The sequence below is a fragment of the Archangium violaceum Cb vi76 genome (assembly GCF_000733295.1).
In the GTDB taxonomy this organism is placed as follows: Bacteria; Myxococcota; Myxococcia; order Myxococcales; family Myxococcaceae; genus Archangium; species Archangium violaceum.
On sequence record NZ_JPMI01000055.1, the window covers coordinates 1 to 113,128 of the forward strand.

At 68.6% G+C, this 113,128-nt stretch carries 88 protein-coding genes and 2 pseudogenes; 52 read left to right on the forward strand and 38 right to left on the reverse strand.

Annotated elements, in window-relative coordinates; translation table 11 throughout:
* Positions 1 to 267: 267 nt before the first annotated feature.
* The gene (locus tag Q664_RS09015; protein ID WP_043392250.1) at positions 268 to 1,635 is read left to right on the forward strand and encodes a sigma-54-dependent transcriptional regulator; all 1,368 of its coding nucleotides are present in this window, start codon (positions 268 to 270) and stop codon (positions 1,633 to 1,635) included.
* A gap of 4 nt (positions 1,636 to 1,639) precedes the next feature.
* Here Q664_RS09015 and Q664_RS09020 read toward each other — a convergent pair whose 3' ends face one another.
* Positions 1,640 to 2,593 (reverse strand): MauE/DoxX family redox-associated membrane protein, encoded by a 954-nt coding sequence (locus tag Q664_RS09020; RefSeq protein WP_043392252.1) that lies wholly within the window; start codon positions 2,591 to 2,593, stop codon positions 1,640 to 1,642.
* 168 nt (positions 2,594 to 2,761) lie between these two features.
* Between Q664_RS09020 and Q664_RS09025 the strand changes: the two genes are divergently transcribed.
* Complete coding sequence (locus Q664_RS09025) at positions 2,762 to 3,556, forward strand: hypothetical protein (protein ID WP_043392255.1); 795 nt, start codon at positions 2,762 to 2,764, stop codon at positions 3,554 to 3,556.
* A gap of 187 nt (positions 3,557 to 3,743) precedes the next feature.
* On the forward strand, positions 3,744 to 5,660 hold the full coding sequence (locus tag Q664_RS51830) for a two-component system sensor histidine kinase NtrB (protein WP_052517877.1): 1,917 nt from the start codon (positions 3,744 to 3,746) through the stop codon (positions 5,658 to 5,660).
* A 5-nt stretch (positions 5,661 to 5,665) separates the two neighbouring features.
* On the opposite strand, the gene Q664_RS09035 is transcribed toward Q664_RS51830, so the two are convergent.
* Positions 5,666 to 6,241: an SAM-dependent methyltransferase gene (locus tag Q664_RS09035; RefSeq protein WP_043392258.1), complete on the reverse strand. Its 576-nt coding sequence runs from the start codon at positions 6,239 to 6,241 to the stop codon at positions 5,666 to 5,668.
* Positions 6,211 to 7,656: an APC family permease gene (locus Q664_RS09040; protein ID WP_052517878.1), complete on the reverse strand. Its 1,446-nt coding sequence runs from the start codon at positions 7,654 to 7,656 to the stop codon at positions 6,211 to 6,213. Before Q664_RS09040 ends, Q664_RS09035 begins: the two co-directional genes overlap by 31 nt.
* 246 nt (positions 7,657 to 7,902) lie before the next feature.
* Here Q664_RS09040 and acs point away from each other — a divergent pair, with 246 nt between their 5' ends.
* The 5 genes from acs to Q664_RS09065 all read left to right on the forward strand — a co-directional run bounded on the left by acs (position 7,903) and on the right by Q664_RS09065 (position 12,937).
* On the forward strand, positions 7,903 to 9,852 hold the full coding sequence (gene acs, locus Q664_RS09045) for an acetate--CoA ligase (protein WP_043392260.1): 1,950 nt from the start codon (positions 7,903 to 7,905) through the stop codon (positions 9,850 to 9,852).
* 26 nt (positions 9,853 to 9,878) lie between these two features.
* The gene (locus Q664_RS09050; protein ID WP_043392263.1) at positions 9,879 to 10,157 is read left to right on the forward strand and encodes a DUF485 domain-containing protein; all 279 of its coding nucleotides are present in this window, start codon (positions 9,879 to 9,881) and stop codon (positions 10,155 to 10,157) included.
* A gap of 16 nt (positions 10,158 to 10,173) precedes the next feature.
* Positions 10,174 to 11,787, forward strand: coding sequence for a sodium:solute symporter family transporter (locus Q664_RS09055; RefSeq protein WP_052517879.1), 1,614 nt, complete (start codon positions 10,174 to 10,176; stop codon positions 11,785 to 11,787).
* Positions 11,788 to 12,027: 240 nt separating this feature from the next.
* Positions 12,028 to 12,318 carry a hypothetical protein gene (locus Q664_RS09060; RefSeq protein WP_043392267.1) on the forward strand — a complete coding sequence of 97 codons (291 nt, stop codon included), beginning with the start codon at positions 12,028 to 12,030 and terminating at the stop codon, positions 12,316 to 12,318.
* A 19-nt stretch (positions 12,319 to 12,337) separates the two neighbouring features.
* Positions 12,338 to 12,937 (forward strand): hypothetical protein, encoded by a 600-nt coding sequence (locus Q664_RS09065; protein ID WP_043392269.1) that lies wholly within the window; start codon positions 12,338 to 12,340, stop codon positions 12,935 to 12,937.
* Position 12,938: 1 nt separating this feature from the next.
* On the opposite strand, the gene Q664_RS09070 is transcribed toward Q664_RS09065, so the two are convergent.
* A complete protein-coding gene (locus tag Q664_RS09070; protein WP_043392272.1) occupies positions 12,939 to 14,129 on the reverse strand; it encodes a GNAT family N-acetyltransferase in 1,191 nt (396 codons plus the stop codon).
* Between the two features lie 183 nt (positions 14,130 to 14,312).
* Between Q664_RS09070 and htpG the strand changes: the two genes are divergently transcribed.
* Positions 14,313 to 16,286 (forward strand): molecular chaperone HtpG, encoded by a 1,974-nt coding sequence (gene htpG, locus Q664_RS09075; protein WP_043392274.1) that lies wholly within the window; start codon positions 14,313 to 14,315, stop codon positions 16,284 to 16,286.
* Between the two features lie 71 nt (positions 16,287 to 16,357).
* On the opposite strand, the gene Q664_RS51835 is transcribed toward htpG, so the two are convergent.
* The 3 genes from Q664_RS51835 to Q664_RS62100 form a co-directional block, all read right to left on the reverse strand.
* Positions 16,358 to 20,464, reverse strand: coding sequence for an Ig-like domain-containing protein (locus Q664_RS51835; RefSeq protein WP_152622000.1), 4,107 nt, complete (start codon positions 20,462 to 20,464; stop codon positions 16,358 to 16,360).
* A 195-nt stretch (positions 20,465 to 20,659) separates the two neighbouring features.
* A complete protein-coding gene (gene agmC / locus Q664_RS62095) occupies positions 20,660 to 24,664 on the reverse strand; it encodes an adventurous gliding motility protein AgmC (protein ID WP_152622001.1) in 4,005 nt (1,334 codons plus the stop codon).
* 108 nt (positions 24,665 to 24,772) lie between these two features.
* Positions 24,773 to 26,590: an OmpA family protein gene (locus Q664_RS62100; RefSeq protein WP_268811388.1), complete on the reverse strand. Its 1,818-nt coding sequence runs from the start codon at positions 26,588 to 26,590 to the stop codon at positions 24,773 to 24,775.
* A 451-nt stretch (positions 26,591 to 27,041) separates the two neighbouring features.
* Between Q664_RS62100 and tssJ the strand changes: the two genes are divergently transcribed.
* Genes tssJ through tagF form a run of 5 tightly spaced genes read left to right on the forward strand, consistent with a single transcriptional unit; the run spans position 27,042 to position 34,199 of the window.
* On the forward strand, positions 27,042 to 27,578 hold the full coding sequence (gene tssJ / locus Q664_RS09100; protein WP_425117408.1) for a type VI secretion system lipoprotein TssJ: 537 nt from the start codon (positions 27,042 to 27,044) through the stop codon (positions 27,576 to 27,578).
* On the forward strand, positions 27,575 to 28,942 hold the full coding sequence (gene tssK, locus Q664_RS09105; RefSeq protein ID WP_043392285.1) for a type VI secretion system baseplate subunit TssK: 1,368 nt from the start codon (positions 27,575 to 27,577) through the stop codon (positions 28,940 to 28,942). The genes tssJ and tssK overlap by 4 nt, the downstream gene beginning before the upstream one ends.
* Before the next feature lie 9 nt (positions 28,943 to 28,951).
* Positions 28,952 to 29,644: a DotU family type IV/VI secretion system protein gene (locus Q664_RS09110; protein ID WP_043392286.1), complete on the forward strand. Its 693-nt coding sequence runs from the start codon at positions 28,952 to 28,954 to the stop codon at positions 29,642 to 29,644.
* Positions 29,641 to 33,267 carry a type VI secretion system membrane subunit TssM gene (tssM, locus tag Q664_RS09115; RefSeq protein ID WP_043392288.1) on the forward strand — a complete coding sequence of 1,209 codons (3,627 nt, stop codon included), beginning with the start codon at positions 29,641 to 29,643 and terminating at the stop codon, positions 33,265 to 33,267. The genes Q664_RS09110 and tssM overlap by 4 nt, the downstream gene beginning before the upstream one ends.
* 2 nt (positions 33,268 to 33,269) lie before the next feature.
* Positions 33,270 to 34,199, forward strand: coding sequence for a type VI secretion system-associated protein TagF (gene tagF / locus Q664_RS09120; RefSeq protein ID WP_043392291.1), 930 nt, complete (start codon positions 33,270 to 33,272; stop codon positions 34,197 to 34,199).
* 330 nt (positions 34,200 to 34,529) lie between these two features.
* Here tagF and Q664_RS60705 read toward each other — a convergent pair whose 3' ends face one another.
* Positions 34,530 to 34,964: a hypothetical protein gene (locus Q664_RS60705; RefSeq protein ID WP_052517882.1), complete on the reverse strand. Its 435-nt coding sequence runs from the start codon at positions 34,962 to 34,964 to the stop codon at positions 34,530 to 34,532.
* Positions 34,965 to 34,999: 35 nt separating this feature from the next.
* Here Q664_RS60705 and Q664_RS60710 point away from each other — a divergent pair, with 35 nt between their 5' ends.
* The 9 genes from Q664_RS60710 to Q664_RS09165 all read left to right on the forward strand — a co-directional run bounded on the left by Q664_RS60710 (position 35,000) and on the right by Q664_RS09165 (position 45,553).
* Positions 35,000 to 35,905, forward strand: a complete 906-nt coding sequence (locus tag Q664_RS60710; protein WP_052517883.1) for a type VI secretion system domain-containing protein — start codon at positions 35,000 to 35,002, stop codon at positions 35,903 to 35,905.
* Positions 35,906 to 35,986: 81 nt separating this feature from the next.
* Positions 35,987 to 36,484, forward strand: coding sequence for a type VI secretion system contractile sheath small subunit (gene tssB / locus Q664_RS09130; RefSeq protein ID WP_043392293.1), 498 nt, complete (start codon positions 35,987 to 35,989; stop codon positions 36,482 to 36,484).
* Between the two features lie 21 nt (positions 36,485 to 36,505).
* Positions 36,506 to 37,990 (forward strand): type VI secretion system contractile sheath large subunit, encoded by a 1,485-nt coding sequence (gene tssC / locus Q664_RS09135; RefSeq protein ID WP_043392294.1) that lies wholly within the window; start codon positions 36,506 to 36,508, stop codon positions 37,988 to 37,990.
* A gap of 114 nt (positions 37,991 to 38,104) precedes the next feature.
* A complete protein-coding gene (gene tssD / locus Q664_RS09140; protein ID WP_043392295.1) occupies positions 38,105 to 38,596 on the forward strand; it encodes a type VI secretion system tube protein TssD in 492 nt (163 codons plus the stop codon).
* 62 nt (positions 38,597 to 38,658) lie between these two features.
* Positions 38,659 to 39,057: a type VI secretion system baseplate subunit TssE gene (tssE, locus tag Q664_RS09145; protein WP_043392298.1), complete on the forward strand. Its 399-nt coding sequence runs from the start codon at positions 38,659 to 38,661 to the stop codon at positions 39,055 to 39,057.
* A gap of 10 nt (positions 39,058 to 39,067) precedes the next feature.
* Positions 39,068 to 40,819 (forward strand): type VI secretion system baseplate subunit TssF, encoded by a 1,752-nt coding sequence (gene tssF, locus Q664_RS09150; protein WP_043392300.1) that lies wholly within the window; start codon positions 39,068 to 39,070, stop codon positions 40,817 to 40,819.
* A gap of 23 nt (positions 40,820 to 40,842) precedes the next feature.
* Positions 40,843 to 41,823 (forward strand): type VI secretion system baseplate subunit TssG, encoded by a 981-nt coding sequence (tssG, locus tag Q664_RS09155; RefSeq protein ID WP_052517884.1) that lies wholly within the window; start codon positions 40,843 to 40,845, stop codon positions 41,821 to 41,823.
* A 68-nt stretch (positions 41,824 to 41,891) separates the two neighbouring features.
* Positions 41,892 to 44,543: a type VI secretion system ATPase TssH gene (tssH, locus tag Q664_RS09160; RefSeq protein WP_052517885.1), complete on the forward strand. Its 2,652-nt coding sequence runs from the start codon at positions 41,892 to 41,894 to the stop codon at positions 44,541 to 44,543.
* An 8-nt stretch (positions 44,544 to 44,551) separates the two neighbouring features.
* On the forward strand, positions 44,552 to 45,553 hold the full coding sequence (locus Q664_RS09165; RefSeq protein WP_063934674.1) for a hypothetical protein: 1,002 nt from the start codon (positions 44,552 to 44,554) through the stop codon (positions 45,551 to 45,553).
* 15 nt (positions 45,554 to 45,568) lie between these two features.
* Here the strand turns inward: Q664_RS09165 and Q664_RS57535 are convergent, their stop codons facing one another.
* Both Q664_RS57535 and Q664_RS09175 read right to left on the reverse strand, forming a co-directional pair.
* Complete coding sequence (locus tag Q664_RS57535) at positions 45,569 to 46,252, reverse strand: hypothetical protein (RefSeq protein WP_063934675.1); 684 nt, start codon at positions 46,250 to 46,252, stop codon at positions 45,569 to 45,571.
* Between the two features lie 38 nt (positions 46,253 to 46,290).
* A complete protein-coding gene (locus Q664_RS09175; protein WP_152622004.1) occupies positions 46,291 to 47,196 on the reverse strand; it encodes a hypothetical protein in 906 nt (301 codons plus the stop codon).
* Between the two features lie 71 nt (positions 47,197 to 47,267).
* Between Q664_RS09175 and Q664_RS09180 the strand changes: the two genes are divergently transcribed.
* Positions 47,268 to 48,902 (forward strand): N-6 DNA methylase, encoded by a 1,635-nt coding sequence (locus Q664_RS09180; protein ID WP_043392305.1) that lies wholly within the window; start codon positions 47,268 to 47,270, stop codon positions 48,900 to 48,902.
* An 87-nt stretch (positions 48,903 to 48,989) separates the two neighbouring features.
* Entirely contained in the window at positions 48,990 to 49,562 is a 573-nt protein-coding gene (locus tag Q664_RS09185) for a superoxide dismutase family protein (protein WP_084609654.1), read from the forward strand.
* A gap of 27 nt (positions 49,563 to 49,589) precedes the next feature.
* On the opposite strand, the gene nagA is transcribed toward Q664_RS09185, so the two are convergent.
* Genes nagA through Q664_RS09205 form a run of 4 tightly spaced genes read right to left on the reverse strand, consistent with a single transcriptional unit; the run spans position 49,590 to position 54,435 of the window.
* Positions 49,590 to 50,753: an N-acetylglucosamine-6-phosphate deacetylase gene (gene nagA / locus Q664_RS09190; protein WP_043392307.1), complete on the reverse strand. Its 1,164-nt coding sequence runs from the start codon at positions 50,751 to 50,753 to the stop codon at positions 49,590 to 49,592.
* Positions 50,753 to 51,787, reverse strand: a complete 1,035-nt coding sequence (locus Q664_RS09195; RefSeq protein ID WP_235216619.1) for an SIS domain-containing protein — start codon at positions 51,785 to 51,787, stop codon at positions 50,753 to 50,755. The genes nagA and Q664_RS09195 overlap by 1 nt, the downstream gene beginning before the upstream one ends.
* 56 nt (positions 51,788 to 51,843) lie before the next feature.
* A complete protein-coding gene (locus Q664_RS09200; protein WP_043392311.1) occupies positions 51,844 to 53,460 on the reverse strand; it encodes a hypothetical protein in 1,617 nt (538 codons plus the stop codon).
* A gap of 39 nt (positions 53,461 to 53,499) precedes the next feature.
* Positions 53,500 to 54,435 (reverse strand): pirin family protein, encoded by a 936-nt coding sequence (locus Q664_RS09205; RefSeq protein WP_152622005.1) that lies wholly within the window; start codon positions 54,433 to 54,435, stop codon positions 53,500 to 53,502.
* A 49-nt stretch (positions 54,436 to 54,484) separates the two neighbouring features.
* Between Q664_RS09205 and Q664_RS09210 the strand changes: the two genes are divergently transcribed.
* Both Q664_RS09210 and Q664_RS56220 read left to right on the forward strand, forming a co-directional pair.
* Positions 54,485 to 55,024, forward strand: coding sequence for a DUF1697 domain-containing protein (locus tag Q664_RS09210; protein ID WP_043392313.1), 540 nt, complete (start codon positions 54,485 to 54,487; stop codon positions 55,022 to 55,024).
* 119 nt (positions 55,025 to 55,143) lie between these two features.
* A complete protein-coding gene (locus Q664_RS56220) occupies positions 55,144 to 62,895 on the forward strand; it encodes an amino acid adenylation domain-containing protein (protein ID WP_084609656.1) in 7,752 nt (2,583 codons plus the stop codon).
* Between the two features lie 244 nt (positions 62,896 to 63,139).
* Here the strand turns inward: Q664_RS56220 and Q664_RS09220 are convergent, their stop codons facing one another.
* From Q664_RS09220 to Q664_RS09275, 12 genes are read right to left on the reverse strand one after another with little or no spacing between them, the layout of a single operon-like run.
* Positions 63,140 to 64,546: a class I adenylate-forming enzyme family protein gene (locus tag Q664_RS09220; protein WP_043392316.1), complete on the reverse strand. Its 1,407-nt coding sequence runs from the start codon at positions 64,544 to 64,546 to the stop codon at positions 63,140 to 63,142.
* Between the two features lie 2 nt (positions 64,547 to 64,548).
* Complete coding sequence (locus Q664_RS09225) at positions 64,549 to 65,127, reverse strand: hypothetical protein (RefSeq protein WP_043392319.1); 579 nt, start codon at positions 65,125 to 65,127, stop codon at positions 64,549 to 64,551.
* Positions 65,124 to 66,245, reverse strand: coding sequence for a beta-ketoacyl-[acyl-carrier-protein] synthase family protein (locus Q664_RS09230; protein ID WP_043392322.1), 1,122 nt, complete (start codon positions 66,243 to 66,245; stop codon positions 65,124 to 65,126). The genes Q664_RS09225 and Q664_RS09230 overlap by 4 nt, the downstream gene beginning before the upstream one ends.
* Positions 66,239 to 66,733, reverse strand: a complete 495-nt coding sequence (locus tag Q664_RS09235) for a 3-hydroxyacyl-ACP dehydratase FabZ family protein (RefSeq protein WP_043392325.1) — start codon at positions 66,731 to 66,733, stop codon at positions 66,239 to 66,241. The genes Q664_RS09230 and Q664_RS09235 overlap by 7 nt, the downstream gene beginning before the upstream one ends.
* On the reverse strand, positions 66,730 to 67,143 hold the full coding sequence (locus tag Q664_RS09240) for an acyl-CoA thioesterase (protein ID WP_043392327.1): 414 nt from the start codon (positions 67,141 to 67,143) through the stop codon (positions 66,730 to 66,732). Before Q664_RS09240 ends, Q664_RS09235 begins: the two co-directional genes overlap by 4 nt.
* Entirely contained in the window at positions 67,143 to 68,540 is a 1,398-nt protein-coding gene (locus Q664_RS09245; RefSeq protein ID WP_043392330.1) for an aminotransferase class III-fold pyridoxal phosphate-dependent enzyme, read from the reverse strand. The genes Q664_RS09240 and Q664_RS09245 overlap by 1 nt, the downstream gene beginning before the upstream one ends.
* Positions 68,537 to 68,806, reverse strand: a complete 270-nt coding sequence (locus Q664_RS09250) for an acyl carrier protein (protein WP_043392332.1) — start codon at positions 68,804 to 68,806, stop codon at positions 68,537 to 68,539. Before Q664_RS09250 ends, Q664_RS09245 begins: the two co-directional genes overlap by 4 nt.
* A 25-nt stretch (positions 68,807 to 68,831) precedes the next feature.
* Positions 68,832 to 69,290 carry an aminoacyl-tRNA deacylase gene (locus tag Q664_RS09255; RefSeq protein WP_043392334.1) on the reverse strand — a complete coding sequence of 153 codons (459 nt, stop codon included), beginning with the start codon at positions 69,288 to 69,290 and terminating at the stop codon, positions 68,832 to 68,834.
* A complete protein-coding gene (locus Q664_RS09260) occupies positions 69,283 to 70,263 on the reverse strand; it encodes an NAD(P)H-quinone oxidoreductase (protein ID WP_043392335.1) in 981 nt (326 codons plus the stop codon). Before Q664_RS09260 ends, Q664_RS09255 begins: the two co-directional genes overlap by 8 nt.
* 5 nt (positions 70,264 to 70,268) lie before the next feature.
* Positions 70,269 to 70,799 (reverse strand): MaoC family dehydratase, encoded by a 531-nt coding sequence (locus tag Q664_RS09265; RefSeq protein ID WP_043392338.1) that lies wholly within the window; start codon positions 70,797 to 70,799, stop codon positions 70,269 to 70,271.
* Positions 70,800 to 70,832: 33 nt separating this feature from the next.
* The gene (locus tag Q664_RS09270) at positions 70,833 to 72,065 is read right to left on the reverse strand and encodes an 8-amino-7-oxononanoate synthase family protein (protein WP_043392340.1); all 1,233 of its coding nucleotides are present in this window, start codon (positions 72,063 to 72,065) and stop codon (positions 70,833 to 70,835) included.
* Between the two features lie 58 nt (positions 72,066 to 72,123).
* Positions 72,124 to 72,972 carry an HpcH/HpaI aldolase/citrate lyase family protein gene (locus Q664_RS09275; protein ID WP_043392342.1) on the reverse strand — a complete coding sequence of 283 codons (849 nt, stop codon included), beginning with the start codon at positions 72,970 to 72,972 and terminating at the stop codon, positions 72,124 to 72,126.
* A 584-nt stretch (positions 72,973 to 73,556) separates the two neighbouring features.
* Here Q664_RS09275 and Q664_RS09280 point away from each other — a divergent pair.
* Positions 73,557 to 75,350 carry a hypothetical protein gene (locus Q664_RS09280; RefSeq protein WP_043392344.1) on the forward strand — a complete coding sequence of 598 codons (1,794 nt, stop codon included), beginning with the start codon at positions 73,557 to 73,559 and terminating at the stop codon, positions 75,348 to 75,350.
* 200 nt (positions 75,351 to 75,550) lie between these two features.
* On the opposite strand, the gene Q664_RS09285 is transcribed toward Q664_RS09280, so the two are convergent.
* On the reverse strand, positions 75,551 to 75,994 hold the full coding sequence (locus tag Q664_RS09285; protein WP_043392346.1) for a nucleotide triphosphate diphosphatase NUDT15: 444 nt from the start codon (positions 75,992 to 75,994) through the stop codon (positions 75,551 to 75,553).
* A gap of 216 nt (positions 75,995 to 76,210) precedes the next feature.
* Here Q664_RS09285 and Q664_RS09290 point away from each other — a divergent pair, with 216 nt between their 5' ends.
* Together Q664_RS09290 and Q664_RS58920 are read left to right on the forward strand one after the other, a co-directional pair.
* Positions 76,211 to 77,287 carry a hypothetical protein gene (locus Q664_RS09290; RefSeq protein WP_235216621.1) on the forward strand — a complete coding sequence of 359 codons (1,077 nt, stop codon included), beginning with the start codon at positions 76,211 to 76,213 and terminating at the stop codon, positions 77,285 to 77,287.
* Between the two features lie 25 nt (positions 77,288 to 77,312).
* Positions 77,313 to 78,161: a hypothetical protein gene (locus Q664_RS58920; RefSeq protein ID WP_052517888.1), complete on the forward strand. Its 849-nt coding sequence runs from the start codon at positions 77,313 to 77,315 to the stop codon at positions 78,159 to 78,161.
* A gap of 44 nt (positions 78,162 to 78,205) precedes the next feature.
* Here Q664_RS58920 and Q664_RS09305 read toward each other — a convergent pair whose 3' ends face one another.
* From Q664_RS09305 to Q664_RS09315, 3 genes are all read right to left on the reverse strand, one after another.
* Positions 78,206 to 79,483, reverse strand: a complete 1,278-nt coding sequence (locus Q664_RS09305; protein ID WP_043392348.1) for a WD40/YVTN/BNR-like repeat-containing protein — start codon at positions 79,481 to 79,483, stop codon at positions 78,206 to 78,208.
* A gap of 9 nt (positions 79,484 to 79,492) precedes the next feature.
* Entirely contained in the window at positions 79,493 to 79,957 is a 465-nt protein-coding gene (locus Q664_RS09310; protein WP_152622006.1) for a hypothetical protein, read from the reverse strand.
* A gap of 187 nt (positions 79,958 to 80,144) precedes the next feature.
* Entirely contained in the window at positions 80,145 to 81,170 is a 1,026-nt protein-coding gene (locus Q664_RS09315) for an aldo/keto reductase (RefSeq protein WP_043392353.1), read from the reverse strand.
* Between the two features lie 185 nt (positions 81,171 to 81,355).
* Between Q664_RS09315 and Q664_RS09320 the strand changes: the two genes are divergently transcribed.
* Both Q664_RS09320 and Q664_RS09325 read left to right on the forward strand, forming a co-directional pair.
* Positions 81,356 to 82,099 carry a hypothetical protein gene (locus tag Q664_RS09320; protein WP_043392355.1) on the forward strand — a complete coding sequence of 248 codons (744 nt, stop codon included), beginning with the start codon at positions 81,356 to 81,358 and terminating at the stop codon, positions 82,097 to 82,099.
* Between the two features lie 66 nt (positions 82,100 to 82,165).
* Positions 82,166 to 82,789 (forward strand): glutathione S-transferase family protein, encoded by a 624-nt coding sequence (locus Q664_RS09325; protein WP_043392359.1) that lies wholly within the window; start codon positions 82,166 to 82,168, stop codon positions 82,787 to 82,789.
* Positions 82,790 to 82,858: 69 nt separating this feature from the next.
* Here Q664_RS09325 and trhA read toward each other — a convergent pair whose 3' ends face one another.
* On the reverse strand, positions 82,859 to 83,518 hold the full coding sequence (gene trhA, locus Q664_RS09330; protein WP_043392360.1) for a PAQR family membrane homeostasis protein TrhA: 660 nt from the start codon (positions 83,516 to 83,518) through the stop codon (positions 82,859 to 82,861).
* Between the two features lie 173 nt (positions 83,519 to 83,691).
* Between trhA and Q664_RS09335 the strand changes: the two genes are divergently transcribed.
* Positions 83,692 to 84,330 carry a TetR/AcrR family transcriptional regulator gene (locus Q664_RS09335; protein WP_235216622.1) on the forward strand — a complete coding sequence of 213 codons (639 nt, stop codon included), beginning with the start codon at positions 83,692 to 83,694 and terminating at the stop codon, positions 84,328 to 84,330.
* On the opposite strand, the gene Q664_RS09340 is transcribed toward Q664_RS09335, so the two are convergent.
* Positions 84,331 to 87,078: an ankyrin repeat domain-containing protein gene (locus Q664_RS09340; protein ID WP_043392362.1), complete on the reverse strand. Its 2,748-nt coding sequence runs from the start codon at positions 87,076 to 87,078 to the stop codon at positions 84,331 to 84,333.
* Between the two features lie 30 nt (positions 87,079 to 87,108).
* Between Q664_RS09340 and Q664_RS63180 the strand changes: the two are divergent.
* Together Q664_RS63180 and Q664_RS09345 are read left to right on the forward strand one after the other, a co-directional pair.
* Positions 87,109 to 87,338: pseudogene (locus Q664_RS63180) on the forward strand (AHH domain-containing protein); the annotation flags it as partial.
* A complete protein-coding gene (locus Q664_RS09345; RefSeq protein ID WP_043392365.1) occupies positions 87,335 to 87,919 on the forward strand; it encodes an imm11 family protein in 585 nt (194 codons plus the stop codon). The pseudogene Q664_RS63180 and the gene Q664_RS09345, both read left to right, overlap by 4 nt.
* A 128-nt stretch (positions 87,920 to 88,047) precedes the next feature.
* On the opposite strand, the gene Q664_RS09350 is transcribed toward Q664_RS09345, so the two are convergent.
* Both Q664_RS09350 and Q664_RS09355 read right to left on the reverse strand, forming a co-directional pair.
* On the reverse strand, positions 88,048 to 90,333 hold the full coding sequence (locus tag Q664_RS09350) for a glutamine amidotransferase (protein ID WP_043392367.1): 2,286 nt from the start codon (positions 90,331 to 90,333) through the stop codon (positions 88,048 to 88,050).
* Between the two features lie 21 nt (positions 90,334 to 90,354).
* A complete protein-coding gene (locus Q664_RS09355; RefSeq protein WP_043392369.1) occupies positions 90,355 to 91,113 on the reverse strand; it encodes a DUF4159 domain-containing protein in 759 nt (252 codons plus the stop codon).
* Between the two features lie 56 nt (positions 91,114 to 91,169).
* Between Q664_RS09355 and Q664_RS09360 the strand changes: the two genes are divergently transcribed.
* From Q664_RS09360 to amrB, 5 genes are all read left to right on the forward strand, one after another.
* Positions 91,170 to 91,427 carry a molecular chaperone DnaJ gene (locus Q664_RS09360; RefSeq protein ID WP_043392370.1) on the forward strand — a complete coding sequence of 86 codons (258 nt, stop codon included), beginning with the start codon at positions 91,170 to 91,172 and terminating at the stop codon, positions 91,425 to 91,427.
* Positions 91,428 to 91,436: 9 nt separating this feature from the next.
* Positions 91,437 to 92,153 carry a hypothetical protein gene (locus Q664_RS09365; protein ID WP_043392372.1) on the forward strand — a complete coding sequence of 239 codons (717 nt, stop codon included), beginning with the start codon at positions 91,437 to 91,439 and terminating at the stop codon, positions 92,151 to 92,153.
* A gap of 84 nt (positions 92,154 to 92,237) precedes the next feature.
* The gene (locus Q664_RS09370) at positions 92,238 to 93,092 is read left to right on the forward strand and encodes a hypothetical protein (protein ID WP_052517889.1); all 855 of its coding nucleotides are present in this window, start codon (positions 92,238 to 92,240) and stop codon (positions 93,090 to 93,092) included.
* Between the two features lie 48 nt (positions 93,093 to 93,140).
* On the forward strand, positions 93,141 to 94,706 hold the full coding sequence (locus Q664_RS09375; RefSeq protein ID WP_043392375.1) for a beta-ketoacyl synthase N-terminal-like domain-containing protein: 1,566 nt from the start codon (positions 93,141 to 93,143) through the stop codon (positions 94,704 to 94,706).
* Between the two features lie 30 nt (positions 94,707 to 94,736).
* A complete protein-coding gene (gene amrB, locus Q664_RS09380) occupies positions 94,737 to 95,531 on the forward strand; it encodes an AmmeMemoRadiSam system protein B (RefSeq protein WP_043392377.1) in 795 nt (264 codons plus the stop codon).
* Between the two features lies 1 nt (position 95,532).
* Here the strand turns inward: amrB and Q664_RS09385 are convergent, their stop codons facing one another.
* Positions 95,533 to 96,264, reverse strand: a complete 732-nt coding sequence (locus Q664_RS09385) for a DUF6683 family protein (RefSeq protein ID WP_043392379.1) — start codon at positions 96,262 to 96,264, stop codon at positions 95,533 to 95,535.
* 138 nt (positions 96,265 to 96,402) lie between these two features.
* Here Q664_RS09385 and Q664_RS09390 point away from each other — a divergent pair, with 138 nt between their 5' ends.
* Positions 96,403 to 97,953, forward strand: coding sequence for an MBL fold metallo-hydrolase (locus Q664_RS09390; protein ID WP_043392382.1), 1,551 nt, complete (start codon positions 96,403 to 96,405; stop codon positions 97,951 to 97,953).
* A gap of 9 nt (positions 97,954 to 97,962) precedes the next feature.
* Here the strand turns inward: Q664_RS09390 and Q664_RS09395 are convergent, their stop codons facing one another.
* Positions 97,963 to 98,244 carry a hypothetical protein gene (locus Q664_RS09395; protein WP_043392386.1) on the reverse strand — a complete coding sequence of 94 codons (282 nt, stop codon included), beginning with the start codon at positions 98,242 to 98,244 and terminating at the stop codon, positions 97,963 to 97,965.
* 228 nt (positions 98,245 to 98,472) lie between these two features.
* Between Q664_RS09395 and Q664_RS09400 the strand changes: the two genes are divergently transcribed.
* The 3 genes from Q664_RS09400 to Q664_RS09410 all read left to right on the forward strand — a co-directional run bounded on the left by Q664_RS09400 (position 98,473) and on the right by Q664_RS09410 (position 100,193).
* Complete coding sequence (locus Q664_RS09400) at positions 98,473 to 98,739, forward strand: hypothetical protein (RefSeq protein ID WP_160174369.1); 267 nt, start codon at positions 98,473 to 98,475, stop codon at positions 98,737 to 98,739.
* A gap of 106 nt (positions 98,740 to 98,845) precedes the next feature.
* A complete protein-coding gene (locus Q664_RS09405; RefSeq protein ID WP_043392391.1) occupies positions 98,846 to 99,715 on the forward strand; it encodes a nucleotidyltransferase in 870 nt (289 codons plus the stop codon).
* Between the two features lie 79 nt (positions 99,716 to 99,794).
* Positions 99,795 to 100,193: a YkgJ family cysteine cluster protein gene (locus Q664_RS09410; RefSeq protein ID WP_043392394.1), complete on the forward strand. Its 399-nt coding sequence runs from the start codon at positions 99,795 to 99,797 to the stop codon at positions 100,191 to 100,193.
* A 9-nt stretch (positions 100,194 to 100,202) separates the two neighbouring features.
* On the opposite strand, the gene Q664_RS09415 is transcribed toward Q664_RS09410, so the two are convergent.
* On the reverse strand, positions 100,203 to 101,294 hold the full coding sequence (locus Q664_RS09415) for a sigma-70 family RNA polymerase sigma factor (RefSeq protein WP_043392395.1): 1,092 nt from the start codon (positions 101,292 to 101,294) through the stop codon (positions 100,203 to 100,205).
* 69 nt (positions 101,295 to 101,363) lie between these two features.
* Here Q664_RS09415 and Q664_RS09420 point away from each other — a divergent pair, with 69 nt between their 5' ends.
* The 4 genes from Q664_RS09420 (at position 101,364) to Q664_RS09435 (ending at position 106,006) form a co-directional block, all read left to right on the forward strand.
* On the forward strand, positions 101,364 to 103,793 hold the full coding sequence (locus Q664_RS09420; RefSeq protein WP_043392398.1) for a DEAD/DEAH box helicase: 2,430 nt from the start codon (positions 101,364 to 101,366) through the stop codon (positions 103,791 to 103,793).
* A gap of 178 nt (positions 103,794 to 103,971) precedes the next feature.
* Positions 103,972 to 104,406 carry a YciI family protein gene (locus Q664_RS09425; RefSeq protein ID WP_043392399.1) on the forward strand — a complete coding sequence of 145 codons (435 nt, stop codon included), beginning with the start codon at positions 103,972 to 103,974 and terminating at the stop codon, positions 104,404 to 104,406.
* 53 nt (positions 104,407 to 104,459) lie between these two features.
* Complete coding sequence (locus Q664_RS09430) at positions 104,460 to 105,725, forward strand: RNA polymerase sigma factor (protein WP_043392401.1); 1,266 nt, start codon at positions 104,460 to 104,462, stop codon at positions 105,723 to 105,725.
* Positions 105,726 to 105,739: 14 nt separating this feature from the next.
* A complete protein-coding gene (locus Q664_RS09435; protein WP_235216624.1) occupies positions 105,740 to 106,006 on the forward strand; it encodes a hypothetical protein in 267 nt (88 codons plus the stop codon).
* Between the two features lie 89 nt (positions 106,007 to 106,095).
* Here the strand turns inward: Q664_RS09435 and Q664_RS09440 are convergent, their stop codons facing one another.
* Positions 106,096 to 106,581, reverse strand: a complete 486-nt coding sequence (locus Q664_RS09440; protein ID WP_043392453.1) for a helix-turn-helix domain-containing protein — start codon at positions 106,579 to 106,581, stop codon at positions 106,096 to 106,098.
* Positions 106,582 to 106,672: 91 nt separating this feature from the next.
* Between Q664_RS09440 and Q664_RS09445 the strand changes: the two genes are divergently transcribed.
* The 4 genes and pseudogenes from Q664_RS09445 to Q664_RS09460 all read left to right on the forward strand — a co-directional run.
* Entirely contained in the window at positions 106,673 to 107,902 is a 1,230-nt protein-coding gene (locus Q664_RS09445; protein WP_043392404.1) for a Glu/Leu/Phe/Val family dehydrogenase, read from the forward strand.
* An 84-nt stretch (positions 107,903 to 107,986) separates the two neighbouring features.
* Positions 107,987 to 109,201 carry a threonine ammonia-lyase gene (gene ilvA, locus Q664_RS09450; RefSeq protein WP_043392406.1) on the forward strand — a complete coding sequence of 405 codons (1,215 nt, stop codon included), beginning with the start codon at positions 107,987 to 107,989 and terminating at the stop codon, positions 109,199 to 109,201.
* Positions 109,202 to 109,240: 39 nt separating this feature from the next.
* Positions 109,241 to 110,608, forward strand: coding sequence for a peptidase MA family metallohydrolase (locus tag Q664_RS09455; RefSeq protein ID WP_043392408.1), 1,368 nt, complete (start codon positions 109,241 to 109,243; stop codon positions 110,606 to 110,608).
* A 314-nt stretch (positions 110,609 to 110,922) separates the two neighbouring features.
* Positions 110,923 to 113,128, forward strand: a pseudogene (locus tag Q664_RS09460) (hypothetical protein); the annotation flags it as partial.

The window sequence follows — 113,128 nt, forward strand, 5'->3', positions numbered from 1 at the left end:
GCCATCCCCAGCATCACCAACTGCCATCCGCCCACGAGCGCCGAGAGCAGCACCACCAGGTGCACCGCCACCACGAACACGCCTTCGAGCAATCCCACGAAAGGTCCCCTGCCACTCAGGTGCCGACGCAACCTCGGGCGGCAACGTACCAGGACAGATGGGAAGACCCTCCATGACGCATCTCGTCATCCCACCTGCGAAGTGGACAGGAGATGGGGTCACGGGACTAGCCTGAGGGGCAGGTCTTCCGGGGGTTTCGAGCACCGCATGAGCCGCATCCTGGTCATCGAGGACGAGCCCATCATCCGCACGGAGTTGCGGCGGCTGCTCACTCGCGCGGGTCACGAGGTGTCCGAGGCCGGCTCGGTGCACGAGGCCGAAACGGATGACGCGCTGGACACGTTCGAGCTCATCCTGAGCGACCTGCGCCTGCCGGGAGCGCCGGGCACGGACGTCATCGCCAAGGCGCCGGGGGTACCGGTGCTCATCATGACCAGCTACGCCACGGTGCGCTCGGCGGTGGACGCCATGAAGCTGGGAGCGGTGGACTACATCGCCAAGCCTTTCGACCACGACGAGCTGCTCTTACAGGTGGAGCGCGTGCTGCGCGAGGGCCGTCTGACGCGGCAGAACGCGGCGCTCAAGCGCGAGGTGGAGCGCGTCTACGCGGTGGGCGGAATCGTGGGCCACTGCTTGGCCATGCGGGACGTCTTCGATCGCATCCGCAAGGTGGCGGCCTCTCCTGCCACGGTGCTGGTGCTGGGCGAGTCGGGCACGGGCAAGGAGCTGGTGGCGCGGGCCATCCACGCGCAGAGCCCGCGGCACGATGGGCCGCTGGTGGCCGTCAACTGCGCCGCCATTCCCGAGAACCTGCTGGAGTCCGAGCTGTTCGGCCACGAGAAGGGAGCCTTCACGGGAGCGCAGGCGGCCCACGCGGGCCTGGTGGAGAGCGCGGATGGAGGCACGCTCTTCCTCGACGAGATTGGCGAGCTCCCCCCGCCCGCGCAGGCACGCCTGTTGCGGATGCTGCAGGACGGAGAGGTGCGGCGGGTGGGCGCCACGCGCTCGCGCAAGGTGGACGCGCGCATCATCGCGGCCACGCACCGGGACCTGCCCAAGCGCGTGCAGGAGGGCACCTTCCGGCAGGATCTCTACTTCCGCCTGCGCGTGGTGGAGATCAAGCTGCCGCCCCTGCGTGAGCGTGGTGAGGACGTGCCGGCGCTCGCGAAGCACCTGCTGGAGAAGGCGTGTCAGCGGTTGAACCGGCCGCCCGCGACGTTCTCGCCCGAGGCGCTCATGGCCATCACCTCGCATCCCTGGCCCGGCAACGTGCGCGAGCTGGAGAACGCCATTGAGCGCGCCGTCATCCTCGCGGACGGCCCGGTCATCACGCCCGGACTGCTGTCGCTGGAGCCCGGCGGAGGTGGCGCCTTCGAGACGCCCGAGTTACCGGAGGCGGGGCTGGCACTCGAGGGCAGCGCCTCACCGGACTCGCTGGAGGAGTACTTCCGCCGCTTCGTGCTGGAGCACCAGGACAAGCTGGGCGAGACGGAGCTGGCACGGCGATTGGGCATCAGCCGCAAGGCGTTGTGGGAGCGGCGTCAGCGCCTCGGCATTCCACGCACCCGGGCGTGATGGGTCACGGCTCCTTCGCCTCCACTGCCGGCGACTCATACACCTCGAACTGCGCACTCAGGTACATCCTCGTCAGGAGGTACCCCTGGATGATGCCAGCCACGAAGAAGTAGACGATGATGGCCTGCGCGAAGGACGTCGCCAGACCTTCGACTTGATCACCCGCTTGCAGTGAGAGGGAGCTGCCGAGTTCGGCGGAGATGTTCCTCACAAAGCCAGCAATGGCGTGGAACTCGATCAGACCAACCCCCACGAGGGTCTTTGTCAGCCAGTCCGACACGATCTCGATATTGGAATTGGGGCGGTGCGTGATCCGCCGGGCCGTATCCAGGGTCACCCTCGGTACTCCAAAGAGGAATCCAACGAGTGCGCCGGAGGCAAGACACATCAGCCCCCAGATCACAGCGGTCGTATGAGCCCAACGCGAGGCCCAGATGACCAGGAACCCAACGGCATTCGCCGCGAGCATCACTCCCGCGACCATGAGCGGAGGGCCCGGCCGTCGTGGCTCCCGCCGACGCTTCAAGACATCTTCCAGGACTTGAGCCGGCCCCATTGCCACGGCGTCTGGTGACCGCCACAGATGAAGGGCGAACAAGACCATCATGACATGGTTTGGCACGACCATGACGCGCCAGAGATTCCGCCAGGCCACGCTCCCCTGAATGGCCGAGTCATTGGCCAGGATGTTGTAGATCGAGGGAAGGAAGAGACCCAGGAGCACGAGCGAAGCCAGTGCCGCCCACCTGCGGGTGCTGGGGAGCAGGATCAAGATTCCAATGACCACCTCGGCCATGCCTGTCGTGATGGCAATGAAGGTCTTGAACGGGATGAAGCTGGGAATCTGCGCTTCCGTCATCTCACGAGCGGTGAAGTGACCCGAGCCAAACAACAGCCATTCCACGGCGAGCACGAGAATGGCCACCTGCGAGACGCGGGGTGTTTCTTGCTCGGGCATGGATGCACATTCCGGGATTTCCCACCGCGTCTCAACACACCACCCGCCTCGAGTGTTTGGGCACCATCGGTCACACGACTCCACGAGTCATTCCGTTCTGGCGGTCTCCGGAAGTAATGTGCGGCCAGTCTGCGTCTACGGTGTAGAGACGCATGGAGGAGACGGCACATGGCGAACGAGAAGATCCGGGACAACGGCAGGCTGGGCTCATTCCAGCTTGGTAGGCGCTACAAGGACGGGAACATGGAGGCGGACCTCGGCCGCCTCTACGAGGCGCACCACGTGGACACGGGTGCTCCCGCCATGGTGCTGCTTCCCAGCCACACCTGGGAGCCGGAGGAGAACTGGGAGGTGCGCGCCTCCTCACAGGCGGAGCCGCCTCACGTGGTGCTGGAGGTGACGCAGGCCCCCGCCTCGGGGTCCCTGGTCACCCTATCGCGGATGCTGGATGTGATGGCCGCCGCTCTCGAGCGGGTGGAGCAGAACACGCAGGCACGTGCCCACCTGCTGGACGGGCGGTGGGGACGCCTGATGCAACGGGCCAGACACATGGGCCGTTGGCTGTCTTCCAGGGAGGGACGCGCCGTCGCGGGGCTCGCAGTGATGGCGCTGGGCGTGGGGCTCTGGATGAACCTCTTGGGAAGAGTCCAGGCACCTGGCACCGGGAATCCAGCCGCTCACGGAGTGGCGCAGGATGCACTCCCTTATATCGATGCCCCCACGCTGATCGACAAGCCTGCCTCTGCCGTCGAGGTCCTCGCCTATCCCCTCCCCTCCAAGCCCTTCCGCAACCAAGCCAGGGCCCCCTGCAAACCCAAGGAGGGCGAGGAGGAGATCAACGGCGGGTGCTGGGTCGAAATCGCCAAGAAGCCACCCTGCTTCGAGAATCAGGCCGAGTACCAGGGCAAGTGCTACCTGCCGGTGTCGCTGAGAAGCCGCGAGCCGCAGGCGCTCCAGCCATGATGAAGCTCCGGCGCCCACCGGAAGTGTGCTCCGCCCAACACGTTCCGGAGCCAGAACGCTCCGTGTTGGTGGGCCATCAACGTCCGTCCGGCTGAAAGACCCGTCCCGGGCGCCACGCCGTGGGCAGGCGTGCTCTCCTGATTCCCCGACGTCTCCGGACGCCGGGAATACACGGGGGACCCTGTCCATGCCCACGACGTCGACCATCGAGGCCCGGCTGCATCATCCGACCAGGCCCTCACAGCCCTCCCTGCCCGTGCTGTCGCGCCGTGGCCTGTGGGCCTGGGTGCTGAAACGGCTCGACGCGTGCCTCTCGGAACCGCTGCGCCAGAGTTCTCCCGTGGAGCTCAGCCGAGGCCGGTTGCTGGTGGGCATCCTCGCGATGCTCCTGCTCTTCGATCTGCTCGTCCTGGTCTTCCTCCTCCAGGTGAAGCCGGATCCCTTGCCCTCCAGCATCGTCCAGCTCACGTGCCTGGTGTTCTTCTCCGCGACGTTCTGGAGGCTGCGCCGGGTCAGCTCGCTTCGAGGGCCCGCCCTGCTCCTGTGCTTCCTCGTGACGGCCGCCATCTGCGCCGAGTCCCTTCGGACCGGCTCACAGGCCGTGGCCGTGAACGTCATGGCCATGCTGGTGCCCATGTTGACCGTGTACTTGCTGGGGGTGCGCTGGGGCCTGTTCTTCACCCTGATCACCGCCGTGAACATCGCCTTTGTCCACCCGTCTCTCTTCCCACCGCCCGAGACCCGGGCGCTGAACCTCTACTCCGCGCTCTTCCTCCTGTGCGGCTGGCTGGTGAGCTGGATGTTCCTCGCCTCGCGCGACGAGGCGGACGCGGCGCTCGAGCAGGCGCTGCGGACGCTGCGCGAGAGCGAGGAGAAGCTCCTCAGCCTCGTGGAGAGCACGGATGATCCGGTGTGCTCGCTCGACGTCCGGGGCCGGATCCTCACCCTCAACCATGCGGGGACGGAGCTGTGCCGTCAGCTCTTCGGAGCGAGCCCCCTTCCAGGCAGCTCCCTCTTCGATGCGCTCCCCCTGGAGCAACGGGCGGTCTGGCAGGAGCGGGCCAGACGGACGCTCGATGGGGAGCACATCCGCGTGCAGCTGAAGCTCACGATGGAGGGCAAGCCCCGGGTGATGGACATCAACCTCAGCCCCCTGCTCGGGAGCGGGCGGCGTCCGGTGGGGATGACGATCTTCGGACGGGACATCACCGCCCTCAAGGAGGCCGAGGCCCGGCTGGGCGAGCTGCACCGCAACCTGCTGGACGTGTCACGCCAGGCGGGCATGGCGGAGATGGCCAACGGCATCCTCCACAACGTGGGCAACACGCTCAACAGCGTGAACGTGTCCGCGGGGCTGCTCGCCCAGCGGCTGCGGAAGCTGAAGCTGTCCGGCGTGGCCCGGGCCTCGATACTTCTGCGCGAGCAGTCGCACGACCTGGCCTCCTTCTTCACCCGGGACCCGCGCGGCCAGAAGTTCACCCAATATCTGGAGTTGCTCGCCCAGCACCTCGACTCCGAGCAGGAGGCGCTGCTGGCCGAGACGCGGAGGCTCGAGCAGAGCGTGGAGCACATCAAGGCCGTGGTGTGCATGCAGCAATCCCACGCGCGCGTGACGGGCGTGGTGGAGGAGGTGTCGGTGCCGCAGTTGATCGACGACGCGGTGCGCCTGCACAGCGTGTCCTTCGAGCAGGTGGGCATCCAGGTGCGAACCGACCATGCCTCGCAGCTCCCCCCGATGATGGTGGACCGGCACAAGCTGCTCCAGATCCTCATCAACCTGGTGAGCAACGCCCGGTATGCGCTGCTCGACAGTGGCCAGAGCGACAAACACATCCGCATCCGGGTGGAACGGAGTCCCGAGGGACGGCTGCGCATCCAGGTGGCCGACAACGGCGTGGGCATCCTGGCGGAGAACCTGCCCCGCATCTGCACGCAGGGTTTCACCACGAGGAAGGACGGGCACGGCTTCGGCCTGCACATCAGCGCGCTGGCCGCCGGGGAAATGGGAGGCTCGCTCACGTGCTCGAGCGCGGGCCCCGGCCAGGGGGCCACCTTCACCATCGAGCTCCCCTTCCAGGGAGGGGAGCCCCAGCCTCACGCCTGAGGCCCTCAGCGCTCGCCGCGTCCCGGCGTCTCCGGCACCACCCAGAAGTAGATGGTGCGCCCGTCGGTCTCGATGATGCGCTCCGGCTCCCAACCCTCGATGTCGAAGGCATGCGAGACGATGCGCGTCCCCGGCTTCAGCTCATTCAGCAGCTTGGGCTTGAGCCGGTTGTTGACGCTCGGCAACAGGTACATGGTCACCACCGTCGCCTCGCCGAAGTCCGCCTTGAAGATGTCCTCCTGGCGGAACTCGGTGAGCCGCTCCACGCCCGCGGCCCTGGCGTTGGCCTCCGCTTCCTGGACGCGCTCGGGGTTGATGTCGATGCCCACCCCGCGCACGCCGAAGCGCTGCGCTGCGGTGACGACGATGCGCCCGTCTCCCGAGCCCAGGTCGTAGAGCACGTCTCCCGGCTTCACGTCGGCCACCTCCAGCATCGCGTCCACCACCGGCTGCGGGGTGGGCACGTACGGCACGTCCGGCGCACGCTCGGGCAGCTCCGAGCGGCCCAGGTTGGGCGGCACGGAGGCGCCCCCGAGCCCCAACAACAGCGCTACACCGACCGCGGCCTTCCAAATCCCCATGACTTACGACCTCCAGGTGAGGGGTTGCTGCGTGGGTGACCCATGCGCCGACGCATGAGCGCCAGCGGAACCAGGCCGGTGGCCAGCACCGCGACGCCGACGAGTGCGCCCACTCCGGTGTAGGCCAGGCTGGAATAGAGGAGGTACGCGCACGAGGCGCAGAACAGCAGCGGCGTCAGCGGGTAGAGCGGCACGCGGAAGGGGCGGGCCACGTGCGGCTCGCGCCGGCGCAGCACCAGCAGCGACACGCCCGAGAGCAGGAAGAAGAACCAGAAGACGGGGGCGGTGTACTCCACCATCGTCTCGAAGCCGCGCCGGGTGATGAAGCCCACGCCCACCAGCGCCAGGGAGATGGCCCCCTGCACCAGCAGGGCGTTGACCGGCGAGCCCGCCCGCGCGTTCCACCGGCCCAGGGGGGAGAACAGCGGGAAGTCCCGGCCCATGGCGTAATGGGTGCGCGAGCCCATGAGGATGGTGGCGTTGGACGAGGTGAGCACCGCGGCGCAGATGAGCAGGCTGATGAGCCAGGCTCCCGAGGGCCCCGCCACGCGGTGCATGAGCTCCGCCGCCACCGTGTCGGACTGCCCCACGCCCGCCATGCCCAACCCCCGGAGGTAGGCCGCGTTCGCCAGCAGGTAGAGCGCGGTGACGGCCACCAGACTCCACAGCAGCGCGGACACGATGCTCCGGCGGCCTCCGCGCAGCTCGCTGGAGATATAGGCCGCCTCGTTCCACCCGCCGTACGTCAGCAGCACGAACACCATGGCCAGGCCCCAGGCGGCATGGGGCGCCTCGCCGGATGACGCGCCAGAGGACACCGCGGCGACGGGGGCGGGAGCCACGGCGGGAGCGAGGAAGAACCCGGCGGCGATGACGAGGCCCAGCCCCAGCACCACCGCCACGGTGAGCAGGTTCTGCGTCCACTTGCCCAGCTGGATGCCAGCCACGTTCAACCCGGTGAGCACCACCACCGAGAGCGCGGCGTAGATCGCCGACGAGTGCTCCCCCAGCGGCAGCAACTGGGAGGCGTAGTCCCCGAAGATGAAGCCCAGCAGCGCGATGGAGCCGGTGGGGATGACCGTCAACCGCGCCCAGGCGAACAGGAAGGCCAACGAGCTGCCGAGGGCCCGGCGCAGGTAGTGGTAGTCGCCGCCAGCGTGAGGCCAGGTGCTGGCCAGCTCCGCGTAGCACATGGCGCCGATGAGGGAGACCAGTCCGCCGAGCCCCCACAACAGCAGCACGGCGCTCGGGCCCGAGGCGTTCTGCGCCACCAGGGAGGGCGTGCGGAAGATGCCCGCCCCCACGACGATGCCCACCACGAGCGCGACGGCGTCCACGACGCGCAAACTGGGCAAGGGCTCGGGTCGAGCCTCGCCGCCCGGCTGCCCCTCCCCCTGGTACCGCTCCTGCGTCATGGGTGTCCGCTCCCTGGTTGTGTGAAGGGATGGACACCTCATGGTCGTGGGGCAATGCGCCCCGCGGTGACGGTCCTCACCGAGTGCTCGGCGGGGCTCCAGCGAGGCGGGGGGCGGGTGTTACCCGCGTTACCGGGGTGACGGAGACGTTACCTTTCGAAACGTTCGACGCGGCGTGGCAGGCGCCAAGCCCGCGAGAACATTCATGCTGCGGGCTGGAATGAGCGTTGCTCATGGAGGCCTGCGATGATCTACCCACCCAAGGAAGGCTTCGGCAGGACCGCTCGCATCCAGAGCATGGAGGACTACCAGCTCCTCTATCGCAAGAGCATCGAGCGGCCCGAGGAGTTCTGGGGGGAGATGGCGCAGGCGCTCACGTGGTTCCACCCGCCGGACACCCTCCTGGACGCGGACCCGGACCTGGTGGACTTCTCCTGGTTCGGCGGCGGCCGGCTCAACGCCTGCTACAACGCGGTGGACCGGCACGTGAAGGCGAACCCCCGCCGGCCCGCCATCATCTGGGCGAAGAACGAGCCGGGGCAGTACGAGCTCATCACCTGGAGGGATCTCAAGCACAACGTGGGGCGCGTGGCCAACGTGCTCAAGGCACACGGGGTGAAGAAGGGGGATCGCGTCTGCATCTACCTGCCCATGGTGCCGGAGCTGGCCTACACCATGCTGGCGTGCGCGCGCATCGGCGCGGTGCACTCGGTGGTGTTCGCCGGCTTCTCCGCGGACTCGCTGCGCGAGCGCATCCTCGACTCGGGGGCGCGGGTGCTCGTCACCGCCAACGAAGGCCCGCGCGGCCCCAAGCGGGTTCAGACCAAGGCCATCAGCGACGACGCGGTGGAGGGACTCTCGCAGGTGCAGTCCGTGCTGGTGGTGCGCCGCACCGAGACGGACGTGCCCATGAAGGCCGGGCGGGACTGGTGGCTGGACCAGGAGATGAGCAAGCACCGCGGCACCTGCCCGGTGGAGTGGATGGCCGCGGAGGATCCGCTCTTCATCCTCTACACCTCGGGCAGCACCGGGAAGCCCAAGGGGGTGCTGCACACCACGGGCGGCTACCTCGTCTACGCCGTCACCACGCACCGCTACGTCTTCGACCTGCAGCCGGAGGACGTGCACTTCTGCACCGCGGACATGGGCTGGATTACCGGCCACACGTACCTGCTGTACGGGCCGCTGGCGAACGGGACGACGACGGTGCTCTTCGAGTCCATTCCCACGTACCCGGACGCGGGGCGGCTGTGGCAGGTGGTGGACGATGTGAAGGCCACGGTGCTCTTCACCGCGCCCACGGCGCTGCGCGCCCTCATTCGCGAGGGGGACGCGCACGTGAAGAAGTACTCGCGCAAGAGCCTGCGGCTGCTGGCCTCGGCGGGCGAGCCCATCAACCCCGAGGTGTGGCGCTGGTACCACGACGTGGTGGGCGAGGGCCGCTGCCCCGTGGTGGACAACTGGTGGCAGACGGAGACGGGCGGGGTGCTCATCGCCCCCATGCCGGGCGCCACGCCCTGCAAGCCCGGCAGTGCCACCCTGCCCTTCTTCGGCGTCGAGCCCGTACTGGTGGATGACGAGGGCCGCGTCCTGGAGGGCAACGGCGTCTCGGGCAACCTGTGCATCGCCCGCACGTGGCCGGGCCAGGCCCGAACCATCTGGGGCAACCACCAGCGCTTCATCGAGACGTACTACTCGCGCTTCCCCCGCCTGTACTTCACCGGGGACGGCTGCCGCCGCGACGAGGACGGCTACTACTGGATCACGGGCCGCGTGGATGACGTGCTCAACGTCTCCGGCCACCGCCTGGGCACCGCCGAGGTGGAGAGCGCGCTGGTGGCCCACGAGTCCGTCGCCGAGGCCGCCGTGGTGGGCGTCCCGCATGACCTCAAGGGCACGGGCGTATGCGCCTTCGTCACGCTCAAGCCCGAGTACCTGGACGCCAGCAAGGAGCAGATGATGGGCGCGCTCAAGGAGCAGGTGCGCCACGTCATCGGCCCCATCGCCACACCGGACCAGGTGCGCATCGTGTCCGGCCTGCCCAAGACGCGCTCCGGGAAGATCCTCCGCCGCATGCTGCGGAAGATCGCCTGCGGTGAGACACAGGACCTGGGCGACACCTCTACCCTCGCCGAGCCCTCCGTGCTCGACGAACTGCTCCAACAACAGACCCAACTGCAGTCCCAGCGTCGCTGACCATCTCCCGAGGAGAGTCCCTACCCATGTCCCAGAAAACCAAGGCGGAAGAGCTCGAGGCCCTGGCGGCGGCGCGCTGGCGCGTGGCCGCCGTGCTCACCGCGGCCATGCTGATTTCCTATTTCGGCTTCATCCTGCTCGTCGCGTTCGACAAGCCGCTGATGGGCAAGCAGATCGTCCCGGGGCTGTCGCTCGGCATCCTGCTGGGCGCGCTGGTCATCGCCTCGGCCTGGGTGTTCACCGGCATCTACGTGCTGTGGGCGAACAACCGCTACGACAAGGCCCTCCACCAGTTCCGCCGCTGAATCAGGAGCCACGCGAATGAATCCCCAACAGGCACAAACCACGATTGGCGAGCCCAACACCACGGCCATCGTCTTCTTCCTGGCCTTCGTGGGCCTCACCCTCGCCATCACGTACTGGGCGGCGCGCAAGACGAAGACGACCTCGGAGTTCTTCGCCGCCGGTGGAGGCGTCACCGGTCTGCAGAACGGCTTCGCGCTCGCCGGTGACTTCATGAGCGCCGCGAGCTTCCTGGGCATCGCCGGCCTGGTGGCGCTCTCCGGCTTCGATGGCCTCATCTACTCGGTGGGCTGGCTGGTGGGCTGGCCGGTGGTGACGTTCCTCATCGCCGAGCCCCTGCGCAACCTGGGCAAGTACACCTTCGCGGACGTGGTGGCCTACCGGTTGAAGCAGACGCCGGTGCGCATCTCCGCCGCGCTCGGCACCCTGACGGTGGTGGCCTTCTACCTCATCGCCCAGATGGTGGGCGCCGGCAACCTCATCCGCATGATGTTCGGCCTCTCCTACGAGATGGCCGTCGTCATCGTGGGCGTGGTGATGATCCTCTACGTGCTCTTCGGCGGAATGATCGCCACCACGTGGGTGCAGATCGTCAAGGCGGTGCTGCTGCTGGGCGGAGCCTCCGCGCTCGCGCTGATGGTGCTGGCGAAGTTCAGCTACAGCCCGCTGGCGCTCTTCCAGGAGGCGGTCAACCAGTACGGTCCGGAGGTGCTGGCGCCGGGCAAACTGGTGACGAATCCACTGGAGGCGGTGTCGCTGGGCCTGGCGCTGATGTTTGGCACGGCGGGTCTGCCGCACATCCTCATGCGCTTCTACACGGTGCCCAACGCGAAGGCGGCGCGCAGCTCGGTGTTCTACGCCACGGGCCTCATCGGCTACTTCTACCTGGTGACGTTCATCCTCGGCTTCGGCGCGTCGGTGCTGCTGGGCCGCGGGGCGATCACCGGCGTGGACAAGGGCGGCAACATGGCGGCGCCCATGCTGGCCGAGGCGGTGGGTGGCACGCCCTTCCTGGGCTTCATCTCCGCGGTGGCCTTCGCCACCATCCTCGCGGTGGTGGCCGGACTGACGTTGTCGGGCGCGGCGGCGCTGTCGCATGACCTGTGGACGCACGTGGTGCGCAAGGGCAAGTCTCCCGAGCACGAGCAGCTCCGGGTGGCGCGTCTGGCGAGCCTGGGCCTGGGGATTCTCGCCATCCTGCTGGGCATCATCTTCAAGGGGCAGAACGTGGCCTTCATGGTGGGCCTGGCCTTCGCCATCGCGGCGAGCGCCAACTTCCCGGCGCTGTTGCTGTCCATGTTGTGGAAGGGCTTCACCACGCGAGGCGCGGTGGCCAGCATGGTCACGGGCACGCTCAGCGCGGTGATTCTCATCTTCCTGTCGCCCACGGTGCAGGTGGAGCTGCTGGGCAACAAGGAAGCGCTCTTCCCGCTGAAGAACCCGGGAATCCTCACCATGCCGCTGGCCTTCGTGGTGGGCTGGGTGGTGTCGCTGGTCTCCCCCGAGCCCGAGGCCGCCAGCCGCTACGCCGAGGTGGAGCACCGCATGCACGTGGGTGCCGAGGCCGATGAACCCACGCCTTCGGCCCCCAGCAAGACGTCCGCAACGGCCACGCCCGTGCAGAGCACCTGAGCCTCTCCCTCTCCCTCTCCCTCTCCCTCTGGGAGAGGGTCGGGGTGAGGGTCTTCCCTCAAGAGGGTTGAACCACCGCGATGCAGTCGATCTCCACCCGCGCGCCCTTGGGCAGGCCCGCCACCTGCCCTGTACCTCCAGTTCACTACAGGACGCCCGCGCCCATCCCCCCAGGGGATGAACGGGAGCCAGGAGCATGCTCCACGTTCCACCCCCATGCTCCCCCAAAGGAGTCCTGTCATGAGCGTACGCACGATGTTCCTGGCCCTCTCCACCACGGCGCTGCTCGGCTGTGCCAGCACCCCGGCCCCGGCCACGCGGACGGAGGCCCCGAGCGGCGGGACGGAAGCGAAGATGTGCAGCTGCAACCACAAGGCCCAGGAAGGCTCCGCGCAGGCCGCGGAGGGCCATGCCGCCGGGTGTAGCTGCCCGCACTGTGGACACGCCGCCAAGAGCGCGGAGGCCCAGGGCACGGAAGGCCAGGCGGCCACCTGTAGCTGCGCGCACGGTCACGAGGGCCACCAGGGCTGAGAGCGAGGCGCGCGCGAACGTGGTCCGCACCGAGCACGACGCACTGGAGCTCATCCGCACGAAGCGCATCATCACCGAGGTGCCGGCCCTGGGGATGAGCTCGCTCGTCGAGGCCGTGGCCGGAGGCGCGGTGCACGGCAGTTGGCGCAACCACGCCAAGGGCCGGCTCATGTACCGGCTCGGCCGCATGCTGAGGGCCTCGGACGAGGTGCTCGCGGTGCGGCTGGTGGAGGGCAAGGTGGCCTTCGTGGACCCCGTGTTGTGGGCGGTGGTGTACCGCGTGGCCATGGAGCCCTCTCGCCGCCGCCGCTCGCTGGAGGGGCTGTCTCCCCAGGCCCGCGCCCTGCTGACGGCGGTGGAGCGGGACAAGGTGGTACGCCTGGAGAAGCACAGCGAGTGGACGAAGGGGCGAGAGACCCTGGAGGAGCGGCTGCTCGTGCACGTCTCCGAGGCCGGGACGGAGGAGGGCCGCCACGTCACCGTCCTGCGCTCCTGGAGGGACTGGGTCTCCCCCACGGTGAAGGAAGCCGCCGGGTCCCTCACCTATGAGGATGCGCTCGCGAGGTTGCGCGAGGCCTGTGGGGGAGCCCCGGCGGGGCTGGGCCCGTGGGTGCCCTGACTCAGTACATGTCGGGCATGGCGGGCGGCGGGCCGGAGAAGATCGCCGCGGCGGTGCGCAGGGAGGACTCGTCGGCCTCGAGCGCCCCGGCGCCCTGGAGGGCCGCGGGCGAGAGGAAACCGCTGTAGAGCGGAGCGAGCGCCCGGACGTGCAGCTTCACGTCCCCATCGCCCCCCCGGCGCACCTCGGCCTCGCCGTTCTCCACCTCGAGCACGAAGCGGCCGTGGTTCTCCGGGAAGAGGTCATCCTCCACCTCCAGGTGCAGGGCTCCCGAGAGCCCGGCCGGATAGCCACGCGCCTGGAGCGCGGCGGGCACATCCAACAGGCGCAGCATCCAATGGAAGAGGTGCTTCACCTCGTACGTCTGCTCGCGCAGCTGGAAGAGAAGTGGATCCGCCGGCCCGCCCCTCCACACCACCTCCTGGGCCATGGAGCGATGGTCACCGAGGAAGCTCAGCAACCGCCGGCCCGCGGCCGGGGTGAGCGCGACGATGTCGGTGAGGTTCAACTCCTGCACCAGGCCCTGCGAGACCAGCCGGCGCGTGAGGTAGACGTAGCCCTCGATGCCGGCACGGCCCTCCACGAGGTAACCGTAGGCGGTCTCCCCCCGGGGATGGGTGACGCGGTTCCAGGTATAGGCGGTGCGGTCGATCCACCCCTGCTGCCGCTGCGCATAACGGCGGTAGACGTCGCGGAGGGCCGGCACGTCGGCCTCCGTCACCGGCCGCAGCGCGAGGGTGCGCTCCTGGAAGTCGAGCCCATGGAGCCGGACGCGGATCTCCTGGCGCGAGCCGGACTGCTCGAAGCCCACGCGCCGGTAGAGTGGCTGGGTGGCCGGGTAGAGGCTGGCGAGGGGCGCGCCCTGGCTCCGCAGCTCCCGGAGGGCCGTGCGCATGAGCCGGGTGGCGGTGCCCTGGCCGCGGCGCTCGGGGGCCACGCCCACGCCGCCGATCCCCACCATGGGCACCCGGCGCCCGTTGAACCACTGCCCCATGGGGATGAGGACGATGGTGGCGGCCACCGAGCCCCCCTCGCGCAGGACACACATCCGGGCCTCTCCCGCCTCGATCTTCTTGTGCCAGCCCCGGGCGTCCTCGGGGGCAAGGGCGAAGGCCTGGGCCCAGATGTCCGCGGCCGCGGTGTGCTCCCGCTCCCCCTGGGGCGGGCCAAAGTCCGGAACTGTCGTGTCCACGCTGTCCTCCCGGCGTCAGAGACGGCGCAGCCTAGGAGCCGGGCGGGCAGGCGCGCCAGGGCCTCCTCCTCCGCCGCCCCGCGGGCGTTCCTCCTCTGGAAACGGTCCCTCGCGACTGGACAAGCCGTTTTCCATGGTTAAGGGGAGGGAGATCGCGCCCCGCGATGGGCGCCCGGAGGAAACATGTCCGTCGACCCCCAGCGGGAAACCCACAAGTTCCAGGCGGAGATCAACCAGCTCCTGAACCTGGTCATCAACTCCCTCTACAGCCATAAGGAGATCTTCCTGCGCGAGCTCGTCTCGAACGCCTCGGACGCGTTGGACAAGCTGCGCTTCCGCTCCGTCACCGAGCCGGAGCTGCTCGAGGGCGCCTCCGAGCTGGAGATCCGCCTGATTCCGGACGCGGAGAAGGGCACGCTGACCATCGAGGACACCGGCATCGGCATGACGCATGACGAGCTGGTGAAGAACCTGGGCACCATTGCGCACTCGGGCTCGCGCGAGTTCCTGGAGCTGGCGGCGCAGCGGGGCCAGAAGGACGCGAACCTGATTGGCCAGTTCGGCGTGGGCTTCTACAGCGCCTATCTGGTGGCGGACCAGGTCGAGGTGGTGAGCCGGGCGGCGGGCAAGGACCCGAAGGCCTGGAAGTGGGCCTCGGACGCCAAGGGCGCCTTCACGGTGGAGCCGGCCGAGCACGCCACGCGCGGCACCTCCATCACCCTGCACCTGAAGGAGGACCAGAAGGACTTCCTCCAGGAGTGGCGCCTGCGCGAGCTGGTGAAGCAGTACTCGGACTACGTGAGCCACCCCATCAAGCTCCAGGTGCGGAAGACCACCGGCGAGGGGGAGGAGAAGAAGACCGAGACGCAGCTCGAGGTGGTGAACAAGGCCAGCGCCCTGTGGCAGCGCTCCAAGAGCGACATCACCGACGAGCAGTACCAGGAGTTCTACAAGCACCTGACGCACGACTGGGAGGCGCCGCTGGCGTGGACGCACTTCCGGACCGAGGGCAACCAGGTCTTCACGGGACTGCTCTTCCTGCCGAAGAATCCGCCGTTCGACTTGAACGCGGCCCAGCAGCGAGGGGTGCGGCTGTTCGTGAAGCGCGTGCTCATCATGGACCGGTGCGAGGAGATGCTGCCGCAGTGGCTGCGCTTCGTACGGGGCGTGGTGGACTCGGATGACCTGCCGCTCAACGTGTCGCGCGAGCTGCTGCAGGACTCGGCGGTGGTGCATGCCATCCGCAAGCACGTGACGAAGAAGAGCCTGGACATGCTGGAGAAGCTGTCCAAGGACAAGGCCGAGGACTACCAGACGTTCTGGAAGAGCTTCGGCACGGTGCTCAAGGAGGGCCTGGCGGTCGACACCGAGTACCGCGAGAAGCTGGGCACGCTGGTGCGCTACGAGAGCTCGCGGGAGGAGGGGCTCACCTCGCTGGCGGACTACGTATCGAGGATGAAGGAGGGCCAGGAGGCCATCTATTACATCTTCGGCGAGTCCCGGAAGGCGGTGGTGGACTCCCCGCACCTCGAGGCGCTGAAGAAGCGTGGGTACGAGGTGCTGTACATGACGGACCCGGTGGACGAGTGGGCCACGCAGGGGCTGAGGGACTTCCAGGGCAAGCCGCTGGTGTCGGCCATGCACTCGGACCTGAAGCTCAAGGAGACGGACGAGGAGAAGCGCGAGAAGGAGGAGCGCGCGAAGGGGCTGGGGCCGCTGGCGGACCGGATGAAGGAAGTGCTGAAGGAGCACGTGCGCGAGGTACGGGTGTCGGACCGGCTCACGGATTCGCCGTGCTGCCTGGTGGTGCCCGAGGGCGGCTCGCACGCCTACGTCGAGCGGCTGCTGCGTGAGCGAGGCCGGGGCATGCCGCGCGTGAAGCGGATTCTGGAGGTGAATCCCTCGCACCCCATCGTCGAGCACCTGAAGGCGCTGCAGGAGAAGGAGCCGGCGTCCCCGCAGGTGACGGAGTGGGTGGAGATGCTCTACGACCAGGCGCTGCTCACCGAGGGCAGCAGCGTGGAGGACCCGAACCGCTTCGCGCGGCGGATGACGTCGCTGATGACGCAGCTGGCGGCACAGTCGCCGGTGACGGGCACGCACACGCCCGCGGGCGCGGTGGCCGCGGGCCCCGAGACGCCGGCCCGGCCCAACTGAATCAAATGAAACGCCCTGTCCCCTCTTCGAGCGGGACAGGGCGCGGAAGTCATGGACGCGTGGGATTCAGCTCAACTCCGCGGACCCGCGCTCACGGAAGCATTGTCCGCGAAGGAGTGGATCTTCGAAGGCTGGCCGGCGAGGCCCTTTTCGTCCACGGGCAGCACGCGCCAGAACCACTTGCCACCAGAGGGAAGCTCGAGTGACGTCCCTGTGCGCTCGGTCAAGACGAAGCGCACGTCGGAGTTGAAGTCAGCGCCACGCGCCACTTGCACCCAGTACTTCCTGGCACCGGGCACCTTCTGCCAGGAGATCGTGGTGGGACGGGAAGCAGGTCCGCCACAGGGAGAGGAGATCTCCGGAGCCACCAGTGCGGCCTGGGCCCCCTGGGAATCCAGGGTACCGTGCAGCAGCTGAACTCCCGTCCTATTCAGCTTCACCTGGCTGTCCGGTGCCAACCGCAGCACGTTGCCGTCCGACAACACCAGCACGGCTCCCGCCGCGGCCCCGGTCTTCACCAGGTCCCCGTCACACACCTTGCCCTCGCTGGCCAATGCCTCCAGTTTGTTCTCGGCCCCCGCCGTCACCTCGCCATGGGACGACATCAGCCGGGCCGCTACTCCCTGGTCCGCGCACTTCAGCTCGGACACTGGAGGGAGCTCCTTCGGAGCGACGGCACGCACGAAGGTGAACTTGATCTCAAGCACATCCTTGCCTCTCGATGGCTTGCCCGGCTTACCCTGAAAATCCACCGTCAGCTTGTCAGACCCCTTGAGTTCCGGGATGCGTTGGGTGAGAGCGCCGCGCACGCTCTCGGCTCGCTGCTGCATCAGTGTGGCTCCCGGCTGATCCGGGGGAAAGCTCGCATGCACCTTCGCGAGCTGGTTGTTCTTGAGCAGCTCTTGCACCCGCACCACGACGGTATCCAGCTTCTTGGGAGAATCCGTGTCGGACCCACCAGAAGGGAAGGAGAAGGATGCAACGATGGGGTCAGGCTCCTTGCTACCCGGCTGGACCGGAACGGCACAGCCACGGCGAGTCTTGACACCAAACTCCTTGGGGCAGGCATCCGCGTCATCGGCGACGCCATCGGTGTCACCATCGTTCTTGAAGAGCTGAGCCAGAGCCTTGACGCCCTCCGCACTGGCATCCCTCGGACACCCATCCCCACGGTCTCCAGACTCATAGGGGCAGAAATCTCCCGCGTTGAGGACGCCATCCTTGTCCTCATCCGCGTCGGGCATGCCCGTGCAGAGACGGTCAGGGCCGGGGCCGTCGCTCCCAGACGCCCAGGAGAGGCCAGCGAAGAGCCGGAAGTTGGGAGTGCCGTAGCCACTGGTGAGTCCAGGGCCTCCACCCAACCGGACAGCCAAGCCACCTGGAAGCGAGTACCCCACGGCGGCCAACAGCTCCAGCGGGCTGGCACCGGACTGTGGGTTGTTCAGCGCAACGGCCCCCTCCAGGCTGCCCTGGATGAAGAGCTTGGAGTCGGCTCCGGACCACTGTGCGCCCAGCGCATAGGTCAACTCATTGCCCACGTTCAACCCAAGCAACGGAACCTGATTGGCGGGCTGGAACCGGCCACCCACGTTGGCGAGCACTCGCAGTTGCTTGTTGTCGGACCACTGCGCCAACAACATGGGCTGCACGCCCACCCCACCGGAGCCAAGGAAGCTCTGGCTGTTGGCGGTGGGGAGCGACACGACCGCGGCAGCACCCAGACTCAGTGTCTCACCCAGAGGGAACACCGCCTTGGGCACCAGCCGCAGGTCCCCCAGGCCCGTACCGGTGGCGTTCTCTGGAATGAAAGCCCCAAGCTCACCAGGGGCCGGGCCCCACTGACCCGTCACGGGAAGCGCCAGACCCAGTTCGAAGTGGTTCAGCAAGGAGATGGACGCCAACACGTCCGCGGTCACCTGATCGGAGACGATACTCTGGGCGAATCCACCATTGCTCGCGGTTCTCAAAACCAGCGGGTTGCGGGCATAGCTGACCGAGAGACCCGCGTGCAGGCCAACGCCTGGCGCAACCTGGGGGCTGTACACCCCCAGCACGTCCCTGGAGCCCGGAGCAGGCTTGTACTGCTGGAGGTCGACGCCCTGAGCACGCACGGAGCCCGCCTGGAACATTGTCAGCAGCGCCAGCAGGGCACTTCCGCCAGCCATCTCCCGCCGGGAGGGGCGCGACCGGCGCCGCCTCAGGAACGCCAGCAGCGGCATCAGGGGGAGCAGCGGAGCGGCACCAGAAGCCGAGCAGCCCGTGAGGCCACCACCACCGCCCTCATAAAGGCTGAAGACCCACGTCTCGGTGGCGGGCGTATCATCCACATTGCCCGCCTCGTCTCGCGCACGAACCCGCAGGGTATACGAGCCCGGCTCGAACGAGCGGGTGCTATTGACGAGCGTATCGCACGATCCGAAGGCTTCCGTCCCCACGCTGCACTCGAAGGTCACGCCTTCCTCATTGGACTGGAAGCCGAACTTCGGGTTCGCGCTGTTGGTGAAGCCCCCGGGTGACTCGGTGATGAACGTGTCCGGCAGGTCGACGTCCACTCGGAAGGAGGACGGGGCGAACTGATCATTGACGTTGCCGGCCCTGTCCCGACTCTCGAGCACCAGTGCATAGGACCCCGTCGGCAGCGTGCTGCCCGGCGCACAACCCCAATTTCCGGAGGCGTCCACCGTCGCGGTGCAACTCTCATTGCCATTGACGAGCACCCTCACCGTCGAGGCGGGCTCCGCGGTGCCAGAGATGACAGGGTTCGAGGCGGTCAGGAACTGCCCCGCCGCCGGCTGCAGGAGAACAGGCGTTGACGGAGGGGTGAAGTCGCTATTCCATTCATAGACGACCTTCGGGCCCACCAATCCCACCAGATCGATGGCATGGGCCTCGAGAACGTGACGTCCCTCATCCCGCGCCCCCACCCGCTGCTCGGGACTACAATCGAACGTGATCGTCCCATCCAGCGTGCACTCGATCCTTTGCACCTCTTCACTGGCAGCCAGCCGGAAGGTGGTGATCTCCTCATTCGTCCATGTGGGCGGCCCGCTGAGAATTTCAACCACGGGCGGAGTGGTATCGACGATCCACTCGGACCTCAAGGGCGTCACGTTGTTTGCCTGATCCTTCACGAGGACCATGAAGACGTGGGGCCCATCCGCCAGACCGCTGACGGGGTAGGGACTGGTGCAGGTCACATAGCTTGCACCGTCGAGGCTGCACTCGCTGACTCCAAACTCATTCGTCAAGAATCGGAAGGTAAACGACGAGGCGCTGAGCAGCGGTCCCGGCGCCGCACTGAAGCGGGCCGTGGGTGGAGTCACATCCACCGTGAAGCCCACCGTCTGCGCTGCACTGGCTTCTCCACTCGAATTCTGTGCCCTGACGGATGCGACATAGGCGCCCTCCGTCAGCGCGGTGCCCAGTGACAACGACCAGTTTCCCGAAGCATCCACGGAGGCAGACCCCACATCCGCGCCGCCGATGGCGACGATCACCGTGGCGCCCACCTGGGCCGTGCCGCGGAAAAGAGGTGTGGAGTCATTGGTGTAACCGTTGTTTTGAGGCTCGACCACGACGGGTGTTGGCGGAGGCGCCAGACTCACGACCGTGCTCTCGGGTTGAAGACGCCAAGTCCCCTCAAGCCCACTGACCACCTGGATCTGGTGACTCCCCGGAGAACGAGGCATGTCGACGGCGCCCACGAATTGGCCCGAGGCACCTACCTCCAGACGAGCCCCTTCCACTCCATCCACGAAAACGAGCACTTCGGAGCCGGCCTGAGCCCGGCCCTCGACAGGCAGCACACCTCCCGGCACGATAGCCCCCTGCCGAGGGACCTCCAGCCACGGCATGGCGCTCTCATCTGGCGCTTGGCTCACCGGAAGAAGCTCGCTGGGCTCGTCGCTGGCCCGCAGCATACCCGCCCCGGGCCTGCTCAGTTCCAGGTGGTGCTCGCCTGCCTCCTGAATCCGCGCCAACTCCCAGGCCCGCGAGGCTCCGGCCGCCCCCGACCGAATGAGCACCCAGGAGCCTGATTCGAATCCATGGGCCGACGCCACCTCGACAATCCGGGTGGTCCTTCCATGAGAACCCGCGATTCCCATCGAACCCCAACCCAATACAGACAAGGCCAACATGGCCCTCAACCACCTGTGCGACATCCTACGCTTCATCATCCCTCCCTACGGGCTCCATGTATCTTGTCCTGCCAACGGTCTCGGGACCCAACCACCTCTGGCGCGAACCACGCCCGGCGGATGCCAGCACGAGACCTCTGGACCACCGCTCCGGGAGACAACCCCAGCCGGAGCGGCTTGTCCAGAAGGGCCGGCGCGCCTCCAGGGCAAGAGGCCCGCCAGTCCCCGCGTTTTCTATCCGCGTCGGCGCCTGCCCTGACCAAACAGCCCTGCCAGTCCCACCAGCGCCAGCAACGCACCGCCACTGCCCGAACTGGCACAGCCCAGACCTCCGCCAATCACCTTCGCTGGTGACTGCGAATCAACCAGGAGCGTGATGGGATCCGAGACGCGGCCCTCATTGCCCGCCCGGTCCTTCGCCCGGGCCTTGAGGTTGTGCGAGCCATCGAACACCTCCTGGGAAACGATTTGCGCCCGCCACCGTCCCTGTCCATTGGCGACACCAAAGGCCACGGGCTCGGAAGCGTTGTCGAGCAGCAGCGCCACTTCCGCGAAGGGCTCGGAGTTGCCGTCCACGACGGGGAAGCGCGTCGACACCTTCAACTCGCCCCCAATTGAATCAATGACGGGCGGCTCCGGCTTCTCGGTATCGACGTTCCACTCGTAGAGCGCGGACTCCACGCTCAGGTTTCCCGCCAGATCCTGGGACCAGACCCTGAGGCAGTTACGCCCTTCCTTGAGTCCTTCCTGGACCTGATAGCTGGCACGAGGCCCCAACAACACCCCCGAGCAATCCAGCGAAGCATCCACACTGGACACGCAATCACTGATCGCACACCGGAAACCGGCCACGCTCACCTCCCCCGGCGCCGAGAACTCGAAGTCCGCCGTCGTGAAGCGCTCCCATTGCGCGGGAGTGCGCACGATCTCCACCTTGGGAGGAACCTGATCCACCGTCCAGTAATAGATGTCCTGCAACTCGCGGGGTGTGACGATGTCTTTGGCCGTGTCGCGGGCCAGTACGCGAAGACTGTAGCTTCCCGGGTCGTTCAGCAGGAGCGTGACCCTGTCTCCGGACGCCTTGGTGAACTGGCCGAGATCGTTCGTGGTCGTATCGTTGAGAATGTAATAATACTCGACCACGCTGGCGAGAGGGACCTTGAGTTCGAAGTTGAACGTCGCGCTCAAGGAGTTGGTGGGATTCTCCGCCCCTGAACCTGGGAGGATGCGGGCCACGGGCAGTCCCGTATCGACTTCCCATGTGTGGCTTTCCACCTGCTCGATCGGGGTGAGGTTGCCCGCGAGATCCCACGCCAGGACTCGCAGGGTATGGGTGCCCTTCCCGACGAGCGCGACGGGAGGGGAGTACGGGTTGGAGCACTCCGCGAATGCGGCACCATCCACGCTGCACTGATATTTGACGGGTCCACTGAGCACATCGCTCGCGGCGAACTCGAACACGACAAGTGGCGAATCGGTCACCCTCCCGGGTCCATTCGTGATGGTCACCTTGCCAGGCGGAGTCTTGTCCCACGTCCAGGTGCAGGACGCCGGGTACGGATCGACGTTGCCCAGGGCATCCCTCGCACGGGCCAGGAGGGTGAACTTGCCCTCACGCGTTCCCCTGGGCAACGGCCCGGAGCACGACGGCAGGGACGTGGTCACGGTGCCATCGAGCAGCACGCACTCGTAGGTCACCCCCGCCTCGCCACCTGCGCCCACCGAGAAGTCCACCGAGTCGGCATTGGTGAACTCACTGGCAGGGCAGGTGATGGTGGTATCCGGAGGGGTCCGATCCAGGGTGAAGCGAAGCTCGGAGACCGTACCGGTATTGCCTGCGGCATCCGTTGCCACCGCGCGCAGCAGGTACGGCCCATCCGAGAGGGACATTGGAACCTCGTGGCGCCACGCCCCCGGTGACCCAACGGCCTTCACCGTCCCGCCCGCGCCCGCGACTTCTGCCGGAGTACCGCCATCCGTCAGCACCGTGATCACCACATCGCTGCCCGTCTCGGCCGTGCCACTGATGGTCAGTGGGTTATCCCGGATGGTGCTGCTGTTTTCCGGATGGGTGAAGCCAACAGTCGGAGCAAGTGTGTCGACATCGAAGAACACGGTGTTGGAGAAAATGCTGACATTCTTGGCGGCATCTCTCGCCACCACCCGCACCCAATGTCTGCCATCGCCCACCGAGGGAGAGAAGCTCCAGGCCCCGCCACTCGCGCTATCACCCGCCCTCACAGGGGAACTCGGCGCCGCGTTGTCGATGTAGACGATGACGTCGGAATCGGCTTCCGCGGTCCCCGACAAGACGACGGATACGTCTTTCTTGAAAATAGACGCAGGCGTATTGACGACAGGCTGGACAGGCGCGATGGAGTCAATCCGCCAGGAGTAGACCGCGGGAGACGGATCTTCATTGCCAGCCACATCAGTGGCCACGACCTGCAGTTCGTGCGGCCCCTCCCCCAGGTCTGTATAGGTAGTCTCCGAAGCACACGAGTCCAGGGTGCCCGTATCGAGCTTACATTGAAAAGTCGCAGTCTCGGTTGCTCTGAATACGAACCGAGCCAATTTCGAATTGTCGAGTGATTTTGGACTTGAGGCGATGTGTGTATCAGGTGTGGTAGCATCTACCGTGAATGCAAATGCCCGCTCCGCGCCCCGGAGTCCGTTGTACTCCGCATAGGCCACGACTGAATTGAAACCGTCAGTCAAATTGCTGATTGGCGAGCTGCTGAAAGCTCCACCTGAGACCGTCAGAGGCCCGACTTCGTCACCATTGCTGAAGCGAAGAAAGACCTTGCTGCTGGCCGTGGCCTTCCCGCTGACGGTGGGCAGTGCGTCGATGACATAACCAGCCCTCGTGCGAGTGACGGAATTCACCGCCGCATCCGGCGGGGCGAACACCCCTGGGAAGGATCTGAAAACTCCTTTGGCGCCCGCGGTTGCACCATGGTTGGGCGTCACGGTGTCCCCTGATGCACCTGCGTTGCCGAAAGCAACAGCACCGGTGGGCTCACCACAAGCATTGGTCGCTTGAATGAAAATGCGTCCGCCGCCGCCGCCGCCGCCGGGTCCATAGATAGAGCCAGTAACACCTCCACCATCCCCCCCTTTGGCCGACAACCCAGGACAATCAACCTCATCAGCGATACGCAGGAGGATGGTGCCGCCGCCGCCACCACCGCCACCTCCGTCTTCATCTGTCGTATTCGCCACGCTCACGCCATTCGCGGTGATGGTCCCGGTTCCAAACAGCGAACCAGCACGAATGAATATCGCACCACCACCTGCTCCACCCACAGTCCCGACATTGCCGCGCCCACCGCCTCCTCCCAGAATCAGGCGCCCCGGAAAATCCGCCTGAGATATCCCTACCCCGCCCTTGCCCCAGCCAGCTTTGCCTGATTCCGTGAGGCCTCCGTTACCGCCCTTGCCAGCACCCCCACCACCGCCGCCTCCAGCACGAAGGCACGCGCCACCGCCTCCCGCGTTGGCCACTCTCTCTCGTCCAAAGGACGAACTAAGAGGGTTCCCATATAATCCCTCTCCCTGGCCTTCCGGGTCTGAACTGCCATCATCCGTGCGACCACAATGCCCGGCAGTCTCCGCCTGACCACCCCGGAAGCCCGTCCCATCCGCCGAAATGAATCCTTCGTTGATGAAGGTGTCCCGTACCAGAAACACAAGCACCCCACCCACGGACCCATTCCAGGCGAGCGGTTTGAGCGTGACACCCGACGCAACATGAAGGGAGGTGTACTCAGGCACGGAAATGACCTGGGTCCGTGTGGCATCAAAATCCTTGGTGACAAGTGGTTTTTCCAGATTCAGCTTGCCTGACTCCACGCCGTTGGGAGTGCCCGCGGGCTTGAGTCTAGCGAACTCCCAGCGGCCCACCTTGGCGCCAACGCTGTCCAGGTCGATGGAATCGAGCGCGGAATCGATAATCAACCCCGACGAATTCTCGGTGGTCTGGAGCACCAAGACCAGCTGACCGTTCGTGAAGTCGGCGCTGCCGGCAGTAGAGACAGAGATTGACGTGGGACCCGAGGTTGCCGTTGCGCCCGAGAAGCCCGTAACCTTCTGGTACTTGTTGATGGTCGGCGCAGGGTTGGTTCTGAAGCTCTCGAAGCCCGAGATACCGGTACCCAGGAAGAAGGTATCCGGCTCGGCGGAGGCCAGCGAGGCACCTCCGAGCACCACCAGGGCCAGCCATGTCCTGAGCGTCTTCACGAATTCACCCCCATCGCATCATCCCTCTGGCCTGATGCCCAAAGCAGTTCAGCACGAGTCCTCAATCCGTACAGCGGAGAGGGCATGACGCCCCCGCCGCCTTCGCACCTATCGCTGGAGTGCATCAGTGCCCTCCTCGCCATTGCGGATGATCTTGAAGTCCACGCGGCGGTTGTTCTCGCGGCCAATCGACGTCGCATTGCTGTCGGCGGGCCTGTCCTGACCGTAGCCGCGGGCCACCAGGCGCTCGGGTGCCACGCCCTTGTCGATCAGGTAGCGACGCACGGCCTCCGCGCGCTGCTGCGAGACGCGGCGAAGCTCGTCTGGGAAGCCCCGGTCGTCCGTGTGTCCGCCCACCACCACGCGCGGAATCTCCGGATGCTCCCGCATCACCTTGGCCACCCAATCCAACAGCTCGAAGGAGCGCTGCTGGATACGAGCCCCGTTGGCCTCGAAGAACACCTTGGCGCCGTTGATCAGCTTGAGTTCACTGGGCGTGATGGCCAGCCGTGGCACCTCGTGTTCGGGGCAACCCAGGTTGGCCTCGACTCCCGGCTGCTGCGCACAGGTGTCCACCCGGTTGGGCACACCGTCCTTGTCCGTATCCTCCTCCGGGCAGCCCTTGCGCTCGACCGGACCGGGTTCGTCGGGGCACTCGTCCTGATCGTTCTCGATGCCGTCCTTGTCCCGATCCTTGAGCGGGCAGCCGCGGTTCTCCACGAGACCAGGCTCCGCCGGGCAGCTGTCCAGCTCGTCCTCAACGCCGTCCTTGTCCTGATCGCGTACCGGGCAACCCTGGCGCGCGGCATCACCCGGCTCCGTCGGACAAGCGTCCAGGGAGTCCTCGATTCCATCCGAGTCCGAGTCGGTCCGGGGACAGCCACCGCGCGCGGGATCGCCCGCATGCTCCCAGCACTTGTCCAGGCCGTTGCGTACACCGTCCCGGTCGTAATCCATGTCCGGGCACTCGTTCACGATGTCCACGGCGGTCCCCAGCTCACACTTCACGGAAGTCTCTCCGGGGCCCTGCCGCGGCGTCACGTCCCCAAAGGAACCACCAGCAAGCACCCGGAACAACGGAGTCCCCGGCGCCGACCCCACCCCCACTCCCGCCAGCGCGAACACCTCCAACGAGGGGTTCACCAGGTACCTCGCGCCCGGCAGGAGTTCCGCCGACCCGGCCTGCCCGGACAGCGGGATCATTCCCCGCACGTTGAACTCGTACCGCAGCCGCCTCCCCGTCGAGACCAGCGCCGCGCCGACGCGCAGCTCGTTGCCCACGTCCTGGGCATCCGTGTTGGGGCCCAGGTCGCTGATGCGACCTACCGGGCGCGCCATGAATCCCACGTCCAACCCGGCCCTGAAGAAGCCGAAGCGCCGGCCCACCATCACCCTTGGCATGTAACGCATCCCCGCATCCCGCCCGAGCCCCGCCTCACTGCCCACGGGCAGCCCCACCACTCCCTCCACTGCCAGGTCGACCCCACCCCGCGCATCCTGGGTGAGCAGCCCCAGCCGCAACCCCACCGCGGGCGTTCCCAATCCGAAGGACTGCGGACTCAAGAACCCCGTCTGGCTCGGCCCCGCCCCCTGCTGAAGCGCCACCAACGGGAGCTGCACTCCCAACTGGAGCCAGTTCGTCACGGCATAGGCACCGGCCAGGTGCATCGTGGTCCGCACCCCCACGATGGGTTTGGAGCCCTCCCCCTCCCGATAGAGCACCAGGGGGTTATGGGAGTAGTGGCCCACGGCCGAGAGGCGGAACTGCCCCGCCTGCAGCATCTCCCCCATACCCACCAACAACGAGCCCTCCGCGCCAGGATTCAGATCCAGCCGCTCCAGCTCGAAGTCACCCAGTGAGGGCTGCGCGAAGGCCACCATCCCTGGCAACACCAGGAACAGCACCAGCGCGACAGGTCCAAGCATCCTTCGTCCCATGAATCCCCCACTTCGGATGTGTCGCCGCCAGGGAAAGGCGCGCCACCGCATCGAGCAGAAACGCAAGGCCGAAGCACTCTAGCAGTGTCTTGCCGCGATCCTGAAGACTTCCGAGCGCCTTCGAGCCAAACAAGCAAGACCTGAAAAACAACCGTAAAACTGTTGCTCCATATCGCTACAGGCCTGTCCCCGCCAGGCGGGAATCCCTTACGCTCCGAGTGGACATTGATCGTGGGCTTGCGGCCTGTCTGACACTCTGGCAGGTTTCACACCGCCAATCCGACCTGTTGTGGGGGGCTTACCGCACGTGAGAAGAGGACTCGTGAAGGCGCAGCCACACGCATGCTCTGGGGCGTGCGTCCGCTCCAGTCGTCGCGGCAGGGGGGTTCTGCTCTCACTCCTGCTCGCGGCCACCGCCAGCACCTCGTGCGCGAAGCGCATAGCGCCCAAGCCGTGCGAGACCCCTCCTCCCATGCAGGTCGTCCTGGACGTCTCCGACCAGGTGAATCCTGATCCGCGTGGGCGCTCGCTGCCCACCGTGGTCCAGGTCATCCAGCTCAAGGACAGCGCGAAGCTGGAGCGCGCGGGCTTCCGCGACCTCTGGGGCCGCCCCAAGGAGTTCCTCGGTGAGGACCTGCTGGCGGTGGCCGAGTTCACCGTCGCCCCCGGCCAGAAGTTCCAGCGGTGGATCCAGCGCGATCCCAAGGCCCGCTTCATCCTGACCATGGGCCACTTCCGCCAGCCTCTCGGCTACTCGTGGCGCACCGTGTCCGCGCTGGACCCCGTGCCCGAGCTCTTCTGCGTCGAGCGGCCCGCGGGAGACCAGGGCGAGCCCAGGCCCGGTGACGTGCAACTGCGCTACCGGCTCCAGGGCTATCAGATCGACATCCTTCGCACCCAGTTCACGCTGACGCAGCCGGCTCCCGCCGTCCCGTCCGCGGCCGAGGTGCCATCCCACCCCAAGGGGAGTGCATGAAGAACGCGCAACGCGTCGTCTGGTCGGAGGGGATGTTCATGAGTCCCCACCACATGCAGCAGCTCGACCTCTACCACGAGAACCTGCTGGATCTCCGGCTGGGCGCGCTGGAGCCGTACCCCTGGGGCGTGTTCTCCCTGGAGTTCGACATGGAGGCGCTGCGCGCCGGCCGCGTGCAGCTGCGCCACTTCAACGGCGTGCTCCCCGATGGCCTGCCCCTCGCCCTCCAGAATGGGGACCCCGAGGCCCCGCCGTCCCGCCCCACGGAGGGCGTCTTCCCGCCGGCCCAGCAGGTGCTGGACGTCTACCTCGGCGTCCCGCGTGAGCGCAGCGGCGTGGAGAGCTATGGCGGCAGCGAGCGCACCAGTGGCAATCCCCGCTTCTCCCCGACCAACCGGCCGGTGAACGACCTGACCTCGTCCACCTCCATCGTCCCGGTGGCCTTCGCGCAGCGCAACGTGAAGCTGCTCTTCGGCACCGAGCCGCGCGAGGACTACGACGCCGTCAAGATCGCCGAGCTGTCCCGCGACCGCTCCGGCAGCCTGACGCTCGTCGAGAACTACATCCCGCCCGCGCTGCGCATCGATGCCTCGCCCTACATCATGAGCGAGCTGCGCAACCTGCTGCGGCTCATCGTGGCCAAGCAGCGCCAGCTCGCCTCGCGGCGCAAGCACCGGGACGCTTCCGCGCTCGAGTTCACCGCCTCGGACGTGACGCTCTTCCTGGAGCTCAGCGCCCTCAACGGCATCATCCCGCTGCTGCAGCACGCCATCGACGCGGGCAACATGCGGCCCCACGCCCTCTACCTGGCGCTCAGCCAGTGCGCGGGGCAGCTGAGCACCTTCGTGGCGGACGCGGATCCCACCACGCTGCCGCCCTTCCAGTTCATCCAGCTGCGCGCCACCTTCGAGGAGCTGTTCCGCCGCCTGCAATCGCTGCTGCGCTCCGTGGCCCTCGAGCAGTGCCTCTCCGTGCAGATGCAGTCCGGCGAGGACCGGCTCTACCGCGGCAAGCTGGAGGACGAGCGGTTGGATCGCTGCGGCCAGTTCTTCCTCTCCGTGCGCAGCGAGCTGCCGGAGAAGGTGGTGGCCGAGCAGCTGCCCAAGCTCGCCAAGCTGGCCAGCTGGGTGGACATCCAGAGCATCGTTCAGGCCGCCTCGCCCGGCGTCCCCATCCAGGTCAACTACCGGCCCCCGCCCGAGGTGCCCATCCAGCCGGGGACGCTCTACTTCTCCCTCTTCACCTCGGACGGCTACTGGAGGAGCGCGATGCGGGATCGCACGCTCGCCCTCTACCTGCCGCACCCCTTCGACGCCGCACAGACGACGGTGGAGCTGCTCGCCGTCCCCACCGCCAGCCGCTGACCTCACGCCATGCAACGAGTCACCGAAGCCACCAAGGACTGCTTCGACGCGGCGATCCGGATCCGCAACTCGGATGCCGCCTCGGTCCCCCCTCCAGAGGTGCTGCACCACCGTCTGCGCGGAGTCGTGGACGAGATGCTGCGGCGCGCCGCCGTGCTGGGCTTCAGCCACCAGGACGCCCAGGACATGGCCTACGCCATCGTCGCCCTGCTCGACGAGGCCGCCCTCACCCGGCCCGAGCCCTACCGCTCGTTCTGGATGACCAACCTGCTGCAGCTCCAGTACTTCAACGAGAACGTCGCCGGTGACGGCTTCTTCCACCGCCTCCAGGGCATCCGGAAGGATCCACACCGTGCCGAGGTGCTGCAGGTCTACTACCTGTGCATGCTCTTCGGCTTCCAGGGCCGCTACCGCATCCGTGGCGGCGAGCTCGAGTTGATGACGCTCATCGACTCGGTCCAGAAGGACCTGGAGCGTGCCAAGCCCTTCGACTACGACGTCCTGTCGCCCCACGGTGAGCGGCCCACCGAGTCCATGCTCACCGGCAAGCGCAGGCTCTCGCCGATGGTCATCTCGCTGGGGGCGATGATGCTCGCCCTGCTCGTCTATGGCGGGCTGGTGCTCGGCCTGGACGGCGGCGTCGACACCTTCCTGAACGAGATCAAGCTCCACATGGCCACCAACGGCGGGGGCACGCAATGATCTGGGCCATCGTCATCACGATGCTGGCGGGCCTGGCATGGGGTGCGATCACCCTGCTGGGACTGCCCCCGCTTCTCACCGGACTCGCCACCACGGGCCTGTTGCTGCTGTTCGCGCTCGGCAGGTGGATCGTCGGCAAGGTGAAGGCGCGCAAGGCGGCCAAGAAGCTCGAGGGCGCCCTGGAGCAGCAGGCCGAGGAGCAGATCAAGACCGTCCGGCCGGACCTGCAGCCGGAGATCAAGGCCATGCAGGCCGAGTTCTCCAAGGCGGTGGAGGCGCTCAAGACCTCCAAGCTGTCGCGGGGCCGCAAGGACGCCCTCGCGGTGCTGCCCTGGTACCTCATCGTCGGACCGCCGGGCGCGGGCAAGAGCACCGCGCTGCGCAACTCGGGGCTGAAGTTCCCCTACCTGTCCGCCAAGGGCGGCGGCGTACGCGGCGTGGGCGGCACGCGCAACTGCGACTGGTGGCTCACCAACGAGGCCGTCATCCTCGACACCGCCGGCCGCTACGTGAGCAACGAGGACGACAAGCCCGAGTGGTTCGCCTTCCTCGACACGCTGACGAAGTACCGCCCGAAGCGGCCCATCAACGGCCTCATCGTGGCGGTGAGCGTCAGCGAGCTCATGGGCGTGGATCCCCAGGTCGCGGGCGAGCTGGGCCAGAGCATCCGCGAGCGCCTGGACGAGATCACCTCGCGTCTGCGCACGCTGGTGCCCGTGTACCTGATGATCACCAAGTGTGATCTCCTCCCCGGCTTCACGGAGATGTACGCGGACCTGACGCGCTCCGAGCGCGGGCAGATCTGGGGCTTCACCTCGCCCATGAACTCGCAGGCGGAGGCCTCCACGGATCTGCTGCTGGAGCGCTTCGACGAGCTGGTGACGGTGCTGGAGCAGCGCACGCTCAAGCGGCTGGGCCAGGAGCGCCGGCTGGAGGCGCGCGAGCACATCTACCAGTTCCCCCAGAAGTTCGACTCGCTGCGCAAGAACCTGGCCGAGTTCGTCCAGCCGCTCTTCCTGGACAACGTGTACCAGGACACGCCGGTGATGCGCGGGTTGTACTTCACCAGCGGCACCCAGGAAGTGAAGCCGATGGAGCGGCTGGCGAGCTCCTCGGGCGAGCTCTTCGGCGACACGCGCCCTCAAGAGACGAGCGCGGAGGGCCGCAGCTACTTCCTGTGGGACATCTTCACCAAGGTGATGTTCCAGGACCAGGAGATGGCCGTCCGCAGCTCCATCGAGGAGCAGCGCTACCGCCGGCGGCAGCTGGTGCTCACGGCCACCTACTTCACGGCCGCGGCCCTGATGCTGGTGCTGCCCATCGTCTCCTACTTCCAGAACCGGGCCCTGGCGCGCAACGTGCGCAACGCCATCACCGCCGTACAGCTCGATGACCGCGACGACCTCACGCGCATCAAGGACCTGTCCCCACTGCAGTCACAGCTCCAGGAGCTGACGAAGCACAGAACGGAGGGGGCCCCCTTCTGGCTGCGCTTCGGCATGTACCAGGGCGAGAAGCTCTTCCCGCTGGCGCAGTCCTTCTACAACACCGCCCTGCGCCGGGTGCTGCTCGGCAATCAGTACGAGCGCATCGAGCAGAACCTGAAGATCTTCTCGGACAACCAGGACTCGCCGGAGTGGAAGCCCGGCGCCGAGGACTACGCGCACCACTTCGATGCGCTGAAGATGTACCTGCTCATCACCTGGCCGCACGCACAGCGGGAGCCGTCGCTCGACGAAGCCCATCAGGATTGGCTGGTGGACCAGATGGTGCGGCACTGGACGCACGTGAAGGGCGCGGGAGGCGAGGCCAACCTGCAGCAGGCCATCAGCCGCCACGCCCGCACGTACATCCAGATGCTGTCGGCGGATCCGGAGCAGTTGGGCTTCGCCCGCGACAACAAGATCGTGCGCGCCTCGCGCCGGGCCCTCAACCGCGTCCCCGTGACCACGCTGGAGATGGACCGCATCGTCGCCGACGTGGGCCGCGAGTACCCGGATCAGACGCTGGACGACATTGTCGGTGCCGTGCCCGCCATGCGCGCCACCAGGCGCGTCCGCGGCGCCTTCACCAAGACCGCCTGGGACCAGGTGGTGCGCTCGCGCCTGGAGTCCGCCTTCAAGAACAAGGAGGCCTGGGTGCTGGACCGGGACGCCAGGGAGGACGAGGAGCAATCCCGCGCCGAGCTGCGCACGCGCTACTACCAGCAGTACATCCAGGAGTGGCGGGACTTCCTCCAGTCCATCACCGTCCGGCCTCCGGATGACGTGGACCAGATGCAGGCCTTGCTCGAGAGCCTCACGCGCGGCAAGCCGGCCGCCTTCGGCAAGCTGTTCCGGGCACTCGCCTACAACGTGCAGCTGGTGCGCACCCCAAAGGACGAGGAGAAGAGCACGGCGCGGAAGATGCTCGAAAGGGTCATGCCGCCCGACAAGCAGGACGAGCAGAAGCTGCTGGATCCGAACGCGTCCACGGGCGAGTACACCCTCGGGCCCCGGGACGTGGAGAAGGAGTTCACCACCCTCATCCGGTTCAGCAACGAGAAGTCCCCCTCGGGTGACGGCGAGGAGCAGCTGACGGCGCAGGACTTCTACCAGGACCAGCTCGCGCTGGTGCTCAACTCCCTGCTGGGCGTGAAGGAGAAGCCCCAGGAGTCCGGAGCGCTGCTCGATAAGATCAAGACCACGCGCGAGAGCGTGGCCATGCTCGTCAAGAAGTACGAGAGCGGCACCCCCATCCTCGAGAAGCTGCTGCTGCCGCCCTTCCAGGACATGCGCTCCATCGTCTTCGCCGGCGTGGCGCAGAACAAGAGCAACGACTTCTGCGAGGCCGTGGCCAAGCCCTTCAGCGCGATCATGGCCAACCGCTACCCGTTCGTCCGCGAGTCGATGCAGGACGCCCCCCTGGCCGAGCTGTCCGAGTTCCTGCGGCCCTCGGGCGGCACGCTGCGCAAGTTCCTCCAACAGCACCTGGCCGACGAGGTCATCACCTCCGGCCGCAAGTGGACGTTCGCCAACTTCAACACGCGAGAGATGTACCGCGACGACCTGCTCACCTTCCTGGAGAAGGCGAACAACCTCACCACCACCCTCTACCCGGGGGACACGGTGGATCCGCTCGTCCGCTTCCAGGTGCGCGTGCGCGCGGGCACGTCGCCCGACACGGCGCCGTCGGAGATCTCCGCCATCACCCTGACGATCGACGGCACGGATGAGCTCTACCGCAACGGCCCGGACAACGTCTGGAAGCCGATGAGCTGGCCCGGCCAGGCCGGCAAGCTGGGCGCGCACATCCACGTGGAGAACGCCTCCGGGGCCACCGCCGACATCGACGAGCCCGGGGAGTGGGGCCTGTTCCGCCTGCTCGAGCGCGTGAAGCGCATCGAGCCCAGCGGGGACGGCCGCTTCTTCACCGCCGTGTGGGAGATCGAGGACATGAACGGAGCGCTCGTCGCCATCGACTTCCGGCCCGAGCGCACCGCCAACCCGTTCTTCGGCCTGTCGGGCAACAACACCTCCCGGCTGCTGCAGATCTTCCGGGATCCGGGCCTGTCTCCTCCGATGGGGATTGCCCGCGGCGGCAAGGGCTGCGTCGAGATGGTGAGCACGAACGGAGCCCCCTGAGGATGACGCAGGCGCCTCACATCGGGATGCTGGGCAAGGCTCCGCGCCACGCGGAGTTCGTCCGGCACAACGCGGCCAGCCCCCTGGCGCGGTACCTCTTCCGCTGGATGGAGGAGAGCACCGGCCGGCTGCACGGGGCCCGGAGCGCGTTGCCCACCACTCCCGTCAGCTTCGTCTTCACCGCCCCCGGCGAGAGCTCGGTGCTGGTGGGCGTGCTGGCGCCGAGCTCGGACAGTGTGGGGCGTGCCTTTCCGCTGGCCATCTTCCAGGAGCTGTCCGCCGCCGACGTGGCCGGACGCTACGCGCTGCTGCCGGAGACCCACCAGCCGTTCCTCCGGGCCAGCGAGGCCCTGCTGCGCGAGGCCGCATCCCTCGACGTTCCCCGATTGCAAGAGCGCACGGCGAAGCTGCCCACCGCGCGGCCCGGCGACCTCCGCGTGGCCGAGCGGCTCCGGGAGGCCCTGCTGTCCGAGAAGCGCTGCACGGAGCTGCTCCAGCACGTCATCGGAGACCGTCCCGCCGAGGGGCGCTACTACGCGCTACACACCTTCCTCACCGCCTGCACGGGCGAGCGCCACCGAGAGCAGGGCATGGCCGGCGTCATGCTGGACTGTCCCTACCCCTCGCACATGGGGCCCGTCACCTGGCTGGAGCTCTCCACGCGGCTGCTGCGCTGGGCCGCCCAACCCCCGTCCTTCTTCTGGTCCGACGGGCAACAACCCCGGCTCCTGCTCTGTCTGGGCGCCGCGCCCCCTACCCTCCTGCTGCACCTCGCACAACCCACGCGTCCGGGCACCAACGTCTGGCCCCTGCGCACCGACAAGCCCGCCGCCATGGAGCAGGCGAAGCAGGCCCTGTCCGCTTCGCAGCGCCAGGTCATCGATTCCTCCCACAGCACGCTCGAGCAACTCCTGCGTGCCCTCGCACGCTGAAGGCGCGCCCACCATGACGCCCTCTTCCACCGACAGCCTTCGCGAGCGCGCCAGCCAGTGGCTCGAGCCCATCTCCACCGAGGCGCCCGCCGGTGCCCCGTCCAAGCACCACCCCTCCTACGAGAGCGTCTTCTCGGAGGTGGCCCGGCTCGAGTCCCCCACGGGCGAGGCCGTGCGTTGGGACGAGGTCGTCCGCAATGCCGGAGAGCTGCTGCGGACGACCACCAAGGATCTGTGGCTGGCCTCCTACTTCGCCTACGGGCTGTACATGACGGAGGGCCTCCCCGGCGCCATCACGGGGACCACGCTGCTGGCGGAGCTGACCGAACGCTACTGGCAGGGCCTCTTTCCCGAGGCCTCGCGCCTGCGCAGCCGGGGCCTCGCGCTGTCCTGGTACGTGGAGCGCATGAAGCACGTGCTCCCCACCATCCAGGCCGACAGCACCACGCCCGCCGTGGTGGAGGCCCTGTCCACCGCCGTGTCGAAGCTCGCCGAGGTGACGCGCACGCGCCTCGCCTCCCAGGGCCCGGCGATGGGACCGCTCCTCACCCCCCTCGAGCGGCTGCGCGCGAGCATGCCCACCGAGGCCACGCCTCCCGCGGTGGCCGCGCCCACGCCGTCCGCTCCGGCCACCCCCGCTCCGACGCCCGCACCGGACACCGCCGCGCCACCTCCCGCCGCGCCCGCCCCCGTGGCCCCGCCCGCGCCGGTTGCCGCCACGCCCCGCGCCCGCCGCGCCGCCTCCCGCCGCGCCGCCTCCCGCACCGGCCGCGCCCCTCCATGCCTCCCAGCTCCCCGCCGTGCCCAGCGGCGACCTCAGCAGCGCGGATGCCGCCACGGACTTCCTGCGCAACATCGGCTCGGCGCTGACGAGCGCCTCCGGAGTCATCCGCCGCGCCAACCCGGCCGACCCGCTCTCCTATCGCCTGCTGCGCACCGGGCTGTGGCTGCACATCACACAGTCACCTCCCACTGGCTCCAATGGCAGGACATCCCTCCCGCCCCTGCCCGCCCATCTGCGCACGAAGCTGGAAACCCTCTCAACCCACTCCCGCTGGGTGGAGCTGCTCGACGAGTGCGAGTCCGCCCTGGCGCAGTATCGCTTTGCGCTGGACCTGCAACGTTTCAGTGTCCATGCCCTGTCATCACTGGGTGACACCCATGCCGCCGCGCGCGAGGCATTGCTGTTGGAGCTGAGCAGTCTTCTCAAGCGCCTGCCCACCGTGGTGGAGCTGGTGGCGTCGGATGGCACGCCCATGGCGGACGGGGCCACGAAGGAGTGGCTCAAGCGCGAGGTGCTCGCGAAACCCGGTACCGCGCCACGTGCCGCCATCTCCATGCCGCTTCCTCGCGGGCTCGAAACTTCCGCCCCGGGTGCGGCTCCCGAGGGCGACGCCCAGGCACTGCTCGCCTCCGCCACCACGGCCCGCGCGCTCTTCGTCGCGCGGCTGCAATTGGCTCGCATGCATGCCCAGGCAGGACAACTCACCACCGCCCGCGCGCTCTACGAGGTGCTGGATGCGGAGTGCACCGCGCACTCTCTTGATTCCTGGGAACCGGCACTCGCCGCCGCCTGTCTCGAGGGATTCCTCACCTGTACCCTGGCCACGAAAGAATCACAGGACATCCTGGTAGGAGATTACTGGATCCGTTATCGTCGTCTCGTCCAGCTCGACCCCGCTGCCGCCCTGCGCGTTCAACCCTGACATCCGGGCAGCACTCACGGACAAGCGTCACCTGGCGACGACCCACGCATCACCCACCTCACGTGAGAGGAGAAGCAGCAGATGAGCAAAGAGAGTTCCGTCGCCCCTACCGAACGCGTCAACATCGTCTACAAGCCCGCTACGGGCAACATGCAGGAGCAGGTCGAGCTGCCCCTGAAGATGTTGATGATGGGTGACTTCACCGGCCGGCAGGATGACCGCCCGCTGGAGGATCGCGCCCCCATCAACGTGGACAAGATGAACTTCACCGAGGTGATGGCGCAGCAGAACCTCAAGGTGGACATCTCCGTCACGGACAAGCTGTCCAACGAGGAAGGCGCCAACCTGCCGGTGTCCCTGCAGTTCAAGAGCCTGGCGGACTTCGCTCCCGAGAGCATCGTCAACCAGGTGCCCGAGCTGCGGAAGCTGCTGGAGCTGCGCAGCGCGCTCAACGCCCTCAAGGGGCCCCTGGGCAACGTGCCGGCCTTCCGCAAGAAGCTCCAGGCGATGCTCGCCGACGACGAGGGCCGCAAGCGCCTCATCAGCGAGCTCGGCCTCAACGGTGGTGAGACCAAGTAGTCCAGAGCGGGAGCGAGAATCATGAGCACTCAGACCCAGACCCAGAATGCCGCGGGCGCCGCGGCCGCCGTTTCGCCCTCCCTGCTCGACGAAATCCTCTCCGAGGCGAAGATCAAGCCCAAGGACGAGGGCTATGACATCGCCCGCAGGGGCGTGGAGGCCTTCATCGCGGAGATGCTGGCCCCCAACCGCTCCGAGGAGCGCATCGACAAGGCCCTCGTCGACGCGATGATCGCGGAGATCGACAAGCGCCTGTCGTCCCAGGTCAACGAGATCATGCACCACGAGGAGGTCCAGAAGCTGGAGTCCTCGTGGCGCTCGCTGAAGTTCCTCGTGGACCGGGTGGACTTCCGCGAGAACATCCGCGTGGAGATGCTCAACGTCTCCAAGGAGGATCTGCTCAAGGACTTCGAGGACTCGCCCGAGGTGGTGCGCAGCGGCCTGTACCGGCTGGTGTACTCCAACGAGTACGGCGTGTTCGGTGGCAAGCCCTACGGCCTGCTGCTGGGCAACTACGACTTCGGCCCGGGCCCGCAGGACATCGACCTGCTGCGCAAGTGCGCGTCCGTGGCGGCCATGGCCCACGCGCCCTTCATCGCCAACACCAGCCCGGAGATGTTCGGCGAGCAGAACTTCCTCAACCTGCCCAACCTCAAGGACCTCAAGTCCCTGTTCGAGGGTCCGCAGTACGCCCGGTGGCACTCGTTCCGCGAGAGCGAGGACGCGCGCTACGTGGGCCTGTGCATGCCGCGCTTCCTGCTGCGCCTGCCGTACGGTGAGAAGACCATCCCCGTGAAGGCCTTCAACTTCACCGAGGACGTCGTCGGGCAGCACGACAAGTACCTGTGGGGCCACGCCTCCACGGCGTTCGCCACCCGCGTGGCGGACTCGTTCGCCAAGTTCCGCTGGAGCCCGAACATCATCGGCCCCCAGTCCGGTGGCGCGGTGGAGATGCTGCCGCTGCACCAGTACGAGGCCATGGGGGAGATCCAGACCAAGATTCCCACCGAGGTGATGCTCACCGAGCGGCGCGAGTACGAGCTGAGCGAGGAGGGCTTCATCGGCCTGGTGTTCCGCAAGGACGCGGACAACGCGGCGTTCTTCTCGGCCAACTCGGCGCAGAAGGCCAAGTTCTTCGGCAGCACGCCGGAGGGCAAGGCGGCGGAGACGAACTACCGGCTCGGCACGCAGCTGCCCTACATGTTCATCATGACGCGGCTGGCGCACTACGTGAAGGTGCTCCAGCGCGAGCAGATCGGCAGCTGGAAGGAGCGCTCGGACCTGGAGCGCGAGCTCAACCAGTGGATGAGCCAGTACATCGCCGACATGGATGACCCGGCGCCCGCCGTGCGCTCGCGCCGTCCGCTGCGCGCCGCGCGCGTGACGGTGGAGGACGTGGAGGGTCAGCCCGGCTGGTATCGTTGCAGCCTGCAGGTGCGCCCGCACTTCAAGTACATGGGCGCGTCCTTCACCCTCTCCCTGGTGGGCAAGCTGGACAAGGAGTGAGCCCGTCGCACCCGTGACACGTGGTTCCGCTGATTCCGGGCTCCATCAACGCCGGGCCCCCCACCAGGGGCCCGGATTTCCGCGCCGTACGCGGCGCATACAACGAGGTGGCGAATGGCTGAGACTGTACACCTGTACCTGAAGGCGAACGGCACGGAGATCAAGGGTGACAGCACCCAGACGAGCCTGGGCCGCGAGGGCTCCATCGAGTGCGTGTCCTTCGAGCACGAGGTCATCACCGCGCGCGAGTCCGGCTCCGGTCTGGCGACGGGCCGCCGTCAGTACCCGCCGATGACGATCGTCAAGCGCATCGACAAGGCCTCGCCGCTGCTGATGAAGGCGCTGTGCGAGAACCAGGTCATCGAGGCGACCTTCAAGTTCTTCCGCCCCAACCCGACCGGCGACGGCACCACCGAGCAGTTCTACACCATCGCCATCAAGAAGGGCCGCATCAACAGCATCAAGCAGCACGTGCCGGACAGCTTCATCCCGACCAGCACCAACCTGCCCGCCATGGAGACGGTCACGTTCGTGTTCCACACGATCGACTGGACCATCACCAACGGCGGCGTGACGCACACTGACACCTGGGACACCCAGCGCTAGTCCGTCGTGCCTGTGGAGCGCCCGGGTGAATCCCGGGCGCTCCAGGGCCGAGCCCGCACACCATGGCCGAACGAGGACTCCTGACACGTCTGGCCTCCAGCAGCCACGGCTCGCTGGCGCCCCGCGGCAACGCGGTGGCCGCCATCTCCGAGCACCTGCGGGCCCTGCTCAACACCCGGAAGGGAGAGGCCGTCGCGGCCCCTGCCTACGGCATCATGGATTTCAACGACATCATCCACATCCTCCCGGCGGCCATCCCGAGGATGCAGCAGTCCATCCGCACGGCCATCCAGGAGTTCGAGCCGCGGTTGAAGAACGTCGTCGTCACGCACGTTCCCGACGAGCAGGACCCCACCGCCTTGCGGTTCGACATCATCGCGCAGCTCAACATCAAGGACGCGCGCGGCACGGTCCGCTTCCACACCGAGCTGAAACCCGGCGGCCGGATGGAACTCTGGTGAAAGGGCGAGGATGTTCAGCAAGTACTACCTGAGCGAGCTCAACTACCTCCGGGAGATGGGCCGGGCCTTCGGGCTCGCCAACCCGAGCGTCGCCGGCCTGCTGGTGGAGCGCGGCGCGGACCCGGACGTGGAGCGGCTGCTGGAGGGCTTCGCCTTCCTCACCGCGCGCATCCGCGAGCGCGTGGAGGACGACGTTCCGGAGATGGTGCAGGGGCTCACGGAGTTGCTGCTCCCCCACTACCTGCGCCCGGTGCCCGCGTGCTCCATCGTGGAGTTCACGCCCCAGATGCGCGCCCTGCGCGGCCGCTCGCGCATCGCCGCGGGCGCCGAGGTGGCCTCGACGCCCCTGGATGGCACCAGCTGTGTCTTCCGCACCACGCACGACGTGGACCTGCTGCCGCTCAGCGTGCAGGACGCCCTGCTGGACCGCTCGTCCGTGTCCTCGCCCGTGCTGCGCCTGTCCTTCCAGACGACGGAGCAGGGGCGTGAGGAGCTGCAGAAGCCCCATGGGCTGCGCCTCTTCATCCACGGCGACATGTCCGCCAGCGCGCTCATCATGCTGTGGCTGCTGCGCTACTGCCGCCAGATACGCGTGCGCGGCGCCACCAGCGGGAACGAGGTGGTGCTGGACCCCAAGCGGAGCATCCGCCCGGTGGGCTTCGATCGGCACTTCCGCCTGCTGCCCTGGCCCCGGGCGTTCGACGGGTACCGCCTGCTCCAGGAGTACTTCACCCTGCCGGAGAAGTTCCTCTTCTTCGAGGTGCATGGCCTGGAGGCGGCCGCGTCCGCGCTGGAGGAGCGCTTCGAGATTTCCTTCCACCTGGAGCGCCCGCCGCCCCTGGACGCGCGCATCACCCGGGAGATGTTCCGGCTGCACTGCGCCCCCGTCATCAACCTGTTCCGGGCACCAGCCAATCCGCTCTTCCACCACGCGCTGGGCCGCGAGCACCTGGTACGGGCCGCGGAGCTGCAGCCCCAGCACGCGGAGGTGTACTCCGTGGACTCGGTGACGGGCCTGACGGCGGGCCGCAGCGAGCGCCGCACCTACCGCCCCTTCCACGAGTTCGAGCACACCCAGGGCGAGGGCTCCGAACCCTCCTTCTACCGCCTGCGGCGCATCCACTCCCCCGTGGATGACGGCATCGACACCTACCTCACCCTGGAGACGCCCCGCGACGTGGCGCCCACACTCGGGACCGAGGAGGTGCTGTCCATCGATCTCACCTGCACCAACCGCTCGCTGCCCGCGCGGCTGCAGGTGGGGGACATCACCCAGTCCACCCCGGCCTCGCCCACCAACGCCAAATTCAAGAACATCACCCCGGTGAGCCGCCCGGCCCGCGCGCCCCTGGGCACGGAGCTGCACTGGCGGCTGCTCTCGCACCTGGCCATCAACCAGCACTCCATCGCGGATGGCGCCGCGCTGCGCCGCCTGCTGGACCTGTACAACTTCCAGGCGCTGGCGGACAACCTCGCCGCCCGCGCCAGCCGCCTGCGCATCAACGCCATCCGCACCGTGGAGAACAAGGCCCTCACCCGCTTCCTGGAGGGCTCGCCCGTGCGTGGCAACCGGGCCCTGGTGGAGCTCGACGAGACGAATTTCATGGGGGTGGGAGACGCCTTCCTCTTCGGGTGCATTCTCGATGAGCTGCTGGCCTCCCACGTCACCCTCAACTCCTTCAACGAGCTGGCCATCCGGCTCCAGCCCTCGCAGACAGAGTTCGCATGGCTTCCGAGGAACGGCTTCCTGACCCTCTTGTAGAGGCGGCCCGGTTGCTGGGGGGAATGGCCAAGGAAGTCGGCTTCTTCCAGCTCGTGGCGTACATCGAGCGGCTCACCGCCGGGGCGGCCCGCGTGGGCAGCGTGGGGCCGGTCATCGAGGAGATGATCCGCTTCCGGCATGATTCCTCGCTGGGCTTCTCCTCGGGGGACGTGAGCGAGGTGACGCTGCGCAAGGTGCCCGTGCGCGCGGAGGAGCCGTACGCCCGGCGCCAGCTCTTCGAGGTCGTCACCCACTTCCTGGGACTCACCGGCTCGGTGAGCCCGCTGCCGATGTACATCGCCGAGGAGATCGCCCAGGAGGACCCGGACCACGCCGTGCGCCGGGAGTTCCTGGACCTCTTCCACCACCGGCTGCTGTCGCTGCTCTACCGCATCGAGTCCAAGTACCGCGTCACCAGCGAGTCCAACTCCACCAACACCGATCAGTGGTCGCGCCGGCTGCTGGCGCTCGCCGGTTTCGACACGTACGAGAGCGAGCGCACCAGCAAGCTGCCCACGCGCAAGCTGCTGCGCATCGTCCCGCTGCTGGCCTCCCGCGCGCGCACCGCCGAGAAGATGGAGGCGGCCCTCGAGGACGTGCTCGGCGACAGCCTGGAGGGGGCCCGGGTGCGGGTGGAGCAGTTCGTGGGCCGCTGGGTGGACATCGACGCCCGGCTGCAACTGGGCCGCAACAACCACATCCTCGGCAGGAATACCGTCCTGGGCGGCAAGGCCTTCGATCGGATGGGGAAGATCAAGATCCACATCGAGCCCCTGCCCACCCACCTGTACCGGAAGATGATGCCGGGCGGAGACCTGCTGCCCCAGGCCCGCGAGGTGGTGCGGCTCTTCCTGAAGGATCCCCTGGAGTACGAGTTCGAGCTGGGCCTGACGGAAGGCGTCACCCAGACGTTCAACCTCTCCAGCACGCAGTCGGCCCAGTTGGGGCGGGACACGTGGCTGGGCAAGGGCAGGCAGATCCGCCTCTCGATTCCGGTCGTGTGACACACGGCCCCGGGAGCGCCGGCAACCGACGGCGCTGACGCTCCCGCCAGACATTCCGCCGTCCCCTGTTGGAGGGTGCCGCCATCCGAGTCGAACCGAAAGCCCTCGTCCGCCGCCTCACGCCGACGGCCACCCGCACACTGGAGGCCGCCGTCGCGCGTGCCAGCAGTGGGCGCTTCTATGAAATCGTTCCCGAGCACATGCTCGCGCAGATGCTCGAGCCGGAGGACTCGGACGTCGCCCGCCTGCTGCAGCACTTCCAGGTGGACCGCCGCCGGCTGGCCGCCAGCATGGAGCGCGCCCTCCAGGGCCTGCGCTCCGGCAGCGCGGGCCGTCCCGTCTTCTCCGAGACGCTCTTCCAGTGGTTCGAGGACGCCTGGCTGATCGCCTCCGTCGAGCAGGGCGCGACCCGTCTGCGCTCCGGGGCGCTCTTCGCCCAGTTCGTCACCCGCCGCAACCGCTACACCGCCGAGCTCTTCCCCGAGCTGGACGCCATCTCCCGCGACGAGCTGATGGCCGCCCTGGACGCGGTGCTGAGGCCCTCGCCGGAGACGATGGAGGTGGGCCCCGAGTCCGTTGCCGGAGGCGCCACGCCCTCCGCGTCCGCCCAGGGTGGCGCCGTGGGCGGCGAGGCGCTCGGCCGCTTCGCCACGTCCTTCACCGGCCGCGTACGCGAGGGGAAGATCGATCCCATCTTCGGCCGCCACCGGGAGATCCGCCAGATGGTGGACATCCTCTCGAGGCGCCGGAAGAACAACCCCATCCTCGTGGGCGAGCCGGGCGTGGGCAAGACGGCGCTCGTGGAGGGCCTGGCCTGGGCCATCGTGAAGGGCGAGGTGCCCGACGCGCTGAAGAACGTGGAGCTGATGGGGCTGGACCTCGGCGCGCTGCAGGCCGGCGCGGGCGTGCGCGGCGAGTTCGAGAACCGCCTCAAGTCCGTCATCAACGAGGTGAAGGCCTCGCCCACGCCCATCATCCTCTTCATCGACGAGGCGCACACGCTCATCGGCGCCGGGGGCACCGCGGGCGGGAGCGACGGCGCCAACCTGCTCAAGCCGGCGCTCGCGCGTGGAGAGCTGCGCACCATCGCCGCCACCACCTGGGGCGAGTACAAGAAGTACTTCGAGAAGGACGCCGCGCTCGAGCGGCGCTTCCAGCCCGTCAAGGTGGACGAGCCGGGCGTCGAGGACGCCGAGTTGATGCTGCGCGGCCTGCGGCCCACCTACGAGGCCTCCCACGGCGTCACCATCCGCGACGAGGCCGTCTCCGCCGCGGTGCGCCTGTCCAGCCGCTACATCTCCGGCCGCCAGCTCCCCGACAAGGCCGTGGACCTGCTCGACACGGCCGCCGCACGCGTGAAGATCGAGCTGTCCACCAAACCCGACGAGCTGGTGGCGCTCGAGCAGGAGATCTCCGCCCTGGAGCGCGAGCGCGACGCGCGCAAGCGGGACCTGGCCGAGGGCCACCCGGGAGACGCCGAGGTGGTGGAGACGCTGGAGCGCAAGCTGGCCTCCGTGCAGGACAGCCGCGTCTCGCTGCAGGCCCGGTGGGAGACGGAGCGCACCGCGGTGAGCGCGCTGATGGAGGCACGCAAGGCGCTGCTCTCCGCTCCGGCCGAGGCGGACAAAACGCCCCTGAAGGCCGCGGTGGACGAGGCCGCGGCGAAGCTGGCCCAGGCGCGTGGCGAGGAGCCCCTGGTGCACGCGGAAGTGGACGCCGACATCGTGGCGCGCGTGGTGGCCAGCTGGACGGGCATCCCCGTGGGCAAGATGCGCAATGATCTGCTCACGGCGGTGCTGGGCCTCGAGTCGCGGCTCACCGAGCGCGTGCGCGGCCAGGAGCCGGCCCTGCGCAAGGTGGCGGAGATCATCCGCATCTCCCAGGCGCGCATCAACAACCCGGACACCCCCATTGGCGTGCTGCTCTTCGTGGGCCCCAGCGGCGTGGGCAAGACGGAGACGGCCCTGGCACTCGCCGACGTCCTCTACGGCGGCGAGCGCTTCATGACCACCTTCAACATGAGCGAGTTCCAGGAGAAGCACACCGTCTCCCGGCTCATCGGCTCGCCGCCCGGCTACGTGGGCTACGGCGAGGGCGGCCTGCTCACCGAGGCCGTGCGCCAGCGGCCCTACTCCGTCGTGCTGCTCGACGAGTGCGAGAAGGCCGACCTGGAGGTGATGAACCTCTTCTACCAGGTGTTCGACAAGGGCGTGCTCAACGACAGCGAGGGCCGCGCCGTCGACTTCCGCAACACCGTCGTCATCCTCACCAGCAACCTGGGCTCGGACATCCTCATGAAGATGCACGAGACGGGCGCCACGCCCACCGCCGAGGAGATGATCGCCAAGGTGCGCCCCGCCCTCAGCAAGCACTTCAAGCCCGCCCTGCTGGCCCGCATGACCATCGTCCCCTACGCCCCCGTGGGCACGGACATCATGCGGGAGATCGTCGCGATGAAGCTCGACAAGCTCTCCAAGCGGCTGTTCTCCGCCCACGGCGTGGAGACGACACTCGCGCCCGAGCTGCTCGACGAGCTGGCCCGCCGCTGCACCGAGGCCGAGACGGGTGCCCGCAACGCCGAGCACATCCTGCAGGGCTCGCTGATGCCCGCCATCTCGCGCGAGCTGCTCGAGCGCATGGCCGGCGGCTCGGTCCCCAAGCGGCTGAACATCTCGCTCGACCCCCAGGGGGGTTGGGATATCCGGTTCGCCGAGGCATGAGGAAGCCCATGAAACAACGACTCCTGGCCACAGCCCTCGTACTCACCCCACTGCTGGGCTGCGCCACCGTTCCAAGACCCCAGCTGTGCGAGGCCACGGTCGGCGCCCGCGAGCGCTCCTACCCCACGCCCGACACGTGGTTCGGCCTGTTGCTGCACGGCTTCGACCCCCAGCACGGCGCGGCCCCTCGCCCGTCCGTGGACTGCTCCGGCGCTCCCGTGGCCTGGGAGGAGCCCGCGGCGGACGAGTGCCGCGAGGCGGGCCCCCAGCCCAAGCCGCTTCCCCCCAAGGAGCGGCTGGACGAGACGGACCTGGTGTTGGAGACCACCCAGGCCAACGAGCGGCTGGTGTGGGTCATCACGCGCCGTTTCGACAATGGCGAGGGCCTGGGCCCCGTGGCCCTGGTGGAGCGCACGAAGCTGGGCTTCATCGTCCGCGGCCTGGGCTCGCTGCGCGGCATGACGGAGAACGTGCGGCTGCGCATGGAGCACGTGGGCTCCACGGACGTGCTGGTGGCCGAGGGTGACTCCTGCACGAAGGAAGAGCCCCAGGTGTGCCGGCGGGCCGCTCGCATCCTGCCGCTGCGCAGCGGGCGCTTCTTCTCGGAGGCCGTGTCCGACTCCGAGCGCGCCTGCCTGGGCGCTGGCTGGTTCCCCCTCAGCCGCGTGCAGACCTTCGAGATGCCCAACGGCCTGCGCCGCAAGTTCGAGCTGACGTCCACCCTCGTCTTCAACTCCGGCGACATCACCGTCCAGGAGCAGGTGTCGGTGAGCGACTCGGACCCGAAGCAGCCCGCCATCCCCGAGCGCCTCTACCGCCGCGCCCAGAACGAGCGGAAGCTGAAGGTGGAGGAGAACCTGCTGGTGGGCAGCGCGCCCTCGCTGTGGACGCGCATGGTGGAGCTGCAGCTCCAGGCCGGTGCCAAGGCGATGCCCGACGTGCCCACCGTCGTGCCCGCGCCTCCGAAGGAAGATCCGAAGGCGACGGGCACGGCCAAGGACATCCCCTGAGGAGACGCCGCCGGCTCACAGGCCCGCGGCGAGCCCCTTGCGCAACGCCTGCGCGGGCGGCACGGGAGCGGAGGGATCCACCGAGACCTTCCCCGTGTCGCCCTCGAGGGCCGCCACCGTGTTGCGGCCCTTCGCGAACGCCACCCGGGCGATGCGCCGCAGGTTGTCCCGCCCGTTGGGCTCCTTGCCGATGAGCCGCAACGCGTGCGCCACCGCGTTCATCGCGTCCTCCAGCGCGCGCCGCCCCGGCTCCGTGTCCAGCTCCACCCAGTCCACCTCGAAGCTCAGCGGCTTGCCGCCCAGCTTCGCCTCTCCGGGCCAGAACTGCTCGGTGATGCCGTGCGCCAGCCGGTCCGCGTGCCGCAGCAGATCCTCCCGGTTGAGCGCGGGCCGCAACAGGAAGGGCACCTGGTTGAGCACCGCCGGCGAATCGACCGTCACGGCGATGACCGAGGTGAACTCCACGTACGTCACCGACTCGCTGCGCGACAGCAGCCCCTCCTTCGCGGACGCCAGCAGGATGGCCTCGCGCGGGAGGTAGTCCAACAGCACCCCCGACAGCCTCACGCCCTGCGCCAGGTGCAGGGTGAGCGTGAAGGTGGGGACGTCCTCCCCCGCCCGCCCACGCGCCACCTGCGCGGCGAGCGCATCCAGCATCTTCTCCACGCGACGTGCGACCAGCCGCTGCACCCCTTCCATGCGCTGCGCCTCCTGTGTGTCGGGTGTCCGGTGCCGCTTCAGCGCCCGCCCCGGCGGCGGGCCTCGGCATCCATCACGCGCTTCTCTACCTTGACCCGGGCGAAGTTGGAGAACAACCCGTCCGGCTGCACGCCCTGCAACGCGCGCATCTGCTGCCGGAGATCCTCCAGCGTCTTCTCCGCCCGCGCCCGCCGCGTGGCCAGTTCCGCGTTCGATGCGAAGCGGATGGACAGCATCGTGTCCACGTCCACACGGCCGTCCAGCTCGCGCTCCTGCAGCTCGAGGGAAATGGGGCTCGGCGCCGGGTCCTCCAGCGTCCTCGCCACCAGGGTCCGCAACTCCTGGGCCCTCGCGCGCAGGGCCTCCGCGTCCGTGGCGGCCTCCAACCGCTCCATGCCCGCGGCCAGTGCATCCACCAGCGGCGTCACCGCCTTGCGGCCCGGAGCGGACAACAGTTGCGTGACGTAGGCGTCCATTCCGTCCCCTCCGGCCTGCTCCACCACCTGGCGCAGCAGCGGGAGCCAGTCCGCCTTGAGCTGCTCGCGCACCGACGCCACCGGAGCCCTGGCCTGCCCGGCCTTCTGGAGCGCCTCGTCCAGGCCCTTCAGGACGGCCCCGGCCGGGAGTACGCCCCGGGGGGCCGCCGAGCGATCATGCCAGCGGCTCTGCCGGACTTCCGGCGCCACCCCGGTGAAGGCCGGAGCGCCCGGGCTCGTCGTCTCTCCGCTGAGCGACGGCATGCCCGCGTTGCCGCGCGACTTGTCGAAAACCGGGCGCCCCGGGTTGGTGGGGATGTCCGATGTCTCGAAGCCATCCCCTCGCGAGCGCGCGGGCACTCGCGGCAGCCCGAGCCTGCGCGGCTCGATCGTCGTCGGCTCGTCGTCGTCCTGCCCCAGCGGCACGCCCCGGATGGGACCCTTTGGTTTCGACGGAGGTGGCGGCATGAGGCTCCTGAAAGCGATGTTGCTACGGTATGGCACGGCACGCAAAGCCGCCCGGGGTAGGATGGAGGCGGATGCCGCGTGCCCCCCATGCCCCTCCCGTCCTCGATGAGGAGGCGCTCGTCCATCAGTTCCCCGGTCTCGACCGGCGCGCACTCGGTGCCTTCTACACTCCCGCGCCGCTCGTGGAGCGTACCCTCGCGCTCGCGCTCGCCCATGCCGGGAACGGGCCGCTCGCCGTGGTGGACCCCGCCTGTGGTGCCGGTGCCTTCCTCGCCGCCGCCGCCCGCGCCCGCCCCGAGGCCCACCTCTCCGGCCTCGAGCTCTCTCCCGACGTGGCCCGCCTGTGCCAGGAGCGCGTCCCCGGTGCCGATGTCCGCGTGGGGGATGCACTGCGCGGTGGGCTCGAGCCCCTGCTCGCGAGCCTCCCTCCCGCTCGCCAGGAAGTGTGGATCGGCAACCCGCCCTACAACGGCACCTCCTCGCTCCTGAAGGACCGCGACGCCTACGCCCGCCTCCGCGCCCTGCTGCCCCTCGCGCTGCCCCAGGGGACCAGCCTGCGCGATGACTTCGCCTTCTTCCTCCTGCTCGCCGCCCACCGGCTTTCTTCACGCCCCGGCGTGCTGGCCTTCATCACCCCCACCAGCCTGCTCGACGCCTTCCTCTACGCACCCCTGCGCGAAACGCTGCTGCGCATGCTGGCACTGCGGGAGGTCGTGGACCTCGGTCCCGGTGCCTTCGCTGGTACCCAGGTGCGCACCTGCATCACCGTGTGGACCTCTCCTCCGGATCCGCGCGTGAGGCCTGTCTACTCACGGGCCCTGGATTCGCGGCCCGCGTACACCCGGCACCCTCACCCCGTCCCTCTCCCGGAGGGCGAGGGGAGTTTGACGCCCTTCATTCCCGAGGCCCCCGAGTGGCGTCTCGCTCCCACTCCTCCCGACGCCGCCGAGCTGGATGCCCGCTGGCGCTCCGAAGGAGAGCCCCTCGATACCCTCGTTCCCGTGAGTCTCCCGGGCGTGAAGACCCGCTTCGATGAGCTGCTCGTCGATGGCGATCCCCAACGGCTCCTCACCCGTCTCGAGGACTTCGCACGCTCACCCCTGGAGGCGCTCGAGGACTTCTCCCTGCGCCATGCCATCCCTTCCGCACTGCTGCCCAAGCTGCGCGCCTTGAAGGAGGGGCCTCCCTTCACGGTGGAGCCCTCCTGCGTGCGCCCCTTCTTCCGCTACGCCGGTGCGCGCCACCGCGGCACCCTCCCCCCAGAGTCCCGCGCCTTCTGCTATCTGGACCGGCGCCTCATCCCTCGCGGCGATCACCGCCTCCGCGGTCCGTGGGATCCCCATCGCGGCGCCGTGAAGCTCCTCTTCAACGTGCGAGAACTGCCTCTTTCCGCCGCGCTCCTGGAGGAAGAGGGCTGTGTGCACGATCACCGCCACGCCCGCTTCGCTCCCCTGCTCGTGCCCCAACGCGTGCGCGACGAGGGACTCGACATCACCCGCGTCACCCGCTCCGAGAGCGCCCTGGGGCCCCTCGTGCCCAACCTCTCGCCCCGAGGGCTGGCCTGGGCGGAACGGCTCGGCGGCCCGCTCGCCGCCTACCAGCGCATCGTTCACTTTCTCAACGGCTCCGACGTGCAGCACCGCTGGGCTCCCGTATACGGCGCCTCGCGCGTGGTGCCCGTTCCCCTGGCCGCTCTCCAGCCTTGAGGAACACGCCCAGCGCATTAGTGTCCACCTTCACTCTCGTTCCGGAAGTCCGGAATGGGAATTCCCGCAGTGAAGGAGACATCGGTCATGAAGACTCGCGCGCTGCTCACCGCCGCTGTGCTGTGCCTCGCCGGCCCCGCGTTCGCCCAGGGCAAGGCCCCCGCCGCCAAGGAGAAGGCCGCAGCCAAGAAGGACGAGAAGGCCGCCGCCGCTGCCGCTGGTGCCACCGCCAAGGCCGAGCTGAAGGACCAGAAGGGCCAGTCCGTGGGCGAGGTGACCCTCACCGAGACGCCCCATGGCGTCCTCATCAAGGGCTCGCTCTCCAACATTCCCCCGGGCGAGCACGCCATCCACATCCACGAGGCGGGCAAGTGCGAGGCCCCCTTCCAGACCGCCGGTGGCCACCTCAACCCCCACAAGAAGAAGCACGGCGTCCTCGTGCCCGAGGGCAAGCACGCGGGCGACCTGCCCAACCTCCACGTGGACGCCGACGGCAAGGTGCAGTTCGACGTCTTCGCCCACGGCCTCAAGCTGAAGGACATGCAGGACCAGGACGGCGCGGCCGTCGTCGTCCACGCTGGCGCGGATGACTACAAGAGCGATCCCGCCGGCAACGCGGGGGACCGCATCGCCTGCGGCGTCGTGCAGGTGCAGAAGTAGCCTCGTCGGACGGCGTGAGGTGGCAGGTCAGGACCACTGCTCCTGGCCCGCCACCCACGTGGCGAGCACCGTGAGATCCTCCCTTAGCAGCGTGAGATCGGCACGATAGCCCGGCGCGAGCCGGCCCAACTGTCCGTCCAACCCGAGGTAGCTCGCGGGATGGAGCGACGCCATGCGCAGGCACTCCTCGAGCGGCAGCCCGAGCAGCCGGACGCAATTGCGCACCGCCGTCACCATGTCGATGTCGGCACCGGCCAGCGTTCCGTTCCCGGTCACGAGGCGGCCCTCCCGGCGCAGGATGGTGCGGCCATACAGCGTGAACGAGGACGCCTCGGTGCCGACCGGGGGCATGGCGTCCGTAACCAGGAAGACCCGGCCGGGCGGCTTGCTCTTCACGAGCAGGCGCAGCATCGCCGGATGGACGTGGATGCCATCCGCGATGACTCCGCACCACGCCTCGTCCGCTTCGAGCGCGGCCACCACCGGCCCCGGCTGACGGCTCTGCGCGGGCGGCATGGCGTTGAACAGGTGGGTGAATCCTCGTACACCCGCGGCCAGGGCCTCGCGCGTCCGCTCATACGTCGCCGCCGTGTGGCCCGCCGAGAGCACCACGCCCGCCGCCGCGAGCCGCCCGATGACGGCATCGTCCACGCACTCCGGCGCCAACGTCACCACCAGCCGGCCTCCCCGCACGGCCAGGCGCTCCGGCAGCGCGCCCAGGTAATCCACCTCCCCTGCATCGGGCACTCGGATGAAGCGCGACTCGTGCACCCCGGGCCGCTCGCCGCTGATGAAGGGACCCTCCAGGTGGATGCCGAGCACACCGCTCGCGGGCCGGCGCATCGCCTCGAGGGCGGCCTCACAGGCCTCGCGCATCCTGCCCGGCGCATCGGTGATGAAGGTGGGCAACAGCCCCGTGGTGCCCGAGCGCCGGGCGGCCGCCGCGATGGCGAGCGCGGCCTCCGGGGTGGGCGTGTCGTTGAACAGCACGCCTCCCGCTCCGTTGACCTGGGCATCGAGGAAGCCCGGCACCAGCAGCGTGCCCTCGGGCAACCGCTCCACCCGGGCTCCGGCCGGCACGGCGTCCAAAGGCACCACCGCACGGATGCGCTCGCCCTCGAGCACCACACCGTGGTCCTCGAGCATTCGCTCACCGGTGAAGAGGCGTGCTCCCGTGAGGATGCGTGTCATCACACCGTCTCCGTCACCTTGCGCAGATGCGCGGGAACATCCGGGTCCATCCCACGCGCCACCGCCAGCCGGTGGACCGACATGTAGAAGCTCTGCACCTGGCACAGGGGCGCGATGGCGCTCGGCACACCCGGGACCACGGGCAGGAGCTCGGCTCCCGGCACCGCGAGCACCGAGCGGATATCCGCCCCCAGCTCCACCATGCGGCGCACCACGCTCCGCGTCCCCTCCGCCGAGCTGTCCTCCTGCCCCAGCGCCAGCACGGGGAAACCCCGGCCCACCAGGGCGAGCGGACCGTGGATGACCTCGGCGGTGCTGAAGGCCTCGGCGTGCAGCCGGCATGTCTCCTTGAACTTCAGCGCCATCTCGAGCGCCGCGCCAAGCCCCACTCCCCGCCCGAGCACGAACAGATTGTGCGCCCCCGTGAGCCGCTCCAGCGCCGGCCACCAGTCCAGCGCGCGCGCCGCCTCCAGCGCCTCCGGCAACCGAGAGACAGCGTCCCGCAACACCGCCTCCCCGGACCAGTGCGCCACCAGTTGCAGGAAGGCGAGGCCGGAGAGGATATAGGACTTCGTGGCGGCCACGCTCCGCTCGGGACCGGCGCACAGCGGCAGCCCGATGTCGCAGAGCGAGAAGAGCGGCGAGTCCTCGTTGTTGACGAAACCGATGACCAGCGCGCCTCCCGCTCGGGCCACTTCCGTCAGACGCAGGAGGTCCGGACTGCGGCCAGACTGCGAGACGGCCACGAAGAGGCACTCCCGGAAATCGAAGCCCCGGGTGTTGTAGACCGAGGCCACGCTCGGCCCCACCGAGGCCACCGCGCGCCCCAGTGTGGTCTCGATCAGGTACTTGCCATAGCTCGCCGCGTGGTCGGAGCTGCCCCGCGCGCAGGTGACGACGAAACGCGGAGGACGCTGGCGCAGCCGCTCACCCAACCCGGCGAAGGCTCCCTCGCAACGGGAGAGCTGTTGGCGAGCAGCCTCGGCCGACTGGGCGGCCTCGAGCGCCATGGCGGGAAGGGAGGAGGTGTCCACCCTTCCAATCTAATCCCCGCGGCGGCCCTGGGGAGACCCCACGGCCGCGAGCGTGCTCAACGGCACACTGGCCGCGAGGTGGCACCCGCGTTGGAGGCGAGGAGGCCGAGGAACTCGATCGCCTGGGGCTCCTGGCCACTGGACCAGAGCGCGGACTCCGCCCAGCACTGCACCCACGGGGTGCTCCAGTCCGCCGGGAGCGATTCGCACTGGCCCCGGCGCCAGGCGCCACGGGCCGCGGCATCCCGCTTCACCGCATCCACCACGTAGGGCGTGAGCTGCGCGACGAAGGCGTCCGCGTAGGACTGCTCGGTCGGAGGCACCAGCGGATCCGGCGAGAGCCCACCGGGCCGGAAACCCACGTGCTCCTCGTCCTGGAACCGCAGCGCCCCCTCGGCCCGCACGGGCTCGGTGGACCCCGGCGTGCTCGCCTGGAGCTTGAACCGGTAGTTCGACGACCAGTAGTAGGTCCACACCGAGTAGGTGAAGGTCTCGTACACGTCCTCCATCACCGTCTCGGGGGTGTTGGACAGATGGTCGCGCGCCGCCTCGAGCTCGCGGGAGCTGCTGTTGTAATCGTCAGAGGCCCTCCCGGCTTCGTCGCAGACGGTCTTCTTGTCCGGAGGCGGGGGGCAGCCCACGCAGCTCGCCTCGTGGACTTTGTCCGCGGCGCGCTCGCAGGCGCCTGACTTGTCCGCCTTCACCTTCCGGGCCTGCTCGAAAGCGCTCTCGGCGAGTTCGAGGCGCTCCCGGGCCTTGCGGTACTCGGGATTGCGGACCTCGCGCTTGCCACTGACATAATCCAGGGTGCGCACGTCCTCGGTGCTCGTCTGCACGGCGCGCTGGATGAGCGCATCCACCCAGACCTGGAAGACATCCGGCTGGCCAGCCACCGTTCCGGTGGACGCGCACCGCGCCCAGCCAGGCAGCGACGAGGCCATGCGCTCGCACAGGCCCGAGAGCCCGTTGGCGATCCGGGGAGACATCGAGCCGTCGAGGTGGGCCATGACGGGGATGGCGCTCTGGGCGTAGAAGCTCGAGCGGGCCGAGCCGATCCGGGAGGACGTCTCCGAGGACGGCGCGAGGCACTGCGCCGCGGACATCAGCACGGTGGAAGCACCATGCGCGTTCTCGCCCCGCGCGGTGGTGGCGAGCTCCACGAAGCGCGAGGACAACCCGGCCGCGCGATTGGTGCGCAGCGTCTGGAAGCTCGGGACGGGGAGCTGTTGGGCGCGCGACTGGAGACAGGCCAGTCCGGCCACCGCCGTGCCCACCGGCCCCTCCGGCTGCCATTGCGAGCAGCGCTGCACGTGGAGTTCGCTGGCCTTCTCGAGCAGCCCGTTGACCTCGATATGCTCGGGAATGAGGTCCTTGGCGTCCAGCAACGGAGGGAGGCACCGATCGAGCTCTCCCGCCTCGCACGGAGGACGGGCGGTCTCGAGGGCCACGCCCACCGCCTTCTTCGCGAAGATGGGGAAACGGCCACACGCGTCCTTGTCATCGGGAGCGGCTTGACAGGCCGAGCGGTAGGCGCGGGCGGCGGTCAGGAAGTCACCACGCACCGCCGCATCCTTGGCCTGGGCCATGGCTTCACGGTAGGCGGTGTTGCAACCACTCGCGGCGAGGAGGACGAGCAACGAGGAGAAACGCGAGAGCAGGGGATGGGTACGCATTGCCCGCCCATCCTAACGCCTACCAGGGGTGAATGGCTCTCACCCTTTGTCCAACACACCCCTCCGGTAGTCCTCGATGGCCCGGTGGATCTCCTCCTCGGTATTCATCACGAACGGGCCGCGCTGGACGATGGGCTCCCGGAGGGGCTTCGCCGCGGCGACGAGCACCGCGCTCCGCTGGCTCGGTGCATGGATGCGAAGCCGCTTGCCCGGGCTGAGGAGGGCGAGCTCGCCTGCTCTCACCGGCTTCGTCTTCGACTCCGGGCCGAAGCGAACCTCTCCGGTATGGACGAACGCGAAGGCCGTATGCCCTTCCGGCAGCTCGAGCTCGAAAGGCTGGTCATCCGCCAATGCCAGGGTGAAGAGGGTCGGCTGCGTCGGGCGCTCGCGCACGGGACCCGCGAGCCCGTTCGGCGCGCCGGAGATGACCCGGAGCCGGCTCCCCGAGGATGAGAGCACCGACTCGGCGAGCTGCTCCGGCCCGAGGTCCTGCCAGGCCGCCGGGCACATCTTCTCCTTCGCTGGCAGGTTGATCCAGAGCTGGAAGCCAGACATCAGCCCCTGGACCTGCTCGGGCATCTCGGAGTGGATGATGCCGCGCCCCGCCGTCATCCACTGCGAGCCTCCGCCCCGGATGAGCCCCGAGTTCCCCCGGCTGTCCCGATGGCGCATGTGGCCATCCAGCATCACCGTCACCGTCTCGAAGCCGCGGTGGGGATGGGACGGGAAGCCGGCGATGTAGGCGTTCGGGTCGTCCGAGTGGAAGCGGTCGAGCATCAGGAACGGATCGAGGTTCCGCAGTGCGGGCTGGCCGATGACACGCGTCAACCGCACGCCCGCGCCGTCCGTCGCCGGGATGCCCGCCAGGGTCCGCACCACGGTCCGGTCGGACGTGGGGATGTACGCGCATCCCGCCGCCAGGGACACCGAGGCCAGCATCGAATCGCGGAGGAACTGTCGGCGCGTCGTTCTCATGGGCTCCGGGATGATAGCGCAGGTCACGCGTGTGCTAGGACTCGCGGCCATGCCCAGGTATGTCGCACTGCTGCGCGGAATCAACGTCGGTGGGAACAAGAAGGTCCCCATGGCCCAGCTCCGCGAGCTGATGGAAGGGCTCGGCTACACCGGGGTCGCCACCCTGCTCCAGAGCGGCAACGCCGTGTTCACCTGCAAGGAGAAGAACCCGGCCAGGGTCGGCACGCAGCTCGAGGCGGCCATCGTCAAGGAGTTCGGCTTCGAGGTCTCCGTCATCCTCCGGACGAGGGACGAGCTGGAAGCGGTGATCAAGGCCAACCCCCTGACCGGCGCCGAGGACGCCCCCTCCCGGTTCCTGGTGACGTTCCTGTCCGAGGCGCCGGAGCCGAAGCGCTTCGCGCAGTTCGACCCGGCGGACTACCTGCCGGACGAGTTCCGCCTGTCCGGACGGGAGATCTACGCCCGGTTCCCGAATGGCATCGGGAACTCGAAGCTGGCCACCGTGCTCAGCGGGACGCGCCTGGGCGTCATCCAGACCGCCCGCAACTGGAGCACCGTCACGAAGCTCCTGGAGCTCGCCGACGGCTGAGCGGGGGGCCTCCGCCGGGACATCGATGTAGGCAGGGCCCGGAGTGAAGGGGGGATGTCCTCTCCGCTCACCGCTCCGCTATTCTCCGCCCCGTCCTTCAACGAGAGACGGAACCCGAGATGACGCCAGTTCCCCGCCCCGAGGCCACGGCAGCCCGCCCTTCTTCGACTTCCGACGAGGCCCGAGTCGTTCCCGCCTCTCTCGCCCAGCGGCGCCTGTGGCTCATGGACCAGCTCGAGCCAGGCACCTCCTTCTACAACCTGTCCACCTCGCTGAGGCTGCCGGGCGCCCTCGACGTCGCCGTGCTCGAGCGCAGCCTGGATGAGCTCCTCCGCCGTCACGAGGCGCTCCGCACCACCTTCGCCTCCGTCGATGGGACGCTCATCCAACGGATTGCTCCCCCGCGGCCCTTCTCCCTGTCCATCATCGACCTGCGCCACCTGCCTCCCGCGGACCGCGAGGCCGAGGCCTCACGCCTGGCCGCCCAGGAGGCAGGCGGGCCCTTCGAGCTCTCCACCGGTCCCCTCATCCGGGGCACCCTGCTGCGGCTCGGCGAGCAGGAGCACCAGCTCCTCCTCACGCTCCACCACATCATCTCCGACGTCCACTCCCTGGGTGTGCTCCTGCGCGAGCTCCGGACGATCCACGCCGCGCTCTCCGCCGGCCAGCCCTCGCCCCTCCCCGAGCCCTCCACCCGGTACGAGAACTTCGTCCGCTGGCAGCAGGAGGCCCTTCATGGTGGGGCCGTGGAGCGGCTCCTCACCTATTGGAGGAAGCAGCTCGCCGGAATCCCCACCATCCTCGAGCTGCCCACGGATCGCCCTCGGGGCACCGTCCAGGCGCTGCGGCGCGCCAGCCATTCCGTGACGCTCCCCGTGTCCCTCACCCGGGGCCTGGAGGCACTCGCCCAGCGTGAGGACGCCACGCTGTTCATGACGCTCCTGGCTGGATTCAGCACCCTCCTCCACCGCTACTCCGGCCAGGAAGACGTCGTCATCGGCACCTCTGTCGCCGGCCGCACCCGGCCCGAGCTGGAGAACGTCGTTGGCCTCGTCGCCAACACGCTCGCCCTGCGCAACAACCTGTCGGGCAACCCTCGTTTCGTGGAGCTGCTCGCTCGCGTGCGCGAGGTCACGCGCGGCGCCCTCGCCCATCAGGAGCTTCCCTTCAAAACGCTGGTCGATGACCTCCAGCCCGAGCGCAACCTCGGCCACGCGCCCATCTTCCAGGTGATGTTCGACCTGCGGGACGAGCTCACGGCCGGCGATGGGACTCGGGTGTTCGCCAGGACGTCCAGGAACGACCTGACGCTGTTCATGGCCAGGACGGCCGACGGCCTGAGCGCCACCTTCGAGTACGACACCGACCTGTTCGACGCCGAGCGCATCCAGCGCATGGCCGGCCACTTCCAACTGCTGCTGGAGGCCGCTGTCGCCCAGCCCTCCCAGCCCATCTCCTCGCTCCCGCTCCTCACCGGGGCCGAGTGGCAGACCCTGCGCGAGTGGAACTCCGCCACCTTCGACTTCCCTCGTGACCGGTGCGTCCACGAGGTCTTCTCCGAGCAGGCCGCCCGTACGCCCGACGCTCCCGCCGTCACCTACGGCCCGAGATCCTTCACCTATCGCGAGCTCGACGAGCGCTCCAACCAGCTCGCCCACCACCTGCGCTCCCAGGGTGTCGGTCCCGAGGTCCTCGTCGGCCTGTGCGTCGATCGCTCCGTGGACCTCATCCTGGGCATCCTGGGCATCCTCAAGGCGGGCGGTGCCTACCTGCCCCTGGATTCCGCCTACCCCGCCGAGCGTCTGGCCTTCATGCTCGAGGACGCCAGCGTCAGCGTGCTGCTCGTCCACCAGGACAAGCTCCGGCGCCTGCCGCCCTTCTCCGGGCCCATCGTCCGCCTCGACTCCAACTCGGACCTGGACGCCATCGGCCGCGAGTCCACCCAGCCTCCGCCCCCCACCGCCTGCGCCGACAACCTCGCCTACGTCATCTACACCTCCGGCTCCACCGGCAGGCCCAAGGGCAGCGCCATCTACCACCGCACCATCTTCGCGCTCTCCTACGACAGGAGCCTCCAGCCCTTCGCTCCGGGGCAACGCGTCGCCCAGACCTCCAACATCTCCTTCGACCCCAGCGTCTTCGAGATCTGGGGCGCGCTGCTGCACGGCGCCCACCTCATCGGCATGACCGCCGACCCCGCTCGTGCGCCCGAGGACTTCACGGCCCAGGTGCGTGACCAGAACATCACCGTCATGTTCTGCAGCACGGCGGTGCTCAACCTCCTGGCCCGCCAGTACCCGGCGACCTTCCAGAACGTCCACGCCCTCTTCTTCGGTGGCGAGGCGGCGGACCCCGTCGCCCTGCGCGAACTCTTCAAGCACGGCCCTCCGCGCCGGCTGGTCAACGGCTACGGCCCCACCGAGTGCACCGTCTTCTCCACCTACCACGACGTCGACACGTCGCCGCCCGCCGGCCAGTCCGTTCCCATCGGCCGGCCCCTGGCCAACGGTCCCCTCTACATCCTCGACAAGCACCTGCAGCAGGTCCCCGTCGGCGTGCCCGGGGAGATCTACGTCGCCGGTGAGCGTCTGGGCCGCGGCTACTTCAACCGTCCCGAGCTCACCGCCCGCATCTACGTGCCCGACCCCTTCAGCTCCAGCCCGGGTGCCCGCATGTACAAGACGGGTGACCTCGCGCGCTTCCTGCCCGACGGCCGCATCGAGTACCTGGGCCGTATCGACCACCAGGTGAAGATTCGCGGCTTCCGCGTGGAGCTGGGTGAAATCGAGGAGCAGCTGCGCCTGCACTCCGGCGTCAAGGACTGCACCGTCCAGGCCGTCGAGGCCGGCGGAGACCGGAAGATCGCCGCCTGGTTCATCCCCCACGAGCACGCGGCTCCCACCCCGTCCGAGCTGCGCTCCTTCCTGCGCGAGCGTCTGCCGGAGCACATGCTGCCGGCCTCCTTCACCGTCCTCTCCGCGCTGCCGCTCACGCCCAACGGCAAGGTGGACCGCCGCGCCCTGCCCGCTCCCGACACCCGCGGAGACGAGAGCAACCATCAGCCTCCGAGCACCCCCACCGAGAAGACCCTGTCCCAGCTCTGGAGCTCGCTGCTGGAGCTGGAGCAGGTCAGCATCCACGACAACTTCTTCCACCTCGGTGGCCACTCGCTGCTCGCCACCCAGCTCCTCACCCGCGTCAACGAGACGTTCCGCCTCCAGCTCCCCCTGCGCCGCATCTTCGAGGCCCCGACCCTCGCGCTCCAGGCGGAGGTCATCGAGTCCGCCCTGCGCAGCGGCTCGGCGGAGCTGCGCCCGGAGCTGCGGCCCATCGCCCGCGCCGGCGACCTCCAGATCTCCTCCACCCAGGAGCGGATCTGGCTCATGGAGCAGCTCCACCCCGGCAACCTCGCCTACCGGATCCTCGTCTCCTACCGCATCACCTCGCCGCTCGACGTCGCCGTGCTCCAGCGCAGCCTGGATGAGATCCTCCGCCGGCACGAGGCGCTCCGCACCCTCCTCGTCGCCACCGGCAACGGAGCACCCGTCCAGCGGATCGCTCCTCCTGGACCCTTCGCCCTGGTCGTCAACGACCTGAGCCACCTGCCCCCCGAGGAGCGCGAGGCCGAGGCCTCCCGCCAGTCCTTCGTGGAGCTCCATCGGACGCTCGACGTCACCACCGGCCCGCTCATCCACGGGACCCTGCTGCGGCTCGGCGAGCAGGAGCACCAGTTCCTCCTCACGGTCCACCACATCGTCTCCGATGGCTGGTCCCTGCGCGTGCTCATGCCCGAGCTGCGCACCATCTACGGGGATTTCGCCGCGGGCCGGCCCTCGTCCCTCCCCGAGCTCCCCCTCCAGTACGCCGACTTCGCCGCCTGGCAGCGGCAGTGGCTCAACGGCGAGACCCTCGAGAAACTGCTCGCCTACTGGAAGAAGCAGCTCGCCGGAGCCCCGGCCATCCTCTCGCTGCCCACGGACCGTCCGAGGCCTCCCGTCCACCGCTACAAGGGCGACATCCTGACCATCCACCTGGGCGAGCCGCTCACCCGGGCCATCGAGGCGCTCTGCCGCGAGCGGGGCGTCACGCTGTTCATGACGCTCCTCGCCGGCTTCAATGTCCTGCTCCAGCGCTACTCGGGCCAGGAGGACATCGTCGTCGGCGCCCCCATGGCTGGCCGCATCCAGCCCGGGCTCGAGCGCATCATTGGCATGTTCATCAACACGCTCGTCCTGCGCAGCGACCTGTCGGGTGACCCGACCTTCGTGGAGCTGCTGACTCGCGTGCGAGAGACAACCCTCGGCGCCTACTCGAACCAGGAGATGCCCTTCGAGAAGCTGGTCGAGGACATCCAGCCGGAGCGCAGCCTCAGCCACTCGCCGATCGTGCAGGTCTCGTTCGTGCTGCAGACGGTGCCCACGCTGGAGCCGGATCCGTCCGCCACGCTGCAGATGACCGCCACCGCGGAGCCGTGGGAGCTGCGCAGCGGCTCGTCCAAGAGCGACCTGACGCTGTTCATGGCCAGGTACCCCGAGGGCCTGAGCGCCACCTTCGAGTACGACACCGACCTGTTCGACACCGAGCGCATCCAGCGCATGGCCGGCCACTTCCAGCTGCTGCTGGAGGCCATCGTCGCCCAGCCCACCCAGCCCATCTCGTCGCTCCCGCTCCTCACCGAGGCCGAGCGGAACACCCTGCGCGAGTGGAACTCCGGCACCTGCGACTTCCCGCGCGACCGGTGCGTCCACGAGCTCTTCTCCCAGCAGGCCGCCCGTACCCCGGACGCCCCCGCCGTCACCTACGGCCAGCACTCGCTCACCTACCGCCAGCTCGACGAGCGCTCCAATCAGCTCGCCCGCCACCTGCGCACGCTCGGCGTCGGCCCCGAGGTCCTCGTCGGCCTGTGCGTCGAGCGCTCCGTGGATCTCGTCGTGGGCATCCTCGGCATCCTCAAGGCGGGCGGTGCCTACCTGCCCCTGGATTCGTCCTACCCCTCCGAGCGTCTGGCCTTCATGCTCCAGGACGCGAGCGTCAGCGTGCTGCTCGTCCACCAGGACAAGCTCCAGCGCCTGCCCGCCTTCTCCGGGCCCATCGTCCGCCTCGACTCCGGCGCGGACCCGGAAGCCATCCGCCGCCAGTCCTCCGAGCCGCTGCCTCCCGCCGCCTGCCCCGACAACCTCGCCTACGTCATCTACACCTCCGGCTCCACCGGCAGGCCCAAGGGCAGCGCCATCTTCCACCGCGGCATCTGCGCGCTCTCCTACGACAGGGACTTCCACCCCTTCTCTCCGGCGGACCGCGTCGCCCAGGCCTCCAACGCCTCGTTCGACCCCAGCACCTTCGAGATCTGGGGAGCCCTGCTGCACGGCGCGCACCTCGTCGGCATCACCGCCGACCCCGCGCGTGCTCCCGAGGACTTCACGGCCCAGGTGCGTGACCAGGGCATCACCGTCATGTTCGTGACCACGGCGGTGCTCAACCTCCTGGCCCGCCAGTTCCCCGCCACCTTCCAGAACGTCCACACGCTCGTCTTCGGTGGCGAGGCCGCGGATCCCCTGGCGCTGCGGGAGATCTTCGTGCACGGGCCTCCGCGCCGGCTGGTCAACGGCTACGGCCCCACCGAGTGCACCGTCTTCTCCTCCTTCCACCACGTCGCCACGCCGCCTCCCACCGGCGCTCCCGTGCCCATCGGCCGGCCCCTGTCCAACGGCCCGCTCTACATCCTCGACAAGCACCTGCAGCAGGTCCCCGTCGGCGTGCCCGGTGAGCTCTACGTCTCCGGCGAGCGTCTGGGCCGCGGCTACTTCAACCGCCCCGAGCTCACCGCCCGCATCTACCTGCCCGATCCCTTCAGCTCCCGCCCGGGTGCCCGCATGTACAAGACGGGCGACCTCGCGCGCTTCCTGCCCAATGGCCGCATCGAGTACCTGGGCCGAATCGATCACCAGGTGAAGATTCGCGGCTTCCGCGTGGAGCTGGGCGAAATCGAGGAGCAGCTGCGCCTGCACCCGGGCGTCAAGGAGTGCACCGTGCAGGCCGTGGAGGTCGGTGGAGACCGCAAGCTCGCCGCCTGGTTCGTTCCTCGCGAGCAGGCTCCCGCCTCGTCCGAGCTGCGTGCCTTCCTGCGCGAGCGCCTGCCGGAGCACATGCTCCCGGCCTCCTTCACCGAGCTCGCCGCCCTGCCGCTCACGCCCAACGGCAAGGTGGACCGCCGTGCCCTGCCCTCGGCCGAGCCCACGCGGGGCGACGAGCACACGTACGCCGCTCCGCGCACTCCCACCGAGGAGGCCCTGTGCGCTCTCTGGGCGGCCCTGCTGGAGGTGGCGCGCGTCGGCATCCACGACAACTTCTTCCACCTCGGCGGCCACTCGCTGCTCGCCACCCAGCTCCTCTCCCGGATCCGGGTCGAGTTCGGGGTGCAGTTGCCACTCCGGGTGTTGTTCACGGGTCCCACGGTGGCCGAGCTGGCGCAGCACCTCGGCGAGCGGCCGGGACAGGTGGTTCCCACCGTGGAGCTCCAGCGTCCGATTCCCCCGATGGTCCACGCCCCTCGTGGCGGCACGCTCCCGGTGTCCTTCACCCAGGAGCGCTTCTGGCGCTTCTTCCAGCGCGCCCCCGAGTCCAGCGCCTACAACATCCCCTGCGCGTTCCGGCTGCGGGGCCGGGTGGATCCCCGCGCCATCCGGGGCGCCTTCCAGGCCCTCATCGCCCGGCACGAGTCCCTGCGCGCCACCTTCTTCGAGGAGGAGGGCCGCCCGAGGCAGCGGATCGCCGACTCGGTCGACTTCCAGCTGCGGGAAGTGGATCTGCGCGGGCGGGAGAACGGCGAGAACGAGGCCCGGAAGCACATGGCGGAGGGAGCCGCACGCCCGTTCGAGCTGACGCGCGGGCCGCTGCTGCACGCCTCGCTGCTGCGGCTGGAGGAAGAGGATTACCTGCTGTTCTTCTGCGTGCACCACATCGCATCGGACGGCTGGTCCATGGGCGTCATGGCCCGCGAGCTGGGCGCGCTGTACTCGGCCCTGGCCGAGGGCCTCGAGCCCGAGCTCCCGCCGCTGCGCTTCCAGTACCCGGACTACGCGTCCTGGCAGCGGAGCTGGCTGGCCGGTGAGGAGCTGGAGCATCGGCTCGGGTACTGGAGGAAGGCGCTCGCGGGCGCGCCCACGTTGCTGGAGCTGCCCACGGACAAGCCGAGGCCTCCCACCCGGACCTTCCAGGGCACCTACCGCGAGGTGATCCTCGGCAAGGAGCGCAGTGCCGCGCTGCATGCGCTCTGCCAGCAGGAGCGGGTGACGCCGTACATGGCGCTGCTGTCGGCGCTCGGCACCGTGCTGGCGCGGCGCTCGGGCCAGGAGGAAGTGGTGATCGGCTCGCCCATCGCGAACCGGCTCCTGTCGGAGTTCGAGTCGCTCATCGGCATCTTCGTCAACGGGCTGGCGCTGCGCGTGGATCTGCGGGGCACTCCGGGCTTCCGCGAGCTGCTGCGGCGGGTGCGCGAGGAGACGCTGGGAGCCTTCGCGCACCAGGAGGTGCCCATCGACCTGGTGGCGGGAGCGCTGATGCCGCAGCCTCCGGCGAACCGCTCGCCCCTCTTCCAGGTGATGTTCGTCCTGCAGAACGCCCCGGAGTCGCCGCTGGAGATGAAGGGGCTCAAGGTGCAGCCGTACGCGGTGGACCGCGGCAACGTCACCTACGAGCTCGCGCTGTCGCTGCAGGAGACGGAAGAGGGGTTCGCCGGCGTGCTGGAGTTCAACACCGACCTGTTCGCCCCGGCGACTGGCGAGAGCCTGCGTGCGGAGTGGATCCGCTTGCTGGACGCCGTGCTGGCGAATCCGGAGCTGCCGGTGGGCCCGGGCATGCGGGAGGTGTGACAGTTCCCACTGTCCTCAATTGTCCCCAACTGTCCCCTCTCCCTCCGGGAGAGGGTCAGGGTGAGGGTATCGGGGCCCACGGGTTGAACCCGTGTGGATGCGAACCCGAGTCCACGAGATACCCTCACCCCGTCCCTCTCCCGAGGGGAGAGGGGAAATGGCCGCTGTGAAATGGCCGCGGTGAAATGGCCGCGGTGAAATGGCCGCGGTGAAATGGCCGTTGTGAAACGGCAGCGGTGACGACCTACTTGTGCAGCGAGGTCGTGGCCTCGTCCGCGGAGACGACCTGGATGCGCCGTGGGCGCTCCGCGATCCGCAGGAGGCGCGCGAGCTCTCCGGCCAACTGCTCGGTGGGGCTCGGCGTGCCCGCCACCGTCAGCACCATCTCGTAATCATCCCCCTCCGAGCCGGAGATGATCTGCGTACGCGCGGTAATCACTCCCGGGAGCGTCGTGGCCAGGCGGCGGACCGAGGCCATGCAGATCTTCTCGCCGCCCTTCACGAGGAAATCCGAGAACCGCCCCTGGAAGTACAGGTACCCATCGGCGTCGATCTCGAACCTATCTCCAGTGGCCAGCACTCCGGGGCCGCGCAGGGCCAGGAGCTTCTCACCCTCCACGAAGCCGATCCGGCGCTTCATCACCGTGTCCGAGGACACGATGAGCTCCTTGTGCCCACCGGGAGAGCGGGGAGACAGCGACACCTGGACGCCCGGCAGCGGCAGACCCACCGAGGCGAAACGGTGCTGCGGCTCCGCATGGGCCGCGAGCGTCGCGACACGGGGCCCGGCCTCCGAGAGGCCATAGGTGAGGTACAGCTCGCCCCTGGGCCGCAGGCGGACCAACTGGGCCACGTGCTCCGGGGAGAGCACGTCCCCGCCGACACCCAGACAGCGCATCTCCTCGGGGAAGGGCCCGCCGTGCTGGAGGAGCGAGCGCACCAGGAGCGGCGTCAGGGCGGAAACAGTGATGCCGCGCTCGGCCAGGATCCGCAGGTACGAGGCGGGCTGGAACGGAGGCCCCCGGATGATGAGGTCCGCGCCCCGCAGCAGCGAGGCGAAGGCCTGCGCCACCATCGAGTACGAGTAATACAGCGGCAGGTCCACCAGCACCCGGTCCCCCGCGCGCAACCCGACGGCATCGGCATGCCGGAGCGCATTGCGGAAGAGCATCTCGAGGTCGAACACACAACCGCTGGCGAAGCCCGAGGTGCCGGACGTCAGCAGCACCATCTCCCCGGGCTGCGCACCCGGAGGCAGCGCATCGGAGAACAGGGCCACCTCGGCCCTGCCCAGGGAGAAACGCTCCACGTCCTGGGCCTGGGGAGCCGGGCGGCGCATGGCCACCAGCGCGCGAGCCGGGAGCGCCTCCACGAGCGACTGCTGCCGGGAAGCCGGTGCGGACGGGGACACCAGCGCGGGCACGCCCCGGGCGAGCAGGATGCCGAACACATGGGCCAGCAGTCCGGCACCATTCGGGAGGGCCACGAGGACGACATCTCCCGGTCGCAGGCCATGCGCCCGCCACGAGGCGGCGAGCTGCTCCACCGAGTGCTCCAGGGGCCCGGAGTCGGTCAGGTCCTGGATACGGTCCAGGAACCCCTGAACGGAAGACAGGGACACACCAGCCAGGGCAGCGGGCGATTCGTTCATGGTCACGAGGCTCGAGGAAGGAGGGTCCGTACGACGAGCTCCGGGGCGACGCCCGGTCCTGTTCCCCGGGTGAGCACGACACAGCCGGCGTGCGGCGGTCCCCCGGGGATGGAGGCCGCGGTTCCGATGAGCGCGTAGTCGACGACGCCGCGCGAGAGCCACGAGGCGGAGAGCGCCAGGGCAACGCCCACGCCGTCCTGCACGGGCAGGGTCAGGGCGAGCGTCGGCCCCCGGAGGCCGTGGACGATGCAGGCCAGGCCGGCGGGCGCGCTCGGGGTGGACGAGGGAAAACGGATGGGAGAGGCGAAGCCGCGCTGCGCCTCGCTGGCGACCTGGGCCATGGCCTCGCGCGGCCCCTCGGGACCCAACTGAATCAGCGAGCACCGGTCCGTCGCGGACTGGAAGCCCTCGCCCAGGGGCGCCGTGGCCTCGCCGATGGCGAGCACCAGGGCCCAGGCCATGGGGTCCGCGTACCGCACGGTCGTCTTCACCCGCGCCGCGTACGGGTTGGGCGCGTCCCCACGCACCACCGCGCTGCCAGACAGCACGAGCGCGCTCTCTCCAGGAACGGGCTGGCTCATCGCGGCACCTCGAAGACGAGGGAGGTATCGAAACCTCCGAATCCGAGCGTCAGGCTCAAGCCGAACCGGGCCTGATGGTGGACCGGCTTGCCCACCGGAAGAGGACAGGGGAAGTCGGGGTCCGGCTGCTCCAGGCCGACGACGGGGGGAACCACGCCCTCACGCAGCCCGAGGATGAGCGCGATGGCCTCCAGCGCGCCGGTGGCACCCAGGCTGTGCCCGAAGGCCCCCTTGGTGGCGAACACGAGCGGGCACGCGCCCGTGCTGAAAACAGCCCGGAACGCCTCCGCCTCCGCCCGGTCGTTGAGCGGGGTCGCCGAGCCATGCGCGTTGATGAGCCCGATGTCCCCGGGAGTCAGCCCCGCGTCCGTGAGGGAGCGGGAGATGGCGAACCGTGCGCCGGCGGCGGACGGATCCGGAGACGTCATGCTCGCCGCGTCGTTGGCCGAGCCAGCGCCCCGGAAGACGGCGAACACCGGAGCCGAGCGGGCCCGGGCATGCGCCATGGACTCGAGCACGAGGAATCCCGCCCCCTCGCCGAGCAGCATGCCGTCATGGCCCTGGTCGAAGGCGCGCAGCCGCGTGGGAGACATGGTGGAGAGCGCCGAGTGCGCCAGCCGCTTGCTGTGGGCGAGCACGTCCACACCGCCGCAGACACACACCTCGGCGATACCGGAGCGGATGAGCTCCGCGCCCACGAGGATGGCATCCGCGCCCGAGGAGCAGGCGGTGGAGATGGCAATGGGCGGAGTGGTCGAGCCCACCGTGCGCGCGACCTCCTCCACCCAGGCGTGGAGCGGACCCTCCCGCTCCTGCGCATCATCGAGATACGCGCCCAGGCTGGTTCCCAGCACCAGACGCGTCTTGTCACCACCCGTCGCCAGACCGGCCTCGGACAGGGCACGGCCCAGCGTCTCCACCGCCAGACGGCGCAGGCGGATCGCGGGGGCGTCCTCCGAGGGGCGGACCACCGCGGCCAGCCCGTTGCGCAGACGATGAGGAGATGGGACCTCGACGAAGCCGTGCTCACCGGCCAGCAGCCGGCGCCACACCTCGTCGAGCCCATTGCCGAGCGCCGTGCTCCACGCGGCGCCGGTCACGGCGACGGGCGCTACCATAGAGGCGAACCCAGATCCGAGACCTTGGTGCGGACCAGACTGGCGCGGAACGCCGCCACGCGGTTGCCGTCCACCGTCATCTTGCCGGAGTACTGGAACATGTTGCCCACCAGGCGGTTGGCCGTGATGCGCAGCACGATCTGGTCTCCCGGCACGACGACCTTGAAGAAGCGCGAGTCCACCGAGCCAATCAACGTCAGCTCGTCCTCGGCCAGCATGGACGTGCTCATCTGGTAGAGGATGATGCCCGCCTGGGCATTGGCCTGCATGAGGTTGCTGCCCGGGTAGATGGCGCGCTCGGGGAAGTGGCCCGCGATGCAGTCCACGTTGCCCGAGATGGAGATGAGCGCCTCGAGGAACTTGCCGGGCTCATGGTCCGTGATGCGATCCAGGAGGATCATCGGGTGGCGGTGCCGCAGCCACTGGCGCAAGGCGGTGAAGCCCAGGGGCTTGGGCTGACGGACTTCGTTCGCGGGCGCGGCGCTCACGGGGACGGGGCCTGCTGCAGCGCGGCCTTCAGGTTTTCCGGGATGCATACGGGTGCTCCACTCTCATGGTTGACGACGGCCAGATCCAGACTGCCGGAGGCGAGCAACAGGGGCTCGGGCCCGGTGCCCTCGCGGTAGACCTTCACCACGACCTTGAGGCTCGCGGGCCCCACGTTCTCCAGGGCCGGGACGAGCAGCAGCCCGTCCCGGAAGCGCGCGGCGTTGCGGTAGGTGATGCGCAAATCCCGCACGCGCAGCTCGAGCCCTTGTGCCTCGAACACGCCGAGCCCGGCGCCCCGGTGCTCCAACTCATCCAGCGCCGCCGTCTCCATCAGCGAGGCGTAGCGGGAGAAGTGGACGACGCCGGCGGCATCGGTGTCGACGTGCTCGACGCGGTGACGCACCTCCATTACGCGCCCCCCTCGGCGAACTTCCGGACGCCCTTCTGGATGCGCGCGACCAGCTCGCGCAGGTCATCCGCGCCCGCGATGAGGGGCGGAGCGATACGCATGGCGGGGAACGTGTAGCGCAGCCCGTGCGAGCGCTTGCCCGCGCCGGCCATGAACTCCACGAAGACGCCGGACTCGATGAGCCGGGTGCGCAGCTTCGTGAGGCCGCCCGCGGACTTATCGGTCAGCTCGATGCCGTTCATGTAGCCCAGGCCGCGGACCTCGCGGAACAGCTCGGGGAAGACATCCACCACGTCCTGCTTCAGCCGGCCGCGCAGCTCCTCGCCCAGGGGACCGGCGCGCTCGATGAGCCGCTCCTCCACCAGGAACTTGAGGCCAGAGCGCAGCACCGCGCTGGTGAGGGGCCGCAGGTCCGACGTGGACACCGCGCCGCTGGAGCGGACGGACAGCTCGCGCCGGGCGATGACCATGGACGTGGAGACGACCCCCATGCCGAGGCTCTTGCCGATGACGGTGATGTCGGTGGGGATGGGCCCCTGCTCGTCCGTCATGCCGAAGAACTGGCCCGTCTTGGCGAAGGTGAGCACCTCGTCGGCCACGAGGAGCACCTCGTGCTCACGGCAGAGCGCGGCCAGCCGCCGCAGGTAGCCGGGAGGAGGCACGATGATGCCGCCATCACCCTGGACGGGCTCGACAAAGACGGCGGACAGCTTGCTGCCGTTCTCCGCGAAGAAGCGCTCGAGGATCTCCGGCTCGGCGTACGGCAGGAAGGACACGTCCAGGCCGTAGGGAGCCTCGGTGCTCGGCGCGGGCAGGCCGATGCGGTAGTGACGGCGGTTGAGCAGGCTGAGCAGGCCACCGGTCCACCCGTGCCAGGCGCCCTCGAAGGCGAGGATGGTCCGCCGGCCCTCACGGCCCGCCTTCGGCGACAGCCGGCGCCGGTCGAAGCTGGTCTCCAGCACCAGCCGCAGCGCGAGCTCCAGGCCCTCGGAGCCGGAGTTGCGGCCGCTCGCGTGGTACTGGTCGCCCGGGAAGCGGTCCGCCCAGAGTCCACCCGGGCCGAACAGCTCCTCCAGCAACTGCACGCGCGCCAGCGAGCCCAGCTCGTCCGTGACGTAGCCGGTGCTCTCCAGGCCTTCGCGCAGCGCCTGCTGCATGCGGGGGTGACCGGCGCCCAGACAGGCGCTGGCGTAACCGCCGCTCGCATCCATCACCTCCAGCACCAGACCCGCGTCCGGACCCTCGAGCGGCACCATGTGCTGCACGAGCCCGCGCGCCTGGAGACAGGAGAACGGCAGCCGCCCACCGGCATAGTGGTCCATCTGCAGCGCCATGCCGGCGCGCAGCCGCTCCACGTCCTGCGGGCTCAGCTTCTCACCCACGGCGGGCACCTTCATTTCGCGACCCCCTGCGCCGTCTGGAGGTTCGAGATGAGCGACGCGAGCTGGTTGACGGTCCGGAAGCTGTCCGCGTTGAAGTCCTCATCGGAGATGCGGATCTTGAACTGGTCCTCGCAGATGACGCGCAGCTCGAGGAAACCCACCGAGTCCAGGCCGATGACGGACTGCAGACCATCATCCAGGCCGATCTGATCCTCGGGAAGCTCCACGAAGAGGTTGGTGACCAGGATCTTCTTGATGCTCGATGTCAGCGCTTCGTTCATGGTGTGCGAATCCTCGCTTGGGGAGTTACCGGCTCACGCACCCGAGGGTGCCCTTCGTCACGCGCAACAGCTCCTGGGGCCGGATCCGGAGCAACAGCTCGGGACGGCCGCCACCGCCGTACCCCTCGGGGTACTGGAGCACCGCCTCATCGAGGATGACGCGGAGGGGCTTGGGGTAACCCAGTGGCGGAGTGCCGCCGGGAGGATACCCCGTTTCCTGGAGGGCGAGCTCCTCGCTGGCGAACGCCACCTTGGCGCACCCCGCCACGCGGGCCACGGCCTTGAAGTCCACGCGCTTGTCGCCCGGCAGTACGGCCACCAGCACCTCGCCCGTGTCCGCGCGGAGCACCAGCGACTTGAAGATGCCGCCCACCGGAATGCCGAGCTGCTGCGCCGCGGCATCCGCCGTCTTCATGGGAACCTGGAGCTCGATGAGCTGCGCGTCCACGCCCTCGCGCGCCAGGAAGTCTTTCAAATCAACCATGGCTCAGAACGATCTTCCCGATGTTGCGGTTGGCTTCCATCTCCGCCTGGGCCTCCGAGAACCGCTCCAGCGGATACTCCGCGTGAACCACGGGACGCAGCTGCCCCCGGTCGAGCACCTCCAGCCAACGCCGGCGGAAGTGCGCGTTCACCTGGCGCTTCTCGTTCATCGGCCGCAGCCGCAGCGACGAGCCCTTGATCTGCAACCGGCGCTGCACGACCCGCAGCAGGTCCAACCCGGCCGACATTCCGTCCAGCAGCCCCACCACCACGAGGCAGCCCTCGTGCTTGAGCAGGGACAGGTTTCGCTCCAGGTACGCGCCCCCGATGAAGTCCATCACCAGCTCGACGCCCTCGCCGCCGGTCAGCCGCATCACCTCGCGCGCGAAGTCCTGCTCCTTGTAGAGGATGGCCTCATCCGCCCCGATGGCGCGCAGGGCCTCCACCTTCTTCTGGGAGCCCACGGTGCAGTACGCGGTGGCCCCGATGTGTTTGATCATCTGCACCATGGTGGTGCCGATGCTGCTGGCGCCCGCGTGGACGAGCACCGTGTGTCCGGGCTGGAGCCCACCCAGGGTGAACAGCGTCTCGTTGGCCGTCAGGAAGGACTCCGAGGTGGCCGCGGCCTCGCGGAAGCCGAAGGACCCGGGGACGGGGTTGGCCATGCCCTGGTCGAGCAGGCAGTAGTCGGCGAACGCGCCGCCCTCCACCACGCCGTAGACGCGCTGTCCCCGGACGAAGCCCTTCACGTTCTCCCCCCAGTCCTCCACCGTGCCGGCGATCTCCACGCCGGGGATGGCCGACTGGCCCTCGGGCACCTTGTAGATGCCCTGGCGCTGGAGGATGTCCGCGCGGTTGAGCGCACTGGCGTGCACCTTCACCAACAGCAGGTCGCCCGTGGCCACCGGCTTGGGGACCTCGCGCAGCTTCACCACCTCGGGCCCGCCAGGGCCCTCGTAGACAATGGCTCGCATGGTGCTCAGTACCCCGCCTTTTCCTCGACACCCTTCTCGCGGGTTGGCACGAGGAAGCTGCGCTCGAACGAGAGGAACTTCTCACCCGTCGACTTGAGGCCCACCGTCTCGCAGGTGATGATCCCCTCGCCCGGGCGCTTCTCGGAGAGCCGCTTCGCCAGGATGCGGCTCTCCGCGTAGAGGGTGTCCCCCGCGAAGACGGGATGCGTGAGGCGGATTTTATCCCAACCGAGGTTGGCCACGGCCCGGCCGCTCGTGCTGCGCACGCTCATGCCGCACACGATGCTGAACGTCACCAGCGAGGAGATGAGGGGCTTGCCCCACTGCGTCTCCTCGCAATACGCCGCGTCGATGTGGAGCGGTGACGGGTTCATGCTCAGCAGGTTGAAGAGGAGGTTGTCGGCCTCCGTCACCGTCCGGCCAGGACGGTGCTCGAAGACATCCCCCACGGTGAAGTCATCGAAGTAGAAGCCAATGACCTCCCGGTACCGCTGCGGTCCGACCTGCTTGTATCCCGTGATGCCGGTGCCATCCATGAGGGCTCGTCCTCGCGCCGCCGAGGGCGGTGATCAGAAGTTGGCGACGATGTCCTTGACCGTGGCGCAGAAGGCGCGGACCTGCTCCAGCTCCATGTCGGCGCGCAGCATGAGGCGCACGCCCGCCTCGCCCTTGGCGACGATGGGGAAGAACACCGCCGAGCAGTAGTAGCCCCGCTTGTACAACTCCTTGGACAGCTTGACGGCCTTCTCCTCCTCGCCCACCTGGAGCAGGCGCACGGGCATGCCATTGCCGGCCTGCTTCGTGGGGAACTCCTTGTCGAAGCACTCGATGTTGCGTTGCAGCTTCTCCTGGAGCTGCCCCAGCTCGGGCGAGCGGTGCAGCGCGATGCTCGCCAGCGAGGCGCCGATGGAGGGAATCTGCATGTTCTGCGACCAGGCCAGCGGACCGCCGTTGCGGTTGACGAAGTCGAAGATCTTGTCGCTGCCCAGCATGGCCACGCCACCGGACGCACCGAACGCCTTGGCCAGCGAGGCGACGATGAGCGTCAGCGGGTTCATCTTGATGCGCGAGCGCACGTAGCCCTCACCGTTCTTGCCGGTGATGGACAGCGAGTGCGAGTCGTCGAAGTAGAGGAAGAGCCCGTAGCGCTCCTGGAGCTGGAGCAGCCCCTCGAGCGCGGTGAGTCCTCCCATGGAGTAGGCGCCATCGGCCACGTAGGCCACGCGCGGGTACTTCTTGCAGACGTCCTCCAGGAAGTTGAGATCGTTGTGGGGGCTCGTCAGCACCAGGCTCTCATCGCCGCAGATGGGCTTGATGTAGGCCATGGAGAAGTGACAGAAGCGGTCGAACACCATGACGCGCGGCTTGCCATCCTCGGTGAGGTGGCCCGAGGCGATCAGCGGCAGGATGCCGGCGGACAGCGCGCTGCACGTGGCGCCGAGCACCGCCGGGCCGCCGTAGAGCGAGCTCAGCTCCTCCTCCAGGCGCACCAGCAGGTTCGGCCGGATGCGCACGGTGGACAGGGACAGGCTGGTGGTGCCGCACTCCTTCAGCGCGTCGATGGCGCCCTGGAGGATCTTCGGGTGGTGGTTGAGCCCGAGGTACGAGCACGAGCACAGCACCATGAACTCATGGTTGTGCTGCCGGTCGATGAGCCGGTTGTTGGAGTCGAAGTCCACCTTGATGCCGATGAGCCCGTCCTCGGCGGCGCGCAACCAACCGCGGTCGCCCAGGGCGATCATCTTCTCGTTGTTGCGGTACTGCCGGGGGCCCAGGACATTCTGGGCAGTGCTCGACTCCATGGAGACTCCTCTCACGGGTTGGCTGACGTAGGTGTGGTGCTGCCAGGGTGCGCGGGGCTCAGCCCTCGCGATTGCCGAACTCCTCGAGCATCCGCCGGGCGGCCTCGATGAACGGGGTCCCCATCATGGTCCCATCCACGACGGCGATGTTGAAGTCCTTGGCCTGGCTCTCGGCGAGGATCTTCCGGGCCTTCGCCAGCATGCGCTCGTCCGGGGAGAAACCGGGCTGGATGATCTCAATCTGCCCCGGGTGGATGGCCACCTTGCCGCTGAAGCCCATGTTCCTGGCGAGCGAGACCTCGCGGCGCAGCTCCTCCACGTTGGGGATGTCGAAGAACGGCGAGTCGATGACGTGCAGGTTGGCGGCACGCGCGGCGGTGACGAGCCGCGCACGCGCGTAATACAGGGGCTCCCAGGCCAGGGACGCTCCGATGTTGAAGGAGAAGTCCGCCGAGCCGAAGACGAAGCCCTTGAGCCGCGGCGTGGCGCGGGAGATGGCGTCGACGTTCTCGATGCCGCGGGCGGTCTCCACCAGCGCGAGCAGGTCCACCTGGGCACACTCGGGGCCGAGCACCTGCTCGACGATCTCCAGGTCCCGCGGAGACTCCGTCTTGGGCAGCATGATGACATCCGGCTTGGAGGCGTAGTCGCGGATGGCGAGCAGGTCGCGCATGCCCTCGGGCTTGGTGATGGAGTTGATGCGGATGGCCCGGCGGCCGGACGCGGTGCGCGGCGCGGTGAAGAAGGCCTCCGCCTTGCTCCGCGCGGCGTCCTTGAAGGGCGCGGCCACCGAGTCCTCCAGATCCACCAGGGACATGTCTGCACCGGACTGCTGCCCCCGGGCGAACCGCTCGACCGCCAGCGCCGGAGTGAACAGGATGGAGCGGCAATACGTGGTGAATCTCATGGCTGCCTCCGAGGGTGAGAGGACTGCCCTCCGCCTTGCCCGCCCCCAGGGCAGGAGCCGCCGGAGAATACGCGGTGCGGTGGTTACCGGGCATTCGTTGAATTGCCGACTATCTGGCTACCCTTCATTTCGCGCGGCGTCAAGGACACCCAAAGCCCCATTCAGGCGCGTCCACCCCGTGACGTATTGATATAATTTTACACTTCGGCTCCCCTCTCTCAAGAGGGCGCGGCCCCCCGCAACCGACACTCAACGCATTGACCTGCCCCGAGGCAGGTGTGGTATATGCCGCCGCGCCAGAAACAAGCATCAGCGCATCACGCGGAGGCAACGGCACGCGGCGCTGCTTCGACAGACATTGAGCGGCTCGCGATGGCTGAACCCTGTTTGTGTCTGGATTGAGCGGTTGTCACATTGGACATACAACCGTCTGCCCTGCCGTCCGCCCGCCAGGCAGACGTCCGGGACGTGGACCCGCGCTCATCACGAACCCGCGCGCCCGTGCTCACTCCGCATGAACCACACCCAGACGGAGCAGCCCCTCCGCGGCTGGAGCTCCCGGGCTTGCTCCCAGGAGCCTTCGAATGAGTCAGGAAGCCGTACCCGTTGATCCCCACGAGACGCTGTACGTGCCCATGCGGCGTCGCTTCACGCGCGAGTACATCACCACCCCCGAGGGCAACCGGGAGCTGCATCTCTTCTTCGGCATCAAGGAGATCACCCTCGACGAGCCGGACCTGCACGCCTTCGGAGAGGCCCTGCTCCAGCAGGACCAGTTCATGGCCGGCAGCGCCACCACGTGGAGCGGCGGAGCGCCCTATCCTTGGGAGCGCGTGAGGGAGCTGCTCGAGGCCCTCCTGGCCGAGGAGATCCTCTCGCGCGAGGCCCCGAAGCCCTCGTCCCGGGGAGACATCCATCAGCGGTTCCTGGAGGCCGAGGCCCTCCGGGAAGCGCCCACCGAGCCCCTGTGGTGGAACCCGGACTGCCCCCGCGTCATGGAGCGGTTGACGGGACGTCCGTTGGAGCTGAGCTTCCTCGAGGCGGTGCTCCCGCTGCATCGCATCGCCCACCCGGCGCTCGACGCGGAGGGACGCCATGTCGGGGAGATGAACGTCTTCCCCGTGGCCATGCGCATGAAGCTTCCGACGGAGTGGAAGCCGTGCCCCTACCCGGGCAGCCGCTTCCGGGACGAGGCGATGATGAACGTGACGGCGCTCCGGTCGATGACACGGCACTGGAAGGCCGTGCTGCGGGGGGTGCTCGCGGTCCGCGAGGAATACCTGCGCCGCCGTCCCCTGCTCCCGGATGGACGCTGGCGGGTCGGGGATCTCCACGCCGTCTGCGTGGCCGTGCTGGCCCTCCCCACCCTGTTGCTGATGCGCGGCAACGACCCCGTCCCCAATGGCGAGCTGGATCCCGTGCTGTCCTCCATGTTCCGGGTGACGGATGGAGTGCGAATGGTGGCGGCCTATCTGCTCTACCACCCGGCGGAGCCGAGGCCGTACGACACGCCCATCACGCCCGCCGAGCTGTACCGCATCAGCGAGCATGAGAACCAGTTCCTCTCCAGCCGCGGCGTCTGCGCCGGCCCCCCGCACATGGTGGAGGAGTTCTTCGCGACGTTGATGGATGGCAAGCCCGTGGAGGGTCCTCCCGCCCCCATGCCGGAGTGGGCCGCGGACATCCCCGCCGCCGTGGACTACGCGATGCGGGGGCTCCTGCTCTATTCGCTCCAGTTCAACCTCTGGGGCCGCATGTGCGGAGCCTACGACGCGCTCCGCTCGGCGCTCCTCCCGGTGGAGGACGAGCCGGGTGGCTTCCTGGGGCGGCTGCGCGCCCGGGTCGAGAGCGACTGGCGGATGATCGAGACCCTGGGACTGAACCAGCCCTCCACCCGGGCTCAGGTCGAGTCCCGCCGCGTCGAGCAGTACGAGAACGCCTTGCACCTCCTGACGGGCTTCCGCGAGGACACGCCGCGGCACCTCCAGGACGCCTTCATCCCCGCGCACGACGCGGTGGATGCGCGGGCGCGTCTGAGGCTCCGTGAGCTGCTCCGCTCACGCGCGGACGCGACCCCGGAGGCCCGGAGTGACGTCCTGGGGGCCATCGCGGACGCGCTGGCGGAGTACCTGTCCATCGAGCGCCCCGCGCTGCGCGCCCTCGAGGGTATTCAGCGCCAGGTCAATGCGTTGCTCCAGCGCCCCCACCCGGAGCGGAAGTTCTCCAGTGCGGATCTCTCCCTCAGCCACCGGCTGCGCATCGGCATCGCACGCCCGCTGCCCGACCTCATGGAGTTGCTCCGGGATGAGCTGGAAATCACCGTCGAAAATACGGAGGAAACCACGCGAATCACAAACGCGCCCACCCGCTCTCAATAGGAATGAAGTCGATAACCCACGAGGAGCACACACAAATGAAGATCAAGACGAACATCCGCGGCGGTCTGGCTATCTCTGGTGGCTATTTCGGTGGTGGCAACTGCCGCGACTACGTCCTGGCCTGAAGCCGAGAGCCACGCGGTTGCCCGAGTCGTCAGCGGACGGTACGCCGTCCACTGGCGACTCGGTGCGTTGCGGGGTCACCCCTCCCCTGACTCGCGCTCGTAGAAGTTCCCCCGAAGAAGGCACGCCACCCCACGCCGGCTCGCCTCGAAGTGGGGCTCGGGAAGCTGGCGCGGATCGTACCAGCCCCAGCCCGCGCACTTGTCGGGCTCCATCACCCCGGGCTCTCCCCGGAACCGCTGGGTGTACAGGATGACCGAGACGTGGTGCCTGCCCGTCCGCCGGAAGGTCTCGAGGTTGTTGGTGACGGCGATGACCCTCGGGTCGATCAACTCCAGGCCCGTCTCCTCCCGGACCTCCCGGATGGCGCCCTCCTCGAAGCTCTCTCCCACCTCCAGCAGCCCGCCAGGAATGGAGTAGAAGCCCCCCTGCCAGCCCTTGCGCTGGCCCAGCAGGATCTCCTCCCCCCGTTGGATGATGACCCCGAGCCCGACGGCCGGGTGCTCCGGTTTCTGGCTCATGTGCGCACCACCTCGTACGAGTCTTTCCAGGATGCCAGCACCGCCCGAGCGGGGGCACGCATTTCCCACTTCGTGAGAGTTCCCGGCCATGGCCTCGGTGGGCCGGAGAGGAGGCTGCTTGCTCGGAAGCACTCCAGCCCCGTGTGGGGGTGCTTTTCGAGGGGAAGTGCAGGATGCTCGTGGGTCGATCCGACCGCTTCTACCCGAAGGAGCCCCATGAGAAGACCGCTCGCCCTGCTCTCGCTGCTCGCCCTGACGAACACGGCCTGTCCCGGCACCGTCGATCCCCCGACAGACCAGTTCGCCCTGGACCCCGTTCCGGCGGGTCAGGGGTTCCAGTACGTCACCCGGGAGACCGAGGTCCCCCAGGGGGTCGAGCAGCAGGACTGCTACTTCTTCAAGGCGGGGGACATTGCCGCGGCCAACGGCATGCCGGCCAACGAGCCCATCAACCTGCACCGCATCCAGATCTCCCAGCGGGATGGCTCGCACCACATGAACATCTACCGGGTGCGCACCATCGTGGGGCTGGACCCGGCCAACGGGGAGTTCCAGCCGGCCTCCAACGGCTCGGGCCCCTGCTTCAACAGCGCCAACTGGGCGGACTGGCCGCTGCTGGCCAACACGCAGCAGGATGGGACCATCGACTGGACGTATCCGGAGGGGGTGGCCAATGTCATCCAGCCGGACGAGTGGCTGATGTTGCAGTCCCACTTCGTCAACGCCTCCACCCAGAAGACGCCGCAGAACTACGGCCGGGTGTGGGTGAACTTCTGGGCCATCCCCAAGGAGCAGGTGAAGCACGAGCTGGGCACCATCTTCGCCACCAAGCAGTCCATCCGCGTCTGCACGAAGAACCCCACGCCCGTCTTCGATGGGACCTGCAATCTCAACAACAAGAACCCCGTGCAGATCATCGGGGCCAACGGCCACTTCCACAGCCGGGGCAAGCAGTTCCGCATCTACGCCTGGGACGGCATGAGCCTCGAGCGGCCCCCGGAGGATCAGCGCTTCTACACCTCGGACGTGTGGGACGATCCGCCCATGACGCGCTCGCCCGAGCTGGACCGCACGCTGCCCGCGGGCAGTGGCATCTGGTACACGTGCAACTACGAGTGGACGCCTCCTCCCATTGGCTGCGCGGCCCTGGATGCGTTCGACAAGGAGAAGTACTCGACTCCCGACCGGCTGCTCGACTGCTGCTACACCTTCGGACCGCAGGTGGATCAGAACGAGCACTGCAATGCCTTCATCTATTACTACCCGAAGCAGGACGACGTGAACTGCTTCTGACAGGGCCGCAATGCGAGTGCATCTCATGAAGTCCGTCCCCGTCGTCCTGCTGTCGCTCTGTCTGGTCATGAGCTGTGACCCGGATGGCGGCAACCCCACGCCGGACGCGGGGACCCGTCAGGACGCCGGTACGAACCAGGACTCGGGCATCCCCGACTCGGGCATCCCCGACTCGGGCACGACCGAGGACGCGGGCATCCCCGACTCGGGTACGACCGAGGACGCGGGCATCCCCGACTCGGGCACGGCTCCCGACGCGGGCACGACCGAGGACGCGGGGACTCCTCCCCCTGACGCGGGAACGACTCCGGATGCGGGGACGACACCTGACGCGGGGACCATTCCCAACACACCGTGCGGCGTCCCCTACCTGGGGGATCCCAATGGGGCGCTCGACTTCAAGATCAAGGCGCTGGGGCCTGATTGGACGTCCTATCCGCTCACCACGGGGAGCACCCTCACGGTCATCGAACCGATCCAGGGCGGGCGGGTGTCGTTCGTCGGAGTGTACGACGTGATCAACATCGATCCCTGTGGTGTGAGCATCCTGGGCGCGCTGAAGAATCCCGAGACCGGCAGGCTCACGCTCGACTCACGGACCGCCAACCTGCAGCGAGGTCCGGACGGCCGGGGGTCGAACATCGACCTGGACGACGCCTCGTTCTCCAACGTGACGCTGTGCCCCAACCAGTGGTCCAACAAGGACATCTACGACCAGGAGTACGATCTCATCGTCATCCTGAAGGATCGTCTGGAGAAGAAGGTCCTTCAGAAGACCATCAAGGTACGTCCCGCCTGCAACGTACCCGGGGAGGATGCCTACTGCCGGTGTATCTGCAAGGCGGGCTACGTGTTGGGCTCGCCCTGCCCGTAGCGATTGAATGACCCGCGCTCCAGGAACCACCTGGGGCGCGGTGCTCACTCCTCGCGCCGCCCACGCCGGCGCAGCAGGATGGACAGGAGCAGCGGGGCCATCCCCGCGCTCCCAGCCGTGGCGCCGCACCCGTCCGGCTTCGGAGGCACTTCCCCGTCGGGCGTTCCAGCGTCCGTTGGCACGGGGTCGACGGGTGCCCCGAGCTGCTGCGCGAGCTGGGGCCAGAGTGGCGTGCACAGCTCCTTCACGGGCGTCCCCGCCGGGCACTGGTGAACGCCCTGGACGCCGCGGAGGCTGAAGAGGGGCTCCCAGGACGTGCCCTCGTCGGTGCTGCGCGCCAGGGCCCACTCGTGCACCCAGGTGGAGCCGCAAGCGAAGAGGGTGCCGCCCTCGCGCGTCACGCACGCGTTGCCCGTGGGCAGCGACAACGGGAGCATGGACTCTCCCTCGCGGCCCCGGAACAGGTGATTGTAGGTCGCCACCCAGGTGGTCCGGCCATCGGCTGAGACGTCCATGTTGACGAGCGGATCCTCCTGCGCCAGCACGGACGTGAGCGTGCGGCCCCCGTCGTCACTGCGCAGCACGGTGTAGAGGACGCCGCCCGCCGGGGTCCACGAGGACACGCGCGCCCACAGCACATCCGGATTCGCCGGGCTCACCGCCAGCAGCTTCAAGTCATACGCGCCCTCGAGCCCCGCGGGGAACGTCTGGGGCAGGTCCTCCCACGTCTCGCCCTCGTCACCGCTGCGGAAGAGGTACATGGCGTAGCCCTTCCAGCCACTGAGGTAGAGGCGCTTCGGGTCGGAAGGAGCCACGCGCACCGCGGAGAAGACGGCTTCACGGCTCAGCGAGGTGGGCGTCCACGTCTCCCCGCCATCCCGCGAGCGGAACAGGAGGTTGGTCATCGCGGGCCTTCCGGTGGCCACGTAGAGCAGGGAGCCATCCGTGGGGTGCTCGGCGAGGCTGGAGACCCAGAGGTCCTGGAACGCCGTGGAGGCAACCCAGGTGCACCCTCCATCACGCGAGCGCAACAGCGCCTTGCCCGTGGCCGTGAGGATGTCCCCACCCGAGAGCCACACGTAGCGCTCCGGGGGCCAACTGCCATAGCCCATGGCCTCCGCGCACACCCAGCGCCAGGAGGCACCGTCATCACGGGAGATGAGCGTGCCCCGGGTGAAGCCCATCAACCGATCTTCCGGGTGTCCCCGTCGCGAGGTGTAGCTGTCTGTCTCCATCAAGCCCCCGTGTGCATGCACGGAGGCCGCGGACAGCAGGCCCAGGCAGGTGAGGAATCTCCAGGAGGCCATGGCGTGGAGCTTCATGAATCCCCTCTATTCGAGCACGGCGCCCTGTTGGATCCACAGCTCCAGCATGTCGAGGCTCTCCTGGGGAAGAGGGGTGCTGCGTTGGGGCATGCGCTCGCCACAGGCGCTCGGAGCGCACGGCAGGCCCGTGTAGTCCCCCGTCACCTTGTGCAGCAGGAAGCTTCCCGAGGGATTGCCCGGGTCCACCAGCGGCAACGAGGGCTCGCGGACGCTCTTCTCCTTCAACCGGGCCAGGAGCGTGGCGGCATCCCCGGAGCCGAGGGTGAGCTGCACGTGGCCCGCCGGCTGGGCCGTGCCGTGACACCCCGAGCCGAAGCCGCACGAGCCCTGGAAGAGGGGAACCACGTCCTGGCTGAAGGTGGGGCGCTCCTCTGGCGGCACCTCACCTCCATCACACCCGCCCATCAGCGCCAGGCCACCCAGGAGGACCACCTGGCGCCACGGCCGCTTCCCGGGCAGAAGGGGGATCATCGCCTCTCGTTGCGTGTCATCGAGCCGCATGCGCCCTACCCTACCAGTCCGCGCCGCTCCAGCCAGGGAACCGAGAGGACGCCCGCGTCACTCGTCCAGCGCCACCTGGAGCAGCGCGGTCTCGTCGAGCTGCTCGGGGGGCAAGAGCTCGCCCTGGCCCCCGAGGAGGGGACGCCTGACGCGGCCGCTACCAGCGGCCCTGGATGCGCTGCATGAAGTCGTACGGGTAGCCCAGCTCCAGGGCACTGGCCTCATCCAGCCGCTTGAACTGGGCATCCTCCAGCTTCAGCTCGGCGGCCTTCAGGTTGTCCTCGAGCTGCTCCACGGTGCGAGCGCCGAAGATGACGGAGGTGACGGCGCGCTTGCGCAGCAGCCACGCCAGGGCCACCTGCGAGGCCGAGGCGTTCAGCTCGCTGGCCACCGCGTCCACCGCCTCGAGGATGCGCCAGTTCCGTGGGGTGTCGAAGCCCGCCAGCCGGTCCTTCCACTTCGCCAGACGCGAGGAGTCCGGCGGGGGCTGGCCCTTGCGGTACTTGCCCGACAGGAAGCCCCCGGCCAGGGGTGACCACGGGAGGATGCCCAGGCCGAACTGCTCACACACGGACACGTGCTCACGCTCCAGCTCGCGCACCACCAGGCTGTACTGGGCCTGCAACGCCACGAAGCGCGAGAGGTGCTGCGTCTTGCTGGTCCACAGGCTGTCCACCAGCCGGTAGGCGGCGTAATTGCTGGCGCCGATGTAGAGCACCTTGCCCTGGCGCACCAGGTCCTCCAGCGCCCGGAGCGTCTCCTCCTCGGGCGTGTCGATGTCCTGCATGTGCACCTGGTACAGGTCGATGCGGTCGGTCTGCAACCGGCGCAGACTGCCCTCCACCGCCGAGCGGATCTGATAACGCGAGGCCCCCGTGTCATTGGGCCCCTTGCCCATACGGAAGCGGAACTTGGTGGCCAGCACCACCTCGTCGCGCCGCTTCGTGCGGGTGAACCAGTTGCCCAGCACGCGCTCGGTGAGCCCGTCGTTGCCGTAGACGTTGGCCGTGTCCCAGAAGTTGATACCGGCCTCGAGCGCCCGGTCCATGATGGCGAAGGACGTCTTCTCGTCCGATGCCACCCCGTGCATCATCGAGCCCTCGGCGGGCTCGCCGAACGTCATCGTTCCCAGGCACAGGTTGGACACCTTCAGGCCGCTGTGGCCCAGCTTGCGATATTCCATGATTCCCTCCTGCGGCGGCAGGCGCCGCGAGGCCCTCGGCCTAACCCGGGCGTGCGTCCCCCGCCACAAGCAATGACCGCGAAACTCCGCTTTGTCGAAGCCGCAACCAACGCGTCACGGACACGCCAGCGGGCGCTAGAGTGATGGAACATGCTTCGCCCTCCACTATTCAGGAGAGCCTCTTCATGACCTCGCCCCCTTCCGCGAGCAGACCCCCGCCACCGGTCATCGCCCCCATCACCCGGGACGGCGTGCGCTACGAATCCCGGTCGTCCCACAGTGGCGTGCTCTTCGTGGTCGACGAGACGTCCGGCAAGCCACTCTGGCAGGTCGAGGTCTTCAAATACCTCGTCGACGAGCAGGTGGAGACCGATGTGCAGGTGGTGTTCTTCAAGTCGATGACGCTCGACGCGACGGGAACGTCGATGCTCATCGAGGACGAGGTGGGTGTCCGCCACCTGGTCGACCTGAAGACGCGCGAGGCGAAACTGTTGACCTGGCCCGTCGCCGTCAGCCTCTTCGAGGCGACCCCCGGCCCGGACGGGTGGAAGTACTCCGTGGAGCTGAAGATCTCCAACTCGCTCACGCGGCCGCTCCAGCTCGACGGGCCCAGCGTCGCCGAGAAGGGGAAGCTGTCGAACAACCTCTTCCAGGTCGAGGTCGACGGCCAGCGCATCGCCTATCAGGGAATGATGGCCAAGCGGGCCCCGCCCGGCCGGTTCATCGAATTGAAGCCCGGAGCGACCTACCGCACGGTGGTGGAGCTCTCGTCGGAATACCCCGTGCCACCCGGCAAGCATCGGCTGACGGTGAAGTTTTCGCATCACAACCACTTCTCTCCGGACGATTGCCAGCTGGAGTCGAAGCCCGTGACCCGTGAGCTTGGCGACAGTCCCATCCGCCCGATGCCCAAGCCGCCCAAGCCGTAGAAGCTCTCCCGCCCACCGCGCCACGGATCGGGATAGGGTCGCGGCCCCAACCCCAAGGAGCGAACCATGTCCGACGAGCTCGTCTTCTATACCAACCCGATGTCGCGCGGCCGGATCGTGCGCTGGATGCTCGAGGAGATCGGGCAGCCGTATAAAACCGAGGTGCTCGAGTACGGTACGACGATGAAGGCGCCCGCGTATCTGGCGATCAACCCGATGGGCAAGGTCCCGGCGATCCGCCACGGCGATACCGTGGTCACCGAGGCCGCGGCCATCTGCACCTATCTCGCCGACGTCTTCCCGCAGGCGAACCTGGCCCCCGCGCCGGGAAGCCACGAGCGAGGCCCCTACTACCGCTGGCTGTTCTTCGGCGCCGGCCCCGTCGAGTCGGCGGTCTCCAACAAGGCCATGGGCTTCCAGGTCCCGCCCGAGCGGGCCGGGACGGTGGGCTATGGCAGCCTCGACTCGGTCCTCAATGCGCTCGAGAACGCGCTGTCGAAGAGCGACTACCTCGCCGGTGACCGGTTCACCGCCGCGGACGTCTACACCGGTTCGCAGATTGGATGGGGCATGCAGTTCGGCAGCATCGAGAAGCGCCCGGTCTTCGAGCGCTATGCCGAACGCATCAACAGCCGCCCCGCCGCCATCCGCGCCCGCCAGATCGACGACGCCCTGCTGCCGAAGAAGTAGCCGTCACGTCCTGGCCAAGGACACGCGAGGCCGCCGCCCGGGGCCGCAGGACGCCTCAGGCGGCCCCTCTCAGGCGGGAGCGGAGCGGACCAGCAGCACCACCACGGTGAAGTGGAGCACCGCGCCGACGATGGTCAGCGCGTGGAACACCTCGTGGTAGCCGAACACCCCGGGCCGGGGGTTTGGCCGCTTCAAGGCGTATGCGAGCGCGCCCGCCGTGTAGGCCACCCCACCCGCGAGGATGAGCGCGAGCTGCGTCGCGCCGAGCGAGCGGTACGCCTCGCCCATATAGGGCACCAGCGTCCAGCCCACCCCGACGGCGAGCGCGGCCGTGATGACTTTGGGTGCGTTCACCCAGAACAGTGACTGCAGCACCCCCAACAGCGCGCCGGCCCAGATGGCACGCAGCAGGCTGTTGCCCACCGCTTCCGGCAGGCCGATGAGGGCCACGGGCGTATAGGTGCCCGCGATGAGGATGAAGATGGACGCATGGTCCATCCGCCGCATCCACGCCCGCGCCGGCACGGACCAGTTCACCCGGTGGTATGTCGCGCTCACCGCGAACAGGGTGATGAGGCTGACGGAGAACAGCGCCGCCCCCGTGGCGGCCCGCGCGCCGGGCGCCATGGAGACGAGAACGAGCCCCGCCCCCAGTGCCACGGCGGCCGCGAACTGGTGCAGCACACCCCGCATCCGGGGCTTCTCGCCCACGGCCTCCGCGGCGCTCATGACCGCGCCCCGGCCTCGAAACCCACTGGAATCGTGAGGATCTTCAGCGGGCACGCGATGGCGAAGACAACGAAGCAAGCGGCGAGGTACACGAGGGCTCCCTCTTCCCCGGCGGGTTACCGCCGAGTAAGTTTCGGTTCGGTAACCTACCCAAGCGTAGGTTCGAGGTCAACGTGACCAGGAAAAAACGCCTCTCGGGTGCGGAGCGCCGGGCGCAGTTGATGGAGGTAGGACGGTCGGTCTTCGCCTCACACGGCTACGAGGCGGCCTCCATCGAGGAGATCGCGCAGAAGGCGGGGGTGTCCAAGCCCATCGTCTACGAACACTTCGGTGCGAAGGAGGGCCTGTACGCGGCCATCGTGGACCGGGAGATGGACAACCTGGTGGCGCGGGTGTCGGAGAGCATCGCGAAGGGCACCCCACGCGAGCGCTTCGAGGCCGCGGTGATGGCCTTCATGACGTACGTGAAGGAGGAACCGGCGGGCTTCGCCGTGCTCACGCGAGACTCGCCGAACGACGAGGCCCGGCGAGGATTGACGCGCGTCATCGACGATCTGGCCGAGCGCGTGGGAGACATCTTCCAGAGCGAGTTCGAGCGCGCGGGCTACAACCCGAAGGTCGCGCCCATCTACGCCAACGCGCTCGTCGGGATGGTCACCCAGGTGGGGCAGTGGTGGGCGGCGGAGGGCCGCGCCTTCTCCATCGACCACGTGGCACGGCAGGTGGCCGCGCTCGGGTGGATGGGGCTGAGACACCTGCCGAAGGACCCGGTCTCACCCGCCGCCCGGAGTGGAACGAAGCGGCGGGGCTGATCAGTCCTCCATCGATTCACAGACCTCAGAGAATCGGGACAGACGTGCGTGGTCGGCGAGGTACATGCCGTCGTCCTGCATCCATGGACCCTTGAAGATCCGCCCACTCCAGAAGCCCACCGCGTCGTTGATGCGCTCGTAGTCGATCGTGAAGACCTCCGAGCCCCAGGAGAGGGTGAACTCCAATGTGTTCTTCGAGGGCCTCTGGACATCGATGATGCGGTAGAAGGTGCTGTCCGGTCCGCCGACGAGGACGAACTGGGGCCGGATGCCGCGGCTCTCATCGTTGGCGAGCGAGATCTCGACACCGAAGAACGACTCGCCCGAGCAGCCATGCACGTAGGTGTAGTTCTGCCCGTGCTTGCGGAGCAGATTCCAGTCGGTTGGGAAGCCCGCCAGGAGCTCGAGCCCCCTGATGGGCAGGTCTCTCCGCGAGGAGAGGAAGGCATCGAAAACCCAGCCGGTCTTCTTCCCCCAGGACACCTGTGTCCAGCGTCCCCGCGCCCCCTCCACCTCGACAGGCGAACCCCGCTTCCGCAGGACCGTGAGCTCGGTCATGAAGGGGATGGTCGCGACCAACGGAGCCTCCACCGAGGGATCCGCCAGGAGGGGCACTCCCTGCTTCCGGTTGGTCCAGGTCCACAGCAGGGAGCGCAGGTCCCCGAGAGCCTCATCCTGGAAGAAACGCCGCGCGACGAGCGTCACGAACGGCTGGGGATACTCCTCGCCGTTGCTCGGATAGCGAAGCGAGAGATCCGCCCCCGCCTCGACCATCTGTCTGGCCAATCCGAGCTGCTCATCGAACAGGGCAATCAGCAGGGGCGTCCACCCGTGGGTGTCACGAACGTCGAGCTGGGCCCCCTTGTCGACGAGGAGCCGGGCGACCGGCGGATTCTCCTTCACGGCGATCTGCAACGGCATGAGTCCGCTGGTGTTCTTCCGGTTGGGGTCGGCTCCCAGGTCGAGCAGGGTTTTCGCCACCTCCGGAGACATGCGCTCGCTCGCGAGGTGAAGCGCGGTCTTGTCTCCTGCCTCTACTACCGCGTTGACGTCGACGCCGGACTTCACGAAGAGCGCCGGAAGCGGTTTGCACTTCTCGTGCTGGCATTTGAGCGCCTGCCAGAGGGTCTGGATGTTGGGCCTGACCCCCTTGGCGAGCAGGAGCTCGACCAGTTCCAGGTTTTTGGCCTCCAGCGCCAGCGAGAGAGGCGTCTGCCCCCGAGAGTCGCTGACATCGGGAGGAGCGCCCGCATCGAGGAGCTGGGAAGAGAGTTCCGTACTGAACCGGGCAGCCGCATGCAGCGCCGTGACACCACGAAGGTTGGCGAGCCGGACATCCGCCTTGTGCTTCAGGAGGACCTTCGCGACTTCGGGCTTCTCGCGTCCGAGCGCGGAGAGGAGCGGCGTCGAAGAGGATTTGTCCCGAGCATCCAGCTCGGCCCCCGCGGCGAGGAGCAACTCCGCGCTGGCTGGATCGACGGCCTCATGCAGGGGCGAGCGTCCCGGCTCGGCCAGGGTCCGCACACTGGCGCCGGCCTTCAGCAGTGCATCGACGATGGCCGTATGCCCTTCGCGGACGGCGTACGTCAGGGCCGTGTTGCCCTCGGAATCACGAATCTCGATACCGGGCCCGTTCGCGAGGAGCAACTGGACCATCTCGAGATGGCCATGGGCGCTCGCCGCGATCAGCGCGGTGCGGTTCTGCCTGCCGTCATCCCTGAGATTGGCCTTGACGCCCGCCGCGAGCAGCTGACGCACGGCCGGAAGATCGCCCTCGGCGGCGGCGGCGACGAACAGATCGTAGAGCCCCTTCCGCTCGTTCTCATTCACCTCTCCGGGTGATGGCGGCAAGGCGCCCTTCTTCACGAGCAACAGGGCCATGGAGGCGTTATGAGCACCCAGCACCCACCGCAGCAGCGTCCTGCCGTCTTCGCCCGGAGTGTTCGGGTCGATCCCCGCGGAGAGCAGCGCCTCGACCCGTGCGCGCTTGTCCTTCTTGACGAAGACGGACAGCTCGTACGCGGAGGAGAAGCCCATCTGCGCCTTGAGTTGCTCGATCTCCGGCCAGAGAGCCCCCAGCGCCTGCTCGTACCTCCACGTCTCCCCTTTGGGGACAGCGATGGCCAGGGGTGACTCGCCAAAGGATGCCCCCACGAGCTTCAGCGGCATCTTCTGGATGGCCAGTGCCAGCCCGACCTCTTCATCGGCGACGAAGTCCGCCTTGCCCGCGAGGAGCAGCTTGAGCGCCGCGGCGGTGCTTTGCGCCGGAACACGCCGGGCCGAGGGGAGAGCCGACTCCACGGCGCGCAACGCGAGAGCCGTGCCCGCGACACGGCCGCGAACCTCGCCCAGGGCGCCCACGACAGCCTCGGGCCTGGCCACGAGCCGGTAGCGCATCAGGAGGTACGGAGACGTGAAGGCCACGAGCTTCTCGCGCTCCGGAGTCGGGGTGATGGAGTTGAGGGCGATGTGCACCTCGCCACTGGCCACCGCCTCGACGGAGCCCTTGCCGAGCTCGCGCCGGGTGTCCACGAACACCACCGAGGCACCGAGGCGCCGGGCCAGGCGTTGAGCGATCTCCGCCTCGAGGCCGGTGGCGACTCCGTCCTTGAAGCCGTGCAGCGGCATGTACTCGCCCGAGAGCGCGACCCTGAGCACGTTGCCCTCCGTGCCCTGCTGAGCCGCAGCGATACCAGCGGTGCCCACGATGGCGAGCACGAGGAGATAGCGGAGATGGAGGGATTGCATTGGGCACAAGTATACGCACCGGGGAGATCGCGTGCGATGAGCCTGGATGACCCGGCGAACATCGTCTACCTGCGAGACCACAAGGGGCCCCACCCCGAAGCGTATCACAGCGAAGTCTTCCAGCGATTGAATGAGGCGATGGAGGCTGTCGGCCTCAAGCCAGGTGCCGAGCGGAACTCGTGAGGGCGCTCAATGAGATTGCGGGGGAAGTCTGTACACCGGGCTCCGCACTCAACAAGCTCGCTACGAGGAAACCATGACAGCGCAGATGAAGTATTACGAAATGCACGACAATAAATACATCCCAGGGCGCTGGCACCTGAGGATGCCTCTTCACGAAGATGCCGAGGACGGGGAGGAATGGTTTGACATCTGGCGGTTCACCGAGGGGCGAGTCCTGGAAATCGAGAGGCCGATCCGATTGTCCGTGAAGCCAGCGGGCATTGCGCTCGAATACACGGAGTCCGTGGGGATTCCCGTCGTCCACCGACGGGTCGTCTCGCGCTTCGAACGTCTGGGATTCCAGAAGGAAGTGCAGTTCATCCCCGTGGACATAGAGGGACAAACGGAGCCCTGGTTCATCCTCAATGCCTTGCAGGTCATCCGGTGCATCGACGATGCCCGGAGTGAGGAGGTGTTTTATTGGCAGCCAGAGGACGGCCGCCCGGAAAAGTTGGGCGGATACAAGAACGTTCGCGGGCTGAAAGTGGACCCCACGAAGGTAGGGGACGCCCATATCTTCCGCCCCTGGGGCTGGAAGGTCGTCCTCGTCGTCTCCGAGTACGTCAAGCAGGCGATGGAGGCCGATGGTATTACTGGCATCAAGTTCATTGAGGCCTGAACAGCCAGCGCGCTCACGGACTGGAACACGGGCACGGGCACCCTCACCCCGTCCCTCTCCCGGAGGGCGAGGGGTGATTGGCTCCACGGGTGATTGGTTCCGCGGAGTGGTTGCTCAGAAGTGATTCTTCACACGTACCCGAAGCGGCGGCGCAGGAACCACTCGGTCCCCAGCAGCCCCACCAGCGCCACCAGGTAGTACCAGCGATCCCACAGCGGCCGGTCCTTCGCCCGGCCTACTTCCACCACCGGCGGATCCAACAGCGGCACGTCGTCCGGCAACCCATCCATCGGCAGCCGGAACGCCTTGCCTCCCGTGTACTTCGCGATCTGCTCCATCAACTCCGGCCGCACCGATGCGTCCGACAGTTCCGGGCCCACCGCTCGCACCGCCACCGCGTCCTCGCCCTTCCCCAAATCCGTCTCGCCCTTCTTCGCCGTGGCCACCAGCTTGTACGGCCCCGGAGCCGGCGGCGCGAACTCCAGCCGCACCACTCCATCCGGGCCCGTCTGTCCCGTCTGCACCGCCACCGGCTTCTGCGAATCCACCGACACCAGCTCCACCCGCACCTGCGCGTCCTGCGCCGGCTGGTAGTCCGCCGTCCTCGAGGACACCACCACCCCCACCGCCTTGCCCGGCTCCACCGCGGGCGGATCCGCCGTCACGTTCAGCGTCGTCAGGTCCGGATCCCTCACCAGCCACCGCAACGCGTTGCTCCAGAACCGGTCATACGCCCGGCTCGGCGAGCCTCCCTTGTGCGCCGTGAACGCCCAGTACCAGCTCGCGTCCGTCGCCACCACCATCGACCGGCCCCGCCCGTAGTCCCACACCGCCACCAGCGGCGCGTTCTTCCCGTCCACCGTCATGAACGGATGGTCCAGCAGCACCGTCGCCCCATTCTTCGCCCGCGTCTGGTTCGCTCCCGGAATCGCCGGCAGCTCCGCCCACACCGTCTCCGTCCCCGCCCCTCCCGACGCCATCGCCGTCACCGGGTGACGCATTCCCTCCGGCGTCAGCCGCGCCTTGAAGGACTCCACGTTCGCCGGGCCCGCTCCCTCCACCGGCAGCGTCTCGTACAGCGTGGGCATGCTCGCTCGGCCCTCGCCCAACACGCTGTCTCCTCCAATCATCACCAGCGCCCCGCCGTTGTGCACGTAGCGCTCCAGGTTGCGCTCGTACTGGGCAATCGACAGCGACGTGTCCGTGTATCCAAAGTTCTGGAAGATGACGACGTCGAACGTGTCCAGCTTCGTGTCGAAGATCTCCTCCATCGGGAAGGGAATCAGCGACAGCTCGCGCTCCTGGCTCACCACCCCAGGGTCGTCCGACATCGTCCGCAGGATGTAGAAGGACACCAGGTCCACGTTCGCGTCCTGCCGCAACAGCCCACGCAGGAAGCGCTCGTCCCACGACGGCCGCCCCACCACCAGCAGCACGCGCACCCGGTCCCGAATCACCTTCAGCACGAACGAGCGCGTGTTGTTGTCCCCCACCGCCTCGTCCGGGTACACCGGCATGCTCACCGTGTACACGAAGCGCCCCGTCTGGTCCGGCGTGAAGGTGAAGCCCACCGGCTTCACGTCATCCGAGGACTCGAAGCGCACCGACTTGCTCGCCACCACCTTGCCTTCCTGCTTCAGCACCACCGGCACGTCCTGCCCCGAGAAGCCCCGGCCGTGCACCTCCACCTCCACCGTGATGGAGTTGCGCACGAAGGCGAAGTCGTCCACCTTCACCCGCTCCACCGACAGATCCTTCAGCGCCTCGCGCCCCACCAGGAAGGTGGACACCGGCACGTTCAGGTCCGCCAGCGCCGCTCGCGCCCGGCCCACCGCGCCTCCCGCCAGCTCCACGTTGTCCGCGCCGTCGCTCACCAGCAGCACGCCGCCCAGCTTCTTCGTCCCCTGCGCTCCCGCGCCCACCGAGCGCAGCGCCGACAACAGGTCCGACGTCCCCGCCCGCGCCGGCTCCTTCGCCAGCGCCTCGGCCGACGTGGGCGCCAGCTCCGGATCGAAGCCGTACACCTCCACCGCGTACCGGTCCTGCAACCCCGCCAGCCCCGGCGCCGCCCTCTCCAGGAAGGCCGCCGCCTGCGCCGAGCGCGTCACGCCTCCCGGCTCCACCGGGAAGTTCATCGAGGCCGAGCGATCCACCAGCACCGCCAGCCGGTTCTTCATCCGCGCCACCTGCAGGTTGCGGATGCCGGGCTCCAGCAGGAAGAAGAGCGCCGCCAGCGCCGCGCCCACGCGCAGCGACCATAGGGCCCACCGCCGCGGCCGCGCCGGCTCCCGCCGCACGCCCCACGCCGCCAGCCCCACTCCGAGCGCCAGGCCCACGCCCAGCAGCACCAGCGCCCACACGGGCAGCGGCGAGAGGCTGACGAGCTTCCAGGCATTGAAAGGCGTGGTGTCCATGAATGAGTCGGGGGCCTCGTGTCAGCGGCGCTTGTTGAGGATGAGCTGCAGGTGGACGGCGTCGTCCTTGTAGTCCAGGCAGAGCGCGTACATGCAGAGGTTCACCCCCAGCCGCACGGCCAGCTCGCGCTGGGGCTCGCCGCCCGGGGAGACGTCGAATTCATAGTCTCCCGCCTCGCTGCGGTTCCAGGCCCCGGCCAGGTCGTTCTGCGAGTACATCACCGCCGCCCGCTTTCCGAGGTTGGCCGCCAGCAACTGTGGCTTGTTGAGCAACCGGCCCGGCGCCGAGTCCAGCAGGAAGAAGCTCTTGAAGACGACATGGCTGGAGGGCACCGGGGTGAGCGGGCTCTTGGGCAGCACCCGCGCCAGCTCGCGGCGGAAGCTGGCGTCGAAGCCCTCCCCGTCGCTGCCGTCATTGGCGTCCGCCAGGAGGAAGCCGCCAAACGTCAGGTAGCGCCGCAGGTTCTCCACCTCCGCCTCGCTGAAGGGCGGAAATGCCCCATCCCCGCCCAGGTACAGGAAGGGGTATTCGAAGAGCTCCGGACTGGAGAGCTCGAAGGGCCGGGCATCCGGCAACACCTCCACCGAGGTGCGCCGCTGGAGCTCCCAGGTGATTCGTCGGAGCCCCGACAATCTCGTGTCCCACCGGCCACCATGCCGGGCCACGGCGGGGATGAAGCGGCTCTTCTCTCCGAAGGCGGACGCACGTCCGGACAGCAGCGGGACGAGCGCCGCGCTCCCGAGCAGGAGGGTACGACGGCTGAGGGGGCGCACGGGCATAGGGGGTTCTATATACCGTCGACGCGCCCTTGCATTCCCCGCTATAGAGTTCCCCCATGGCGAAAGGCGGACAGACGCCGAATCCTGCTTCCCCCCGGATGCAGGCGGCGTGGAAGCTCAAGGACTCGGGGGACGTGCTCTCCGCCCGGCGTGAGGCCGAGCGCATCCTGGCGGACAACCCCACCCCGGAGGACAAGGCGCAGGCCGAGGAGCTGCTGCGCCGTGCCTCCACCCCTCCCGCGCTCTACGGCTTCGCCATCCTGGCCGCCGTCCTCCTCGTGCTGCTCGTGGTGCTCGCCGCCACGCGCTACTAGGACACCGTCGTGGACTCGTACCTCGAAGCCCTCAAGGCCTACCAGACGTTCAACCCCGCCGGCTGGGTGGCCATCTACCGGTTGATGCCCATGTGGGCCGGCATCGTGAGCTGTGTGGTGGGCCTCGCGATGTTGCTCTTCGGGGGAGGCCGCGTCTTCCGCCTCGTGGCCGGGCCCCTGGGGGCCCTCATCGGCCTGGCGTGGACGGGCGTGCTGCTCACGAAGTTCGGCATGTCCATGGACCCGCGCATGCCCGCCGCCGTCGCCGCGGTGCTCACCGTGCTGGGCTTCCTCTTCCCGCCCGCCATCATCTACCTCGGCGTGGGCGTCCCCATCGGCCTGCTGGGCGGGCAGATCGCCGGTCCCAGCGACTTCCTCGTCGGCTTCGCGCCCGGCCTCATCCTCGGCGGCCTCGTCGCCGCGGTGCTGCACCGCCACGTGGCCGCCATCATCGCCTCGCTGCTCGGTGGCTGGCTGCTCGTGCTCGGCGCCATGGCGGCCCTGCACCAGTTCGGCGGGCTCGTCAGCGCCATGGCCAGCCAGCCCTGGGGCCTCATCATCGCCGCGGGCCTCTTCGCCATCGCCGGCAGCGTCTATCAGATCGCCGTGCGCCCCTCGCCCGAGGAGGAGGAGCGCCAGCTCGCCGAGCGCCAGCGGTTGAAGATGCGCCAGGCCGAGCTCAAGGCCACCGAGAAGCGCTGGAGCGCTCCCCGGGGCGGCAAGTAGCCGGGCCGGAACCAGCCTTTACCTCCACCGGGGCCGCGCATACAGTCCGCGCCCCCCTCCACCCCCCCGGGACGAGCGACACCCATGGGCCAGGCCAGACGCAAGGAGAAGAACCCCGAGAACCGGGACTCCAAGAGCCCGGAGGGCAATGGCGCTCCCGCCGCGGACGCCGAGGCCATCGTCGCCTGGAAGAAGCCCGAGGGGTTGTCCCGCCGGGGTTGGGTGGTGCTCGCCACCATCCTCCTCGCCATCCAGTTCCCGCTCATCCACTACGCCCTCTTCCGGGGTGAGCCCGCCACCACCGCCACCGTCCCCTACAGCCAGGACTTCTCGGACCCCTCCGTGGTGCAGCGCGACTTCTTCTCCACCGGCGGCCACTGGCGCGTGGTGAACGGGCAGCTGCTCTCACCGGGTGTGAAGAACAACCCGCTCTGGCTCCAGGCGAAGCTGCCGCGCGACGTGGCCGTCGAGTTCGACGTGCGCTCCCAGTCCCCCGAGGGCGACATCAAGGTGGAGCTCTTCGGCGACGGCTCGGACCATGCGTCCGGGTACATCCTCATTCACGGCGGGTGGAACAACTCGCTGTCCATCATCGCGCGGCTGGACGAGCACGGCGCGCCCCTGGACGCGCTCCAGCGTCAGGCGCGGCAGGTGGCCGAGAAGAATGGTGGCAAGGGCGAGGGGCTGGTGGAGACGGGCGTGTTCCGCCAGAACACGCACATGCGGGTGGAGGCCAGGCCCTATCCGGTGGAGATCGGCCGCACCTATCACTGGCGTATCGAGCGCAGGGGCTCGCTGCTACGCTGGTCCATCGATGGGAAGCCCTTCATGGAGTTCGATGACCCGCTGCCGCTCGAGGGCAAGGGTCACGACCGTTTCGGGTTCTCCAGCTGGGAGGCCCAGCTCTTCTTCGACAACCTGAAGATCGAGCCGCTGTAAGGCGGTTGCTCGAGGGTTGGCGGCGAACCAGGAATCAGAGGTCACAACGTGCGCAGAGTTGGAATCTTCGGCTGGGGCGTGGTCGCTCCCAAGTCCCGGAACATCGAGGCCTTCGAGAAGAATCTCGCGTCGTCGGAGAGCTGGCTCTCCCCCTTCAACGGCTTCGGGCCGGACAACTTCCTCGTCGGCAACCCGGACTTCGAGTTCGCGGACTACAAGCCGTGGATCGACGCCCGCTTCCCCGCCACGCGCTATGCCCAGCTCGAGAAGAAGATGGGCATGCCGACGAAGATGGCCATTGGCTCCTTCATCCAGGCGCTGGGCCAGAACCCCGGCCTGGAGCAGGAGCTGCAGGCGCTGGGGGCGCGCTCCCACGTCTACGTGGGCACCGGCCTGGGAGATCTGCCGACCATCCACGACATCACCCTGAACCTGCACCGCGCCCAGCGGCGGTGGGACCGGTTCTGGGCCTCGCCCGAGCGCAACGGCACGCTGCGCCGCTGGCTGGAGACGCGCGAGCCCCTGCCCGGCCTGCCTGCCGAGCCCTCCACCGTGGACGAGGCCGAGCGGGACGTGGCCGAGGAGAGCTGGTGGCACTTCTGGGCCGGCCAGTCCCCGGAGCTGCGCGAGTACCTCGCCGAGCAGAAGGAGATTGAGGGCCTGGGCGTGCAGCAGGGCGGCAACGTGGAAGCCGCCAAGCTGGCCGTCATCAAGGAGAAGCGGACGCGCAACCAGCGCCTGCAGAAGAAGTGGGGCGCCCCCGAGCCGCCGTGGAACGCGGTGCCGTCCGAGATTCTCTGGAACATCCACAACACCCCCGCGTCGCAGATTTCGATGATGGGGAAGATCACCGGCATGACGTTCGCGCCGGTGGCGGCGTGCTCGTCGTTCGGCTACGGGCTGAAGCTGGCGCTGGACGCCATCAACAGCGGCGACGCGAAGGCCGTGGTGCTGGGGATGACGGATCCTCCGCCGCACCCGCTCACGGTGGGTGGCTTCTACAACGCGCGCGTGGTGAGCGCGGACGGCGCGGTGTCCAAGCCGCTGACGCAGCTGCGCGGCACGCACGTGGCCGGTGGCTCGGTGGTGTGGATCCTCGGGGACCTGGAGCACTTCACCGCCAAGGGCTTCAAGCCGCTGGGCATGGAGCCCCTCACCGTGGGCGTCACGGCGGACGCGGACCACATCATCACGCCCTCGAAGGAGGGCCCCACCGTGGCCATCCACGAGGCGCTGCGCAAGGCGGGCGTGGAGCCGTCCGAGATTGGCAGTTGGGATCTGCATGCCACCGCCACCCCGGGGGACTACCTGGAGGTGGAGACGTTGCGCGCGGTGCTGCCCGAGACGGTGCTGGTGACGGCGCGCAAGGGCACCTTCGGCCACGGAATGGGCGCCGGTGGCGGCTGGGAGCTGACGGCCCAGTACCTCGGCTACGCCCGGGGCCAGGTGTTCCCCACGCCGCTGGCCGAGGAGGAGCTCAACAAGGACATCGGCCGCGTGCACCCCCGCTACGTCTTCGACAAGGCGGTGGCCACTCCCCAGGGCTGCGCTGGCAAGCTCTCCATGGGCGTGGGCGGCATCAACGCCTGCGTCATCTCGCGCCCCTGGCGCTGAGCGCGGAGCGGCCCTACCCGTAGTGGGGTCATGGCCGCTCGTGTTCGCGCTCCCGCGGTGGCGGGCTCCTTCTACCCCGCCACCTCCTCCCTCCTCGCCAGTCAGGTGGACCAATGGCTGGAGCAGGCGTCCGCCTGTCCGCCTCCGTCCCCCGCGGCGCTCATCGTCCCCCATGCCGGCTACATGTACTCGGGCCCGGTGGCCGCGAGCGCCTATGCCTGCCTGCGCGCGCTGAAGGGCCGGGTGAGGCACGTGCTGCTGCTCGGGCCCTGCCACTTCGTCCTGCTCAACGGGCTGGCCCACCCGGACGCCGAGGCCCTCCGCACGCCGCTCGGGGACGTGCCCGTCGACGGCACGCTGCGCGCGCGGGCCGAGGCCACCCGGCACGTCACCGCCTCGGACCTCGCCCACCGCAAGGAGCACTCGCTCGAGGTGCAGCTCCCCTTCCTCCAGCGCGCGCTGGGGGACTTCGAGGTGCTGCCGCTCGTGGTGGGCTCCGCTCCGCCCGAGGAGGTGGCCGAGGTGCTCGACACGCTCTGGACCCGGGACGTGCTGCCCATCATCAGCTCCGACCTGTCGCACTACCTGCCCTATGAGCTCGCCCGGCGGGTGGACCGCGAGACGGCCGATCACATCCTCCAGCTCGAGGGGCCCCTCGAGGACGATCGCGCATGCGGCGCGGCGGCCATCAACGGCCTGCTGCTCGTGGCGAAGCGCCGGGGCCTGAACGTCCAACTGCTCGATCTGCGCAGCTCGGGGGACACCGCCGGCGACAAGAGCGAGGTCGTCGGCTACGGCGCGTTCGCCTTCTACCCGCGGGCCTGAGTCATTCCTCGAGCCACACCCCGTCGTCCCCGGCGTGCACCTTCTCGATGCGGGTGCCCATCATCTCGTCCAGCAGCTCCTTCGCCAGCTCGCGGGACTCGCGCGTCAGCTCCGGACGCCCCTTGTCCCGCCCCTCGTTGTAGAGCCCGAGGATGATGTGGCCCGAGAGCACCACCGACTCGTACAGCTCCTGCTTGTCCCGGTCCGACATGCGCCGGTCCTTGAGCCCCATGCCGATGGCCGCGTTGATCTGCTGCAACATGGATTGCCGCTGCACGCTGGTCAGCTCCTGACCATTCTTGAGCACGTAGAACGAGGACGCGAAGAAGGAGCTGAAGGCCCCCGCCAGGTTGTTCTTCAGCAGCGTCTCGTCCTGTTGCTCCAACGTCTGTTCATAGGACTTGAGCAGCTGCGTCAGGGCGCCCTCGAGCCCCTGGCGCTCCTCCGGGCCGAGCGACTTCACGCTCTCGGCGAGCCGCTTGGGCATGACGGGGCCGGTCACCGTGCGGAACGAGGACACGGACAGCGGCAGCATCACCGATGGAGGGCTCTTCAGGAACCCGGCACTGACCTTCCACTGCTTCTTGAAGGCGGGCCTGAAGTTGCCGTGGATGAAGACGTTGCTGTCGTAGTGTCTGTAGGGGCTGAGGGACGGTGCGCCCTCCGGCCTCGCGGCACCGAGCAGGAGGAGCCCCGCCACCATGACGGGAACCATCCTGAAGAAGCTATTCATCTCCCCCTCCACAAGTGACGGGAACGTAGAGCCTACCGGACGCGACAACCCTCTCCCTCCGGCCCCTGCTCCCGGTCGGCCGCGGAGCATCATCGGAAAGGATGGGAGCGGGCAAGCAAGTCTGCTAGCAGCTTCCCCATGCGGCTCACCCTCCACCGTGGCGTCAGCCTCGCCGTCCTCGCCTCCGCCCGTACCGAGGCCGAGCACCACGAGGACCTGGGGTGCAGCATCCAGGGCCCCACCTCGAGGCCCGTGCGGCACGCCCATGTCCCTCTCAAGCAGCGGCTCGCCGAGCTGGGGCCGGAGCGCTCGCTGCGCGAGGCGAAGGCGCTCGTGCGCTGGCTGGAGGAGACGCCCGGCTATGCCGCGCTCTGCGGCGAGGGCCGGCGGCGCGGAGGCCGGCGCCCGCTGCGTCACGAGGTGCTCTTCCCCAACGCGACGCGGCACAAGCCCCGCGTCCTCCACCTGCGCCAGGAGGAGCAGGGACTCGACTTCCCCGTGAAGTCCGGCGAATGGCCGGCCCTCGCCGAGCTCTTCGCCTCGCTGGCGCGCGGTGCCACCCGGGCCGAGCTGCGAGCCCTCTCCGCCGTGCCCGCCGTGGGGGAGCTGCTCGCGGACATGTCCAGCGCGGGCTGGCTCGTGCGCCACGACGGCCCCGTGGACGTGCCCGCGCCCGGCGCCCTCTTCGTGGGCCACAACACCGTGCTGGTGTCGAGCACCCAGGCGCGCGTCCTGGTGGACCCCTACTTCCGCCCCGCGAGCCGGCTCGACCGGCCGGACTATCCGCCCATGCAGCCGAGGGACCTGGGCCAGGTGGACGCGGTCGTCATCACCCACTCGCATGGAGACCACTTCCACCTGGGCTCGCTGCTCCAGCTCCCGCGCGACACGCGCATCTTCGTCCCGGCGGTGGAGCGTGAGAGCCTCTTCTCCACCGACTGCGTGCTGCGGCTGCGACAGCTCGGCTACACCCGCGTCGAGGCGCTGCGCTGGGGCGAGGAGCGGCTCGTGGGTGACATCACCGTGCGCGCCCTGCCCTTCCACGGCGAGCAGCCCACCGACGGCGAGGGCCTCTACCCGGGCCTCTTCAACGAGGGGAACACCTGGCTGGTACGCGCGCCGGGCTTCTCCGCCGCCTTCTTCGCGGATGCCGGACACGACGTGCGCGGAGACATGCGCACCGTCTGCCGGGCGTTACGGAAGGAGGCGCCCGTGGACGTGCTCTTCTGCGGCGTGCGCGGCTTCCGGCTCGAGCCCCTCTTCTTCGGCTACACCACGCTGGACGCCTACCTCGTCGACGTGCCCGTGGAGTCGCTCGGGAAGCCGCAGCAGCTCATGGCCGGGCCAGAGGAGGCCCTGCATTACGGCGAGCTGCTCGGCGCGCGCTACGTGGTGCCGTGCGCGGACGGGGGCGCGCCCTGGTACTGGCGCGAGGGCATGGGCCCGCGTTACCCGGGCTACCCGGGCGAGCCGGTGAGTGGCGCCAGCACGAGGGACGAGAATCCCGACGCGGATCCCTATCCCGAGCGGTTGAAGCAGGTGCGCCGGCAGGTGGCTCATGGACCCCAGGCCCTGCTGATGCGCCCTGGAGAGGCCCTCGCCTGGCGGGGCCGCACGGCACCGGAGCTCGTCCGGTACCCGGGCTTCGAGTGGCCCTTCGGCGGCATGCCGGCACGGCGCCGGTCGTGACGCTCCCGCTCACGTGCCGGGAGTCTGGGGGGCCTGGGGCTCGAGCTCCCGGAGGGGCTCCTCGGGGAAGGACTGCAGCTTGAGCAGGCCCGAGAGCACGTGGAGCTTCTCGTGCACCGACTCGTTGCTGAACTCGTGCAGGTCCATCAACGCCTGGGCGTAGTCCGTGAGCGCGCTCAACCACTCGCGCAGACTCTCCTGGCTCGTGGGTTTCGCACGAGCATCCTCGATGCGGGCGAAGGCCTCGTGCAGCCTGTCGGCGGCGTCGTCCAGGTGCTTGGGAAGTGCCATGGTCGTCTCCCTCCGTCCCCACACCATGAGAACGCCCCGCCCCCGGGTGCCAGGGCCCCACCCATGCTGGAGGGCCCGGCGGACACGCCGCGAGGCGCTCCCCTCCGACGCTCCGTGGGAGCCTGGCGGCCATGCACTCGCGCGCGCCAGGCCGATGGGCGGGCCTCCGAGCCTCCACCCCCGGCAACCGCATGCAGCGCCGTTGGAGCGGACGAATCCTCCACCTTCGTGACGCGGTCCGTCATGGCCGCGACGAAGGATGAGGAGACGACCATGAAGGGACGCGAGCGCGTGTGCAAGAAGCACATCAAGCAGGCGGGCTGGAGCATCGCCCACGAGGGCCAGCGGGAGCCGGGCTACCACCTGGAGCTCCACGGCCCGCGCGGCGAGCAGATGAAGGTGGAGGCGCCCAGCAAGGCCCGCGCCTACCGCCACGCGGAGCGCCAGGTGAATGGCTCGGAGCCGGGGACGGCGCTCTGGGCGAACCCAAGCTGATGCCACCCGCCTGGGGAGCGGCCGAGCGGGCTGGCGCCACCGTGGACCGTCCTGCCCCCGGAAATCCCCATCCCTAACCTCCCTGCCAGGACACCGAGGGCGTGGAATGACCGTTCAACAGACCGACAATCCGACCGAGGGGCAGGACAGCAGCCAGGACTCCTCCAGGCCGTTGAGCAAGCCGAGCAAGGCGCCGCCTCCGATGCAGGCGGACCAGCGCCCTCCCATCGAGCGGGGCGCGCACCTGCTCGCGCTCAGCACGCTCAAGAACGCGGAGATTCCCTTCGTGGTCGCGGGCGCCTATGCGCTGCACCTCTATACGGGCATCTACCGCGACACCAAGGACCTGGACCTCTTCCTCAAGCGCGAGCACGTGGAGCGCGCCATGGAAGCCCTGGGCTCCATGGGCTTCCAGACGAAGATGCATGATCCGGTGTGGATCGCGAAGGCCTACGCCAACGACGAGTACTTCGCCGATCTCATCTTCAGCTCGGGCAACGGCGTGGCCATCGTCGATGACCACTGGATCGACGAGGCCCACCCGGGCGTCATCCACGGGCTGCCCATCCTCGTGGCGCCCCCCGAGGACATCATCTGGTCCAAGGCCTTCGTCTGCGAGCGCGAGCGCTTCGACGGCACGGACATCAGCCACCTCATCCTCGCGCGCGGCAAGCAGATGGACTGGAAGCACCTGATGCGGCGGTTCGACCCGCACTGGGAGGTGCTGCTGGCCCACGTCACCTTCTACCGCTTCAGCTACCCCGGCCAGAGAGACCACGTGCCCCGCTGGGTCTGGGACGAGCTGCTCGAGCGGGCCCGCAACCAGCACAACGAGCCCGACAAGAAGAAGCTCTGCCGGGGAATGTTGATCGCCAAGGGGCAGTACAACGTGGATGTCGAGCACTGGGGTTACACCGACGCCCGCCTCGAGGAGATCGAGACGTTCCGCGACTACTACGAGCCCAAGAAGGACTGAGGCACACGACGAGCCCCTTGCCTGGCAGGCCGTTCACCCCTAGCAAGGGGGCTCCTCGCTCCCCGGAAGCCGTGCCCCGATGTCCCTCTCCACGCTGTGCCTGCGCTGTGGCCTGTGCTGCGACGGCACCCTCTTCACCCATGTCCCGCTCCGGCGCACCGAGGCCGGGCCCCTGAAGGCCCTGGGCCTGCCCGTGAAGGAGCGCGAGGACGGCACGCCCATCCTCCCGCAGCGCTGCGCCGCCCTGGACGGGAAGACGTGCACCGCCTACGCCCAGCGCCCCGAGGGCTGCCGCCGCTACCACTGCCACCTCTTCAGCGCGCTCTCCGAGGGCGAGGTGTCCCTCGAGGAGGCGCTCTCCGTGGTGGACGGGGCACACGCCCTGCTCGCCGCCGCGGCGGGAGAGAAGGGCCCCGAGCTGGAGGACTACCTCGACAAGCACTTCCGGGGCCGGCACCGGCGCTACACCGCGCGGTAGCCCGCCCGCTCACCCCTTCGGGTTGGCCACCAGGTCGAAGTCCGGAATGTGCTCGCGCATGTACTCGCGCATCCGGTTGATGAGCGCCGCTTCGATCTGCCTCGCCCGCTCGCGGCTCACCCCGTACTTGTCTCCGATGTCCTGGAGCGTCAGCGGCTCGTCGGCGACCAGCCGGTTCTCGAAGATGTAGCGCTCCTTGCCCTCCAGCGACTTCGCGAACTCCTGCATCTTCTCGCGGAACAACGCCTTGAGCTGCTCGTTGCCCAGCCGCTCCTCGGCGCCCACCGATGAGGACGGCAGGAAGCGGTCCGCCCGCGTCGCCCCCGAATCGTCCCCTCCCACCGGCGCGTCCAGCGACATCTCGTCGTGGCCCAGCCGCTGGTCCATCTCCACCACATCCTGCTCGGTGACGTTGAGGCGCTCGGCCAGCATCTTCGGCGTCACCTCGAACCCCTGCGCCATCAACTTGTCCTGCTCCTGGCGCAACTTGAAGAAGAGCTTCCGCTGGGCTTCCGTCGTCCCCAGCTTCACCATCTTCCAGTTGTCCATGATGTAACGCAGGATGTAGGCGCGTATCCACCATGCGGCGTAGGAGCTGAGCTTCACCCCGCGCTCGGGATCGTACTTCTTCACGGCCTGCATCAGCCCGATGTTGCCCTCCTGCACCAAATCCAGCAGGGACAGGGGGTTGCGGTGGTACTCGTGGGCCAACTTCACCACCAGTCTCAGGTTGGCCGCCACCAGGCGGTAGGCCGCCTTCACGTCCCCCGTGTCCCGGAAGTGCCTGGCCAGGGACACCTCCTCCTCGCGGGAGAGCAGGGGGTGGCGCTGCACCTCGTTCATGTACGCCTGGAGGGGGTCGGTCCGGGCCAGCCCCGCCTCCCCCGCCTTCACCAGGGCCGCCCTGGGGGGGCTGGGAACCTCCTCCACCTCGGCCTCCACCTCCTCCAGCTCCTCGGGGGCGGGCTCCAGAGCATCCGGTTCCGGCTCGGCGGATTCGGCCTCCTCGACCTCGGCCTCCTCGGGGGGCGGGGCAGCGGCGGGCCGCTTCGCCCGGGTCCGGGTCCCTGTTCCTCCCGTCTTCTTCCTCCCAATCGCCATGAGGAGTTCCTTAAGCAAAGTGAGCCGATTGTTGCCAGAGCCTAATGCAGGGGTTATGCCCCAAGCTTGATGAGCGACATCCAATCTCCGGAGCAGCCGGAAACCACTGCCGAAGCCCCGTCGCGCCCCGCCGAGTACGTCGCGGACGTCAGCTTCGATGACCTGAACCTGTCCGAGCCCCTCCGTCGCGGCATCGCGGACCGTGGCTATACCAACCCCACCCCTGTCCAGGCCAAGGCCTTTGGCCCCGTCATGGCGGGCAGGGATCTCATCGTGCGCAGCAAGACCGGCACCGGCAAGACGGCCGCCTTCGGCCTGCCCCTGCTGGAGAAGATTTCCGCCGAGGACAAGAAGGTGCGAGCCCTCATCCTCTGCCCCACCCGCGAGCTGGCGCTCCAGGTGTCCGAGGAGCTGGCCGCCCTGGGCAAGCACAAGGGCGTCAAGGTCGCCGCCATCTACGGCGGTGCCTCCATGAAGCAGCAGGAGGACGCCCTCGAGGAGGGCACGCAGATCATCGTGGGCACGCCCGGCCGGGTGTTCGACCACATCAACCGCGGCAACCTCAAGCTCGAGGGCTGCACCCACGCGGTGCTGGATGAAGCCGACGAGATGCTCAACCAGGGCTTCTACGAGGAAGTCACCCGCATCCTCGACCGCCTCCCCAAGGACCGGCAGGTGCTGCTCTTCAGCGCCACGGTGCCCACGGACATCCAGAACCTGATTGCGCGTTACACGACGAACGCGGAGACGCTGCTGCTCTCCGGCGACGTCTTCACCGTCGAGCACATCCACCACATCCGCTACGACGTGTCGGACGCGCTGCCCAAGCCGCGCAACCTCATCTACGTGCTGGAGGCGGAGGAGCCGCCCAACGCCATCATCTTCTGCAACACCCGCGACGACACGGCGCTGGTGACGGCGGTGCTCAACCGCAACGGCTTCGACGCGGAGCTGCTCAACGGAGACCTGCCGCAGAAGGAGCGCGAGCGGGTGATGGGCAAGGTGAAGCGCGGCGAAGTGGCCTTCATGGTGGCCACGGACATCGCGGCGCGCGGTATCGACATCTCCGGCCTCGAGTACGTCATCAACTACTCGCTGCCCGAGGATCCGGCCGTGTACCTGCACCGGGTGGGCCGCACCGGCCGCATCGGCAACAAGGGCACCGCCATCAACCTCTTCTCCGGCCGCGAGCTGGCCACGTACACCACGCTGGAGAAGAAGTTCGGCATCAAGTTCGAGAAGCGCGAGATGCCCGCCCCCGAGGAGGCCATGCGCCTGTGGGCCGAGCGCCACGTGCGGGAAATCCGCGAGGCCGCCTCCGGCGCCATCTTCGAGGGCTTCCTGCCCCTGGCCGCGCAGCTCAAGGCCCGTCCGGACGCGGATGACCTGATGGCCTTCCTGCTGAAGTACTTCTTCAGCCACCTGCGCATGGAGAAGGTCCAGGCCGCCCAGCAGGCCGAGCGCGGCGAGCAGCAGGAGGCGAAGCCCGAGGGCCGCCGCAAGGAGCGTGAGCGCGACCGCGAGCGTCCCCGTGACCGCGAGCGGGATCGGGACAAGCCGCGCCGCGAGGAGCGCCGGGAGTCCCGTGGGGAGTCCGGCGAGTCGCGTGAGCGCGGTGAGCGGGGCGACAGGCGCCGCCGTGACCGTCCCGAGCGGGGCGAGCGCGGTGGGTCCTTCGAGGCCGCCCCCGGCGAGGTGAAGCTGTGGGTCAACCTGGGCACCGAGGATGGCCTGGGGCCCGGCAGCATCGTCACCGCCCTGGAGGAGGCCGGCGCCCCCGCCAACAAGGTGGTGCGTGCCGACCTCAAGCCCGGCTTCTCCTACGTCTTCATCGCCGAGGAGGATCTGGCGGGTTTCGAGGCCCTCACCGGCAAGGCGTACAAGGAGAAGACGCTGAAGGTGGAGAAGAGCCGGCCGCGCGGCGAGCGAGATCCGAACCGGCCGCCGCCCTCTCCCGACGCCGGCCCCGGCGAGGTGAAGCTGAAGTTCAACATCGGCATGGACGATGGCCTGGACGAGGCGAAGTTCATCGCCGCCCTGGAGGCCGCTGGCGCACCGGCGGGCAAGGTGAACAAGGCGGTGCTCCGCCCCGCGTACGGCTACGCCTACGTGCCCGAGTCCGAGTCCGAGGCCTTCGAGGCGCTCACCGGCAAGCAGCACGGCGAGAAGGCGCTGAAGGTGGACAAGCACCGGCCGCGTGGCACGCGCGAGCGTCCGCCGCGCCGTGAGCGCACCGAGCGTCCCGAGTCCACGCCCGAGGTGCCCGGCCAGGCGCGCCTGTGGGTGGGCCTGGGCCGCTCCGAGGTTCAGGACGAGGCCGCCGTCACCAGCGCGCTGGAGTCGCTGGGTGCGCCGGCGGGCAAGGTGCAGCGCGTGGAGCTCAAGCCCACGTACGCGTACGTCTTCGTCGCCGACGAGGACGTGCCGGCCTTCGAGGCCCTGAATGGCAAGCAGCACGGCGAGAAGACGCTCAAGCTGGAGCGGGCCCGCCGCCGGTAGGCAGACTCCCTCTCCCCCTGGGAGAGGGTGGGGGTGAGGGTGTCTGCTCCCTTGCCCCCCACCCGCCGCACACGGCGAAAAACAATCGAAAATCCCATGTCGATCCCGCCGGCCCTCGTTCGACGTCAGGGTAAGAGCCCGGGAAAAACCCCGGCATCCACCCACGAAGGAGACGGCGATGAAGGTCATGGTTCTGGTCAAGGCCACGAAGGACAGCGAAGCGGGCGCCATGCCGAGCACCGAGATGCTGGCGGCCATGGGGAAGTACAACGAGGAGCTGGTGAAGGCCGGCATCATGCTCGCGGGCGACGGGCTGCACCCGAGCTCCAAGGGCGCGCGCGTCCGGTTCTCCGGCCCCAAGCGGACGGTGATCGACGGGCCCTTCACCGAGACCAAGGAGTTGGTCGCCGGCTTCTGGATGTGGCAGGTGAAGTCGATGGAAGAGGCGATCGAGTGGGCCAAGCGCTGCCCCAACCCCATGCCCGGGGACAGCGAGCTCGAGCTCCGCCAGGTGTTCGAGGCGGACGACTTCGGTCCCGAGCTCACGCCCGAGCTCCGGGAGTCGGAGGAGCGTCTGGCCGCGGAGTTGGCCGCGAAGAACGCGAAGAAGTAACCGGGGCGTCCCCGTTCTTGCACGGGCGGCCGAAGCTGTTCTGATCGGCCGCCATGACGGCCACCGAGACGCATCGCGCGATCCACGCGGTCTGGAGGATCGAGTCGGCCCGACTCATCGCCGGTCTCACGCGGTTCGTGCGAGACGTCGGTCTGGCCGAGGAGCTCGCGCAGGACGCGCTCGTCGCCGCGCTCGAGCAGTGGCCCACGGCGGGTGTTCCGGACAAGCCGGGCGCCTGGCTCATGGCCACCGCGAAGCGCCGGGCGATCGACCAGTTCCGCCGGAACAAGCTGCTCGAGCGCAAGCACGAGGAGCTCGGCCACGAGCTCGAGACCGAACAGGCACCAGACCTCGAGACGGCGATCGACAATGACGTGGGCGATGATCTCCTGCGCCTCATCCTCATCTCGTGTCATCCGGTGCTCTCGACCGAGGCCCGCGTCGCGCTCACGTTGCGCCTGCTCGGAGGACTGACCACCGAGGAGATCGCCCGGGCCTTCCTGGTCCCGGAGCCCACCGTGGCCCAGCGCATCGTCCGGGCCAGGCGCACCCTCTCCGAGGCGCGCGTCCCCTTCGAGGTTCCCCGGGGGGAGGAGCTCGCCGCGAGGCTGTCCTCGGTGCTGGAGGTCCTCTACCTCGTCTTCAACGAAGGCTACTCGGCGACCGCCGGTGACGACTGGGTCCGGCCCGCGCTCTGCGAGGACGCGCTCCGTCTGGGCCGCATCCTGGCCGAGCTCGTTCCGGAGGAGCCGGAGGTCCACGGACTGGTCGCGCTGATGGAGCTCCAGGCGTCGCGGCTGAGGGCGCGGGTGGGCCCATCGGGAGAGCCCATCCTGTTGATGGAGCAAAACCGTGCGCGCTGGGATCGCCTCCTCATCCGCCGGGGGCTCGCGGCGCTGGAGCGGGCCGGAAAGCTCGGGGGCGAGCGAGGACCCTACGTGTTGCAGGCCGCGATTGCCGCCTGTCACGCCCGAGCGCTCACGCCGGAGCAGACGGACTGGGCCCGCATCGCGGAGCTCTACGAGGAGCTCGCCCAGCTCACGGCCTCCCCTGTGGTGGAGCTGAATCGCGCGGTCGCCGTCTCGATGGCGTCCGGTCCCGCGGCGGGACTGGAGATCGTCGATGCGCTGAGCTCGGAGCGCGCGCTGGAGGGCTACCACCTCCTTCCGAGCGTGCGCGGGGATCTGCTCGCGAAGCTCGGACGCCTCGACGAGGCCCGTGCGGAGTTCGAGCGCGCGGCCTCGCTCACGCGCAACGTACGCGAGCGCCAGTTGCTGCTCGAACGCGCGGCCGCGTGCACCACGTCCCCGCGCGAGTGACCGGTCGAGGACCCGTGGATGTCCCCTCTCCCTCTGTGGCGTTCGCGAAGCGCAGCGAGCGCCTGCTCGTCCTGGGCGCGGACTGGAACAAGGTGGTGGACGACGACCCGAACGACATCGGCACCCGCACCGGCCTGAAGCCGCGTGGACCCGATGAAGGCACGCGCATCGACGGCTTCTACGTGTCGCAGGTGATCAACACCAACGACCTGCACAAGCTGGCGCAGACCGGCAGCGACCACCGGCCGGTGAAGATGACCATCACCGTGCCCGCGCCGTAGCACGGTCACTCAAAGCACTTCGCCGCCCAAGGGCTCGGAACCACCCACGGGTTCCGGGCCCTTCGTCTGTCTCCCCTCCCCCACTCGAGTCAGGAAGTAGGTGGCTTCGCCCGGCGGGCCCGGTGGTAGTGCGCGACGCACAGCTCCCTGGCCAGCACCGGCTTGCCACAGTCCGGCTCCTTGCAGCGCGGCGTCTCCACGGCGGGTTCCCCTCCAGGCGCCCGCACGGCGAACATCGCCTCGGCCACGGCCAGCAGCCGGTCCACCTCCGTCCGCGTCAGCTGGTGGGCCCGGGCGAACTCCACCAGCCGGTGCGCCCCCACCGCCTCGTCCTCCTCCACCCGGAAGAGCTCCGCCAGGGGCACGCCCAGCGCCCCCGCCACCTGGACGAGCGTCTCGTAGCTGGGGCTGCGCTCGCCCCGCTCCAGCAGTGAAGCGAAGCTCACCGAGATGCCACTGAGCTCGGCGAACTCCTCCTGCGTCAGACCCCGCCGCTCCCGCAGGCCGCGAATCCGCCGGGCGAGCCCTTGCAGGTGCCCGCTCGCATCCTGGGCTGGCGGGGAACTGGAGCGCATCGCCAACCCATGCTAGCGCAACCCATCTGTTAAGGTCTCGCGCCGTCGTCGGTCCCCTCCGGGGGAGCCGACCCAGGAGAGCACTCCGGACATGCACGCCCTCGAAGGGATTCACTACTACTTCCGCAAGGCCGCGCGCATCATGGACGTGGGCGAGCGCATCGAGACGCTGCTCGCCACCCCCCTGCGCGAGGTCAAGGTCCAGGTCTCCATCGAGCTGGACAACGGAGAAATCCGCACCTTCATCGGCTACCGCACCCAGCACGACAACAGCCGCGGCCCCATGAAGGGCGGCCTGCGCTACCACCCCACCATCACCCAGGACGAGTGTGTGGCGCTCGCCTCGCTGATGACGTGGAAGACGGCCGTGGTGAACCTGCCCTACGGCGGCGCCAAGGGCGGCATCGCGGTGGACCCCACCCAGCTCTCCATGAAGGAGATGGAGCGGCTCACCCGCAAGTACGTGGATCAGATTCAAGACGTCATTGGTCCCACCCGCGACATCGCCGCCCCCGACGTCAACACCAACCCCCAGGTGATGGCGTGGATCATGGACCAGTACTCGCGCTACCACGGGCACTCGCCGGCCATCGTCACCGGCAAGCCCGCCGAGCTCTACGGCACCCGGGGCCGTGACTCGGCCACGGGGCGCGGCCTGCTCTACATCACCCGGGAAATCCTCCGCGACGCGGGCATGCCCATGAAGGGCACGCGCTTCGCCATCCAGGGCTTCGGCAACGTGGGCAGCCACACCGCGCAGCTGCTGTGGCAGGACGGGGGCGTGGTGATCGCCGTGTCGGACGTGTACGGCGGCGTGTACAACCCGCAGGGCCTGGACGTCCCCGGCCTCTTCGAGCACGTGAAGCGCACCGGCACCGTCACCGGCTTCGGCGGCGGCCAGGCCTGCGCCAGCGAGGACGTGCTCTTCTCCGACTGTGACGTCCTCATCCCCGCCGCGCTCGGTCATGCTTTGAACCGCAACAACGCCAACGCGGTGCGCGCGCGGCTCGTCATCGAGGGTGCCAACGGCCCCACGGACCCCGAGGCGGACGAGATTCTGGACAAGCGCGGCGTGCTGGTGGTGCCGGACATCCTCGCCAATGCGGGCGGTGTGACGGTCAGCTACTACGAGTGGGTGCAGAACCTGCAGCACCTCTCGTGGGAGGAGGACCGGGTGAACGCCGAGCTGGAGCGGACGATGAAGGAGGCGTACGACCGGGTGGCGCAGCTGGCGCGCTCGCGCAAGGTGACGTTGCGCACCGCGGCATTCATCCTGGCGATCGGCCGCGTGGGCAAGGCCACGGTGCTGCGCGGCATCTGACAGGGCGGACGGGCAACCGGCGGCCCGGGGCGCCCTCCCCTTTCGCCCCGGCGGCGCTTCGGTTATCAGGCGCCTCACACGCCCATGATCACGCTCCAGCAAATCGAAGATGCCCAGCAGCGCATCGGTGACGCCGTCTACCGCTCGCCCTGCCCGAAGTCGGAGCAGTTCAAGGAGCTCACGGACTGCGCCACGCTGAACTGCAAGATGGAGAACCTGCAGCGCACGGGTGCCTTCAAGGAGCGGGGAGCGCTCAACAAGCTGCTCACGCTGTCGCCGGACGAGCGGGGCCGTGGCGTCATCGCCGCCTCGGCCGGCAACCACGCGCAGGGGCTCGCCTACCACGCGGGGCGCCTGGGGGTGAACACCACCATCGTCATGCCCGAGCGCACCCCGCTCATCAAGGTGACGCGCACGCGCTCGTACGGCGCGCGGGTGGTGCTGCACGGGGCCCACTTCGACGAGGCCTACGCCGAGGCCCTGCGCATCCAGGACAAGGAGAACCGCGTCTTCGTCCACCCCTTCAATGATCCGCTCATCATCGCGGGCCAGGGCACCATCGGGCTGGAGCTCTTCGAGCAGTGCCCGTACATGGACATGGTGGTGGTGCCCATTGGCGGCGGCGGGCTCATCTCCGGCGTGGCGTGCGCGCTCAAGGAGACCAACCCGCGCATCAAGGTGATTGGCGTGCAGGCCTCGGCCATCGCGAGCATGAAGGCCTCGGTGGACGCGGGGAAGCTGGTGGAGCTGCCGGCGGGCACCACCATCGCGGACGGCATCTCGGTGAAGCGCCCGGGCGACTACACCTTCGAGATGATCCGCCGCTACGTGGACGACATCGTCACGGTGGACGAGGAGGAGATCGCCAACGCCATCCTGCTGCTGCTGGAGCGGGAGAAGTCGGTGGTGGAGGGCGCGGGCGCGGTGGGCCTGGCGGCGCTCATCAACGGGAAGATTCCCTCGGCGCGCGGGCGCAAGGTGGTGCTGCTGCTGTCCGGCGGCAACATCGACGTCAACCTCGTCAGCCGCATCATCGAGCGCGGCCTGGTGAAGGACGGGCGGCTGGTGCGGCTGGTGGTGCGCATGCCGGACCGGCCGGGGATGCTCGCGCGGCTCACCGCGGAGATCGCCCAGGCGGGCGCCAACGTGGTGGAGATCTACCACAACCGCGCCTTCTCGAAGGCGGGCCTGGGCGAGGTGGCGGTGGAGGTGACGCTGGAGACGCGCGGCCGCGGCCACATCGAGGAGCTGATGGGCGGCCTGGGACAGAAGGGCTGGCAGGTCTCGGAAGAGACCTGATTTCATTCCGGAGCGGGGGCTCGGCCATACTCGCGGGCCATGCGCGCCCTGCTCCTCCTCTCCCTGCTGTCCGCCAATCCGCCCACGCCCGCGCAGGCCCAGAAGCTCGCGGCCGAGCGTGCCTGGGAGGACCTCTACCTCGCCTGGTCCTCCGTGGACCCCAAGGGCTACTCCCAGCCCGATCGCCGCACCATCGCCGCCTCGCTCCTCAAGGGCTGCGAGGCCCTCGCCAGCTCCGATGGCGTGATGGCGTACTCGCTCGGCGAGCGCGCCGTCCTCTACGACGAGACGGCCCCGGGCCTGCGCTGCCTCGCCCGCACCGCGCTCGCCACCGAGCAGCGCGGCACCGCCGAGGACGCCCTGCGCCGCGGCCTGGAGCACTTCCCCAAGGAGGGCCACTTCGGCCTGGAGCTGGGCAAGCTCCTGCTCGAGGACAAGGATCCCCAGGGCGCCCTCGCGGCACTGGGCAAGGTGCCCCCGCGCTCGCCCGAGGCGGCCAAGGCCAAGGCGCTCATGCAGAAGGCCCGCAGCGCCTCCAGCGAGGAGAGCGCCGCCATGGCCCAGGCCCGCGCCATCGAGCGCCGCTTCACCGGCGAGACCGAGGACAACAAGGGCTCCGTCCAGCCCGCCTCCGGCTCGGCGTCCACCGGCCTGTCCTATGAGTCCGGCGTGGCCTCGGACGGGATGCGCACCCGCTCCAACAGCCGCTTCGTCGTGAAGTACTTCAACAACGCGCGCGACTTCGGCCAACGCGCCGAGTACGAGGGCCGCATCGTCTCCGCGCTCGACGAGGCCCACTTCCACACCCGCCAGGTGCTGGGCGAGACGCGCGAGGCCCCCGTGGACGTCATCCTCTACACCCGCGAGGAGTTCCGCACCCACCAGGGCTCGGCCCTGGCGCGCATGGCGGCCGGGCTCTACTCGGACGGCGCCATCCGCATCAACGACGCCGCCGAGCTCACCCAGCAGACCCGCGCCACGCTCGTCCACGAGTACGTGCACGCCGTGGTGGATGACCTGGTGCGCGCCGCCGAGGGCGGCCAGCACGTCCCCATCTGGCTCAACGAAGGCCTTGCCGAGTACGTGGAATGGCGCTACCTGGGCAGCGACAAGCCCCCCCACGCGCTGGCCACCCGCATGCGCGGCGCCGCCCAGAGCGGGCAGCTCCCGCGCCTCTCGGACATGGCCGGCGGGGCCCTCATCCAGCAGCGCGACCCGGCCCTGGCCTATGGAACGTCGGCCGTGGCCGTCCGTGAGCTGCTGAACGAAGGAGGGCCCGCCCGGCTGCTCGAGCTCATCCGCGAGGTGGGCCAGGGCGCTTCCTTCGAGGAGGCCCTGCGGCAGCGCTATGGCCGTGGCGTCGCGGAGTTGGAGGCGTCCGTCCAGGCCACTCTCTCGCGGAGGTAGCGAGCAGGCGGATTCCGTGTTCGCGAAGTTTACCCCTCCCCTCGAGTCCCCTACACTCGCCCACGGAAATTTTTTGATATGGCGCTGCGGCAGGAGTCCCGGCCCCGGGTCCGCAGCGAGGTGACGATGTCTGACACGCGCGCGGCGATGAGGGAGTTTCGCTTCCTGGACGAGAAGCGGACGCGGGGGAATCTTTCCCCCACGGAGGAAGCTCGTTTGAACGAGCTGCGAGGGCACCTGGGTGACCCGGCGCAGGAGCAGTCCGTCCTGGACCCCGCGCAGCAGCCTCAGGGCTACTACGGCGACGACGGCCAGTGGTACGCCTACCCCGCCGGGTACGATCCCAACCAGGGTTACGATCCGCCCAGGGCTACGACCCCAACCAGGGCTACGCCGGTTACGACCCGAACCAGGGCTACGCCGCCCCGCAGGGCGAGGCCTACGCGGCCGATGCGCCACAGGCCTACGCGGCCGATGCCACCGCGCAGCAGCAGGAGCCCGCCTACAACTCCCCGGTGCCCGGGTACGTGCCGCAGCAGCCGCGGCCGATGCCGGATCCGGTCAAGCTCAGCCTCGAGACCGAGAACCTCGAGGTCCCCGCGCTGAACGAGCCCGCGCCCTGGGAGGAGCCCGCGCAGGAGCCTCCCGCCGAGTCCCAGGCCCAGGCCGAGGACGATCCGATGAGGTTCGACGAGGCGGAGCCGGAGCCCCCCTCCGAGGACGTCTTCGAGGTGACGGACACCGACGTCTCGCCCGTCAGCGAGGCCATCCCCATCCCCGAGAGCGTTCCCGAGTCGGTCGACATGAGCGACTGGAACGACGTCACCGCGCCCTCGGCGGCCTCGCTCGCGGCGCGGAACCTCGAGCACGACATCACGGCCGCGCCGGAGAGCTCGGGTCCCCTCGAGCTGGGTGAGGACGACTTCTCCTCGCTCAACTCCGACGCGCAGACGCCCGCCGCCTCCTTGGCGCCGCCCGTGGCCGAGGAGCATCCGCGCGCGCCCCTGCGCACCATCGAGATCCAGCACTCGGACATCGAGCTGATCGAGGAAGAGGCCGAAACGCCGCTCGCCGCCGAGCCGGTGTACGCCGAGGAGCTCTCGCCTCCCGTCTCCGAGGAGTGGGCCTCCGCGCCGCTCGCGGTGGACGCGGAGCAGGGCACCGCGCCGCAGTCCGAGGACGCGTCCGAAGAAGATCCGATGGAGATCACCGCGTCGTACGCGATCCCCGTGTACGAGACCGCGCCCGACGCGGTGCCCGTCCCCACGCAGGACCCGAACGACGTGCGGTCCGAGCCCGCCTCGGCGGGCGGGACGCCCACGTTCGACGTCTCGGAGCTCGAGGCCTCGCCGGAGCAGGACGCGGCCGCCGCGGCCGAGACGCCGTGGGAGACCACCGCCGAGGAGCCCACGGCCGATGCTGGCACGGAGCCGCCCACGTTCGACATGGCGGAAGTCGGTGCCGAGATGGAGTCCCCGGCGCCCGCGCTGGACCCCGCGTACGGCACGCACGTGACGACGTTGGAGCTGAACCCGGTGCAGGTGGCACCCGACCTCCAGGCGGACACCGTCGAGGTCGCTGACTCGTTCGAGCCCGAGGCCACGCGGCCGTCGGACTGGGGCGTGCAGACGGACACGCTCGAGGCGACGCCCGCGGACGAGCAGACGTACGACACGGGCAATCCGGGCGATGCCGTCCCGCTGGCCAGCGCCTCGGACTTCCTGGGGCACTCGGAGCAGCCGGGCGCGTCGGTTTCGGACGAGCCCGTGCCGCTGGAGACGACAGAGGCGAGCTGGAGCGGGAACGAGGCCGGAAACACCGGTGAGGGCATCCCGCTGGAGAGCGCCGCGGAGTACATGAGCACTCCGGAGTTCGCGACGGCCAGTGCCACGTGGGGCCACCAGCCGGAGACGCCCGCCGAGCCCGAGAACACCTCGGCGTACGGCGCGCCCCTGAGCGAGGACGCCGGACTGCCTCCCGTTGAGACCCAGCCGGAGTGGACGACGTCCGCCGACGGGCAGGCCGCCATCGAGGTCCAGGGCGAGTGGATGACCTCCGAGCCCGCCGCTGCCACGGAGGCGCAGCCCGAGTGGTCGGCTCCCGCCGAGGAGCAGCCGGTGATGGAGGCCCAGGCCGAGTGGGCTACTCCCGCTGAAGAGCAGCACACCGCCGAGGCGCAGCCCGAGTGGTCGGCTCCCGCTGAAGAGCAGCCGGTGATGGAGGCTCAGCCCGAGTGGTCGGCTCCCGCTGAAGAGCAGCCGGTGATGGAGGCCCAGGCCGAGTGGGCGACTCCAGATGGGGAGCAGCCCGCCGCCGAGCAGCAGCCCGAGTGGGCCACTCCCGCCGAGGAGCAACCGGTGATGGAGGCCCAGGCCGAGTGGGGAACTCCCGCCGAGGAACAGCCCGCCGCCGAGCAGCAGCCCGTCATGGAGGCTCAGGCAGAGTGGGCCACTCCCGCTGAGGAGCAGCCTGTTCTCGAAGCGCAGACTGAATGGGCTACTCCCGCTGAAGAGCAGCCCG

Excerpts from the sequence above, each read along its gene's own strand:
- Q664_RS09015 (WP_043392250.1), top strand. The coding sequence starts at position 268 with ATGAGCCGCATCCTGGTCATCGAGGACGAGCCCATCATCCGCACGGAG.
- Q664_RS09020 (WP_043392252.1), bottom strand. The coding sequence starts at position 2,593 with ATGCCCGAGCAAGAAACACCCCGCGTCTCGCAGGTGGCCATTCTCGTG.
- Q664_RS09025 (WP_043392255.1), top strand. The coding sequence starts at position 2,762 with ATGGCGAACGAGAAGATCCGGGACAACGGCAGGCTGGGCTCATTCCAG.
- Q664_RS51830 (WP_052517877.1), top strand. The coding sequence starts at position 3,744 with ATGCCCACGACGTCGACCATCGAGGCCCGGCTGCATCATCCGACCAGG.
- Q664_RS09035 (WP_043392258.1), bottom strand. The coding sequence starts at position 6,241 with ATGGGGATTTGGAAGGCCGCGGTCGGTGTAGCGCTGTTGTTGGGGCTC.
- Q664_RS09040 (WP_052517878.1), bottom strand. The coding sequence starts at position 7,656 with ATGACGCAGGAGCGGTACCAGGGGGAGGGGCAGCCGGGCGGCGAGGCT.
- acs (WP_043392260.1), top strand. The coding sequence starts at position 7,903 with ATGATCTACCCACCCAAGGAAGGCTTCGGCAGGACCGCTCGCATCCAG.
- Q664_RS09050 (WP_043392263.1), top strand. The coding sequence starts at position 9,879 with ATGTCCCAGAAAACCAAGGCGGAAGAGCTCGAGGCCCTGGCGGCGGCG.
- Q664_RS09055 (WP_052517879.1), top strand. The coding sequence starts at position 10,174 with ATGAATCCCCAACAGGCACAAACCACGATTGGCGAGCCCAACACCACG.
- Q664_RS09060 (WP_043392267.1), top strand. The coding sequence starts at position 12,028 with ATGAGCGTACGCACGATGTTCCTGGCCCTCTCCACCACGGCGCTGCTC.
- htpG (WP_043392274.1), top strand. The coding sequence starts at position 14,313 with ATGTCCGTCGACCCCCAGCGGGAAACCCACAAGTTCCAGGCGGAGATC.
- Q664_RS51835 (WP_152622000.1), bottom strand. The coding sequence starts at position 20,464 with ATGATGAAGCGTAGGATGTCGCACAGGTGGTTGAGGGCCATGTTGGCC.
- Q664_RS62100 (WP_268811388.1), bottom strand. The coding sequence starts at position 26,590 with ATGCTTGGACCTGTCGCGCTGGTGCTGTTCCTGGTGTTGCCAGGGATG.
- tssK (WP_043392285.1), top strand. The coding sequence starts at position 27,575 with ATGAAGAACGCGCAACGCGTCGTCTGGTCGGAGGGGATGTTCATGAGT.
- Q664_RS09110 (WP_043392286.1), top strand. The coding sequence starts at position 28,952 with ATGCAACGAGTCACCGAAGCCACCAAGGACTGCTTCGACGCGGCGATC.
- tssM (WP_043392288.1), top strand. The coding sequence starts at position 29,641 with ATGATCTGGGCCATCGTCATCACGATGCTGGCGGGCCTGGCATGGGGT.
- tagF (WP_043392291.1), top strand. The coding sequence starts at position 33,270 with ATGACGCAGGCGCCTCACATCGGGATGCTGGGCAAGGCTCCGCGCCAC.
- tssB (WP_043392293.1), top strand. The coding sequence starts at position 35,987 with ATGAGCAAAGAGAGTTCCGTCGCCCCTACCGAACGCGTCAACATCGTC.
- tssC (WP_043392294.1), top strand. The coding sequence starts at position 36,506 with ATGAGCACTCAGACCCAGACCCAGAATGCCGCGGGCGCCGCGGCCGCC.
- tssD (WP_043392295.1), top strand. The coding sequence starts at position 38,105 with ATGGCTGAGACTGTACACCTGTACCTGAAGGCGAACGGCACGGAGATC.
- tssE (WP_043392298.1), top strand. The coding sequence starts at position 38,659 with ATGGCCGAACGAGGACTCCTGACACGTCTGGCCTCCAGCAGCCACGGC.
- tssF (WP_043392300.1), top strand. The coding sequence starts at position 39,068 with ATGTTCAGCAAGTACTACCTGAGCGAGCTCAACTACCTCCGGGAGATG.
- tssG (WP_052517884.1), top strand. The coding sequence starts at position 40,843 with ATGGCCAAGGAAGTCGGCTTCTTCCAGCTCGTGGCGTACATCGAGCGG.
- Q664_RS09165 (WP_063934674.1), top strand. The coding sequence starts at position 44,552 with ATGAAACAACGACTCCTGGCCACAGCCCTCGTACTCACCCCACTGCTG.
- Q664_RS57535 (WP_063934675.1), bottom strand. The coding sequence starts at position 46,252 with ATGGAAGGGGTGCAGCGGCTGGTCGCACGTCGCGTGGAGAAGATGCTG.
- Q664_RS09175 (WP_152622004.1), bottom strand. The coding sequence starts at position 47,196 with ATGCCGCCACCTCCGTCGAAACCAAAGGGTCCCATCCGGGGCGTGCCG.
- Q664_RS09180 (WP_043392305.1), top strand. The coding sequence starts at position 47,268 with ATGCCGCGTGCCCCCCATGCCCCTCCCGTCCTCGATGAGGAGGCGCTC.
- Q664_RS09185 (WP_084609654.1), top strand. The coding sequence starts at position 48,990 with ATGAAGACTCGCGCGCTGCTCACCGCCGCTGTGCTGTGCCTCGCCGGC.
- nagA (WP_043392307.1), bottom strand. The coding sequence starts at position 50,753 with ATGACACGCATCCTCACGGGAGCACGCCTCTTCACCGGTGAGCGAATG.
- Q664_RS09200 (WP_043392311.1), bottom strand. The coding sequence starts at position 53,460 with ATGCGTACCCATCCCCTGCTCTCGCGTTTCTCCTCGTTGCTCGTCCTC.
- Q664_RS09205 (WP_152622005.1), bottom strand. The coding sequence starts at position 54,435 with ATGAGAACGACGCGCCGACAGTTCCTCCGCGATTCGATGCTGGCCTCG.
- Q664_RS09210 (WP_043392313.1), top strand. The coding sequence starts at position 54,485 with ATGCCCAGGTATGTCGCACTGCTGCGCGGAATCAACGTCGGTGGGAAC.
- Q664_RS56220 (WP_084609656.1), top strand. The coding sequence starts at position 55,144 with ATGACGCCAGTTCCCCGCCCCGAGGCCACGGCAGCCCGCCCTTCTTCG.
- Q664_RS09220 (WP_043392316.1), bottom strand. The coding sequence starts at position 64,546 with ATGAACGAATCGCCCGCTGCCCTGGCTGGTGTGTCCCTGTCTTCCGTT.
- Q664_RS09225 (WP_043392319.1), bottom strand. The coding sequence starts at position 65,127 with ATGAGCCAGCCCGTTCCTGGAGAGAGCGCGCTCGTGCTGTCTGGCAGC.
- Q664_RS09230 (WP_043392322.1), bottom strand. The coding sequence starts at position 66,245 with ATGGTAGCGCCCGTCGCCGTGACCGGCGCCGCGTGGAGCACGGCGCTC.
- Q664_RS09240 (WP_043392327.1), bottom strand. The coding sequence starts at position 67,143 with ATGGAGGTGCGTCACCGCGTCGAGCACGTCGACACCGATGCCGCCGGC.
- Q664_RS09245 (WP_043392330.1), bottom strand. The coding sequence starts at position 68,540 with ATGAAGGTGCCCGCCGTGGGTGAGAAGCTGAGCCCGCAGGACGTGGAG.
- Q664_RS09250 (WP_043392332.1), bottom strand. The coding sequence starts at position 68,806 with ATGAACGAAGCGCTGACATCGAGCATCAAGAAGATCCTGGTCACCAAC.
- Q664_RS09255 (WP_043392334.1), bottom strand. The coding sequence starts at position 69,290 with ATGGTTGATTTGAAAGACTTCCTGGCGCGCGAGGGCGTGGACGCGCAG.
- Q664_RS09260 (WP_043392335.1), bottom strand. The coding sequence starts at position 70,263 with ATGCGAGCCATTGTCTACGAGGGCCCTGGCGGGCCCGAGGTGGTGAAG.
- Q664_RS09265 (WP_043392338.1), bottom strand. The coding sequence starts at position 70,799 with ATGGATGGCACCGGCATCACGGGATACAAGCAGGTCGGACCGCAGCGG.
- Q664_RS09270 (WP_043392340.1), bottom strand. The coding sequence starts at position 72,065 with ATGGAGTCGAGCACTGCCCAGAATGTCCTGGGCCCCCGGCAGTACCGC.
- Q664_RS09275 (WP_043392342.1), bottom strand. The coding sequence starts at position 72,972 with ATGAGATTCACCACGTATTGCCGCTCCATCCTGTTCACTCCGGCGCTG.
- Q664_RS09280 (WP_043392344.1), top strand. The coding sequence starts at position 73,557 with ATGAGTCAGGAAGCCGTACCCGTTGATCCCCACGAGACGCTGTACGTG.
- Q664_RS09285 (WP_043392346.1), bottom strand. The coding sequence starts at position 75,994 with ATGAGCCAGAAACCGGAGCACCCGGCCGTCGGGCTCGGGGTCATCATC.
- Q664_RS09290 (WP_235216621.1), top strand. The coding sequence starts at position 76,211 with ATGAGAAGACCGCTCGCCCTGCTCTCGCTGCTCGCCCTGACGAACACG.
- Q664_RS58920 (WP_052517888.1), top strand. The coding sequence starts at position 77,313 with ATGAAGTCCGTCCCCGTCGTCCTGCTGTCGCTCTGTCTGGTCATGAGC.
- Q664_RS09305 (WP_043392348.1), bottom strand. The coding sequence starts at position 79,483 with ATGAAGCTCCACGCCATGGCCTCCTGGAGATTCCTCACCTGCCTGGGC.
- Q664_RS09310 (WP_152622006.1), bottom strand. The coding sequence starts at position 79,957 with ATGATCCCCCTTCTGCCCGGGAAGCGGCCGTGGCGCCAGGTGGTCCTC.
- Q664_RS09315 (WP_043392353.1), bottom strand. The coding sequence starts at position 81,170 with ATGGAATATCGCAAGCTGGGCCACAGCGGCCTGAAGGTGTCCAACCTG.
- Q664_RS09320 (WP_043392355.1), top strand. The coding sequence starts at position 81,356 with ATGACCTCGCCCCCTTCCGCGAGCAGACCCCCGCCACCGGTCATCGCC.
- Q664_RS09325 (WP_043392359.1), top strand. The coding sequence starts at position 82,166 with ATGTCCGACGAGCTCGTCTTCTATACCAACCCGATGTCGCGCGGCCGG.
- trhA (WP_043392360.1), bottom strand. The coding sequence starts at position 83,518 with ATGAGCGCCGCGGAGGCCGTGGGCGAGAAGCCCCGGATGCGGGGTGTG.
- Q664_RS09340 (WP_043392362.1), bottom strand. The coding sequence starts at position 87,078 with ATGCAATCCCTCCATCTCCGCTATCTCCTCGTGCTCGCCATCGTGGGC.
- Q664_RS09345 (WP_043392365.1), top strand. The coding sequence starts at position 87,335 with ATGACAGCGCAGATGAAGTATTACGAAATGCACGACAATAAATACATC.
- Q664_RS09350 (WP_043392367.1), bottom strand. The coding sequence starts at position 90,333 with ATGGACACCACGCCTTTCAATGCCTGGAAGCTCGTCAGCCTCTCGCCG.
- Q664_RS09355 (WP_043392369.1), bottom strand. The coding sequence starts at position 91,113 with ATGCCCGTGCGCCCCCTCAGCCGTCGTACCCTCCTGCTCGGGAGCGCG.
- Q664_RS09360 (WP_043392370.1), top strand. The coding sequence starts at position 91,170 with ATGGCGAAAGGCGGACAGACGCCGAATCCTGCTTCCCCCCGGATGCAG.
- Q664_RS09370 (WP_052517889.1), top strand. The coding sequence starts at position 92,238 with ATGGGCCAGGCCAGACGCAAGGAGAAGAACCCCGAGAACCGGGACTCC.
- amrB (WP_043392377.1), top strand. The coding sequence starts at position 94,737 with ATGGCCGCTCGTGTTCGCGCTCCCGCGGTGGCGGGCTCCTTCTACCCC.
- Q664_RS09385 (WP_043392379.1), bottom strand. The coding sequence starts at position 96,264 with ATGAATAGCTTCTTCAGGATGGTTCCCGTCATGGTGGCGGGGCTCCTC.
- Q664_RS09390 (WP_043392382.1), top strand. The coding sequence starts at position 96,403 with ATGCGGCTCACCCTCCACCGTGGCGTCAGCCTCGCCGTCCTCGCCTCC.
- Q664_RS09395 (WP_043392386.1), bottom strand. The coding sequence starts at position 98,244 with ATGGCACTTCCCAAGCACCTGGACGACGCCGCCGACAGGCTGCACGAG.
- Q664_RS09405 (WP_043392391.1), top strand. The coding sequence starts at position 98,846 with ATGACCGTTCAACAGACCGACAATCCGACCGAGGGGCAGGACAGCAGC.
- Q664_RS09410 (WP_043392394.1), top strand. The coding sequence starts at position 99,795 with ATGTCCCTCTCCACGCTGTGCCTGCGCTGTGGCCTGTGCTGCGACGGC.
- Q664_RS09415 (WP_043392395.1), bottom strand. The coding sequence starts at position 101,294 with ATGGCGATTGGGAGGAAGAAGACGGGAGGAACAGGGACCCGGACCCGG.
- Q664_RS09420 (WP_043392398.1), top strand. The coding sequence starts at position 101,364 with ATGAGCGACATCCAATCTCCGGAGCAGCCGGAAACCACTGCCGAAGCC.
- Q664_RS09425 (WP_043392399.1), top strand. The coding sequence starts at position 103,972 with ATGAAGGTCATGGTTCTGGTCAAGGCCACGAAGGACAGCGAAGCGGGC.
- Q664_RS09430 (WP_043392401.1), top strand. The coding sequence starts at position 104,460 with ATGACGGCCACCGAGACGCATCGCGCGATCCACGCGGTCTGGAGGATC.
- Q664_RS09440 (WP_043392453.1), bottom strand. The coding sequence starts at position 106,581 with ATGCGCTCCAGTTCCCCGCCAGCCCAGGATGCGAGCGGGCACCTGCAA.
- Q664_RS09445 (WP_043392404.1), top strand. The coding sequence starts at position 106,673 with ATGCACGCCCTCGAAGGGATTCACTACTACTTCCGCAAGGCCGCGCGC.
- ilvA (WP_043392406.1), top strand. The coding sequence starts at position 107,987 with ATGATCACGCTCCAGCAAATCGAAGATGCCCAGCAGCGCATCGGTGAC.
- Q664_RS09455 (WP_043392408.1), top strand. The coding sequence starts at position 109,241 with ATGCGCGCCCTGCTCCTCCTCTCCCTGCTGTCCGCCAATCCGCCCACG.